This window comes from Caproicibacterium amylolyticum, assembly GCF_014467055.1.
In the GTDB taxonomy this organism is placed as follows: Bacteria; Bacillota; Clostridia; order Oscillospirales; family Acutalibacteraceae; genus Caproicibacterium; species Caproicibacterium amylolyticum.
Window position 1 is genome coordinate 1,317,834 of sequence record NZ_CP060696.1, and the last position, 115,343, is coordinate 1,433,176.

Sequence of the window (115,343 nt, forward strand, 5' to 3'; positions counted from 1 at the left end):
TTCATAAATGAGATTATTGAGTTTGGTGCAGTAAAAGTAGACGATAATCTGCAACTTGCCGATACATTTTCTCTGTTGGTGCGCCCACAGGTCGGGAAAAAAATCAGCGGTAAAATTGCTACACTGACAAATATTACAGACGAGGAACTGGAAAGCGGCAGGCAGTTTATGCAGGTCGTCAGCCGCTTTCGGAAGTGGGCAGGGGACTGTATCCTGATGACATGGGGTACGTCGGATATCCTGACACTGATTGAGAACTGCCGGTATTTCAGCGGGTCGGATCGTATCCCGTTTTTAACCGACTATGTGGATTTGCAGGCGTACTGTGAAAAATGCATGGTGTATGACAAAGGCAAGCAGGTCGGCCTTTCCACTGCGGCCCAGCTGCTGGGGATTGACGAAGAATCATTTGACCACCACCGTGCACTGGATGACAGTTTGCTTTCCCTGAAATGTCTGCAAAAGCTGTATTCGTCAGAAGAACTGCAGAACTTTGTGCAGGATGCGACCGTGCAGGAATTTTATGACCGCATGGAATTTCGCACGGTGATTCTGTGTGATTTGGAAAATCCGCTGCTGCAGGATGCAGATATGTCATTTGTCTGTCCTGTCTGTGGTGCATCGGCGCAAAAGACGAGTGAGTGGTTTTTACACAACAAGAGTTTTCGTGCGGCGTTTCGCTGCTCGGCCTGTGGGAAAAAGTTCTATGGTCGTGTGCAATTTAAACTGAAGTACGAGGGCTTATCTGTTCGAAAAACTGCGCATTTAGCGGAAGAAAAACCGGAAGCAGAAAATTTAGAACAGGAGTCTTCCCGTTCCGTATAGAAAATCCTTATGCGGGAAAAGCTGCCGTCCGGCAGCTTTTTTTATGCCTTGCGCTCCTTTTTGCTTTCTGTTACACTAATTAAAGAGTAAAACGATTTTTAACCGTGAAATTTCCGTCAGCAGGTTACTTTCCACCACTTCCTCCGAAAAGCAACTGGATTGTGGCGCGAAACCTGCCACAATCTTACTCTGGTATTTTAAAAACGCAGGAGGGATTCTATGCAGCAAACTGCCAATATGCTTTATTACGAAAAAAATGAGGTTCCATTTTTGCGGTTGCGTTCTTTTGAAGAACAAAAATGGCTGAACCATGCTTTCGCTACACGCTTGGGCGGGGTCAGTACCGGAATCTACGCTTCCATGAATCTTGGATTCGGACGAGGCGACAAAGATAAATATGTGCTGGAAAACTATCGTCGCTTTTGCAGTGCAGCAGGTTTTTCTATTAAAGATCTGGTTGCCACCGCACAGACTCATAAAACGAATATTTTGCGGGTAGGTGTAGAAAACCGCGGAGCCGGTATTCTCACGCTGAAGCCGTGGCACGATATAGATGGACTGATAACCAATGAAGCAGATGTTTCTCTGTGTGTGTATGGTGCGGATTGTGTGCCGCTGCTTTTTGCAGACCCAATACATCATGCTATTGGTGTGGCACACGCGGGTTGGCGTGGTACTGTTGCCGGAATTGCGGCAGTGACTGTGACTGCCATGGAACGTGAATTTGGAACCTGTGCGGCGGATTTGCTGGTGGGAATCGGTCCATCGATTGGTCCGTGCTGCTTTGAAGTGGATGAACCGGTTGTAAAAGAATTTCTTGCAGTACCGGCATTTGCGGATGGTACTTGCATGAAGAATAAAGGAAATGGTAAGTGGAACATTGACCTTTGGGACGCAAATACAAAAATTCTGCAGCAGGCCGGTGTTAAAAAGATTGAAAAAGGGATGCTTTGTACCCGCTGCCGCCCTGATTTATTGTGGTCGCATCGGGCAACAGGCGGAAAGCGCGGAGGCATGTGCGGTATCCTTTCTATTACGGAGGCACTGAAATGAAAATCAAGTCCTGTAAATTGTGTCCGCGAAATTGTGGTGTTACCCGTACACCGCAGCAGGGCAGTGGCTTCTGCAAAATGGGTGCACTGCCGGTTGTTGCGCGGGCAGCACTTCATTTTTGGGAAGAACCCTGCATCAGCGGGAAAAAGGGGAGCGGCGCAGTTTTCTTTACAGGCTGTTCACTGCAGTGCATTTTTTGTCAAAACTATCAAATCAGTACTCAGCGAAGCGTTGGCAAAACACTAACACCGCAGCAGCTGTCCGATGTCTTTTTTCGGCTGATCGAACAAGGTGCAAACAATATTAATCTGGTAAGTGCAGCACATTTTGTTCCGGTTATCGTGGAGGCACTTTCACTGCGTCCGCTGCCGGTTCCGGTCGTTTACAATTCCGGCGGTTATGAATCGCTGGAAACACTGCATATGCTGGATGGCCTTGTACAGATTTACCTGCCGGATTATAAATATCAGGACAGTGAGCTTGCAAAGCGCTTTTCCGGCGCGGCGGATTATGTTGAAACGGCGCAGAAAGCCATACTGGAAATGGCTCGGCAGACAGGTGCCTGCCAATTTGATGAAAATGGGATTCTACAGAAGGGGACTATCGTGCGACATTTGCTGCTGCCCGGACATACAAAGAATTCTATTGCGGCGCTGGATTGGCTGGCTGAAAATCTTCCGCAGGGGGTGATGGTAAGTTTGATGGGACAGTATATACCATGTGGCGCCGTTTCAGCTTACCCGGAACTCAACCGCAAAGTAACGGCCCGCGAATACCATAAGGTACAGCAGCATTTGTTTGACTTGAATTTAGATGGTTTTGTACAGGAACTTGCTTCTGCAAAAAAAGATTACATACCCGCATTCGATTTGACTGGTGTAGAAGCAAATCGATAATTCGGCATTTTCTTTCAAATTGTTCATAATAATTTCATTGACACCACACATAATATATATTATAATTTTATCTAGTAATTAAAACTATATGTGGAGCCGGTGATAGAGATGACAGGAGAAATTCATTATAATATGCCGAAAGGTACGCAGCATTGGGCTGTTCGGGAAAGGCATCGTTCCCGCGGGAGGCGGGTATTGCACCTGCCGCGTTACACAGTCGGTGAGGAAATATTCAACGGTGTTACGCATGGGGTCGGCGCAATTTTCGCAGTTGCGGCACTTTTTCTGCTTTCGGCCTCTGCATCTTCACCAATGGCCAGAGCCAGCGCGGTTGTTTTCGGCAGTTCCATGATTCTGCTGTATCTGATTTCTTGTTTGTACCACAGCCTGAAAATTTCTCGCGGGAAAAAAGTTTTTCAAGTGTTGGATCACTGCACGATCTATCTGTTGATTGCCGGGACCTACACACCGATTACGCTGCTTGCCTTTCCACAGCCAACTGGGAAAATTTTATGTGCGGTGGCGTGGTGTGTTGCAGCGTTCGGCATCATTCTGAATGCGATTGATATGTACCGCTTTCGTGTGGTGTCTATGGTTTGCTATATGGTACTTGGCTGGATGATTGTCCTTTTTTGGTGGGATTTATGGGTTGGACTTTCCCTGCAGGATCTGCTTCTTCTTATCGCTGGTGGAGTGCTTTACACAGTCGGTGCAATCCTATTTGGAGTTGGCAGAACCGTTCCATATATGCACAGTGTGTTTCATTTATTTTGTCTTGGCGGCAGTATTTGTCATTTTATTTTAATTTACCACCTGATGTGAACCAAAAAAGATGACGATATAAAAGCTTTAGAAATCAGTTGAGTGAAAAATCCAGTAAATTTGGGAATCTGCCTTTTTTTCAAAACTGCATAAACTGTACTCCTTTTTCGTATGGTATAGGGGAAGGGAAGTGTGCATATGATGCTGGTCAAGAAAAAAATACGCTGTGCAGCAGTCACACTGTGCGCGCTTTTGGCGGTTTTAGTGGCGGCATTTGGTTTTCACGCGAATTCTGTTGGAAAAGCAACAGCGGCCGCCGTAAGACCTCCGGTTGGGACGTCGATGCCGATTTTAATGTATCACAGCATGCTACCACCCACCACTATGCAGGGAACTTATATTGTTTCGCCGGAATTGTTTGAGCAGGACTTGCAGTATTTAAAAAAAGAGGGTTACACCACCATTGTCATGCAGGACTTGATAAATTATGTGAACGGGACAGGTACTTTGCCACAAAAACCAATCATACTGACATTTGATGACGGCTACTTCAATAACTATAAGTATGCATATCCATTGCTAAAAAAATATAATATGAAGATGGTGCTGTCACCAATCGGCATTTGTACGGAACAATTCAGCAAGGCCAACAGCGACCACATTACCTATTCGCATGTAACATGGAAAGAACTAAACGAAATGCTCTCCAGCGGTCTGGTAGAGGTGCAGAATCATACTTATAATTTACACAAAAGCAATGGTGGCCGGCTGGGCGCCAGTAAACGCCGCTCGGAAAGTGTTGCGGATTATCAAAAAATGCTGCTGGCAGATTTGGGCCATGTTCAGGACTTAATGTACCAGAACACAGGTGTGCGGATGAATACATTTGTTTATCCGTTTGGTGCAATCAGCGAGGCATCCTCAGATGTGATCAAACAGCTTGGGTTCCAAGCGACGCTGACCTGCAGTGAAAAGATGAACTATATCACAAAGGACGCGGAGTGTCTGTACGGATTGGGACGCTTTCTGCGGCCTCCTAAAATTCCGCCAGCTCAGTTTTTTGCCAAAAAAATTAATGTGATACCTAAAAAGTAGAGAATATCAAAAAAGTGCACAAAACCTGTCCGACAGGTTCTGTGCGCTTTTTTGATTGACTAATTCATTCTACATGCCGCATCAGGATGCGTTCAATCAGATGCAGGAACATCATGAACATACTGAAAGAGGCAAAGATTAGTGGCAGCAGGATGAGAATCATTGGTGCATTCAGCGGTGTCAGACTAAACATCCCTCCGAAGAAAATATAAGAAAGAATGAAGCCAAGGCACATGGTTGCGAACAGTAAAATGTGTTTCCCATTGAAAGGCATACATACACGGAACAAAATCATGAAGAGTGTAACACCAGTCAGTACAACCGCAGCGGTGGAAAGTTGTGCCTGCGGCAGCTGCACAAAGAAATTAATGGCCTCCAGAAACAGTACGTTTAAAACCATTGTCAGCGCACCCGGAATTGCCTTTTTAATAATGTTCAGCATAAACTTGCCGTGCAGCCGCTCACGGTTAGGTTCCAAGGAAAGTACAAAAGATGGGATTCCAATCGTAAGTGCATTTAGCAGGGTAAACTGAATTGGTTCAAATGGATACTGGCTTTGAATAAAAATGAAGCAAACAGCGAGAATGGTGCTGAAAAATGCTTTTACCAGATACAGCGAGGAAGAACGCTGCAGGTTGTTGATGGAACGTCGTCCTTCGGCAACAATGTGCGGCATAGAGGCAAAGTCGGAGTCAAGCAGAACGATTTGTGAAACTGTGCGTGCAGCATCGCTGCCGGAAGCCATAGCGATACTGCAGTCGCTCTCTTTTAGTGCCAGTACATCATTGACACCGTCGCCGGTCATAGCAACATTATGGCCATCCGCTTTCAGTGCTTTTACAATCTGGAGTTTTTGCTGTGGCGTCACACGGCCGAAAACAGAATATTTTTTAACAGCATTTTTGATGTCTTCCTCGGTTTCGAGTGTGGTGGCATCAACCCAGCTGTCAGCCCTTTCCAGACCGGCCTTTTTGGCAATATTTGCAACTGTAATCGCATTATCACCGGAAATTACTTTCAAATCAACATTTTGGTCAGCAAAATATTGTAAGGTTTCGCGTGCGCTTTTGCGGATGCGGTCACTCAGGAACATCATAGCGACCGGCTGAATATCCTCCGGCAGAGCCATGCCGTCACCCTGAAACGGAGCGTTACTGTGTGCCAGAATCAGAACACGCTGCCCTTTTTCAGCAGCTTTGTCTGCTTGGGGGCGCAGAGTATCAAAACGCTGACCAAGGATGAATTCTCCGGCACCAATTATATACGTTCCACGATCGGCAAAGTGAACACCACTCCACTTTCGTGCAGAAGAAAAGGGAACTTCGGCAACAGGTTCCCAACCCGGATTTTCCGGGCATTTTTCTTTTAATGCTTCTGCCGTAGGGTTGTTGTCCTTTAAAGTATGTGTAACTGCCGCAATCGCTTCATACATGGCTTCTTCTGAAAAGTCCTCACACAGCGTATGCAGTTCGTCTACCTGCATAGTGCCCTCAGTGATTGTTCCGGTTTTATCAAGACAAATCGTGTCCACGCGCGCGAGCATTTCAATGGAATACAGTTCCTGCACCAATGCGTTGCGAAAAGAAAGGCGCACCACACTGCTGGCCAGCACAATGCTTGTCAGCAGAACCAAACCTTCTGGTACCATGCCGACCAGCGCGCCGACTGTGCTGACAATGGCCTGTGAATACGAAGAACTGGAGGTAACGGCGGCTTTGTAAAAAAGTGCTGCGCCGACCGGAACCAGAACAAAGCCGATGACTTTAATGATCAGGTTGACACTGTTCAAAATTTCGCTGTTTGTTTTTTTAACATATTTTGCACTTCCAGTGATTTTGGCAGCGTAATTTTCTTTGCCAACGTGTTCTACCTGTGCGCGGCAGTTGCCGGAAACGATAAAACTGCCGGAAAGCAGATGGTCACCGGGATACTTGATGACCGGGTCAGATTCACCCGTAATCAGGGATTCATTCACTTCACAACTGCCTATGGCAACAATACAGTCGGAACAGACCTGATTGCCGGAGGAAAGCTGCAGAATATCGTCCAGCACGACCTTTGAAACGGGTACTTCCCAGAGCTTTCTGTCGCGCAGAACGTGAGCTTTTGGAGCAGAAATCAGTGATAGCTTGTCTATAGTCTGTTTTGCGCGAATTTCCTGAAAGCAGCCAACAACAGTGTTGCACAGCATTACGCCGAGAAACAACATGTTTTTAAAGGACCCAGATGTGATAATGAGTGCACCAAGGATAATGTTTAAAATGTTAAACGGCGTTATAACGTTTTTTCGGACAATTTGCCCGATACTTTGTGTTTTAACGTCTTCCTCGCCGTTCACAAGCCCTTGCTGTGTCCGTGCACGCACTTCTTCACGCGAAAGGCCTGCTTCCGGGTTGGTCGGTAAATGTTCCATATTTTGCACTCCTTATCCGACAGAAAGTATCTGACAGATATTATACTATATTCTTTGTAGAAAGGGTTATGAAAAGCAGCAATTTTAATATTTGTTCACAAATTGAGAATAATAAACAAAATCGCATAAGCTGGTTTGACGGATTCAGCAGTTTTCTCATTGTGTTTCTTCAAAAAAGTGCTATAATACAAAGGTAACCATAAGATAGTAGAGGCAATGTGTACCACCGGGCTTTGTGCCCGGTATTCTTTTTTGCATTTTCCCTTTCTAAAACAAAGGAATTTTCGCTGATTGAGCGAAAATGAAGGGAGTTGGTTTTCATTACGCACGTGAAGTCGCTGTGTGGCAGATTAAAAGAAATTCTGTTTCAGCTTCAGCGGGATGCAGCATTTGCGGATAAGTGTTTGGCGCTTCTGGTAGCCGGTTCATTGTTTCTGCCGAGCAGTGTCAGCAGCGTAACGATTGTTTTGGCAGCATTTTATGTGATGGCAGATTATCAGCGCAGAGAGTTGGTGTTTCGGGCACCCTGCATGAAGCTGCTGTTTGGCTTTTTGGTTTTGTCCTTTTTTGTTGCGGCAGCGTACAAGAACTACATGGGCATGGGCATGACACTCATGCTGCTGGCGATGCTGGTTTACGGCATGTATCTGCGCTACACAATGAACCGCCGTCTGTTTCATCAGATTTTGGATTTCATTTGTATCATGAGCATTCCAGCGATTTTGGCGGCAATCGTACAGAAATCGATTACTTTTGCCATTGATCCCAGCTACCGGCCGGTTTCTTTCTTTACAAATGCAAACTATTTCGGTACTATGATTGAGTTTACAGTGCTGATAACACTTTACCGTGCTTATACGAACCGGCAGTTTAGTCCGTTGTATGCGGCAGTGTTGGGGATGAACATGATTGGTATGTACCTGTGCAGTTCCATGTCTGCGCTGGCAGCCATGTCTTGCGGAATCATTGTATTCTTGCTGTATAAGCGCCGCTTTAAACTCTGTGCAGCTTATGTAGGCGTTTTGCTGCTCTTTTTCTTTGCCAATAATTTTCTGCCGGAGCTTTTTCCCCGTGTCGAGGCAATCGGCGCAACAACGAATCAGCGAGTGTCAATCTGGCACGGTGCGTTGGCCGGCATTTTACAGACTCCGCTGCTTGGCCGAGGCTTGCGTGCATACAGTATCATCCACGATATGGTTGGTACTTATGCTACCTATCATTGCCATAATCTTTATCTGGACTGTCTGCTGAATTTTGGTATAGTGGGCTGTACAGTGTTTGTACTTTTCGGCGGATATTATCTGCGGGATGTTGTGCGGCAGATTCGTACACGTACCGCAGGCAATGCTGCCCTGTTGTTTTTGGCGGTTTTGTTGGTTACGCTGGTGCATGGCTGCACGGATGTCACCATTTCCTGGACGCAGACGGGAATGCTGTTCCTGATTGTTTTTTCGGCGACAGGTATCTGCACCAAAAAAGAAACGAGCCGTACTGTTCTTTCCGCGTATCACAGCTATTTTCAGCAGCCGGAGCTTTCTGCCAGCTATCTGATTAAAGAATAATTTTCTGAATTTTAAAAATCCTGAACTGTTGGAAACAGCGGTTCAGGATTTTTTTATTTTTCTTTAAAGCAGGAGATGACAGAATCCATGGAAAATGGGTCATACTATATGAAATAGTGAAAATGCAAAGGAGAAAAGCAGATGAAGCTTAAAATTCAGGATGTATACGCCCGTGAAATCATAGATTCCAGAGGAAATCCAACAGTTGAAGCACAGGTTACACTTGAAAACGGAGTTACGGCCAGCGCAGCAGTGCCCAGCGGTGCCTCTACCGGCGTGTATGAGGCGCTGGAACTGCGGGATGAAGATAAAGCCCGCTACGGTGGAAAAGGCGTGCTGAAGGCCGTGGAAAATGTGAATCTGGTGATTTCCAAACGGCTGATTGGAATGGATGCGGCAGATATTGGAGCGGTGGATCATGCTATGCGTGCATTGGATGGCAGCAAGGACAAGTCTGAACTGGGTGCAAATGCAATTCTAGCGGTTTCGCTGGCCTGTGCGCACACTGCCGCCAAGGCACTCAGCATTCCGCTGTACCGTTTTTTGGGTGGTGTGAATGGAAATACGCTGCCGGTTCCAATGATGAATGTTTTAAATGGTGGTGCACATGCAGCGAATACGGTAGATATACAGGAATTTATGATTATGCCAGTGGGTGCGCCGAACTTTCATGAGGGACTGCGCATGTGTGCCGAGGTATTCCATACGCTGGCTGCTATTTTGAAAAACGAGGGACTTGCGACAGCTGTTGGTGACGAAGGCGGCTACGCGCCGAACCTTGCCAGTGACGAAGAAGCGCTGCAGTACTTGATTCGTGCAATCGAAAAAACAGGCTATAAAGTACGCGATGACTTTGTGCTCGCGATTGATGCCGCTGCTAGTGAATGGCAAGACGGCAATGGAACGTATCAGCTTCCCAAATGCAAGAAAACTTTTACAACAGATGAACTCATTTGTTACTGGAAAGATCTTGTCGGAAAGTATCCAATTCGTTCGATTGAAGATGCGCTGGGGGAAGAGGATTGGGACGGCTGGCAGAAGTTAACGCAGGCTTTGGGCAGTAAAGTTCAGTTGGTTGGTGATGACCTTTTTGTGACCAATCCGCAGCGTCTGCAGAAAGGAATCCAACGTAACTGTGGCAACTCTATTCTCATTAAGCTGAACCAGATTGGTACTTTGTCAGAAACGCTGGATGCCATTTGTATGGCATCTAAGGCAGGTTATACCGCGATTGTTTCGCATCGTTCCGGCGAAACAGAGGATACCACGATTGCGGATTTGGCAGTAGCCGTTAATGCCGGCCAAATCAAAACAGGTGCTCCAAGCCGAACTGAGCGGGTGGCAAAATACAACCGCCTGCTGCGCATTGAAGAGGAACTTGGTTTGGGTGCTCGTTACCAAGGGCAGGAGTGCTTTTCACAGCTGTAAAGCAAAATGCTTCATCGAGAATTTTGCTACGTGCATGTTAACTATATGTGTAAAGTAAATCACTTTATATAGTTGGAAAAGCCAGTATTAATGCGAAGATTCAAACTACAGCAATGGCAAGGAAACTGCTGCTATACGGAAGTGAAAGACCTTCACAGAACATGGCGAACAGAACTGGAAAGCTTTACAGGAAATTCGGTATAAAACCTGTAAAATAAATCACTTGCCAAGAAAATTTCAGGTATGCCCGCCTGTTGTGCGATAAATTGACAAACTCCAGCATACACATAAAAATGAAAAATCTGGAGGTGTCAATTATGAAGCTAAAGAAAATCGCAGCGGCAGTTCTCGCGGTAGCTCTGGTCGCAGCGGCAGTCCCAATGCGTACTTACGCATTGGACGAAAAAACAGACATTAAAGCTCCCGCAGCAGTTTTAATGGAAGCGTCCACCGGCGAGGTCCTTTACCAGAAGGCACCGCACGATAAACGTCCGTGTGCCTCCATTACAAAAGTGATGACACTTCTTTTGGTGATGGAAGCGTTGGATGCAGGCAAGATCCATTTAACGGACATGGTATCTACCAGTGCTCACGCTTCCTCTATGGGTGGGTCGGATATCTGGCTGAAAGAGGGCGAGACCATGTCTGTTAATGATATGATTAAAGCCACGGTAGTAGCCAGTGCCAATGATGCCGCAGTTGCTCTTGCTGAGCATATTGCCGGCAGTGATGATGCTTTTGTCGGAATGATGAATGCAAAAGCAAAAGCACTCGGCATGAAGGACACAACCTTTAAAAACTGCAATGGTTTGGATGCTGAGGGCCACGTTACCAGCGCGTATGATGTTGCAGTTATGAGCCGCGCGCTGATTCAGCATAAAAAGATTTTCGAGTATACCTCCATTTGGATGGATACACTGCGCGGCGGCAAAACACAGATTGTCAATACCAATAAACTTTTAAAAAGCTATAAAGGTATTACCGGACTGAAAACCGGAACGACCAGCAGTGCCGGCAGCTGCATATCTGCAACTGCCGAGAGGGACGGTCTTTCTTTAATCGCTGTTGCGTTGGGCGCTGGCAGCACGAATGATCGCTTTTCAACGGCGACTACACTGCTCAATTACGGTTTTGCCGGTTGGGCGATGACATCGTTGAGCAAACCGAGCGGTGAACTTGCTCCCGTCACCGTTGAAAATGGAATGGCGGCACAGGTGCCTGTTACAGCTAACCTTTCCGGCAAGCTGCTTATACCAAAAGGCAAGGGAAAAAATCTGACAGGTAAAATTACGTTAAAGCAGTCCGTCAGTGCTCCAGTGGCAAAGGGGCAGAAACTGGGAGAGGTTGTTTATACACTGGATGGAAAAACACTTTGCACTCGCCCAATTACAGCGACTGCATCTGTCAATGGTATGTCTTTTTCCCGTGTTCTGCGCCTGCTGTTCATGAACCTGTGGTATATATAATTTTGCTGCATATTTTTCGCGCATACCCTGCGATCATTTTCAGTGGGGCTGCGCGAAAAATTTATTTAGGAGAGATTTTGCTGCTTGTATCTTTCCTAAAGCGGCAAAAGCAGCGCCCTTTTCGGCCGAACACCCGGAAACCTGTAAAAGAAATATAAATTCTGGTGGATTCACTTGCAAAATTAAGCCGGATATTGTAAAATATGAACAAACAAAAGGATATAGAATGTTCAAGGAGGGAAAAATATGTCCATTCAGTTGGAAACCCAGCATTTGACCGGGTTTATTGCACCCGAAGAATTTGAATCCGCTGCTCCCCAGGTAAAACTGGCGCATGAACTGCTGCACAACGGCGCCGGAGCGGGCAACGATTTTATCGGCTGGGTCAATCTTCCCACGGACTATGACAAGGAAGAATTTGCTCGTATCAAAGCGGCGGCAGAACGTGTTAAGAAAAACACAGATGTGTTTGTTGTAATCGGCATTGGCGGCTCCTATCTTGGTGCACGTGCTGCAATCGAATTTCTGAAATCCAATAATTACAATACCCTGAAAAAAGACACACCTGATATCTATTTCATCGGCAACAGTATCAGTTCCACCGCTTTGGCGGAAGTGCTGGAAATGTGCGAGGGAAAAGATGTTTCCATTAACATGATCAGCAAGTCTGGCACAACCACAGAACCTGCTATTGCGTTCCGCGTGCTGCGTGAACTGCTGGTTAAAAAGTACGGCAAAGACGGTGCACGCGAACGCATTTTCTGCACAACGGACAAAGGAAAGGGAACTCTGAAACATTTGGCGGATGAGGAAGGCTATGAAACTTTCGTTGTTCCGGATGATGTTGGCGGCCGCTACAGTGTACTGACCGCAGTTGGCCTGCTGCCCATTGCAGTTGCCGGTGCAGATATTGACGCGCTGATGGCTGGTGCTGCCAAGGCACAGAAGACCTACAACAATCCTGACCTCAAAACCAACCCCTGCTATCAGTATGCTGCAGCACGCAACATGCTGTACAGAAAGGGAAAAGCAATCGAGATTTTGGTCAGCTACGAACCTTGCTTTGCACTGATGAATGAATGGTGGAAGCAGCTGTTCGGTGAAAGCGAAGGCAAAAACAATAAGGGCTTGTTCCCAGCTTCTGTCGTGTTTTCCACTGATCTGCATTCCATGGGTCAGTACATTCAGCAGGGCCGCCGCACCATGTTTGAAACTACGGTGCTGTTTGACAAGCCGAAAAAAGAAATCATTATCGGAAATGACCCGCAGAACGTTGACGGCCTGAACTTCCTGGAAGGGAAGAGCATGGCCTACATCAATGAGAAGGCTTTTGAGGGAACGGTCTTGGCACACACGGACGGCGGAGTGCCGAATGTGGTTGTACGCGTTCCTGATTTTTCAGAGGATTCTCTGGGACAGCTCATTTACTTCTTTGAAAAAGCCTGCGCAGTTTCCGGCTATATGATGGGTGTCAATCCGTTTGACCAGCCCGGTGTGGAAAGTTACAAGAAGAACATGTTTGCTCTGCTTGGCAAGCCCGGCTACGAAGAACAGAAGGACGCTCTGGAGGCAAGACTGAAAAAGTAATTTCTGCCTTGCTAAATATACAATATAAGGGGATATTATCATGATTACATTCATCACTGGGAAAAAAGGTTCCGGAAAAACAAAAAAGCTGATCGAGCGCGCAAACGCTGCAGTTGCAGCTTCTAACGGCAATGTTGTAGTTGTTGAGAAGGGCCTCAAACTCACATATGATGTAGACCATGCTGCACGCCTGGTGGACATCGAGGCTTATGGCATTAAGGGTGCAGATGCACTGTTTGGTTTCATCAGCGGCATTTGCGCAGGTAACTATGATGTGACAGATATTCTGGTGGATTCCACTCTGAAAATTATGGGCCCAGATCTGCAGCAGCTGGTTCCCTTTGCAGAGAAGATGAGCGCACTTGCCGCTATGGCAAATACCAACATCACATTCCTGATTTCTGCGGATAACGCTGAGATTCCTGATGAAGTACGTAAGTTTGTCAATGAAATCTGAGTTCCTTTAGAAATCTTCCCCAAAAAGAATGCTGCCGGGGGCGTGACAGCTTTTCGGCAGCATTTTCTGCGCTTTTTCCAAGAATTTTTTCTGTTTTTCTTGACAAGAAACAGGACAGCGTCTATAATAATTAATTGTAGCGCGTGTTGAGGTGTATTATGCTTTTGAATTTGAAAAAGAAAATACAGGAAGAGGGAAGTGTCCTTCCCATCCAGTATTCATTTGACCTTTCAAAACTTGAATTCGATACGGTATATCCATTCGTTTCTCCTGTGGAAGCAGAAGGAACAGTGGAAATGCATGCCGGGTTTGCGCAGATGACAGTTGCAGTTGCATTTGATTTTTCAGTGCCGTGTGACCGTTGCACATCTCAGATTCGTAAGCGCTTTACCTATCGGTTCTCTCATACCTTGGTGGAAGCCCTTTCTAATGAACAGGATGCGGATGATGACCAGTATATTGTACTTGAAGAAGACGGTACCCTTGACTTGGACCGTCTGCTGACGGAAGATATTCTGCTGGCGCTGCCCACTAAGTTTTTGTGCAGGGAAGACTGCAGGGGGCTTTGCCCAACCTGTGGGAAGAACCTGAATGATGGGCCGTGCGGTTGCAGTCAGCATCAGATTGACCCTCGACTTGAGGTGTTAAAACAGCTGATAGATAAACCAGAGTAATGTAAGGAGGTGCTGACATGGCAGTACCAAAGGCAAAACTTTCCAGTGCAAGACAGAACAAACGGCGTTCCAGCGTTTGGAAGATTAGCGCTCCTGCTCTGATGAAATGCCCGAAATGTGGCGAGTACAAGGTTGCACACCAGGTGTGCGGCAACTGCGGTTATTATAACGGCAGGCAGGTTATCAAAAAGGACATCTAATGATGTTCTGCTGATTTTCCGGAAAATCCAGGAGTTGTCTTATTTTGCGAAGCTCCGGCTTCGCAGGGGCAGCTCCTGTTTTTCTTTGTATGTGTTCTGCGGTACGGGGCATATTGAACAATAGAAGTATGCCTTTTCGGCGGGAAAGGAAGATTTCATGGCAGTTAAAATCTCTTCGGTTGAACCGGACAGTCCAGCACATTTTGCCGGCCTTAGGGCTGGCGATACGCTGATATCCATTAATGAACACGAAATTATTGATGTCTTGGACTATCGGTTTTATGAGACTGACCGCCGCCTGCATATTCAGGTAAAAGATACAGATGGGGAAGTACGCACAGTTGATATTCGCAAGGGCCAGTACGAATCCATCGGACTGGATTTTGAAACATACCTGATGGACAAGCAGCGCTCCTGTGCCAACAAATGCATTTTTTGCTTCATTGACCAACTTCCCAAAGGAATGCGCCCTAGTCTGTATTTTAAAGATGATGATTCGCGCCTTTCTTTTCTTTTTGGAAATTATATTACGCTGACGAATTTAAGCAAGCGGGAAGTTGACCGAATTTTACAAATGCATATCAGCCCCGTCAATGTTTCCGTTCATACAACCAATCCGGAACTGCGGGTAAAGATGATGGGAAACCGTTTTGCCGGCAGGTCACTTGATGTTCTCTGGAGATTGGCAGAGGGTGGAATCCACTTAAACTGTCAAGTCGTACTTTGTCCCGGCATCAATGACGGCGCAGAATTGGAGCGCACATTGACGGACCTTGGCCGTTATGTACCAAATGTGCAGAGCATTGCTATGGTTCCGCTCGGTGTAACACGCTTTCGCGAAGGGTTGTACCCGCTGACTCCGTATACTAAGGAGGGCGCACAAGAAGTTATTCGTATTGTGGATCACTTCGGTGATGCGTTTCAAGTAAAGTGCGGCAGCCGCGTTTGCTATGCTTCCGATGAGGTATATCTTCTGGCACAGCAGCCGATTCCCGAACCGGCTTATTACGGTGACTTTGACCAACTGGAAAACGGTGTCGGGTTATTTGCAAGTATGAAACAGGAATTCCACTTTGCAATGGATAACTGTAATTTGCCGCAGAAACCAAGGCACATTTCGCTTGCAACCGGAACTTCGGCTGGTCCTTTTTTGCATTCTCTGCTTGACGAACTGCGCAGAAAATGCAATAATTTTCAATGTACTGTTTATCCTGTCAAAAATCGTTTCTTTGGTGAAACGATTACCGTTGCCGGCCTTGTAACGGGCGGTGATTTGATTTCTCAGCTGCGTGGCAAAGATCTTGGGGATGAGCTTTTAATTCCCAGTGTTATGCTGCGGCATGAGGGAGATTTGTTTTTAGATGATATTGCATTGGAACAGGTTCAGCAGGAACTGGGAGTTCCTGTTCATGTTGTGCCGAATGATGGCTATGAACTGTTCCTTGCAGTGACTGGGAGTGAAGAAGATGTCTAAACCTGTTGTTGCAGTAGTAGGCAGGCCGAATGTTGGAAAATCAACCTTGTTTAACAAACTAGTTGGACAGCGCCTGTCTATTGTGGACGATACACCTGGCGTCACGCGGGACCGCATTTACGGTGAATGTGAATGGTGCGGCCGAAAATTTACGCTGATCGATACCGGCGGCATTGAACCGAACACAAATGATATTTTGCTTTCGCAGATGCGTGTGCAGGCACAGCTTGCTATGGATGCCGCGGATGTGATTATTATGGTTACCGACCTGCATTCAGGTGTTACGGCCACTGACTCTGAAGTCGCAACCATGCTGATGAAAAGCGGTCGGCCGGTCATCCTTTGCGTCAACAAGTGTGATTCCGTAGGGGAACCGCCTGCTGAATTTTATGAGTTTTATAATCTGGGCCTCGGTGACCCGGTTGCAATTTCCTCTGTGCATGGGCATGGTACTGGTGATCTTTTGGATCAAGTACTTGCCTATTTGCCGGAGGAGGAGGCAGAAACCGCAGAAGACGAAGTAGTTCGAGTTGCCATTATTGGAAAGCCCAATGTGGGCAAATCCTCGCTGGTTAACTGCATTGCCGGGGAAAATCGCTGCATTGTTTCCGATATTGCCGGTACTACACGTGACGCAATCGATACGGAAGTGGAAAACAAGTACGGAAAATTTATCTTGATTGATACAGCCGGACTGCGCAGGAAGAACAAAGTGACCGACCAGATTGAACGCTACAGTGTTCTGCGTGCGCAAATGGCGATTGAACGGGCGGATGTGTGCGTCATTATGATTGACGCATTGGAAGGCTTCACAGAACAGGATTCTAAGGTCGCGGGACTTGCCCATGAAGCGGGGAAGGCCTGTGTTGTGGCAGTCAACAAATGGGATGCCGTGGAGAAGGAAACCGGCACTATGGCGGCGATGCGCACAAGGCTGGAAGAGGATTTTTCTTTCATGAGTTATGTGCCGATTCTGTTCCTTTCCGCGAAAACCGGGCAACGTATAGATGGTTTGTTTGAAACCATTCAGCAGGCTGCAGCTTCTAACCGGATGCGAATTGCAACCGGTGTGCTGAATGACGTGCTGGCACAGGCGACTGCACGTGTACAGCCGCCTACGGATAAGGGCCACCGCTTAAAGATCTATTATATGACACAGGCAAGTACCCGTCCGCCAACATTTGTTTGCTTTGTAAATTCTGCGGAACTGTTTCATTTTTCTTATCAGAGATATCTGGAAAATCGTATCCGGGAAACCTTTGGACTTTCCGGTACGCCGGTGCGCTTTATTATCCGCGAGAGGGACAAAGATAAATAAACTGGGTTTTCAGAGGAGGCATCTGCATGCAGTATCCTGTTAATTTAATTGCAGCAATTTTGCTTACAGCAGTGATCAGCTATCTGCTGGGCAGTATCAGCTTTTCAATTATCTTTACAAAAATGTTTGATAAAAAAGATATCCGTACTATGGGCAGCGGCAACGCAGGCATGACAAATGTTCTGCGTACTGCCGGCATGAAACCGGGCGTGCTGACAACCATTTTTGATTTTCTTAAAGGCGTGGTTTCCTGCCTGATTGGTACGGCCATTTTTTCCGCACTGCTTGGAACCAGTACAGAGCTTTACCGCTACGGTGTGTATGTAGCGGGTATTGCGGTTGTGCTGGGGCATATGTATCCCATTTTCTTCGGATTTCGCGGCGGCAAGGGTGTGCTGACAACAGCTTCTTTTTTGCTGATGATTACACCACCAGTACTTGCGTGCGATTTTTCTGTCTTTCTGATTCTGGCACTTCTCACGAAATATGTTTCACTCGGTTCAGTTGTTGCTGCGGCAACGTTCCCCTTTTGGGGCTGGCTATTTAGCTATTTGTTCTTTTTCAGAACAGGGGAGGTATCTTTGCGGTACATGGTGATTACTACACTGCTGCTGTGTTTCCTGTCTGCTTTTGTAGTGGGTCGGCACCATGCGAACATAGGCCGTTTGATTCACGGTACGGAAAAGAAATTTTCTCTGCATCATGACAAGTGAAAAAATCCATAGAAAAGCTGCCCATGTACATAATGAAAATGCATGGGCAGCTTTTTGACGCAAAATGGCGTGAAAAAAGGAGCCTCGAAAGGCTCCTGATTTTCGCAGAACATTGTTTTAGACAGCTCGAGTTACCTTGCCGGAACGCAGGCAACGGGTGCAGGCGTAAATACGCTTGGGGGAACCGTCAACGATTGCTTTTACACGACGAATATTGGGCTTCCAGGTTCGATTGGAACGGCGATGGGAATGGGAAACTCTAATTCCGAAAGCAATATCCTTGCCGCAAATGTCGCACTTTGCCATGAGTCTGCACCTCCTTTTAAAAGGACTTATGCATATTGCGATAACAGATATATTATACAGGAGGATTCCCGAAAAAGCAAGCATTTTTTTACCTTTTTGCACATAGCCCGCAGTGCCTTGTATTTTGCCCGCAACCGTATTATAATGAACTATACCCCATGTGACCGAATTCAGTTGTATAAGGAGAATTATTCAGTATGTTATATAGTATGCTCCAGTCAATCTTTCGCGGACAGGGCGTGGATATGTCCAACCTGATTGCGCAGATTCTGGCCTCATTACTCATTATTTTTCTCATTCTTCCGTTTCACGAGTTTGCACACGGCTGGACTGCGGGAAAGCTGGGTGACCCTACTGCAAAATATTCCGGCAGGCTGACTTTTAACCCGCTGGCCAGTGTTGATCCACTTGGTGCAGTGGGCCTGATTCTGTTTGGGTTTGGCTGGGCGAAGCCGGTGCCGGTGGATACACGCTATTTTAAAAAGCCGAAGCGCGACATGGCTCTTACTGCGCTGGCAGGTCCGCTTGCAAATCTGCTTGCTTCTTTCGTCAGTGCAATTCTTTTGAATCTTGTGATTTTAGTCAGCGGCGGCAGTGTTACAGACGGCACCTATGTGCCGAGCACGATTGTTTCTTTCCTGGTTGTCTTTTTAGGCGCGTGCGTTACCATCAATATTTCCTTGGCGGCATTCAACCTGTTGCCGATTCCACCGCTGGACGGTTCCCGTATCCTGGCAATTTTCCTGAGTGACCGCGCAACGGCGATGTACTATCGTTATCAGAACATTATTATGTATGTGCTGTTTGCATTGCTTTTGGTTGGCGTTTTGGATGTACCGCTGATGGCTTTGCAGAATTTGTTTACAAAAGGTGTGATGTTCCTTGCAAATCTGCCGTTTGTCGCGCTTGGAGTGTAATAATCTAACGAAATATGGAAAAGCTAACCTACAAATTGGATACATTCGAAGGCCCACTGGATTTGCTGCTGTATCTGATTCGAAAAAACAAACTCAATATTTGTGATATTCCCATTGTGGAAGTGCTGGAACAGTATATGGAGCAGATTGATGCCGCGCGTGAGCAGAATATGGATGTTTCCAGCGAATTTCTGGAAATGGCTGCACGTTTGGTTTATATTAAAACAGTGTATCTGCTTCCAAAGCATGAAGAGGCGGATGCACTGCGTGCGGAACTATCCGGTCAGCTGCTGGAATATGAAGAGTGCAAGCGGGTGGCTTCGTTAATTGGTGAAGAACTCTCCATGGATTCTTTTGCACGGGAACCGGCTGCGGTTGAGCCGGACTATACCTATCGCCGCCCGCTCAATGGCTTAAAACTGCTGCAGGCGTATTATGATGCTGCTGGTCGTCATGTGGCTCCGCCGCCGACACAGGCTTCTTTTTCAGCGCTTGTTTCACACCGCATTGTGTCTGTGGCTTCGCAGATTATCTATGTGCTTCGCAGGTTGTGGAAAGACAGGAATATATCTTACCGCGCGCTTTTTGTACACAAAAAGGACCGTTCGGAAATTGTGGCAACGTTTCTTGCTGTGCTGGAACTGGTCAAAGGCAAGCGGGTACGTATTGAGGGAGAAACGGACAACCCCACAGTTGAACTTTTAAAGGCAGGTGAACGCAGGTGCAAAGCGAAACACTGACCGGCGCTCTGCAGGCAATGCTGTTTGCCAGCGGGGAACCGTTGGCACTGGACAGAATTGCCGAAGTACTGGAAATTGACTCTGCGCAGGCATTGACACTTGCGGAGAAAACCCGTGTAGCTTTTAATGCGGCAAATCTGGGTATTCAAATTATTCGGGTGGAGGACAGCTACCAAATGTGCAGCACACCTGCTTTTGCACGGCAGGTGCGGGCATTGTTGGAGATTCGCCACAATGCGCCGCTTTCGCAGGCTGCCTTGGAAGTGCTTGCAATTATCGCTTACAATCAGCCGGTCACCAAGGCATTTGTAGAGCAAATCCGTGGGGTGGATTCCGCTGGCGTAGTAGGAAGTCTGTGCCAAAAGGGCTTAGTGGAGGAGCGCGGACGCTTGGAATTGCCCGGCCGACCGCTGCTTTATGGCACGACCCCGAATTTTCTGCGCTGCATGAGTATTTCCACTTTGGAAGAACTGCCGCCGCTGAAACCGACAGAACAACCTGAAGACGGGGATAAAGTCTCAGTCAGTCAGTCGGCGGAGGCGGTGCCATGACATTTTTAAAAGTTTTCCTGGTTTTGACTTTGCTTGGTTTTCTTCTGACAATGGCTTCCGTCCGCCTGCGAATCTCCTATTATAAGGAACTTGGTCTGAAAATATCTTACTTGTGCTTTACGTTTACGATTTTTCCGCAGAAGAAAAAGCCCCCCAAAAAGAAGGAACAGGCAAAGAAAGCCAAAAAGCAGGAGGAAGAGAAGCCTAAAAAGGAAAATATTTTTCAAACTGTTTATCGCGAGAAAGGTCTGGAAGGCCTGCTGCATCTGCTGCGTTCGTTAGTGGAAATTGCAGGCGGCACTCTCAAAAGATTATTTACTCATCTGCGCGCGAAAAAACTTTCTTTGCATGTTTCGGTAGCAAACGAAGATGCGGCAGAAACTGCTTTGATGTACGGAAAGGTGTGTGCGGTTGTTTACCCGTCCTTTTCTGTACTGACCGGGACAATGAAATGTAAAAAATTTGAAGTTGCGGTTGTTCCGGATTTTCAGTCCGGTAAAACGCAGATTCAAGGGGAAGCGGATGTAAAAATCCGTGTAGCAGTTCTGCTGATTACAGCTGCCCAGGCGCTGATCAGATACATGAAAACAGTAAAATCGGCTAAACTAGACGATGAACAAACAAAAAGAAAAGGCGGTGCAGTAAATGAGCAGCAATCATCCGATTGAAGGCATGATGGACACAACCCTGAATAATATTAAGCAGATGGTGGACATCAACACGATTGTCGGGGATCCGATTACTTCTCCCGAAGGAACAATCATTATTCCAATTTCTAAGATTAGCTATGGTTTCGCATCCGGCGGTTCAGACTTTGCCTGCAAAGCAAGTCCGGATAAAGAATTTTTTGGTGGCGGTGCCGGTGCAGGTGTTACCATTAATCCGGTAGCTTTTTTGACGATTTCCAACGGAAACGTTAAAATGCTGCAGATTGACCCCTACAATTCTTCAGCAGACCGCATTGTTGGCATGGTGCCAGATATTGTAGATAAAGTTAACGAAATGCTAAACAGCAAGAAACAGAAAAAAGAAAATCAGCCTGCTTCTGCAGAAGAAACTTTCCCTGTGGAACCACAGGTATAATTTTTAAGCAGCCGCCTGCATACAAGTTATTCGAGGGCAGGTGGTTGTTTTGTATCAGAAAACAATTTCTAAAAATTTTGTAAAAAAAGCAACGGCAGTAATTGTGACAGTGTTTACGGCAGCTTCCGTGTTTAGCGTGTATCCCGTACACGCTGAAACAAAGCCGGAATTGTCTGTATCTGCGCAGTCGGCAATTTTGGTGAACGCTGTGGACGGCAGTACTCTTTGGGCAAAAAATGCGCAGCAAAAGAGGCCAATGGCTAGCACTACAAAAATCATGACCGCATTGCTTACTTTGGAAGCGGCAGCCTGTAATAACCGCGTAGTAGAAGTCACTGCCGATATGCTGCGGGTGGAGGGTTCTTCTATGGGGCTGCAGTCGGGTGACCGCATTAGTCTCAGCGGCCTGGCGGCAGGAATGCTCAGTACCTCCGGCAATGACGCTGCGATAGTGGCTTCTTATGCTTTGGCGGGCGGCCCGGTCGCTTTTGCAAAAAAAATGAATCAGCGTGCACAGGAACTCGGCATGGCAAGCTCGCATTTTGTTACGCCGTCCGGATTGGACAATGATGAGCATTATTCCACTGCGGAAGATATGGCAAAGCTTGCCTGTGCGGCTATGAAAAATGAAACATTTGCGGCGATTACCTCGCGAAAGTCAGTAAAAGTGGCTTTTGCACAGCCTGCCTGCACACGAATGTACACGAATCACAACAAACTGTTGGCGCAGTATCAGGGCTGTATTGGTGTAAAAACCGGTTTTACCAAAAAATCTGGCAGATGTCTGGTGAGCTGTGCGCAGAGAAACGGCGTACGGCTCATTGCGGTTACACTGAACGCACCGGACGACTGGAAAGACCATCAGACAATGTTGGACTATGGCTTTACAAAGTTAAAATCCGTTACATTGGACGACAGTACCTATTCAGTTTCACTGCCGTTGATTGGCGGCAGTGCAGCAAGTGTGCAGGTAACGGGGGAAGCGGGCAGCACACTGGTTTTGCCAAAGGATGCAACACTAGAGCGCAGAGTGGAGCTTCCACATTTTTTGTATGCACCACTGGAAAAGGGCGACCTGGTAGGGCAGGTTTCTTACCTGGTGAATGGCCGCGAAGTGGGGCACACAGCGCTGACAGCCGGCCCAGTGGCAGCGCAGGGTACGACACAGCAAAATTTTTGGCAGAAAGTCGTTTGCTTTTTCCAAAGTTTATTCCGGTAATTGACCCGATTGATAAAAATTTAAATTAAGGATAAAAGATATGACAGAAAAAATTCGATTGCAAAAGATTTTGGCGGATGCCGGTGTTGCTTCCCGCCGCAAAGCAGAAGAAATGATTTCTGCTGGATATATAAAAGTAAATGATCGCACTGCGCAGGTAGGTGATAAAGCAGACCCGAAGCATGATAAAATCACAGTACATGGCAAGTTGCTCAATACACATACGGCGTCTGTTTATTTGGTGCTGCACAAGCCACGCGGCTTTATTACGACTATGTCGGATGAACGCGACCGCAAATGTGTGGCCGAATTGGTGCAAGAAGTACCCGTGCGCGTGTATCCGGTGGGACGGCTTGACCGTGAAAGTGAAGGCATGCTGCTGATGACGAATGACGGTGAATTCGCAAACGCAATGATGCACCCCTCCCGCCATGTGCCAAAAACCTACCGCGTAACGGTTCGTCCGGGGATTACCGAGGAGCAGCTGACACAGTTGACAGTCGGTATTATGATTGACGGCAGAAAAACAGCACCGGCGCAGGTGAAGGTGCTGCACCAGGAAAGTGGCCGTGTGGTGATGGAAATTATTTTGCACGAAGGCAGAAACCGCCAGATTCGAAAAATGTGTGAAGCAGTTGGGTTGGAAGTTGCGCGGCTGAAGCGTACCGCTATTGGTAATCTGCGCTTGGGAATGCTGCAGCCGGGCGAGTGGCGATATCTGACAGCACAGGAAGTAAAACAGCTGACCACTGCTGCAAAAGCGGACAGACGTGAACAAACACAGCCTGCTGACCATCACAAGGATTGATGTGTTTAAAATCATTTTTTGTACCCTATTTCAACAAAAAACACAAGAAACACTTGCTAAATACAAGTATTTCATTTATAATTTAATTGTTATAGATTTATCATTTGCCTAAAACAAGGCGGATTTTTTCAAATTTATGCAAACGGAGGAGTCAATCATGAGCAATACCGGTGCGGCTGAGTCGCTGCAGGATGCACGCGATCTCTTAAAAAACACCACTGGAAGCAAACGGCTCAGCGCGCTCTTCGATGAGGGGCGCTTCCTGAAAATCGATCACTTTGCAAAATCAGCAGGAAATTACACTGAGGCAGCCGCAGGTTATGGAACCGTGGAAGGATGCCCGGTATATGCCTTTGCGCAAAGCAGCGATATTTCCGGCGGTGCTGTCAGCAAAGCGCAGGCACAGAAAATCAGCAAAGTTTACGCTCTTGCTGCAAAAAGCGGTGTGCCGGTGGTTGGCATTTATGACTCCATTGGCGGTAAATTACAGGAAGGTGCCGACCTTCTGCATGCCTATGGTGACATTCTGCGGGAAGCAAACGCGCTTTCCGGCGTTGTTCCGCAGATTTCGCTGATTCTCGGTCCCTGCATTGGTACTTCGGCAATGATTGCGTCCTGCGCGGATTTTGTCGTGATGTCTGATAAAGGCGAACTGACCATTGCGTCTAACGGAGAAGGCGGCAGTGCAGAAGCAGCCGCAAAAGAGGGAAATGCTGCAATTACAGCGAAAACAGAGAAAGAGGCAGTTGCAGCTGTGCGCAGCCTGATTGCAAAGCTGCCCTCCAATAATTTGGACGCGGTCGGCTTTGAAGATGAAAATGACGGCATAGCTGTTCCTGCTGCAGGCAATTCTGCCAAGGATGCAGCTAAGGCTGTAGCTAACGCTGGTTCCCTGCAGGAACTTACTGCGGAGTTTGGCAAAACGGCTTTTACAGCATTAGCGGGAATTGGCTGCGGCGCAACTGTGGGTTTGCTTGCATATGACGGTGAACTGGATGCAGATGCCTGCGCAAAGGCGGCTCGTTTCATTCGTTTCTGCGACGCATTTAATATGCCGCTGGTTAGTTTTGTGAATGCTGAGAAATTTACTTCTCTGCGTGCGGCGGCAATGCTTTCGGATGCTTATGCAGAAGCAACTGCTGCAAAAATTTCTGTGCTGGTGGGAAATGCATACGGCCCGGTCTATATTGTAACTTCCGGCCGCGGCGCAAATGCGGATTACACAATGGCGTGGCCGCAGGCTGTTATTTCCGCTCTGGCTCCTGAAACAGGTGCAATTTTCCTGTGGAATGACCGCTTGAATGGTTCTGCCGACCCGGTGAGCGACCGCAAGAAATTGATTGCCCAGTACGCGGAGCAGGAGAGCAATCCGCTGAAAGCCGCTGAACAGGGCTTGATCGAAAATGTAATTCAGCCGGAAGAGACCCGTGCGGAATTGATTTGTGCGTTGGAAATGCTTTCTTCCAAACGCGTTTCCACTATGCCGAAAAAGCACAGCAATATTCAGCTTTAATTTGGAACAATAGCCGTTTGCTTATAGAAGGAGGAACTATCAATGAAAAATCTGAAAATCACCGTTAACGGTGTTCCTTATGATGTACAGGTTGAAGAACAGGATTCCGCAGCTGCAGTTTCTTCACCCGGAGCAGCACCGGCAGCCAAACCGGCTGCGCCCAAAGCTGCTGCTCCGGCTCCGGCAGCCGCTGCTCCGGCGGCAAAGCCAGCTGCTGATGCAGAAGTCATTAACAGCCCAATGCCCGGCACGATTGTTAACGTAAAGGTACAGGCAGGCCAGAATGTAAAATCTGGTGATGTGCTTGTCATTTTGGAAGCCATGAAGATGGAAAATGAAATCATGGCTCCGCATGATGCTGTTGTTGACAGTGTTCTGGTTACCAAGGGACAGAGCGTGGAGTCCGGTACACCGCTCGTTTCTCTCCACTGAGGGGGTAGCAGGACATGACAAAGAAAATTGGAATTACCGAAGTTGCCCTGCGCGATGCACCGCAGTCCCTGATTGCCACTCGTATGCCGATGAGCGACATGCTGCCGATTCTGGACAAGCTGGATAAGGTGGGCTATTACTCACTGGAGTGCTGGGGCGGTGCGACCTTTGACAGCTGCCTGCGCTTTCTGAACGAAGATCCGTGGGAACGCCTGCGTATTCTGCGCAAGCACTGCCCGAACACAAAGCTGCAGATGCTGTTCCGCGGTCAGAATATGCTGGGCTACCGCCACTATGCGGACGATGTGCTGGAATATTTTGTGCAGCGCAGTGTTGCAAACGGCATTGATATTATTCGTATTTTTGATGCGCTGAACGACATCAAAAATTTACAGACGGCGATTAAAGCTGCCAAAAAGGAAGGTGCCACCGCGCAGGTCGCAATTTCCTATACCACCGGGCCGGTGTTTACAACTGATTACTATGTGAAGTATGCAAAGCAGATTGAAGAAGCCGGTGCGGACTCCATCTGTATTAAGGACATGGCAGCGCTGCTGACACCGTATAAGACATACGAACTTGTTTCCGCATTGAAAAAGGCTGTGCAGCTGCCCATCCAACTGCATACACATTATACTTCCGGTTTAGCATCCATGTGCCTACTCAAAGGCATTGAGGCGGGTGCGGATGTAATTGATACAGCCATTTCTCCGCTGGCACTGGGTACTTCCCACGCGCCTACAGAGTCTATGGTTGCAGCATTGCAGGGAACAGAGTATGATACCGGAATTGACCTGAAAGTATTCGGTGAAATTCGGGAATATTTCATGAAGCTGCGCAAGAAATATATCGAAAGCGGTTTGCTTGACCAGAGTATGCTGGCAACCAACACCAAGGCGCTGCTGTATCAGGTGCCGGGCGGAATGTTGAGCAATCTGCTTTCTCAGCTGAAGCAGGCGGGCAAAGCCGAACAGTTGGAAGACGTACTGCAGGAAGTACCGCGTGTACGTAAAGACGCGGGCTATCCGCCGCTGGTTACTCCGACTTCTCAGATTGTTGGCACGCAGGCTGTGTTTAACGTGATTACCGGCGAGCGTTATAAAATGTGCACCAATGAGTTTAAGGACTTGGTTGCCGGCAAGTACGGCACAACTCCAATGCCGATTGATGAAGAATTTGCAAAGAAAATCATCGGTGATCAGCCGAGGATTACCTGCCGTCCGGCAGACTTGCTGAAACCGGAGCTTGATACTTTACGCAAAGAGTGTGCAGAGTGGACGGAACAGGAAGAAGACGTGCTTTCTTACGCAATGTTCCCGAAAGTGGCAACGGACTTCTTCAAAAAGCGCGCTGCTGCCAAATACGGAGTAGATGAAAAGCATGCGGATGCACAGGCACAGATTCATCCGGTTTGAGTTAACAAATTTTAAAGGGCAGCCTTTCCTGTTGGAAAAGCTGCCTTTCCTTACGGTTGACAAGCAGGGGATAAACCTGATACAATAAATAAGTATGCAAATCAATTTCTCTGTGGAAAACGAGATGGTTTTTTGATAAAAAGCATGACCGGCTATGGCCGGCAGGAGGAAATGGTTGGCGGGCGGCATATTCAGGTAGAAATCAAGTCTGTCAATCATCGTTATTTTGAACTGACAACACGCATCAGCCGCGGATATGGATTTTTGGAAGACAAAATTAAAAATTATATTCAGAATTACATTTCACGCGGCAAGGTCGATGTTTTCATTTCGGTAGAGTCAACTGAGGATAAAGATGTACAGATTTCGGTCAATCACAGCGTAGCAGCAGGCTATGTTTCCGCTTTGCGGGAGCTTTGCAATGAATATGGCTTGGAAGACGATATTTCTGCATCCACGCTGTCAAAATTCAGCGATATTTTTGCGATTTATCACAAGCCTGAGGATGAAGATGCAGTTTGGGCAGACGTGAAAGAAGTAACCGACAAAGCAATTACTTCTTTTCTGCATATGCGCATTACCGAGGGCCAGAAGATGAAAGAGGATGTGGCAGCACGTGCCAATCACGTTCTGGAGCTGGTAGAACAGGTGGAGCGCCGTTCCCCGGAAACAGTAGAAGCTTACCGCAAGCATTTGTATTCTCGCTTGCAGGAGGTTTTGCAGGACAAGGCCGTGGATGAGCAGCGCATTTTAACAGAAGCGGCAGTGTTCGCCGACAAGGTAGCCGTAGATGAAGAAACCGTACGTCTGCGCAGCCACATTGCACAGTTTCACACAATGCTGGAGTCTGTGGAACCTGTTGGCCGCAAGCTGGACTTTTTGGTGCAGGAAATGAACCGCGAGGCAAATACAATCGGCTCCAAATGCTCTGATACACAGATTGCTTATGTCGTTGTTGACATAAAGGCGGAAATTGAAAAAATCCGCGAACAAATTCAGAACATAGAGTGAAAGTCTGAAAGTCAGGGGGAAACACAATGAAACTGATTAATATCGGTTTTGGCAACATGGTTTCTGCAAATCGTTTGGTGGCAATAGTCAGCCCGGAGTCTGCACCAATCAAGCGGATTATTCAGGATGCCAAAGAGCGTGGAACGTTAATTGATGCAACCTATGGGCGTCGTACGCGCGCGGTTATCATTATGGACAGCGAACATGTAATTTTGTCCGCTGTGCAGCCAGAAACCGTTGCGAACCGTCTGAACGATAAAGACGATGAACTTGAAGATGAGGAGCTGGATGGAAGTGACGAATAAAGGACTGCTAATCGTCTTTTCAGGCCCTTCCGGAACTGGGAAGGGAACTGTTTTGAAAGCTTACTTTGCAAAACATCCAGAGGCGCGGCTTTCTGTTTCTGCAACTACGCGGCAGCCACGGCCCGGCGAACAGGATGGACGCGAATACTTCTTTGTTTCTAAAGAACAGTTTGCACAGATGAAACAGGAAAATGCTCTGCTTGAAAGTGCAGAGTACTGCGGTAATTGCTACGGTACACCGCGTGCACCGATTGAAAAATGGCTGAACGAGGGGTGCGATGTTTTTCTGGAAATCGAGGTGCAGGGCGGTGCACAGGTGCGTCGGCTGGAGCCGGATAGTGTTGGCGTTTTTATTTTGCCGCCGTCTGTAAAAGAACTGGGAGAACGGCTGCGAGGACGCGGTACAGAAGCAGAAGCAGTGGTACAGAAACGTTTAAATGCAGCAAAAGAGGAAATACTGCAGGCAAAGCACTATGATTATGCAGTAATAAATGATACGATTGAAGAAGCAGCGGAGGAAATTGCTACAATCATTTCTTCTGAAAAACACAAAATCAGCCGGAATCCGGCGCTGATAGAAGGGGTGCTGAACAATGATTAAACCGATTGCAGATCTTTTGACAGAACCGGGTCAGAGCCGCTATGCTCTGTGCGTTGGTGTTTCCAAGCGTGCCCGCGAAATTGCCTCTGAGGCAGAAGAACAGGGTGAGGTGCTCGACGAAAAACCAGTAGAGCTGGCTGTGGAGGAACTGGAAGAGCACCAGTATCGTATTACGGAAACTGACCGCAATGAAGATGAAGAAGCCGATGAAGCAAAAGAGCAGAAAATTGAGCAGCAGTTTTTAGATGCCTCTGCTTTAAATGAAAACGGGGAAGAATAAGTTTTTTTACGGAGGAAGCCGCTAATGCTGATGGTCAGGGTCGCTGTAGAGAATACAGTCTATCATTTTGACAAAGACTTTGACTATGCAGTACCTGCTTCTTTAGCAGAAAAGGCTGTGCCCGGCTGCCGTGTGCAGGTTCCGTTTGGTACGGCAAACCGTGTTTGCCAAGGAATGATTCTGTCTGTACATGAAGCGGAGGGCAATGCAAAAATAAAGTTTTTGCAAGCGGTGCTGGATGAAGCACCGCTTCTTTCAAATGAAATGCTTTTTTTAATTCCATGGCTGAAAGAACGCTATTATTGTACGCTTTTTGATGCAGTGCGGTTATTGTTGCCAGCTGGTCTTACTTATCGTATGCAGAGTATCTATGCGCTGGCGGTGGGGGTAACCAAGGAGACGGTTCAGACTTTACCGCCGGAAAAGCAGGCGGCGGCTCTGCCGCTGCTGCGTCAGTCTTCACTGGAAAAAGGAAAGCTTTTGCGGCAGGCGGGGCTGTCCCCAGATTCACTGGTGCTTGATGATTTGTGCAGAAATGGCATTTTGCAGCGTACGATGGACCCGGTTCGCCGCATGGGGGATGCCTCCATGAAAATGGTGCGCCTGCATGAGCCGCTTCCGGACCCGTTGAAGCTGACGCCTCGGCAGCGTGAGGTCTTTCATGTCCTGCAGGACGCCGGGTGCGCTTCCGTTAAGGAAGTTTGCTACTTTACAGGGGTTACGCCTGCTGTAATCAAGAATATGACGGCACACGGCGTCTGCGACGAATATGAGCAGGAAACCTACCGGACACCTTATTTGACTGGCGAATGTACAGAAACTGGAGAACAGACTCCAATTCATCTTTCACCGGAGCAGGAAACAGCTTATGAGCATTTGTTGGCGGCGTATCGTGCAGGAGAAGCAACATATTCCTTGCTCTATGGCGTGACGGGAAGTGGAAAAACCAGCGTATATCTCTGCCTGATTGACCAGGTACTGCAGGATGGGCGCGATGTAATTCTGATGGTTCCCGAAATCTCACTGACACCGCAGTCTGTTCATATTTTTCAGCAGCGTTACGGAAAAAAAGTGGCTGTTTTTCACAGTGGACTTTCTGTGGGCGAGCGCATGGATGAGTGGAAGCGCGTAAAACGGGGTGAAGCAACTGTTGTTGTAGGTACCCGTTCGGCAATTTTTGCTCCGCTTGCACATATTGGTTTGATTATTGTGGATGAAGAGCAGGAATCTACTTATCAGTCGGAAAGTTCTCCGCGGTATCACGCAAAAGAGGTTGCGTGGTTTCGATGCAGATACCACCGGGCATTGCTGCTGCTTGCATCCGCAACACCCTGTGTGGAAACTTACTATGCCGCACAGACGGGTAAAATTGGGCTGGAAACGCTTTCACAGCGCTATGGTGAAGCACAGTTGCCGGAAGTCTGTATCTGCGACATGAATGAGGAACTGCGAAACGGGAATGCGTCGGTACTTAGCTGGCCATTACTAACGGCACTGCGGGAAAATCTGGAGCAGAAACGGCAATCCATTCTGCTGCTGAATCGGCGCGGTTACAATACTTTTGCTTCCTGTCAGGACTGCGGACATGTTATGACCTGTCCGAACTGCAGCATTTCACTTACTTATCATGCGGCAAACAACCGCCTGATGTGTCATTACTGCGGATATTCTGTACCAATGACTGCGGAATGTCCCGAGTGCCACGGAAAGCATCTGCGCTACACTGGCGCGGGCACGCAAAAAGCGGAAGAACAGCTGCAGGAACTGCTGCCACGGGCACGTATCCTGCGGCTGGACGCGGATGCTACCATGAGCCGGTATGCCTACGAAGACAAGCTGCGGCAGTTTGCAGACGGAGAATATGATTTAATTGTCGGCACACAGATGGTGGCAAAAGGGCTTGACTTTGAAAATGTAACAGTAGTCGGTGTCCTTTCTGCAGATCAGTCACTGTACAATGACGATTTTCGCAGCACAGAGCGTACATTTGATCTGCTGACGCAGGTGGTTGGGCGTGCTGGCAGGGGACGCTTTCGCGGCAGGGCGTTTTTGCAGACTTTCACGCCGGAAAATCCAGTTTTTGCACTGGCGGCCAGCCAGAACTATCCGGCATTTTATCAGCAGGAACTGCCCCTGCGGAAGCTAATGCTTTATCCGCCGTTTGCGGATTTGTGTGTTGTTGGCTTCGTTGGAAGCAATGAACAGGAAGTACGCGGCGGCAGCATGGTTTTCTTGCAGCAACTGCGTCAGTTGGCAAAGACAGAGTACCGGCAGCTGCCTCTGCGGGTACTGAATCCATCACCGGCGCATATCCTGCGTGCGGGTGGCAAGTATCGCTATAAACTGCTTTTAAAGTGCAGAAACAGCCGCCTTTTCCGGCAAATGATTTCCAGACTTCTGGTCCATTTTGCAGGAGAGAAAAAGTTTAAGCACGTTACTGCTTTCGCAGATATGAACCCGGACACAGTCCTTTAGGTTCGGTAAAAATAGTTCTAGCAATTACATTTCAAATCTTTTAGGAGGAATTTATCATGGGAATCCGCAATATACGCAAAGGGAATGATCCGTGTCTGAAAGTGGTTTGCCGTCCAGTTGAAAAATTCGATGCAAAGCTGGGAGAGCTGCTGGATGACATGTATGATACCATGAAGCAGGCGGACGGCGTGGGTTTGGCCGCGCCGCAGGTGGGCATTCGCCGCCGCGCTGTGGTAATTGATGTTGGTGAAGGCCGCGTGGAGCTTGTAAACCCCGAGTTTCTGCTGCAGGAGGGCGAGCAGGAGTGCGTGGAAGGCTGTCTGTCTTTTCCAAACCGCTGGGGTGTTACGCACCGCCCGAAGCATGTAAAAGTTCGTGCACAGCACCGCGACGGTTCTTTCTTTGAAGTGGATGCCGAGGACTTTTTTGCACTGGCCTGCTGCCACGAAATTGATCATTTGAATGGGATTGTGTTCCTCTCTCATGTTGAGCATTTTCTGACAGAGGAAGAACTGCAGAAGATGCACTGAATGAGTTCCATGCATATTTTCCGCTTTTTGTAATAAACTTCGTAACAGGATTGGTGAGCAAACAATGCGTATCGTTTTTATGGGTACTCCTGATTTTGCCGTACCGTGTCTGCAGGCACTGCTGGATGCCGGACACGAGGTGTGCGGTGTTTACACGCAGCCGGATAAACCAAAGGGAAGGGGATATACGCTGACTCCACCGCCGGTCAAGGTACTGGCACAGTCTGCAAGGATTCCGGTGTTTCAGCCTAAAACGCTGCGTACACCCGAGGCAGCGCAGGCATTTTCTGAATTGAAGCCGGAGGCCGCAGTTGTGGTGGCCTACGGAAAGCTTCTGCCGAAAGCAATTTTGGAAGTTCCCGATAAAGGCTGCATTAATGTGCATGCTTCTCTGCTGCCGGCGTACCGGGGCGCAGCTCCCATTCAATGGTCCGTGCTCAACGGAGATGCACAGACAGGTGTGACCACCATGTATATGGCAGAGGGGCTGGACACCGGTGATATGCTGCTGCAGGAGGCAACCCCCATTGGCGCGGATGAAACAGCAGACGAACTGCATGACCGGCTTGCGGTAATGGGTGCTTCTCTGCTGGTTCAAACATTGGCACAGTTGGATACAATTAAACCGCGGCCGCAGGGAGAGACAACAACCCCTTATGCTGCTATGCTGGATAAATCTTTCAGCCCGATTGACTGGAACCGGACGGCACAGGAAATACACAATCAGATTCGTGGCTTAAATTCCTGGCCGGTGGCTTCCACCATGTTTGGCGGCAAACTGCTGAAAATTTACAACAGCAAAGTTGTCAGTTCCGATGCAGTTGGCACGCCCGGCAGCGTAAGCGCTGACTTCACAGTCAGCTGCGGCGGCGGCACCGCACTTCAGATAACACAAGTGCAGCCTGCCGGAAAGAAAATGATGACCGCTGCTGATTTTCTGTGTGGCCATCCTATGCCGGAGGGCAAGATGCTGCCGTTCTGAAAAGGAGAAATTTCTTACATGGGATTTTATTATTTTGATTACCGGGCGTTCATGTGGATGCTGCCTGCAATTTTATTTTCTGCTTTTGTGCAGTTTAAAGTACAGGCCACATTTTCGCAGTACAGCAAAGTGCGGTGCCTGCGCGGATGTACAGGAGCAGCGGCGGCGCAGGCGGTTGCGGCGCATGGCGGTGTGCTGAATATTTCTGTGCGTCCAATTAGCGGAAATTTAACAGACAATTACGACCCGCGTACAAATGTAATCAGCCTTTCACAAGGTGTTTACGGCAGCAGTTCTGTCAGTGCAGTTGGTGTGGCGGCGCATGAAGCCGGACACAGCATCCAGACCGCTCAGGGATATCTGCCTAATAAAATCCGTACTGCGATTGTGCCGGTTACACGGTTCGCTTCGCAGCTTTCCTTTCCGATTATTCTGGTGGGGCTGCTGTTGCCAACGCAGTACAATCTGGTTGTGGATATTGGCATCGCACTGTTTAGCATTGCAGTATTGTTCCAGCTAGTTACACTGCCGGTCGAATTTAATGCAAGCGCCCGTGCGCTTCAGGCACTGGATGCGACGGAACTGCTGACGCAGGAAGAACTGTCCGGCGCCAGAAAGGTGCTGACAGCGGCCGCGATGACTTACCTTGCAGCCTGCTTCAGCGCGCTGCTGCAACTGCTCCGTTTGCTGCTGATTGCGGGAAGCCGCAGGGGGAATAATCAATGAGCGCGCGGAAAACAGCGCTGGAAGCTCTGCTGCGCGTTGATGAAAATGAAGGGTATTCCAATCTGGTGCTGGACAAGGCACTGCGAGCCTGCACCCTGGATGAACGTGACCGTGCACTGGCCGCGGCACTTTTTTATGGCGTTTTGGAGCGGCGCCTAACATTGGATGCAGTTTTGGAGCGGTATCTGGCACGGCCAAATGAGAAAAAGGACCCGGTCGTTTGGGAAATCCTCCGTATGTCGGCTTACCAGATTTACTATATGGATAAAATTCCGGATTCCGCGGCTGTCAATGAAGCAGTTGAGCTTTCCAAAGCTTCCGGAAAAAGCAAAGCATCCGGCTTTGTAAACGGTGTCCTGCGAAATCTGCTCCGCCAGAAAGGAAAAGCAGAATTCCCGCCGCACCGAAACAGCCATTTTCAGCAGCTTTCCATACAGTATTCCTGCCCGGAATGGCTTCTGAAACTGTGGGAAAACGCATATGGTGCAGAGGTGACGCGGCAGTTTTTAGAAGCCAGTTTCTGCCGGCCGCCGCTTTTTGCCCGTGTAAACACGCTGAAAACAACGCTTGAAAAGCTGACTGTTCTCTTAGCAGAGGAGCAGATAGATGCTGAGGCGGTTCCTTTGTTGGAAAATGCACTGCAGCTGAAAAACACGGGTTCTGTTGCACAGAGCAAGTGCTTTCAGGAAGGACTTTTCCACATACAGGACCTTTCCAGCCAGCTGTGCAGCAGCTTCCTGGGAGCGGAGCCGGGGGATACAGTTTATGATGTTTGTGCGGCACCAGGCGGAAAGACCTTTACCATTGCACAGATAATGCAGAACAAAGGACAGATTACAGCGTTTGATCAGTATAAAGGCAAAGTTGGGCTTATCCGAAAAGGTGCACAGCGGCTGGGTATTTCGTGCATTTCTGCCGCTGTGCGGGATGCGGCTAAGGATGACCGGCCGCTGCCGCTGGCCGACAGAGTTCTGTGCGATGTACCGTGTTCCGGATTCGGCATTATTCGCCGCAAACCCGAAATCCGTTACAAATCCTGCGAAACTATTGACAGTCTGCCGGATTTGCAGTACCGTATTCTGTGTAAGTCGTCCGCTCTTTTGCGGCCGGGCGGAACTCTGATTTACTCGACCTGTACGCTGAATCCTGCGGAAAACGGGCAAAATGCTGAACGCTTTTTAAAAGAGCATAGGAATTTTGCGGCAGTACCGTTACAAATGCCAGATAGTCTGCGGCGTACGATTCTTGAGCCGGAAAATCAGCTGACGCTGTTTCCACAGACCAACCAGACGGACGGGTTCTTTATCAGTGTTTTCAGGAAGGAAGAATAGTTTGGAACAACTGCAGGATATTCGTTCAATGACGCAGCGGGAACTGACGGCAGAATTTGCCGCGCTTGGACAGCCTGCTTATCGCGCAAAACAGGTGTTTTCCTGGCTGCAAAAAAGCGGCGTGCAGAGTTTTGATGAAATGACTAATATCAGCAAAGCCCTGCGGCAGGAGCTGGCACAACGGTATTACATAGCAAATGCCGGCATTGCACAGCGCCTCGTTTCTAAAATTGACACAACTCGCAAGTACCTTTTCCGGCTGCATGATGAGGAATTGGTTGAGTCTGTGCTGATGGATTATCACCATGGCCGCAGCAACTGCATTTCTACACAGGTGGGCTGTCGGATGAACTGCTCGTTCTGTGCAACCGGGCGCAGTGGATATGCCCGAAATTTGACAGCAGGTGAAATGATTGCACAGGTGCAGACAGCGCAGCGTGACGGTGGAGCCCGCGTTTCCAATATCGTGCTGATGGGCATGGGAGAGCCGCTTGATAATTATGATAATGTCCTTCGTTTTCTGGAACTGGTTTCTGATCCGGACGGCATGAATATTGGTATGCGGCATATATCTCTTTCTACGTGTGGTTTGGTGGATCGCATTTATGATTTGGCGGAACACAAATTTCAACTGACGCTTTCAGTTTCTCTGCATGCACCAAATGATGAAATTCGCCGCCAAACTATGCCGGTCAGCCGAAAGTTTTCGATTGAGGAACTTTTGCAGGCGTGTAAACACTATGCGGAAGTGACAGGCCGGCGGATTTCATACGAATATGCCATGATACAAGGCATAAATGACAGTGATTCCTGTGCGCAGGAGCTTGCGGGCCGCCTTGAGGGTACACTTTGCCACGTGAATTTAATACCTGTGAACAGCGTTGCGGGGGCGAGGTACCACAAGAGTTCTGTTGAGCGGCAGAAAAGTTTTATCAAGATTCTGGAGCGTCATGGTATTACCGCAACTGTGCGGCGAACCTTGGGTTCTGATATCAATGCTTCCTGCGGACAGCTTCGCCGCAGAAAGCAAGAAGAGGTGTCCCATCATGTTTAAAGTATGTCATAAAACAGATATTGGACTTGTCCGTGAAACAAATCAGGATGCGTGCAAGAGCGGACTGACTTCCAGCGGAATTGCATGGGCAGTGGTCTGTGACGGCATGGGCGGTGCAAATGGCGGCAATGTAGCCAGCAGCATTGCGGTTGAAACAATGGTTCGCCAGTACCACGGCTTCTTTGGCGGAAGTCAGGTTCGCAGCGACAACTCTATACGTGATTTAATGGTTTCTGCTGTTTATAACGCAAATACTGCCGTCTTCGAGCGCTCCCGTGCAGAAGAAGAGCTGCACGGAATGGGCACAACGGTTGTTTCTGCTGTTGTGTGTGCGGGGGTTGCCCACATTGCCCACGCAGGGGACAGCCGTGCCTACTTGATTACGCCGGAGGGCGCAAAGCAGGTGACAACCGACCATTCTATGGTGCAGGAGCTTGTTGACAGCGGTGACTTGACAGAACAGGAAGCAAAGGTACACCCACAAAAGAATATTATTACACGTGCACTCGGTATTGAACCGTCAGTTTTGGTTGACTATAATGAACTTCCGTTTGAGGGGCGCAGTCTGCTTGTGCTTTGCACAGATGGTCTTTCCAATTACATCGAAACAGAAGAACTTTACACTTTTTCCCAGCAGTATGGCGGGCAGGAACTCGCTGAAAGGCTGATTGGCAAAGCAAAAGACGGTGGCGGCAGTGACAATATCACAGTTGCTATCATTGAAAACTGACGGTCAGGAGGTGCTTCCTATTAATGGATAAATATACTGGGAAACGTTTGGACGGAAGATACGAAATCCACGAACTGGTTGGTGTTGGCGGCATGGCACTGGTTTACCGTGCCTATGACACCCTTGACCAGCGCGTTGTTGCCATTAAAATTCTGAAGGATGAGTATCTGCACAATGCAGAATTTATCCGTCGGTTTAAAAATGAAAGCAAGGCGATTGCACTGCTTTCGCATCCCAACATTATTAAAGTCTATGATGTGAGTTTTGGCGACCAGATCCAGTATATCGTAGAGGAATTCATAGACGGAATTACTCTGAAGCAGTATCTTGACCAGCAGCCTGGTGTTGATTGGCACAAAGCACTGTATTTTACTACAGAAATTCTGCAGGCACTTCAGCATGCGCATGAGCGCGGTATTGTGCACCGGGATATTAAACCGCAGAATATTATGGTTCTGCCAAACGGACACACCAAAGTAACAGATTTTGGGATTGCACGCTTTGCCCGCAGCGAGACCCGCACGATGACAGATAAAGCAATCGGTTCTGTGCATTATATTGCACCAGAACAGGCACGCGGAGATTTGACAGATGAAAAAGCAGATATTTACTCTGTCGGTGTCATGCTGTATGAAATGACAACCGGTCAGCTTCCTTTTGAGGCAGAAAATGCGGTTTCAGTTGCTATTATGCAGCTACAGACAGATCCCTGTCCGCCGCGCCAGATTAATCCGGATATTCCGATGGGGCTGCAGGAGATTACGCTGAAAGCCATGCAGAAAGACCCGATGCAGCGTTACCAGTCTGCTGCGGAAATGCTGCGGGATATTGAACTTTTCCGGCAGAATCCAACGATTCGCTTTAATTATCAGTACTATTCCGGTGATAATTCTACCAGGTATGTGGATTCTGATGCAACTGCTGAGGTTGATCCACAAAGCGGCTACAGTGATGATTATGTATATACGGAAGATGGGGAAGCAGGTGCACAGGCCGGAACAAAAACCAAAACACGCAATAAGGCACCATTTATTGCGGCTGGTATCGCGGCTGCCTTTGCAGTTGTTGCACTGATCCTGCTGCTGACTGGGGTATTCAGTTCGCAGCAGAAGATTACGATTGGGAATTTTGTAGGAAAAACACTGGCTGCCGTTGAGGCGAACAACCCGAACAATTTTCAGTTTGAAATTAAGTATGTTACTGACAGTACCAAGGATGCCGGATTGATTACGGCGCAGGACCCTACTGCGGGTACTTCAGTGGCTGCGGGTTCTAAAGTTACACTGACTGTGGTAAAAAGTGTAGATGCAGCGATTGTACCGGATGTAGCAAACCAAAGCAAATCAGCGGCAGAGCAGACACTGCGGGCCAGCGGTCTGATTGCCACTTTTAAAGAACAGTCAAATGATACCATTGCTTCCGGCAATGCGATTTCAACAGATCCAGCGGCTGGAACCTCCATTGAAAAAGGAAAGACAGTTACGGTATATATCAGTACCGGGCCGGGTGAACTTTCTGTCCCGAATGTTGCTGGCCAGACACTGGATCAGGCAACGGCCACGCTGACGAATGCCGGGTTTAAGGTAGCTGCTTCTGCGCAGGACAACACGGGCAAGGAAGCCAATTATGTGACTGGAACATCACCATCGGCTGGTTCTTCTGCTAAAAAGGGAGATACTGTTACGATTCTGTATAGTTCCGGCAGAAATGAAAGAGAAATCAAAGTGGTTGTACAGCTGCCTGCAAACGTAAATCACAGCATTGCGCTTGCATATTATATTGATGGTGAACGCAAGGGCGACGCAACCGTTAATCCGACGTCAAACAACACATGGACGGGTCAATTTAAGGATAGCAGCGGCGTAAAAGAACTGCTGGTCGAACTGGATGGTCAGAGCTACGTGAAATATAAGCTGGACTTTGGCACCGGAAACTGGGTCATTTCCTGGCAGGGAAGCTATAAAGATCCACAGGCTTCTTCTGCGCCGAGCAGTACTCCGGCGCAAAGTCAGCCGCAGCAGTCAACTCCGGCCAGCACACCGGCTGCATCCTCATCTGCACCGTCATCATCGCCGAGCACTTCTGCACCGGCTGAAGGGCAGTAAGCATGAAACAATGTACAGGTACCATCTTAAAAAGTCTGAGTGGCTTTTACTATGTAGAGACTGAGCATCACATTGTGGAATGCCGCGCCTGCGGTCGGTTCCGAAAAAATGGAATTAAACCAGTGGTAGGGGACAGCGCAGTGCTGCGCATGGAAGGAAAATCCGGTTATATTGAGGAACTGAAGCCACGCAGAAATGTTTTGGTGCGGCCGCCGGTAGCAAATATTGACCAACTGCTAATTGTAGTTTCCGTCTGCAGTCCGGTTCCAAGTACACTGGTAATCGACAAACTGATTGCAGCGGCGGAAAATCAGAATATTGAGCCGATTGTTGTCGTTTCCAAGACGGATTTGGAGGATGGCGAATGGCTCTGTGAGATTTACCGAAAGGCTGGTTTTCAAAGCTTTACAGTTTCGTCAGTGACCGGCGGCGGAGTCGAAAAAATTCGTCCGCTGCTGAAAGGAAAAATAACTGTACTGACCGGCAATACCGGTGCCGGAAAGTCATCACTGCTCAATGCGCTGTATCCGGAGCTTTCTTTGGCAACCGGTGAGGTCAGCCAGAAACTGGGGCGTGGGCGGCATACAACCCGGCAGGTAGAACTTTTGCATTTGCCGGAGGGTGGCTTAGCCGCGGATACACCCGGCTTTTCTTCCATCAATACGGATCGCTATGATTTGTTGGAAAAAGAACAGCTGCAGTACTGTTTCCGTGAATTTGCACCGTATCTTGGGCAATGCATGTTTCAAGGATGTTCACATATTTGTGAAAAGGGCTGTGCAGTGCTGGAAGCGGTGGAAGACGGAAAAATTCCAAAATCGCGGCACGAAAGCTATACTGCAATGTACCAGGAAATTAAAGGCATAAAGGAATGGGATAAGAAATGAATCAGTGCATTATCATCGGCTCTGCGCCGGTAGAAGATTTGTCCGTTTTTCGTGAATACAATACCAGTGAGTCCTTTGTTATCTGTGCCGATGGCGGTCTTGATACGGCACTTGCAGCAAAGATTAAACCCAACTTGATTATTGGTGACTTTGACTCCGCAAAGTCTGCACCTCCAGCAAATGTTGAAACAGTTCGTTTGATGAAGGAAAAAGACGATACTGACATGTTTTCTGCGGTTAAAGAAGGCATGCACCGCGGCTATAAAGAATTCATTTTGTTTGGTGCTTTGGGCGGACGTTTTGATCACTCTTATGCCAATGTCTGTGTTTTACAGTATATCAGCAAGCTGGGTGGTCATGGTGTTATTGTTACAGATAATGAAAAACTTTTCTTCATGCCCGGCGGCAGACTGCATCTACGGGATATGAAGGGGGCCACCGCTTCAGTGTATCCCTTTGGTGCACCAAGTGCGACTGTTTCCTATACCGGCATGAAGTATTCGCTGACAGAAGATGTAATGACTTCTGACAATCCGCTTGGTACCAGCAACGTCATTGAAAGTAATGATGCAACGATTACCGTTCTTGGCGGCAATGTGATTATTTATGTTTTGACCGAAGAAAAATAAATAAGAGATGCACAGATTTTTCCTTTTGCGTATATACTGGGTTATCAACCAGTAAAGGCGGTGAGCCAATGCGCGGACGCTTTCAGCAGTGTGTGCAGGGCAAAGGAGTTCCCTGCGCAGTTGCATTCGGGGTGGGGCTGGCACTCTCCTGTTTCTGCCCGATAGGACTGATTCTATTTATAGTAGCAGTGATGCTGGTTTGTCTGGGCGTGTCGCTCATCCGACGCTGAGAATAATGGAGGGATTTTCTGTGAAGATTGTAGTGGTACACAGCCCGAAAGTAATCGGCTTTTTCCTTCGCAAATTTTTTCATATCCGGAAAGAAGCAACCGAATCTCAGCGCTGAATGAACTATTTGGAGCCGGGAAAAACAAAAGAAGCGGGAATCGCATTGCTTTTTATGCGGTTCCCGCTTCTTTTACTTTGTATAGCTGCATATATAAGGAGCAACAAAACTTTTTCGGAATCATATTCCGTGTGTTGTAAGAATATGATGTCTGTGAGAAATGAAAAAAGGAGAGATCATCAATATGCTTAATCGTGAGGTGCTTTCCGCAAGTGAGGTCGTCTATGACGGCTGCCAAGAGCAGCCAATCGACCTTGATATCAGCCTGCCGGATTACTGCCCGGATATACAGCGTATTCTGAAGTGTCAGGTACTGCCCAGCATCAGTTCCCGCAGCGTTTCCGGGGATCGGTTGGAGGTAGAGGGTACCTGCACGGTCAGAGTTTATTATCTGGATGCAGGTGGAACGTCGGTGCACTGCTACGAAACCGAAAGCTCCTACCTTGCTGCTGTTACGCTCAAACAGCCGGTGGAGCAGCCACGGATTTACACAATGACCCGTGTGGAGTATGTGAACTGCAGGCCGACCAGTCCGCGCAGACTTGACATTCACGGTGCTTTTTCAGTGTGTGCACGGGTTTGCGGACGCGCAGACTTAGAAATTGTAGCTTCCGCAGAAGATGAAAATATGGAACAGCAGACGAAAGAATTCAGCTGCAATCTCTGCAGCGGGTTTTCACAGCAGCCCTTTACTGTGGAAGATACGCTGGAACTCTCACCAGGAAAGCTGCCGGCGGAGACGATTCTGCGTACAGATGTCTGTGCCGTTTTGAAAACGGCCGAGCCTATGCAGGGACAGGTGATGGCGGCCGGCGAAGTGCGGCTGCACATCTTATACACAGGTGGAGAAGAAAATACAGAACCCGAATCAATGGAATATGCAATGCCTTTTACACAGCTTTTGGACTGCGAGGGTGTTACAGAGGAAAGCACCTGCCGTGTACAGCTGGCAGTGGCAGGCATTGAAATTCAGATACACGCAGATTACACTGGGGAATCCTCTGCCTTTGAAACACATGTGCACCTGCTTTCGTCTGTCACTAACTTCCAGCCAAAGTCCATGTCTGCCTTGTCAGATGTATATTCCCGTACATATGAATTAAATATTGCGCGAAAACAAAAAACATTGGAAAGTCTGACGGGCATTATCAGTGACACTTGTTCTCACCGTTTTTCAGTACAGTGTGACAGCGGGCTGACGAAAATATTAGATTTGTGGAATGATCCATGTACGGTAACTGCAACAGTGGATAATGGTCAGCTGCAGTTCAGCGGAAAACTTGGCATATGTGTCATGGCACTGAATCAGGAAAATGCTCCATTCTACTTTGAACGTACTACAGAATTCACCTGCTCTAAGCCGATTGAAACACAGTTTGATACACGTTGTTCAGCAGAAGGAACGGTGCTGAACCTCAGCTACCGGTTGACTGGCGGTGAAATTGAACTCAAGGCAGAGATTTTGCTGACGGCAGAAGTATATGAACTGCAGACATATAAGTTTATTACCGACATTGAGGAAGATACCGCACGACCGAAAGAAAAGGATACTGCAGCGCTGTGCATCTACTTTGCAGATACAGGTGAAAAGCTGTGGGATATTGCCTGCCGGTACTGCACCAGTGTCAATGCTATCCGTGATGAAAACGGCCTTGCGGGGGATACGGTTGAAACCCGTGGAATGCTGCTGATTCCCATGTAAGAAGAATGTCCCGCCATAGATAAAAAACCGCAAACAATGAGCGCAGGAGGGAACGAAATGGAAGAACACACAATCTATCGGGATATTGCGGAGCGGACAAACGGCGATATTTATATCGGCGTTGTTGGTCCGGTGCGCACCGGTAAGTCCACTTTTATCAAAAAGTTTATGGACACAATCGTCATACCAAACATTGCTGAAGAAGCGAAAAAGGACCGCGCTGTAGATGAACTTCCGCAGTCAGCAGCAGGCCGTACGATTATGACAACGGAGCCAAAGTTTATCCCCGAGCAGGCGGTAAAGGTCAATATCGATGACAGCGCTTCGTTTTCTGTGCGGATGATTGATTGTGTTGGTTATATTGTACCAAGTTCTCTGGGATATATTGAGGGAGAAGCCCCGCGCATGGTGATGACGCCATGGTTTGATGACCCGGTTCCATTTAATATGGCTGCGGAAATCGGTACCAAAAAGGTGATTACGGAGCACTCAACTATTGGCTTGGTAGTGACGACGGACGGCAGTATCAGTGACATTCCCAGAGAGGAATATGAAGATGCAGAAGAGCGGGTCATAACGGAACTGAAAGAAATTCACAAACCTTTTATTGTTTTGCTGAATTCCGTGGAACCTGCTGCTCCCACAGCGGTACAGACTGCAAAACAGCTGGAGAAAAAATATGAAGTGCCGGTAATGCCGGTCAATTGTCTGGAACTTGGGGAAGCAGAAATACGGGGCATCCTTTCTAAAGTTTTATTTGAGTTTCCGGTACAGGAAATCAAAGTGGATATGCCACATTGGATTTCCACATTGGAAAAAGATCACTGGCTGCGTGCGGCAATTTATGAATCCATTCAGCAGAATGCGGCAGGTGTGACCTGCATTCGGGAAATCAACAGCATGATGCAGCAGGTTTCGGCCTGCGAGTATGTACAGAAAGCAGCGGTTTCCAGCATTGAACTTGGCTGCGGCAAGGCACGAGTCAGCGTGCAGCTTGAGCAATCCTTGTTTTACAAGGTGCTTGGCGAGAAAACCGGACTTTCCATTGAAACGGAGGGTGACCTGCTGGACAGTATGCTGCACTTTGCAGCAATGCAAAAAGAATATGATAAGATTCAGGAAGCCTATCACAATGTACTGGAAACCGGCTATGGTATTGTAATGCCGAATATTGATGAATTGACACTGGAAGAACCGCGCATTGTTCGTCAGGGCGGGAAATACGGTATCCGCTTGAAAGCCAACGCACCTTCCATCCACATGATGAAAACGCAGATTACAACAGAGATAACACCAATTGTTGGTTCCGAGGCACAGAGTGAAGAACTCGTTTCCTATATGCTCAAAGAAATCGAAGAAAGTCCGTCAAAAATCTGGGAATCCAACATCTTTGGTAAGAGCCTTCATGAGCTTGTCAATGAGGGAATGCACAACAAGCTTTACCGCATGCCACAAGATGCACGAGAAAAAGTGCGCGAAACAATTGAACGAATCATAAATGACGGTTGCAATGGGCTCATTTGCATCATTCTTTAAACTTTAATGCGTTTTATGCATAAATTACCGGGTGATAGGCATATTTTTGCCAATCACCCGATTTTTCTTGCATTTATATAAGAGAATCGATATAATGAAGTTACTGCGTAAAAGCAGAATCCTTTCATCGGGATATAGATATATTTTTTGGTGAGGAAGTGTAATCATGTTTCAAATCGTAGAAAAACGCAAGTTGAACGATTCGATGACACTGATGGCTGTGAATGCTCCGTTTATTGCAAAAAAAGCAAAAGCAGGGCAGTTCATTATTCTGCGTGTTGACGAATTCGGCGAGCGTATCCCGCTCACAGTTGCGGATTATGACAGAGAAGCCGGCACCGTTACGATTATTTACCAGATTGTAGGCAAAACGACAATGAAGCTGGACCAGCTGAACGTTGGCGATGCACTTTTGGACTTCATCGGGCCGCTTGGCCAAGCAAGTGAACTGGAAGGCTACAAACGTGCTGCGGTTATTGGCGGCGGCGCAGGCTGTGCGATTGCATGGCCGCAGGCAAAGGCACTGCATCAGATGGGTGCCAAGGTAGATATGATTGCTGGCTTCCGCAATAAAGATATTATTATTTTGGAAGATGAAATGCGTGCTGACAGCGATAACCTCTATCTTATGACAGACGATGGCAGCAACGGCCACAAAGGCTTTGTTACCAGCGCATTGGAAGAGAATATTGAAAACGGCGCGGACTATGATTTAGTGGTTGCTATTGGGCCGCTGGTCATGATGCGTGCGGTTGTTGGTGTTACAAAGCCCAGAAATATTAAGACAATTATCAGTATGAATCCAATCATGATCGACGGTACGGGCATGTGCGGCGGCTGCCGTTTGACAGTTGGTGGAAAGACCAAATTTGCCTGTGTGGACGGCCCTGATTTTGACGGCTTTGAAGTCGATTTTGATGAGGCAATCAAGCGCGGCCGCACCTATTTTGACAAAGAACGTGCAGCTGCCAGAGAGGAAAGCTGCAGATTGATGGAGGGTGCGAAAAATGCCTAATATGCAAATGGAAAAGACCCCGATTCCGGAGCAGAAACCGGAAGTACGGTGCCATAATTTTGAAGAAGTAACACAGGGCTATACTGAAGAAATGGCACAGAACGAAGCACAGCGGTGCCTGAACTGCAAAAATAAGCCCTGCGTTTCCGGCTGTCCTGTTGGCGTACACATTCCGGACTTTATTGCACATGTGGTAAAGGGTGAGTACGAGGAAGCTTTTCAAACCATTAAGCTGACCAATTCTCTGCCTGCCGTCTGCGGCCGTGTATGTCCGCAGGAAAGCCAGTGTGAAAGCAAATGCGTACGCGGCATTAAAGGTGAGCCGGTTGGCATTGGCAGACTGGAACGTTTCGTTGCGGACTGGCACATGCAGCATGGCAGCGACAAAGCTGACAAAGTTCCGTCCAACGGACATAAAGTTGCAGTGATCGGTGCAGGACCTGCTGGTTTGACCTGTGCGGGTGACCTTGCAGCCAAGGGCTATCAGGTTACAGTGTTTGAAGCACTGCACGTTGCCGGCGGTGTATTGATGTACGGCATTCCGCAGTTCCGTCTGCCGAAGGAAATTGTGCAGAAAGAAATCAGCGCCCTGAAAGAAAAGGGTGTTGAAATCAATACGGATATGGTAATCGGCAAGGTACTCGAAATTGACGAACTGTTCAATATGGGCTATGAAGCTATGTTTGTCGGTACCGGTGCCGGTCTGCCGAACTTCATGAACATCCCTGGCGAGGATTTGGTTGGCACTTATTCTGCAAATGAATTCCTGACCCGCGTGAATTTGATGAAAGCGTACAAGCCGGAATATGATACTCCAATTCTGGATGTAAAGCGTGTTGCGGTTGTAGGCGGCGGCAATGTTGCCATGGATGCTGCACGTACAGCACTTCGCCTGGGTGCGGAGGAAGTGCATATTGTTTACCGCCGTGCGGAGGAACAGATGCCTGCCCGTAAGGAAGAAGTGCATCACGCAAAAGAAGAGGGCGTTATCTTTGATTTCCTGACAAGCCCGGTTCAGATTCTCGGTGACGAGAATGGCTGCGTCAGTGAAATTGAATGTGTAAAGATGGAACTTGGTGAGCCGGACGCTTCCGGCCGCCGCCGTCCGGTGGAAATTCCGGACAGCAAGTTCAAAATGTCAGTTGACTGTGTTGTGATGGCAATTGGCAACAGCCCGAACCCACTTATCCGTTCCACAACCAAGGGATTGGAAGCAAACCGCAAGGGCTGCATCGTCGTAGATGAAGAGACTATGAAGACCACCCGTGAGGGTGTTTATGCTGCCGGTGATGCTGTTTCCGGAGCAGCTACCGTTATTCTGGCTATGGGCGGCGGCAAAGCAGCTGCTAAGTCGATTGATGAGTATATTCAAAACAAATAAGTTTTTCTTGCAAGACCTGCTGTTTGATACAGCGGGTCTTTTTTGCTTGTTCTGAATCAACGTGCTTTTTCATAAAATGAAGTAAAAAGTGCCGTATGGGAGGTTCGGAAAATGCAAGAAGGGAATAAGCTGCTGTGGAAAGTCCGAATTATTATTTGTTTGTTGGTGTTGACAGCAGGACTCATTTTGCGTTTTGCAGTTGGAGGAGGAACCTATCAGTCAGCAAAAGTGTGGTATCAGCAGCAACTGAAAAACTCTGTGCAGCCAAGTCTTTCATTGGAAAACATTCAAAAGCAATGTCATGATTTTTTGGCTTCCGGTGCTTCTATTGTTACACCGCAGTTTGGCTCATCACAAGGTACAGCACCGTCCAGCAGCAGTCAGAGCAAAGCAAACAGTTCAAAGGCAGCTGCGTCTGCAGAAAGCAAGGCACCGCAGTCGGCTGCCGTGAGCAGCAACAAGTCATGATTTTAGCAGTTGGCAACTGCCGGATACAGGCAACCGTACCCTTCTTTGCACTGATTGCTTTTTTGCTGCTGGTTGATCGCACTGGCGCTGCTCTTTGCGGCTTGACAGCGGCGGCTTTGCATGAAGCCGGACATTTGCTGGCAATGTTCCTTTGCAAACGAGCACCTTGCAGAATTCGATTTACTGTGTTTGGCGCCGAAATTGGAGCTGAAAATGCAGCCGGCTCTTATCGGCAGGATGCACTAATTGCGGTGGCAGGTCCCGCAGTGAATTTGCTTTTGTGGGGTGGTACAGCTGTTTATCTTTCTGCGGCGGTGGCATCCGCACCGGCACAGATGTTTTTGCTGTCCAACGCACTGTTAGCGGGATTTAACCTGCTGCCAGTTGAACCATTAGATGGCGGCCAGACACTGCTGAGCCTGCTGAGTTTATGTTTTGAAAGAGAACAGGCTCAGCAGGTAGTTCAGATTGTTTCTTTCATTGCCTTAATACCAATAGCGGCTTTAGGCTTTCTGGTGCTGTTTCAGTCGCACTGGAACGTTACTCTTCTGCTGGCAGCTGTCTATTTGCTGTTCCTTCTTTTGATGAAAAACGGCAGATATGCATGAGGGTTGAAGAAACAGGACTTCTGAGGTATAATAAACTGATATTGCGGCTGCCCGCAAAGCCGCTTGTCAGGAGGAGCCATGGTTACCAAGGAAGTAGAAGCGCTGCTTGACCGGGTGCAGAAACCCGGCCGCTATGTTGGCGGAGAATTAAACAGCATCGTGAAAGATAAGAAAAATATCGAAGTACGTTTCGCATTTTGTTTCCCAGATACTTATGAAGTCGGTATGTCCCACTTGGGAATGAAAATCCTTTACAGCCAGCTGAATACACGGGAATATTTATGGTGCGAACGCGTTTTTGCCCCTTGGCTGGATATGGAGGCAGAACTGCGAAAAGCGAAACTGCCGCTTTATGCATTGGAAAGCGGCGATTCTGTAGGCGACTTTGATATTATCGGTTTTACACTACAGTACGAAATGTGTTATACCAATGTGTTGAATATGCTGGAGCTGGCAGGTGTGCCGCTGCTTTCCCGTGACCGCATGGAACTTAAAAATCTGGTGGTCGCCGGGGGTCCGTGCGTCTGCAATGCGGAGCCGATTGCGGATTATATTGACCTTTTCTTTCTGGGTGAAGGGGAAGAAGTGGATCTTGAGGTCTGTGACCTTTATCGGGAGTGCAAGCAAAATGGTACCTCAAAAGAGGAATTCTTAATGCGTGCGGCACAAATTCAGGGCGTTTATGTACCGGCTTTTTATGAGATCACTTATCAGAATGATGGAACTGTAAAAGCAATTACACCAACGCATGGTGCACCCGCAAAGGTAAAAAAGCGCCTGATGCTGGATATGGACGAGAGCTTTTATCCGGATAAATTTGTGGTGCCGTATGTTGATATTGTGCATGACCGTGCGGTGGAAGAAGTGTTCCGCGGCTGCATTCGCGGCTGCAGATTCTGTCAGGCAGGCTTTTTGTATCGGCCGGTTCGGGAAAAGAGCGCTGAGGTTGTGGACAGACAGTCTCATGCGCTGTGTGAAAGCACCGGTTATGATGAAGTTTCACTTTCTTCATTGAGTACCAGCGATTACACGCAGATAAACCCGCTGCTGGATAAAATGCTGAAATGGTCAGCCAATGAGAAAACAAGCATTTCTCTGCCAAGTCTGCGTGTGGATGGTTTTCAGACAGAAGTTATGGATAAGATTAAAACGGTTCGCCGCAGTGGTTTGACCTTTGCACCGGAAGCCGGTACACAGCGGATGCGGAATGTAATCAATAAAAATGTAACGGAAGAAGAACTTCTGAAAACGGTAAACACAGCTTTTTCCGGCGGCTGGAGTACCGTTAAACTATATTTTATGCTTGGATTGCCGACGGAAACGTTGGAAGACGTTGAGGGGATAGCTGATCTTGCACAGAAAGTGGTGGATGCCTACTATGCGCGTCCGGAAAAGCAAAAGGGGAAGGGCGTAAAGGTAACCGTCAGTGCCTCTGCCTTTATACCAAAACCTTTCACACCGTTTCAGTGGGAACCGCAGGATACATTGGAGCAGATGGAAGAAAAACAGCTGCATATGCTCCATGCGGTGAAGTCCCACAAAATCAACCCCACCTGGCACGATGCTTCCACCAGCTTAATTGAAGCAGTCTTTGCCCGCGGTGACCGCAGGCTTGGGCCTGCACTGTTGGAAGCACACCGCCGGGGCTGCAAAATGGATGGCTGGGAAGATGGCTTTTCCATAGAAAGATGGCTGAGTGTTTTTCATGACTGCGGAATTGACCCGGCCTTTTATGCCAACCGCCGCCGCAGCTTTGACGAAGTGCTGCCGTGGGATCATATGGATTACGGTGTCAGCAAAGAGTTCCTGATTCAGGAGTGTAAACGTGCTTATGCAGCGGAAACAACGCCAAACTGCAGGCAGTCCTGCTCTCATTGCGGCGCGGCACAGTTCGGAGGGGGTATCTGTTTTGAAAAACATTAGAGTCTGGTTTTCCAAAACCGGCCCATCACGCTATATTTCTCACTTGGACTTGATGCGCTGCATGACGCGTGCCGTGCGGCGGGCGCAGCTTCCGCTGTGGTATACGCAGGGTTTTAACTCTCGTGTGTACATGACTTTTGCATTGCCGTTGAGTCTTGGCGTAAGCGGCCTGCGGGAAAGTATGGATTTACGGTTGAAAGGCGAAATGGATGGGGAAGAGATCAAGAATTGTGTGAATCGGGTGCTTCCTCCGGATATTCAGGTACTGGAGGTAACTGAACCCAAAATGAAGCCGGGTGCTATTGCATTTGCTTCCTACCGAATGCGGATTGCTGAGGAAGACCCGGAAGAATTAGCAGGCCAGATTCAGAAACTGTTTGCGCGAGAGCCACTTTTGGTCGAAAAAAAGTCCAAACACGGCGTTTTGCAGATGAATTTGCATCCGGAGCTTGACCATACAGAAGTAGCCGCGGAAGCCAAAACAGTTCAAATTGACGCAGTCCTGCCTGCCGGAAGCAATTTTAATTTAAATCCTGCTCTATTGTTGGATTGTATAAAAAAGAATTTGAATATTGAAATTACAGCTGAAATTATTCGTACAAATTTGTACGATGAAAGCATGAAACCGTTTGAATAAAAAACTTGCGTTTGCTTAAATGGTGTGCTATAATATTAAAGCATTTGAAATCCGCCGCTCCCGGCGGGAGGCAATGCCCACTTTAAGCGACATTGAACAGGGCAGTCCTCTGCCAACGCATGAATGCCCGAAAACAGGAGGAAAAAATATGGACGCATTAAAATTGATTGCACAGGATTCTATCAAAGAAGAGAAACCTCAGCTGGAAGTCGGCGATACCGTTAAGGTAAGCGTAAATATCCGCGAAGGTGACCGCGAAAGAATCCAGATGTTCGAAGGTACTGTTATTGCACGCCGTGGTTCCGGTGTCAGCGAAACTTTCACAGTCCGCCGTGTTTCCTATGGCGTAGGTGTGGAGCGTGTTTTCCCGTTCCATTCTCCGAATGTGAAGAAGGTTGAGGTTGTCCGCAAAGGGCATACTCGCCGTGCAAAGCTTTACTATCTGCGCAACCGCGTTGGTAAGGCAGCGAAGCTTCGCGAAATTGTTAAATAAGTTACGAATTCATACAGCTAGCAAAAGGGACATTCATGTGTCCCTTTTTTGCTATTTATATCTATGAAAGCGGCAGGGAGATTAATCCTATGCAGATGCGCAGAAATAAGCGGTACCAAATAGGTGTGAGTGATTGGGTAAGGTCCTGCTATGAATGGATGGACGCATTGATTATTGCTGTCATTGTACTGGTATTGAGTCTGTCCTTTTTTCTGCGTGTCGTAAATGTAAGCGGAATCTCAATGCAGCCTAATTTGAACACCAATGATAAAGTCCTGCTGACCAGTATAGCCGTTCAGCCGCAGTACGGTGATGTGATTGTAGCAGAACATTCTACCAAAAGCGGGGAACCGATTATTAAACGCGTAATAGCAACACCAGGGCAGACTGTAAGTATCGATTCCGCAAATGGAACAGTTTCAATTAATGGCACGATACTGAACGAAAGCAGTTATCTTTCGGCACAAGTGAAAACGACGCTGGAAGATGCAAACGTGAAATTCCCAGTTACGGTTCCTGCGGGGAAATTATTTGTCCTTGGTGACAATCGACCGGTTTCGCTGGACAGCCGCAGCAGTGAAATTGGGCTGATTGATATGAAAAATGTCTTGGGAAAAGCACGTCTGGTTCTTTTTCCGTTTTCACATTTTGGAAAGATAAAGGGTGAAACATGAGCGAAGCACAGTCAATTCAATGGTTTCCGGGACATATGACCCGCACCAAACGGCAGATTGAAAAATATTTAAAACAGGTGGACGCTGTTGCGGAAATTGTAGATGCACGCATTCCGGTTAGCAGTCGCAATCCGGATCTGAACCGCCTAATTCAAAATAAACCGCGTATTATTCTTTTGAATAAAAGCGATATGGCTGACGCAGTTGCTACTAAAGAGTGGATTGCTTATTATAAGCAGAAGAATGTGAAAGCGATTCCGGTTGACTGCAAGAGCGGAAAGGGTATGAATGCTTTCCAGCCAACAGTTAAAGAAGTTTTGGCACTGCAGATTGAGGCATGGAAACGCAAGGGTATGATTGGCCGCACCATACGCGTGATGGTGGTTGGTGTGCCGAATGTAGGCAAGTCCTCCTTGATCAACAAACTTTCGCATGGAAGCCATGCAGCGGTGGAAGACCGCCCGGGCGTTACGCGCGCGAATCAGTGGTTCCCGATTGGGAAAGGGTTTGATCTGTTGGATACGCCGGGCGTTTTGTGGCCGAAATTTGAAGATAAAATTGTCGGCGAACATCTTGCGTTTACCGGTGCGGTCAAAGATGATGTTGTGGACACAGAAAGTTTGGCAGCACGGCTGTTGGAAATCCTCTGCAGTCTGTATCCGGACGCTGTACGGGCACGGTACAGACTGGAAGGAACTGATTTTACCGATTTGGCAGGCTGGCAGGTTCTAGAACTGATTGGCAAAAAGCGTGGAATGCTGATTCCCGGTGGTGAGATTGATACAGAACGTGCATCTATTATGCTGCTGGATGAGTTTCGTGCCGGTAAAATCGGAAAGATTACGCTGGAGCGGACAGGTGGAAAAGTATGAAACAGCAGGACAAGCAACAAATAGACTGGCTTCGTTATGAACGTGAATCTGCTGAAAAAGGTTTTGCGGTTGTCTGCGGAGTGGATGAGGCAGGGCGTGGCCCGCTGGCCGGTCCGGTCTTTGCTGGAGCGGTCATTCTGCCGAAAGATTGTATCATTACCGGTGTGAATGATTCTAAAAAACTTTCCGAAAAGAAGAGGGAAGAATTGTACGGCACAATTACAGAAAAGGCGCTTTCTTGGGGTGTAGGCTTTGCAACCGAGCAGGAAATTGACGAGATTAATATTTTGCAGGCAACTTTTCTTGCAATGCGGCGTGCGGTAGAAAAGCTTTCTTCAATTCCGCAGTTGGCTCTGGTGGACGGCAACCGGACACCACCACTTCCAATGCTGGTGCGAACAATTATAAAAGGTGACGGCTGCTGCGAAAGTATTGCGGCAGCGTCGATTCTTGCAAAGGTCAGCCGTGACCGGCTGATGCTGCAGCTGGATGAACTGTATCCGCAGTATGGCTTTGCCAAGCATAAAGGGTATGGTACAGCCCAGCACCGGCAGGCACTTTTGCAGTATGGTCCCTGCCCAATTCACCGAAGAACATTTTTAAAGAAGATTCTGGGCACCGCTTATGAGAAATGAATGCGGTGCTTTTGGAGAGGCGTATGCGGCAGCGTATTTGGAGCAGCACCGCTGTAAAATTGAAGCGCGCAATTTTCATTCGCGTTTCGGGGAAATTGATGTGATTGCTTCCAATACAAAATATTTGATTTTTCTGGAAGTAAAAACACGTGCGGCAGACGCAATGGTGCGGCCACTGGAGGCAGTCACACTTTCCAAACAACGTAAAATTATTAAAACAGTGCAGTATTATCTGCTTCGTTTTCCCACACAGCTGCAGCCTCGATTTGACGTGATGGGCATTGTTTGTGGAGCAGACGGGCGTTCCGTTTTGCATTTTACTTATTTGAAAAATGCTTTTTCGGCAGATGGCTTTTGCTGAAAAGTAAAAGTTCTTTTTGACAAGTGCACGAAAGTATACTAAAATGGTAACGCAATAAACCGTCAGCGCAGCTGCGGAAATTGCATTAAGAAAGAGGGGGCTTTCAATTATGCAGTATCAATCTACCCGCGATTTTCACAAAACCGTTTCTTCGGCTCAGGCGATTGCGCAGGGCATCTGCGAAGACGGCGGCTTGTTTGTTCCACAGTCCATACCGAAACTGTCTTGGCAGGACTTGGAACAGATGCGCAAATGCACCTATGTGGAGCGTGCCGAAAAGATTCTTTCTATGTTCCTGACGGATTTCACTGCCGAAGAAATTCATTCCTGCGTACAGGATGCTTATACAGAAGAAAAGTTCCCGGGCGGCCCTGCACAACTGTCTATGCTGCAGGAAGGTCCCTACACTATGTACTTGTTGGAGCTGTGGCACGGTCCGACCTGTGCTTTCAAGGATATGGCACTTCAATTGCTGCCACATCTGCTGACGAAAAGTCTGAAGAAAATTCAGTCGGACAAAACAGCTGTTATTTTGGTGGCAACTTCAGGTGACACCGGAAAGGCCGCACTGGAAGGTTTCAAAAATGTTCTGGGGACCAAAATCCTTGTTTTTTATCCGCAGGATGGCGTTAGCCCTATGCAAAAACGTCAAATGCTGACACAGGAAGGCGAAAATGTAGCGGTTTGTGCAATCGAGGGCAACTTTGACGATGCGCAAACCGGTGTGAAGAAGATTTTTACGGACAGCAAAGTCTGCACTGCACTTGACGCACATGGTATGATGTTCTCCAGCGCGAATTCCATCAACCTTGGCCGTTTGTTGCCGCAGATTGTTTACTATATTTCTGCATACTGCGACTTGATGGAAACCGGTGAAATTGATTATGAAGGTGAAAAAGTCAATATTACCGTTCCAACGGGCAACTTCGGCAATATTCTGGCTGCGTACTATGCAAAGCAGATGGGTCTGCCGGTCAACAAATTGATTTGTGCCAGCAACTCCAATAATGTTTTGACGGATTTTTTGCGCACCGGTGTTTATAACCGCAACCGTGCCTTCTATACAACAATTTCTCCTTCAATGGACATTCTGATTTCAAGCAATCTGGAACGCCTGCTTAGCAGCCTGACAGCATCAGATGTAAAGGTAAAAGACTGGATGCGGCAGCTGTCCGCTTCCGGAGAATATCGAGTAGATGACGATACGATGGCACAGTTAAAGTCCCTTTTCTGGGCAGGTTGCTGTGACGATAATCAGACAAGTGCTGAAATTAAAGAACTGTACCAGACAGAAAATTATTTGTGTGATACACATACAGCAGTTGCCGTCAATGTTTATAAACAGTATGCTGCGGTGACAGGGGACACAGAAACTCCCACAATTATTGCTTCTACTGCAAGTCCGTATAAATTTGCGGATAGTGTGCTGAATGCAGTTGTGGGCAGTGTCAGTTCTGCGGATGATTTTGAAAAAATTGCGGAGCTTTCCACAGCAACCGGTACACCGATTCCGGCTCCGATTGCTGCGCTGCAGAATAAGCCGATTCGTTTTCATGACAGTTGTGCTCCGGCAGAAATGTTTAAAAAAGCGTTGGAATTGACGGGGGCGGATGCTTAAAAAGAATTTGTCAGGCAGGCACAGAGCTGTGAAAGGATAGTTGAAATGGCATTGTACGCGATTGCAGATTTGCATCTTTCATTCGGTACCGATAAACCCATGGATGTTTTTCAGGGCTGGAGTGGCTATACCGACAAGTTGGAAAAAAACTGGAATGCATTGGTGAAGCCGGATGATACGGTAGTGATTGCGGGGGATATCAGCTGGGCCATGAAGCTGCAGGAAGCGGAAGCAGATTTTCGTTATATTAATTGCCTGCCGGGGCATAAACTGATTTTAAAAGGCAACCACGATCTTTGGTGGTCTACCCGCACCAAACTGGAGCATTTTTTTGAACAAAATGATCTTTCAACTATTTCCATAATCCATAATTCCGCAGTGCGTGTGGGAGAACAGACGGTCTGCGGCAGCCGGGGGTGGCTGTATAATGCACAAACGGCAGAAGATAAAAAAATTGTAAATCGAGAAGTAGGACGTTTGGAAGCATCTTTGCAGGCAGGAGAAAAGCTTGGCGGAAAGCCAATTGCGTTTTTGCATTATCCTCCGGTTTATGACATAGACTGCTGCAGCGAAATTCTAGATGTACTGGAACGACATCACATTGAAGACTGCTATTTCGGGCATATTCACGGAAATCAGGCGGCGAAACGTGCAGTGCTGGGTGAATATCATGGAATACGAATGCACTTGATTGCCTGTGATTATCTGTCATTCTGCCCGCTGCTGGTTCGAAAGTAGGAAATAATGTTAACCAATTTTAAATTATTATAAGTTCTTATGGAAAATCAACTATAAGTATGTTATACTGATTACGATAATTTGCTATTTTGCAGGAGGAAATCAAAATGAGTTTAAAATCATCCAATAAGGTCGACACCAACCGCTGGCAGTTGGAAGTTGCGGTTGATGCTGCAACATTTAATAGTGCAGTAGACCATGCCTATAAAAAGCAGAAGAACCGCATCAATATTCCCGGCTTCCGCAAGGGCAAAGCTCCGCGTGCTTTCATCGAAAAGTTCTATGGCTCTGATGTCTTTTATGATGATGCCATTAATGAAGTGTACCCCGACGCGCTGGAAGGTGCAGTTAAGGACGCAAAGCTTGATATGATTCAGGATAAAGTTGACTTTGACCTTGTTTCCGCAGATGCTAACGGCTTGGTATTTAAGGCTACAATTACAGTAAAGCCGGAAGTTTCTATTGAAAATTACAAAGGCATTAAGGCTTCCAAAAAATCTGCAGAAGTTGCAGATGAGGAACTGGATGCAGAACTGAAAAAGATACAGGACCGCAATTCACGCATGGTAACTGTTGAAGATCGTCCTGCCGCAAATGATGACATTGTTGACATTGACTTTGAAGGCTTTATGGACGGTAAAGCATTTGAGGGTGGCAAAGCTGAAAACTACACTTTGACCTTGGGTGCTGGTCAGTTCATTCCCGGCTTTGAAGAGCAGATCGTTGGCAAAAACAGCGGCAATGAATTTGACGTAAATGTTACATTCCCGGAAGACTACCAGGCAGAAGACCTGAAAGGTAAGCCAGCTGTTTTCAAAGTGAAGCTTCATGAAATCAAGATGAAGGAACTGCCGGAACTGGATGATGACTTTGCAAAAGATGTCAGCGACTTTGATACACTTGATGAGTACAAAGCAGACATGAAGAAGCATCTGGGCGAACAAAAGGCAGAGGCTGTGCAGGATGATGTTGACAACCAGTTGATTGATGCACTGGTTGAGGCACTGCAGGGCGAGATTCCGCAGGCTATGTATGAAAACAAGGTCAATGATGATATTCGTGACTTTAGCTATCGCCTGCAAAATCAGGGCCTGGACATTCAGTCCTACATGAAGTACACCGGCATGGACGCTGCAAAACTGCGTGATGCATTTATGCCGCAGGCAGAGCGCCAGGTAAAGATTCGCCTTGCACTTGAAAAAATTGCAGAGCTGGAAAAACTGGCGGTTTCTGATGAGGACATTGAGAACGAATACAAGAAGATGGCTGAAAATTATCAGATGGAAGCTGATAAGGTTAAGGCTGTCGTTAACAAAGAAGATTTGGCAAAGGACATTGCTGTTGAAAAGGCTATTGAATTTGTGCGCAGCAACGCAGAAGTAACTGATGCTGCACCGGAAACAACCGCTGAAGACAGCAAGGAAGCAGAGACAACAGAAAAAAAAGAGGCCAAGAAACCCGCAGCTAAAAAGGTCGCGGCAAAGAAAACTACAGCTAAAAAAGCAGCCACAAAGTCTGCTGAGAAAGCTGTAAAAGAAGATTCTGCTGAATAATATCTGTTTCCCTAACCCATAATGCCTTTTGCATGCAGTTGAACTGGAGGTTCATAATGAGCAATTTGGTACCATATGTTATTGAACAGACAAATAGAGGCGAGCGTCAGTACGACATTTTTTCCCGTTTGCTGAATGACCGGATTATTATGTTGAATGAAGAAGTAACAGACGTTACAGCAAATCTGGTTGTTGCGCAGCTTCTCTTTTTGGAGGGACAGGATCCTGCAAAGGATATTAACCTTTACATTAACAGTCCGGGCGGCTCTGTAACAGCAGGCATGGCAATTTATGATACCATGAAATATATCAAATGCGATGTTTCAACCATCTGCATGGGGTTGGCAGCAAGCATGGGCTCTTTCCTGCTGGCTGCAGGTACAAAAGGCAAACGTTATTCTCTGCCGCATACGGATATTTTGATTCATCAGCCGAGCGGCGGTGTACCACAGTCGCAGGTGACTGACATCATGATTCATGCAAATTATCTGTCCGGTAAGAAAAAATTACTGAATCAGCTTCTGGCAGAAAGCACTGGACAGTCGATTGAAGTTATTGAGCGAGATACAGACCGTGACAATTTTATGACTCCTGAGGAAGCTTGCGCTTACGGTTTGATTGACAAAGTTATTACTCATAGATAAGCAGGTGATTGCATGTCCAACAATGGTGACATTACAGAGCGGGAGATTTGCTGCTCTTTTTGCGGCAAACCGCAAAGTGAAGTACGCAGGCTGATTGCTGGCCCTGGCGTATATATCTGCGACTCTTGTGTTGAGCTTTGCAAATCAATTTTGAATGATGAAATGAATCTTTCTTCACATCATTCAGATTATTCTCAGGAAGCCGCGGCAGAACTGCCAAAGCCGCATGAAATCAAAAAGCGGCTGGATGAATATGTAATTGGTCAGGATGAAGCGAAGGTCGCTTTGTCGGTTGCTGTATATAATCATTACAAACGTATTTTTTACGGAGAAGATGATCATGTTACAGTTTCTAAAAGTAACGTTCTTTTGCTGGGACCAACCGGCGTTGGCAAAACACTTTTAGCGCAAACGCTTGCGCGTATTTTGGATGTCCCTTTTGCAATCGCCGATGCAACTACACTGACAGAAGCAGGATACGTTGGTGAAGACGTGGAGAACATCCTTCTACGGCTGATTCAGGCTGCTGATTATGATATTGAGCGCGCACAACGCGGTATTATCTATATTGATGAAATTGATAAGATTGCCCGTAAATCGGAAAATCCGTCAATTACCCGCGATGTAAGCGGCGAAGGCGTGCAGCAGGCCCTTTTAAAGATTCTGGAAGGTACAGTTTCTAATGTTCCTCCACAGGGTGGGCGCAAACATCCGCAGCAGGAGTTTTTGCAGATTGACACTAGAAATATCTTGTTCATTTGCGGCGGTGCATTTGACGGCCTTGAAAAAGTTGTGCAGGATAGGAATCTTTCTACTTCGCTTGGCTTTGGCGGCGAAGTGCACAGCAAAGCGGAGCTGGATACGATGAACTGGATGTCAGAGGTTGGTCCACATGACTTGGTCAAATTTGGCATGATTCCAGAACTGGTTGGCCGTTTACCGGTGATTACTTCTTTGAGTGGGCTGGACGAAAATGCACTGGTTCGTATTCTTACAGAACCTAAAAACAGTCTGGTCAGCCAGTATAAGCGTCTGTTCCAGCTGGATAAGGTAAATCTTGAATTTGCGGATGATGCTTTGCGTGCCATTGCCCATAAGACCATTGAGCGACATACAGGCGCACGTGGCCTTCGTTCAGTCATGGAAGATTTGCTAACGAAACTCATGTATGATGTTCCTTCTGACTATACAGTTGAGAAAGTGATGATTACAGCAGATACGGTTGTAAACAGTGTACCGCCGGAATTGGTTTATAATCCCGATCGTCAGCCTGTAAAAATCAAAATGGCACTTCCGGAACCTCAAAAACGTAAGGGCCGCCGGGACACTGCATAATGATTTTATAACTTTGGGGCTGTTGCGCGTGGTAACGTAGTCGTTATTACCTGCAGCAGCCTTTTTCGATAAGGAGACAAATGATGGAAATTGAGAAAGTCTACCCGATACACCCGGAGGATGAACCGCTGCAGGTGCTGCCAACTCTGATTCTGCGCGGTCTGGTGATTTTCCCAGGCATGATGCTGCAGTTTGATGTTGGCCGCAAAAAATCAGTTTTGGCGCTTGGAAAGTCCATGGAAGAAAACCAGCTGATTTTTCTGGTTGCACAAAGGGATTTGACAGAAGAAGACCCGAGTGCAGAGGATCTTTACACGATGGGTGTGGTTGCGCGTATTCGTCAGGTTGTGCGCCGCACGGATGATGGCATTCGTTTGTTTGCAGAGGGATTGTATCGAGCTAAAATTTGCACGATTAAAGAAGAAAAACCTTTTGTTCTAGCAGAAGTAGAAAAAATAGAGCCAAAGAAACGACAGCCTACTCCAAATACGGAAGCTTTGATTCGCTATACACAGTCGTTATTTGACAACTATATTCAGAATTACACCCATGTACCGCCGGATATTGTACTCGGAGTGGTCCAACAGAAGGACTGCGGTGAACTGGCAGATTACATTGCCATGAACATTTCACTTGATTTCGATAAAAAGCAGGAGATTCTGGAAGAATTGCATCCTTACAGACGTCTGCAGCGACTGAGTGTGATGCTGAAAGCAGAACTGGAAATTTTGTCGATTGAGGCGAGAATTTCAGAAAAAGCGAAAGATCAGATTGACGAAAATCAACGGGACTATTATTTGCGCGAGCAAATGAAAGCGATTGCGGATGAACTGGGCGAAGATGATAATCCACTGGAGGAAGCAGACCAGCTGCGTGAGAGGATTGAAAAATCCGGGATGCCGCAGGAGCAGCAGGAAAAGCTGCTCAAAGAATGTGACCGATTGGCCAAAATGCCGGATGGTTCACATGAGTCCAGCGTGATAACGACTTATGTTGAAACCTGTCTGTCATTGCCGTGGGGCAAATCTTCTAAAGACCGAATCGATTTGCAGAAAGCACGCCGCATTCTTGACCGCGACCACTATGGTTTGAATAAAGTAAAAGATAGAATTGTAGAATCATTGGCTGTTAAAAAGTTAAATCCAGATATCAAAGGTCAGATACTTTGCCTAGTAGGACCGCCTGGTGTTGGCAAGACCAGTATTGCACATTCTGTTGCAGAAGCACTTGGCAGAAAATATGTGCGTGTAAGTTTGGGTGGTGTGCGGGACGAATCCGACATTCGAGGTCACCGCAGAACGTATATTGGTGCAATGCCCGGCCGGATTATTAATGCAATTAAGCAGGCGGGAACAAACAATCCGGTGATTTTGCTGGACGAAATTGATAAGTTGGGCAACGATTACCGCGGCGACCCATCCTCCGCACTTCTGGAGGTACTGGACAGCGCACAGAACAACACCTTTGTTGATCATTACATTGATATGCCATTTGATTTGAGCAAGGTGTTCTTTATTACAACGGCAAATGACGCCAATAATATTCCTGATCCGTTGTATGACCGTATGGATGTAATTACGCTTGGCAGTTATACGCACGAAGAAAAGTTCAATATTGCAACGAAATATCTAATTCCAAAACAGTTGAAAAACAGCGGAATTTCTACTAAAAACCTGCGCATTTCAGCGACCTGTACGCGGGAGATTATCGATGGCTATACTAGAGAAGCGGGCGTGCGCAGTCTGGAACGGCAGATTTCCACAATATGCCGTAAAAGTGCTGTGCAGATTGTAAAGGAACCGGAAACTGTTATTCGTGTTACTCCAAAAAATTTGGAAGAGTATCTTGGACCACGTAAATTCCGAAATGAATCACAAAACAAGAAAGATATGATTGGTCTTGTAAACGGTCTTGCATGGACCAGTGTTGGCGGTGAGATGCTTCCGATTGAGGTTGCAGTTATGGATGGCACTGGGAAGATCGAGCTTACTGGTTCGCTGGGAGATGTCATGAAAGAATCCGCACGCACAGCAATCAGCTGTATTCGTACCCGTGCGGACAAACTTGGGATTTCGAAGGACTTTTACAGCAAGTATGATATCCACATTCATGCGCCGGAAGGTGCAGTGCCGAAAGACGGCCCAAGTGCCGGTGCGGCGATGGCTACAGCAATTACGAGTGCTTTGACCAATATTCCGATTCGCCACGATGTTGCAATGACTGGTGAAATTACCTTGCTGGGAAGGATTCTGCCTATCGGCGGTCTGCGGGAAAAAACAATGGCGGCTTACCGTGCAGGCATTAAAACTGTGCTGATTCCTTCAGAAAATGTTTGCGACCTTGCCGAAGTGGACAGTGTTGTGAAGGACTCTGTTGAATTCCTGCCAATGGAAAAAATTGATCAGGTGTTGGATGCGGCTTTAACCAAAAAACCAGAAAAAGTGGTACAATCGTGAGGAATGGGAATGAAAATAGAGTCTGCCAAATTTGAAATGTCTGCCGGTAAAAGTGAGCAGCTGCCGGTTCCCGATTTACCGGAAATCGTTTTTTCCGGTAAATCAAATGTAGGAAAGTCTTCTTTAATCAATAAACTGCTCAATCGAAAAGCATTGGCACGGGTTAGTTCCCAACCGGGCAAAACCGCCACAATCAATTTTTATCGGCTTGATTCCTGCCGTTTAGTGGATTTGCCGGGCTATGGATATGCGAAGGTTTCCCGCGCTGAAAAGCTGCGCTGGGCAGAATTGGTGGATGGTTATTTCAATGCTGAAAGGCCGGTAGCACTGATTGTGCAGATTATTGACATTCGCCATGACCCAACGGAAGATGACGAGCAGATGATTAATTTCCTGCTGGACAGCGGCTTTCCGTTCCTTGTGGCCGCAACTAAAAGTGACAAGCTGAATGTAACGCAGAGAAAGGATCGTATGGCGGCGCTGACTGAAATGTTTTCCGGAACAAATGCAGAACTGGTTCCTTTTTCGGCTTTGAAGGGTGAAGGTGTGGAATTGCTCCGTAGCCGAATTGATGCATCATGCGAAGATACTGTAAATGATTGATTGAAAGGAAAATGAATAATGCTTAATGACAACCTGCAAATCAATGCGGCCGGGCATTTGGCCATTGGCGGTGCAGATACCATTGCACTGGCGGAAGAATTCGGGACCCCCCTGTATGTGATGGATGAAGACAAAATCCGTCAGGTATGCCGTATGTATAAAAGCTCAATTGAAACATGCTACGGTGGCAACGGTTTGCCACTGTTTGCGAGCAAAGCATTTTGCTGTAAAGAAATCTGCCGCATCATGAACGAAGAAGGTATGGGATTAGACGTTGTTTCCGGGGGTGAACTATACACAGCAATGCAAGCTGGATTTCCAGCCAAGCGGATTCAATTTCACGGTAACAACAAAACGCAGGATGAAATTTCTTATGCACTTTCCTGCGGAATCGGTCATTTTGTTGTGGACAACCTTTCTGAGCTTGAACTGCTGGACGAGACAGCCGGGGAAAAGCACTGCCATGTGGATATCCTTTTGCGGATTAAACCAGGCATTGATGCACATACACATCAGTTTATCCGTACGGGCCAAATTGATTCTAAATTTGGCTTTGCATTGGAAACAGGAGAAGCAATGGATGCGGCGAAAGCGGCTATTCATGCAAAAAATTTAACTCTGACAGGTGTACACTGCCATATTGGTTCCCAGATTTTTGAAATTCAGCCTTTTGAGTTGGCCGCAAAGGTTATGCTGGGCTTTATTCGTGATGTGCGTGCTGAAACTGGAGTGGAACTGCAGGAACTGAATCTAGGAGGCGGTTTCGGTATTAAATATGTCGAAAATGACCAGCCGGTTCCGTATGACCGCTATATGGAGTTGGTTTCTAATGCAGTTCATATGTGCTGCAACGAATATGACTTGACTGCACCTAAAATTTACATTGAACCGGGCCGTTCGATTGTTGGAGAGGCTGGGCTGACACTTTACAAGATTGGTTCTGTAAAGCAGATACCCAATATTCGCACATATGTGTCCATTGACGGTGGTATGACTGACAATCCGCGCTACATTCTTTATCAATCCCAATATGAAGCTGTCGTGGCGAACAAAGCCAATGAATCGGCAGATTTTGAGGTGACGATTGCCGGACGTTGCTGCGAATCCGGTGACTTGATTCAGGAGGGCGCAAAAATTCAGCGCTGCATTCCGGGAGATATTCTTGCGGTCCTTTCCACAGGTGCCTATAATTATTCTATGGCTTCAAATTACAATCGCGTACCGCGCCCAGCAGTCGTGTTTGTTAAGGATGGTGCGCCACGCCTGGCAGTTCGCAGGGAATCATATGAGGACCTTATCCGTAATGATATTTGACCATTTTGTTAAATTTAGCGTAGAAAAGAAAAGGGCAGTCACATGCCCTTTACTTTTTTGCTTTTTTAGAGTAAAATCTTAAAAGATAATGTTTTAAGCATTTCTTAGGAGTGATTGATGTTGAATTCAAAAATCAAAGATGAAAGCGTGGACTTCCTATTTAAAGCGGTCCTCTCTTTGAAAACACCAGAAGACTGTTATGCTTTCTTCGAGGATTTGTGTACTGTACCGGAGATTAAGGCGATGTCACAACGGCTGTTGGTTGCACATATGCTGAGCACAAAGCAGAATTATCAGCATATTGTCCATGTAACCCATGCGTCAACTGCAACGATTAGCCGCGTGAACCGTTCCTTGAACTATGGTTGTGATGGCTACAAACTTGTATTTGACAGGATGGATCCGGATTCTCCGGTTGCTACAGAGGAGAAAAAAAATTCATGAGCTATTCCACTTTCGCACAGTACTATGATGCGCTGACGCGAAACGTTGGTTATAAAGAGCGCGCAGATTACCTGTGCGCTCTTTTAAAGCATTATGGGCATGAACCCGGCATTACACTTGATTTAGCCTGTGGCACCGGTAGCCTGACACTGGAGCTGAAACAACGTGGCTTTGATATCTACGGAATAGACAGCAGTGCAGATATGCTGATGCAGGCACAGGAAAAAACAAGAGCTGCGGGGGAGAATATTTTATTTCTCTGTCAGCAGATGCAGTCTATTGACTTATATGGTACAGTAGATACAGTACTTTGTACGCTGGACAGCCTCAATCATTTACCAACAGAAAAAGATGTGCTGCAAACTTTTCAGCGGATATCGCTTTTCCTTGCCCCGGGAGGGCTGTTTATTTTTGATATGAATACGCCGTATAAACATCGGCGGGTACTTGGAAACCATATTTATATTTATGATACAGAAAATGTGTACTGCGTTTGGCAGAACCGCTACGAAAACGTTGGCTGTCGGGTTGGTATCACGTTGGATTTTTTTGAGCGCAAAGGTGAGGCTTACACACGAAAAAGTGAACAGTTTTTTGAACGTGCCTATGAAGAAGCCCACATAGTGGAACTCCTTGAAAAAGCAGGCCTGGAAAGGCTGAATGCATTTACAGAAATGACGTTTGAATCGCCGGAAGAACAAACCGAAAGAATTGTGTACGTTGCACGTAAACCCAAGCAGTAACTCATTATGCTGCAATCTAATTTGAAAAGGAATTTTAAATACTATGGACAGAATGATTCGTTGCATTACCAAAAGTGGTCACCTGATGGCCTGTGCGGTCGATTCAACCTACATGGTTGCTACGGCGCAGCAGATTCATGCAACCAGTCCGACCGCAACAGCGGCACTGGGAAGACTCCTTACAGGTACTTCCATGATGGGAGCTATGCTAAAGGACAAGGGCGCAACTCTGCAGATTAAGATCAATGGTGGCGGCCCACTGGGAAATGTTGTAGCGATTGCTGACGACAACGGAAACTGCCGGGGCTATGTTGACCATCCGGAGGCGGATTTGCCGATTCGTGCGGACGGTAAATTGGACGTTGGCGGTCTGGTCGGACATGACGGTATGGTAACCGTTATGCGTGAGGATAAGGAACACGCTCCTTACACAGGGCAGGTTAAACTGCTGTCCGGAGAAATTGCAGAGGATTTGGCAACTTATTATGCGGTCAGTGAACAGATTCCTACCGTTTGTGCGCTGGGTGTTTTAGAAAACAAAGAGAATACAGAGCAGCTTTTAGCGGGTGGCTTGTTTGTGCAGGCTCTGCCAGGAGTAACCCAGGAAGAATTGAATCTGCTCGAAAAAAATGCGTCACAAATTCCGGCTGTTACGGAAATGCTTTCTCAGGGACTTTCCATTGAAGATATGTGCAGCAAAATTCTAATAGGAATGCCATTCGAGAAGTTGGACGAATATCCGGTATCCTATGCATGCGACTGCTCTAAGGAGCGTGTGGAGCGTGCTTTCTCGTCTCTAAAGCCTGCAGAGATTCGCACGCTGGCGGATGATAAGAGCGGCTTTGCTGAGGCGCGGTGCAACTATTGTGGCCGGAAATATCGCTTTACATCGGCAGAATTGAATACACTTGCAGATGAAGTAGAAAAAAGTCAAAAAAACTTATAATTTTTTTAAAAAACCTATTGACATTCTTTTGCTGATGCTGTATTATAATATACGTCGCTGATAAACAACAGCACAGCAAAGTTTGGGAGCATAGCTCAGCTGGTTAGAGCACCTGCCTTACAAGCAGGGGGTCATAGGTTCGAGTCCTATTGTTCCCACCATCAGTGGCTCGGTAGTTCAGCTGGTTAGAACGCTAGCCTGTCACGCTAGAGGTCGACGGTTCGATCCCGTTCCGAGTCGCCACTTTGCCTCTGTAGCTCAGTCGGTAGAGCAGGGGACTGAAAATCCCCGTGTCGGTGGTTCGATTCCGCCCGGAGGCACCATTTTGCGAACGTAGCTCATCTGGTAGAGCGCCACCTTGCCAAGGTGGAGGTAGCGAGTTCGAGCCTCGTCGTTCGCTCCAATTTTGGCGTCATAGCCAAGCGGTAAGGCATGGGTCTGCAAAACCCTGATGCCCCAGTTCAAATCTGGGTGACGCCTCCATGTCACAACAAAGCAGAGGACTTTGTCCTCTGCTTTTTTATTTATATACAGGAGGAACGAAATTTGCCTTCGGAAAAAATTGTTCATCCATTGCAGCCGGTTTTTTCTGCTGATTCCCGTATTTTGATTTTAGGGACCATGCCTTCTCCCAAATCACGTGAGACTGGTTTCTATTATGGCCATCCACAGAATCGTTTCTGGCGCGTTTTAGCCGCCGTTTTGCAGCAGTCGGTTCCAAATTCAAAAGAAGAAAAAATTCACCTGCTGCTCCAAAACGACATCGCTTTATGGGATGTTCTGCATTCCTGCAGCATTAACGGTGCAGAGGACGCCAGTATTCAGGAACCAGAGGTAAATGACATTTTAGGGCTATTGAAGCGGACAAGCATTACGAAAATTTTCACAACCGGGCAAAAAGCATTTTCATTATATGAAAAAATGGTATTTCCGGTTGTAGGGATTCATGCGGTCTGCCTGCCATCTACCAGCCCCGCAAACTGCCGCTGCTCATTCACGCAACTTCTGCAGGCGTACAGCTGTATTGCAGAGGAACTTCAAATAATGGGCGATGATTTGGGCAAAGACAAAACCGTATAGACGTACAAATGGTACCGGCTAGCCCGCTTAATTGGGTGATGGCTGGTACTTTTCTTTTTTCCTTGGGCATATATATTTGCTGAGGTGAGCGGCATGAAAGTGGCTCGTACAAATATCTGGACTATTTTGACACTGATAGCTGCCTGCTTGGGTTTATTAGTGCTAATTTATATGTCCTGTTTTCACGCAGCACAGTCGGCAACTGTAACATCCGCAGTTAAGCCGCTGATTGTTTTGGACGCGGGGCATGGAGGTGAAGACGGCGGTGCGGTCGGATGTTCACCTGTTCCGGAAAAAGTAATCAACTTGGCGATTACGCAGAAAGTGGAAAAGAAACTTATGCAGGCTGGATGCAAAATTGTTATGACCAGAAATAATGATGTAATGCTGGGAGATAGCTCGCTTTCTACTCTGCGGGAACGAAAAGCTTCTGATATCCACAAACGCTTTGCAATTATACAGAGTAATCCAGGCTGTACTTTTATCAGTATCCATCAAAACCATTTTACAGACGGCGTTTACAGTGGCGCTCAGGTGTTTTATTCGAAGAACAATTCCAAGAGTGCAGCTTTGGCTGAGCAGATTCGACAGACAATCGTTTCGGATGTACAGCCGGAAAATACAAGAAAAAATAAAGCGGCTACCAACTCCATTTATCTGCTTGCACATGCGCAGGATCCCGCAGTTTTGGTTGAATGCGGATTCCTTTCGAATAATTCAGAAGCGAAGCTGTTGAACGACGAACAGTATCAGCAAAAAATGGCTGATGCGATTGCAAAGGGTATTTTGCAGTATTTGCAGGGAAAGGGCATTAAAACAGTGGCTTCCGGGAGCAGTCAGGACTTGTATTCTTCTGCATCCTCGGCTATAATAAGCAGTAAGAGCAGCACAAAGAAAGGCTGAATCTTGCTGAAAAAAGATTTAAGGACTGCCTTTTGGCAGCCCATTTTTTGATTGGAATGAGAAAATAATGGCGGGAAAAGTGAAGAGTGTATATGTGTGTTCCTCCTGCGGCTATGAGTCCGCGAAATGGTGTGGCAAGTGTCCTGACTGCGGCGCATGGAATACCATGACAGAGGAACTGCATGAGCCTGTCAGCGCGGCAAAACGAAACACAAGCAGCCTTTCAGCTGGTATGGCCAGAGTGCTGCCGATTCGTGAAATCAGCATGGCAGAGGAACCTCGATACAAAACAGGTGTTTCCGAGCTGGACCGTGTCTTAGGCGGCGGGATTGTAAAAGGTTCACTTATATTAATCAGCGGTGAGCCGGGCATTGGGAAGTCTACGATTTTACTGCAGATTTGTGCCTATTTGGGAAACACACTAAAAATTTTATATGTATCCGGAGAAGAGTCCAGTCGGCAGATCAAACTGCGCGCAAACCGTTTGCAGGTAGATTCAGAGAACCTGTATATTTTGACGGAAACAGACGTACAGCGTGTGATTGAACATGTGCGTGAAGAGAAACCAGATTTGTTGATGGTCGATTCCATTCAGACAATGAACTATACTGAATTGAATTCTTCTCCGGGAAGTGTAGCACAAGTACGCGAGTGTACAAATGCAATTATGCACGCGGCTAAGGAGTTGGAAATTCCAGCAATTTTGGTTGGCCACGTCAATAAAGATGGCGCCATTGCCGGCCCTAAGGTACTGGAGCATATTGTGGATGCGGTGCTTTACTTTGAAGGTGACCGGCAAATGAGCTACCGTATTTTGCGTGCAGTAAAGAACCGCTATGGCTCTACCAATGAAATTGGCGTTTTTGATATGGGAGAAAACGGTCTACACCAGGTTGAAAATCCGTCTGCATCCATGCTGACTGGTCGGCCTGAACACGTTTCTGGTACCTGTGTCACTTGCGTGATGGAGGGCAGTCGCCCGATTCTTGCCGAAATACAAGCATTAGCAACAACGTCCGGTTTCGGCAACCCGCGCCGCATGGCAACGGGTTTCGATTATAATCGTATGAATCTGCTTTTGGCAGTACTGGAAAAAAGAGCAGGCTATTATTTCTCTAATTTGGACGCGTATTTAAATGTAGTTGGCGGTCTGCATTTAGATGAACCAGCCTGCGATCTTGCAGTGGCAGTATCCCTGGTTTCCAGCTTGAAAGATACAGCGTTGGCAGATGATGCTGTTGTATTTGGCGAAGTTGGATTAACTGGAGAAATTCGTTCCGTACTGCATGTAGACCAGCGCATAACAGAGGCAGAACGTCTTGGATTTAAAAAATGTGTGTTGCCCTGGCACAGCTTAAAGCAGGTCAGTGCAGCACATGAAGGAATTGAGCTAATTGGTGTTAAAAATGTACGGCAGGCATTTGAGGCTCTGCAGGCATAGAAACTTTGCCGGATTCATAGTCGCTTCGTGAGATTTCCCGAATGCAGCGCACACAGCCGTTTGGTTCGTAGTGTACTGCTGAAGATGGCGGTTCCATGGTGCAGTAGCCGTCTTTTTGATAAGTGCAGTCCTGACTGCAGTGGACAAGCATTGTAATCACCTCATGGTTAGTATGAATGGAACAGCAAGCTTTTATGCGATTGCAATTCAATTTTAAACATGATTTACGGGAGTGGGGAGGAACACAGCTTGCAGCAGTGGGTAGATAGTCCGAACTTGCCGACTTCAAGTGTTACGATGGTGGCTGTATCTGAAGATGCTGTGGAGGCAATAGCAGCACTGAAGCAGTTTGGTATTCGCGTACTGAAAATCACCAAATCGCCAAAGTTTGCTGAACCTGTGGCATCTCACGCAGATATGCAGTGTCATCTTGTAACGGGTACTACTGGATTTTGCACGGATGATTCACTACAAAAAGCCTTTAGAAACGTAGGAATACACCTATGCAGAACAAAAGTTCAAAACTTTTCAGCGTACCCGGAGGACTGTAGTTTAAATGCTGCCAGAGTTGGTTCGTTGGTGTTTGCAAATCCAAAGTGCATTTGTCAGGAATTGTTTGAGGCAATTCAACGGTTGTATTTAACTTTGATTCCAGTACACCAAGGCTACGCCAAATGCAGCACAGTCGTTGTCAGTGAACGTGCAATTATAACAACGGATTCTGGAATCGCCCATGCAGCAGGTTCAGCGGGATTAGATATTTTAAAATTGCAGCCTGGTTATATTCGTTTAGACGGTTATGCATATGGATTTATTGGCGGTACCTGCGGCAAACTTTCTGCAAGTACGATAGCATTTGCAGGTTCAGTGAACAGCCATCCACAGGCAGCAGAAATTTTAAAATTTTTGGAGGAACATCAGGTGCAGGCGATATCCTTGCATGAAGGACCCTTACAGGACATAGGCGGTATTTTGCCGCTGGCAGAAACTGCAGAAACTAAATGTGATGGAGTAAGGAAAAACAGCGATATTTAATTATACAAAATGAATATTTTGTATAATTAAGGGAGGGCATATGCAGGAAAAGTATATGAAGGAAGCACCAACGATTATAAGACAGTTTGTTGGCTATATGCAGACGATTAAAGGCAAATCTCCAAAAACAGTTGAAGAATATTATTTGGATTTGAGGACGTTTTTTCGATACTTAAAGCAGCAAAAGGATTCGCAACTTGCGGACAAGCCTTTGTCGGAAATTTCAATTGAAGATGTTGATTTGGATTTTGTAAAATCCGTTACACTGACACAGGTTTATGAGTACATGAATTATCTGACTGTTGAACGTAAAAATGGTCCTGCTGCTCGTTCCAGAAAATGCTGCAGTCTGCGTGTATTCTATAATTACTTAACAAATAAAATGCATCTGCTGGAGGAAAATCCAATTCAGGAATTGGAATCCCCTAAGCTGAAAAAAAGCTTACCCAGGTATCTGACGTTAGACCAAAGCATTGATTTGCTCAAACAGGTTGACGGCCCATATAAAGAACGTGATTACTGCATTTTGATTTTGTTTTTAAATTGTGGGATGCGTTTGTCGGAATTAGTGTCAATCAACATTAATGATATTCGCCGCGGCACCAATACACTGCGAATTGTTGGAAAAGGCAATAAAGAGCGGATTATTTATTTAAATGAAGCCTGCCTGCATGCGATTGATAATTATTTGAAAGTGCGTCCAGCAAATCACTTAAAGGACAGATATGCGCTTTTTATTAGTAAGCAAAATAAACGGATCAGTCCTAAAACAGTGCAGTATATAGTCAAAAAATATTTGTCTGGCATTGACCTTGGTGGACCTGGTTACAGTGTTCATAAGCTGCGCCATACTGCTGCAACATTGATGTATCAGCAAGGCAATGTTGATATCCGTGTATTAAAAGAAATCCTTGGACATGAGAATCTTGGTACAACTGAAATCTACACTCATTTGTCAAATTCTCAGATGGAAAAGGCTGCTGAAGCAAATCCGCTTTCACACATGGAACAGAAATTAAAAAAATAAGATAAAACACAAAAATGCCGTGCATTATTAAAAATGCACGGCATTTTTCTAATTTAGCTCAATCTTCATCTTCGTCTTCATTGTCTTCACTGTCATCTTCATGCATGGAATCCCAGTCGGTGAAAGCCGGGTCTTCTTCGGGAAGCGGTTCTCCCCGCTCCTCCGATTCTTTTTTCAAGGTGGGCTGAATCATTAAGCGGTTTACAGTTGGATAAATCAGAGAATTGATGGTATAAGACCAGAAACTCCACAGTAAAAATATTGCCAACAAAACAATAATAAATAAAAACAACGGAACATACGCGCCCAAATAAACGCAAAACCACAGCAAAAATACTAAAAATGCGGAAATTAAAAAGCCAATCAGATTCCAACCTAACGCGGATATTGCGAAGATACCGGCGTTTTTGTACATTTGACTTAGCTTCATGTCAAACGTAACGATTTCCAACGGAATGTAAAACTGCATCGCAGTAAAAATGAAAAGGACTGCCATACTGAGTGCTAATGCAATAATAGAAATAACCGGTCCAAGCTTTTCTTGATTCTGAGAATAAAAAGGAATTGCAATCAGCAGGATTTCATACACAATGTAAGTGATAATCCCGTTTGCAAGAAATTGCTTCCAGTTTTCTTTGAGCTTACTTCCGAAATCGTGTAGTACAAAGACATGTTCCTCACGAATGAAATTCCGTGTTTCATAAGTTAGCCCTGCCATAAACGGAGAAAGTGCAATTAAAGGCAAACCGGCCAGCAGCACATTTCCAGTTGCTAAAGAAATAATGAATGCAGCAACCAACAACAGAACTGCCGGAATTGCAAACAGCAGATTTAATTTCATTAAATCCCAAAAGTGTCGACCATAAATTTTCCAGTAATGAACGAATCGATTGTCCTTTGGTGTATCTTTCGATACACCAGGACCGGGACGGCTGTAATTTGAACTGAACAGACCCATTAGTTTTGTCTTCCCTTTCTTTTTTGAAATAACTGCATCTGTTTATCATACACCAAACAGCTTTTTTTCGCAATCATTTTATCCAAGTTTTGCACGGGGATGGCAGTGATTATATACTTCTTTAACATGGTCATTCAGCAGATGAATATAAACTTGTGTGGAGGAAATATCAGCGTGACCAAGCATATGTTGGATATCCCGCAAATCTGCTCCATTTTCCAACAAGTGCAGTGCAAAGGAATGCCTTAAAGTGTGCGGCGTAATTTCTTTTGCGATGCCGGCTTGTTCTGTGTAACCTTTAATAATTTTCCAAAATCCCTGCCGAGTTAGGCGGTGCCCATTCAAATTTGTGAACAGTGCCTGTCCATCACCGGGATCAGCAATCGTACGGCGAATACGGAAAATGTAATCAGATACAGCCGTAACAGCTTGCTGATAAATTGGAATGATACGATCTCCCTTTTCGCTGTGACAGTACAGAACACCGGTGTGAAGATTAACATCACCGACATTTAAATTGACCAGTTCTGTTACACGAATTCCGGTTGCATACAGCAACTCCAGCATTGCCTTGTCTCGGCAGCCTTTTGGCTGTTTGGTATCAGGCTGTGCGAGCAAAAGTTCAATTTCGCTGCCGCTTAGAATTTCAGGAAGTTTTTGAGGCGCTTTTTCAAGCTTGATGCCTTTAGCAGGATTTGTAGAAGCTTCCCCATTTAAAATTAGAAATTGGTAGAAGCAGCGAATAGAAGCCGTATGCCTAGTAATAGTTGACGTGGACTTTTGCTGTTCATGCAGTCGAGCCACATATTTTTCAACAGTTTCCTGTGTGGCCATTACCGGCGATGGAATTTTGATATTTTGCAGAAAATGCAGATAGTCAGTTGTGTCTCGAAGATACGAGTCCAATGTATTGGGAGATACCCCTTTTACATCTGAAAGATATGTGCCAAATTCTGAACAATAATCTTTCATGATTTTCTCCTTTCCTTTTTAAAGCAAAGATATAATAAACCCCGCAAAAGCCCATGAAAATAATACATCCACCCCAGCACCCAGAAAGGTGAGTGCTAACACACGGACAAATTGCGAAAGGTAATTAACGAATTTAGGGGCTTCTCCCCTTTCAGACAGCCCTGCACTGGAAAGTCTGCGGGAAAAAAGCAATGCCTCTTTTGCAGCCAAAATAATTGCCAAACAGCTGCAGTAGGCACCGGGCAAAAGGACAACAGCATAAAACAATCCACCATGGAAACCATAGGCGGAATATAAATATCCAGCAGTCATCCCAAGACCAATTCCACGGATAAGTGGAACCAGCGGTGCGAAAAAAGCTCCCCAAATAGAAAGCCCGCACAAAAAACAAACAAGCACAAAAACAAAAGATGATGCTGCGGAAGCAATAAATACGGAGAAAGCGGGTGTCCCGCTCCGCACAGTGAAATTACTGTTAAAAAGGAAGTCGAGCCTTTTTAATGTATCCAGCCCCGCACTGCGTGAAAGGAGTGCTCCGCAGGCAACACCAATCAGCAGGATAACTGCAAAGACAATCTGGATGCGGTTTTGCGACATAGCATTTTTCAATTCAGTCTTGTCCGGCAAAGACTCTGACAAACGCTGCATGATAATTTTCATAAACAAACTGCCCTTCTTTTCATAAACTCCGTTCAAGGTAATCTTATGAAAACAAGCTCTCAGATATGTGCTTTGAAATTTTTTTTCAGGCAGCCAAGCGAATTGTCATGTAAAAACCAGGTGAATGCCTTTGCCTTTATTTACTATATACTATTTTTGCGCGTGTTTCAACTGCTTTGCACACTTTTTTGAAAGTTTATGCATACTGCACGAAATTATGTATAACATATTATGTAACCTAATATAGAATTATGTAAACCAATGCATATTCATATTTATTCATTTCACATTCAAAAATGCATAAAAATAACGCCTGCATACATTTTCAGTATGCAGGCGTTAAAAAACGGGATAAAACCTGAGGATTTTGCTTATTCGGCTAATGCCGCCTGAATCATAATGGCGCATTCCAAACGTTTCTGTTCAAGCTGACAGGCAATTTTATGGGGCTTCAAAATATCCCCTTCATATTTATTGTTGTTGGCATTGCAGCCACCGCTGCAGTAGAATTTTGCCCAGCAATTTTTACATTCGGGTTTGGTGTAGACACTTGCTGCAGCAAAGTGGTTCTTCATTTCGCGGTCATAGGTACCGTTCAGCACATTACCCATGATCCATTCGTCATTGCCGACAAACTGGTGGCACGGGAAGATTTCACCCAGTGGCGTAATGGCGACGTATTCGTTGCCGCAGCTGCAGCCGCGCAGGCGCTTGATGGCACACGGCCCCTGGTTCAGGTCAATCATGAAGTGGAAGAAGTTAAAGCACTTTCCCGCTTTCTTTTTTTCAATCATGATGTTTGCGAGATGCTCGTACTCTTTAAATACTGCCGGTAGGTCTTCTTCTTTAATGGAATAGTCCAGCTCCGGATCGGAAACGACCGGCTCAATAGAAAGCTGCTCGAAACCAAGTCGTTCCATTTCCAGCACATCATTTGTGAAGTCAAGGTTATGCTTCGTAAAAGTGCCGCGGACATAATATTCCTTGTCCCCTCTGCCCGCAACCAGTTTTTGATATTTTGGAACAATCATATCATATGAGCCGGTCTTTCCGTCCGGGCAGACACGCAGCCGATCATTTACTTCTTTGCGCCCGTCCAGAGAAAGAACACAGTTGGACATTTCACGATTAATGAAATCTATTTTGTCATCGTCAAGCAGCAAACCGTTCGTGGTGATGGTAAAACGGAAGTTTTTGTTGTGCTCTTTTTCCAAACTGCGTGCATAGGCAACCGTCTGCTTCACAACCTCGAAATTCATCAGCGGTTCGCCGCCAAAGAAGTCAACTTCCAGATTGTGACGGTTGGCAGATTCTTTGATCAAAAAATCGATTGCAGCTTTTGCAACCTTAAAAGGCATCAGCATACGTCCTTTGCCGAAGTCACCTTGTGCGGCAAAGCAATAGGCGCAGCGAAGATTGCAGTCATGTGAAATGTTCAGGCACATCGATTTGACAGGCGCGTCTTTCATCATGCCGGCAAACTGTTCGTAGTCATCAGAGGAAAAAAGCTGTCCCATTTCCTGCAGCTGAAGAAGTTCCTGATAAGCGTCTTCCAAAGTAGCCGCATCGTATTTTTTAAGCAGTGCTTCTTTTGCAGCTGAAGGCATTTGTACTGGTATAGAATCATCTAAATAGTCCAAAAGGTCATATGGTGCCGCGTCAAATAAATGGACAGCGCCGGAATTTGTGTCCAATACGATTCGGTATCCGTTTAGTATGTACTTATGTATCATGTTCTTATAAGCTCCATCTTTACAAAAATTAAGGGACAGACAAAAGCCTGCCCCATTCGTGCTTGTGCGGTTTTAACAAGACACAGCAAGTTTGTGTATCTTTGCTTCTTAGCGGTTTTTATTTTCGCACTTCTGGTTTGCAACAGTGCAGGAAACCTTGCAGGCAGACTGGCAGGAAGCCTGGCATTCGCCGCAGCCGCCCTTAACGCAGCTTTCCTTCAAGTTTGCTTGGTTCAAAGTTTTAATCTGTTTCATGGGATTTACCGACCTTTCATTTGAATTTACCTTATTATAGCACAGATATACAATAAAATAAAGATACCCTATCTGATTTTTTGACTTTGATAGACTGCAAGGTATCCGCCCAGTGCACCGGCAAAGACCATTACCAGCAAACGTGTAAGAGAAGAAACACTGGCAACATCATGCGAATTGACCACTCCGCCAATCAAACAAAGCAAAAACAGCAGCAGCCCGCACCCGGCACCAAGCAGCAGCCCACGTTTCCGACTGACTTTTGCTGAAAGAAATCCTGAGAAAAACGCACTGATGCCGCAAATAACAAGGACCAGCGGCTGCAGCAGATCCTGCGGCAGCTTTCCACTGGATTGAATGACTGCAGCGGCAAGCAGCAGCAGTACTGTGCAAATTGCTGCTCCGCCAACAGTACCAATTAAGATGGAACGCAGCAGCACCATACCTGGTTTCATAGTAATCATCCTGACACTTTTCATGAAAATGCCTCCCTCACACTATCTTGTACAGCAAATAGTATGAGGAAGGCATTGTAAATATTCTTTAACAGAGAAGAAAGGGACTGAAATAATTAAAGCACGTCCTCCTCTTTGCCCTTTTTGGACTTTCCGTTGGTATCAGCATCGTCTTTCTTTTTGCCGAAAAATCTCTTTTTCTTTGGGCCTTCTTCAATCGGATTGTCATGAATTGTGTCCACACTGCCAACAGCCCAGCGTTTAATGCGCATTTTTGCGCGGTCAGTACCGGTTTCGATTACCAGTGTATCATTGTCTTCTTTAATGCCAACGATACGGCCACAGATACCGCCAATGGTGGTGATGTCATCACCAATCTGGGCGTTTTTGCGCATATTGTCTTCTTCTTTGCGCTTTTTATTCTGGGGACGAATCATAATGAGCCACATAAGAACAAAAAGCAGGATAATCGGCACAAACGTAATCAGCATACCGGCCATACTGGTAGTGCCGGATGCGGCAGCTGTGCCGGATGCAGTGGCCGACAGGGTTACAGGATTAATCATAATATGAAATGCACCTCCAAAGTGATGAATACATTATAACAATATATTGCTTTGCTTGCAAGAAAAAATCTAAAACTTTGCAAAATTCTCCTGACAGAAATTTTGATGTCAAAATTGAGATAGCTGCGCTCAGCGGATTACTGCGTTCGGGGCGTAGTAATCGCTGGTTAAATACGGGTGCTGACCGCTTCAATATTTTCGCGGTAAAACTGTTCAAAGCAGCCGTTGTCCAGAGCAGTACGAATTTTTTCAAGCAGCGTGTTATAAAAGTACAGATTGTGCAGCACCATTAGCCGCATACCGAGCATTTCCCCGGCTTTCAGCAGATGGTGAATGTAAGCGCGTGTAAAGTGCTGGCACGCTGGGCACTGGCAGCCATCCTCCAGTGGATGTTCATCCAGCTCATATTTGGCATTCATCAGGTTACGGATGCCTTCCGTGGTAAATGCGTGCCCGTGGCGTGCATTGCGGGTCGGCATTACACAGTCAAAAATATCTACGCCGCGGCGCACACCCTCCAAAATATTGGCAGGCGTGCCGACTCCCATGAGATACCTAGGCTTGTCTTTTGGCAGATAAGGATTCAGTACTTCCAGAATGTGATACATGACATCGGCACTTTCCCCCACAGCCAGCCCGCCGATGGCATAACCCGGCAGGTCTAGTTCAGCGATCTGCTTCATATGCTCAATGCGCAGGTCGTCATAAACGCTGCCCTGATTGATTCCCCAGAGCAGCTGCTGCGGATTGATGGTGTTTGGCAGTGCATTTAAACGGTTCATTTCCGTTTTGCAGCGGTACAGCCAGCGTGTGGTGCGTGCAACGGAATGTTTTGCATAGTCATATTCGGCTGGGTTCTGCATACATTCATCAAACGCCATGGCAATCGTGCTGCCTAAGTGGGATTGGATTTGCATGCTTTCTTCCGGCCCCATAAAAATTTTGTGCCCGTCGATGTGAGAGGCAAAGGTCACACCTTCCTCTTTAATATTGCGCAATTTTGCAAGAGAAAAAACCTGAAAACCGCCGCTGTCAGTCAGAATTGGTCCCTGCCACTGTGTGAACTGGTGAAGCCCACCCAGCTTTCGCACCTGCTGGTCGCCCGGACGCAGGTGCAGATGGTAGGTGTTGCAGAGCTGCACCTGACAATGGACTTCTTTTAAATCCAGAGCGGAAACAGCACCTTTGATGGCACCGGCGGTGGCAACGTTCATAAATGCCGGCATTTGGATGGTGCCGTGCGGTGTGGAATAGGTTCCCCGCCGTGCGGCCCCCTCCTTCTTTAATAATGTATACATAGTGTTTTATTATCCTTTGTTGTTAAAATTGCGCAGAGATTTTCAGTAAATAAACATTGCATCTCCAAAAGAGAAAAACCGGTATTTTTCCTGCACCGCCACCCGGTAAGCGTTCATAATATGATCATAGCCGGCAAGCGCACTTACCAGCATAATCAACGTACTTTCCGGCAGGTGGAAATTTGTAATCAGCCCATCCAAAACTTTAAATTGAAAGCCGGGATAAATGAAAATGTCAGTCCAGCCTTCGCTTTCCTTTATACAGTCCTCTTTTGCGGCAACGCTTTCCAGTGTGCGGCAGCTGGTAGTACCGACTGCAATCACCCGACCACCGCTTTCCCTGGTTTCATTAATGACATCAGCGGTTTCCTGCGGCAGCAGATAATGTTCCGAGTGCATTTTGTGGTCAACTACGCGGTCAGCTGATACCGGCCTGAAAGTACCCAGTCCAACATGAAGTGTAACAAACTCAACCTTTACGCCCATATCTTTTACCTTCTGCAGCAGTTCTTTGGTAAAGTGCAGGCCTGCGGTCGGCGCTGCGGCAGAACCGACCTCTTTAGAATATACTGTTTGATAGCGTTCCTGATTTTCAAGCTTTTTCTTAATATAAGGCGGCAGCGGCATTTGACCAATTTGGTCGAGTATTGCAAAAAAGTTGCCGTCATAAGCAAATCTTACGATTCGATTGCCGTCATCCTGCACAGCGGTGACCTCTGCAGTAAGCAGCCCGTCACCAAAGGTAAAGTGTGTTCCGACTTTTGCTTTTTTGCCGGGTTTGCAGAGAACCTCCCATGTGTCGCTCCCCTGGTTTGTCAGCAGCAGAAACTCCACACGCGCGCCAGTGTCCTCTTTGATACCGTAAATACGTGCGGGCAGAACTCTGGAATCGTTGAGGACCAGACAGTCCCCTGGATGCAGCCAATCCGTAATATCATGGAAATGGCTGTGTGCAATTTCACCGGTTTCTTTATTTAGGGTTAACAGACGGGAAGAATCGCGCGGTTCTATGGGAGTCTGCGCAATTAGTTCCTGTGGCAGGTCATAATAGAAATCTTTGGTTTTTAAGTTTTTTAAGTCTAGTTCCATGTTTTGTTGTCTCCTGATTCCAGCGTTTTCTTTGTAGAATTTAAATATGAAAATACGCTGTCTTTATTATAAATAAATTGACATCCAATAGCAAGTCTGGTATGATAAACAACAGATAGAGGCGCGGATTTAAGAAGTAACGGACATGAGGCTGCCAAAGCTGATGAGGGTTTGTGAAAGGGAAATTCGCCGAAGGAACAGCATGGCAGGCTGCTTTCTGGTTGTGTCTGTGAAAATCAGTTCAACTGTCGTCATAGAAATATGATGGAGCGCTATCGGCAGTATTTTCATATATTTTGCCGAACCACTCTATTATAGGAAAATGACGACCGGTTTGCAACCGGTCTTTTTCATTTGTTGATTGATTTTTATCTTTTTATAATTTCGAGGAGGTCTTTGCAAAATGAAGCAGTTCAATGTTGGCATTATCGGAGCAACAGGTATGGTCGGTCAGCGGTTTACTACTTTGCTGGAAAACCACCCCTGGTTTCATGTAACAGCACTTGCGGCAAGTGCGCGGTCGGCCGGCAAAACATATGAAGAAGCTGTGGGCAATCACTGGCTGATGAAAACGCCTATGCCGGAAGCAATGAAAAAAATGGTTGTTTTCAATGCAGAAGAAGATGTGGAAAAAATCACTTCTCTGGTGGATTTCGTTTTTTGTGCGGTAAACATGAACAAAGATGAAATCAAAGCACTGGAAGAAACCTATGCAAAGCATGAGTGCCCGGTTATGTCCAATAACAGCGCAAACCGTGGTACACCGGATGTTCCTATGATTATTCCCGAAATCAATGCAGACCATGCGGCGGTGATTCCAGCACAGCGCAAGCGTCTGGGAACCAAGCGCGGATTCATTGCTGTAAAGTCCAACTGTTCTCTGCAAAGCTATGTTCCGGCTATCAATCCGCTGCTGGATCTGCATGTCACCAAGGCGTTGGCCTGCACTTATCAGGCAATCTCCGGTGCCGGCAAGACTTTTGAGACTTTCCCGCAGATTCTGGACAATGTGATTCCTTTCATCGGCGGTGAAGAAGGTAAAAGCGAAAATGAGCCTATGAAAATTTGGGGCCACGTGGAAGACGGAAAAATTATCAACGCAGTGGAACCGGCAATCACTTCCCAGTGCCTGCGTGTCCCGGTTTCCGATGGTCACACCGCAGCTGTTTTTGTGTCCTTTGAAAAACCTGCAACAATGGAAGAAATTATTGAGCGCTGGGAAACCTACAAGGGTGAGCCGCAGGTACTGAATCTGCCAAGCGCGCCGAAACAGTTCCTTCACTATTTCCGTGAAGAGGACCGCCCTCAGACAAAACTTGACCGCAACCTTGAAAATGGCATGGCAGTTTCCATTGGACGTTTGCGCCCGGATACACAGTATACGATTAAATTTGTGTGCTTGTCTCATAACACGCTGCGCGGTGCGGCCGGCGGCGCGGTGTTGATGGCAGAGCTGCTTGCAGCAAAGGGCTATTTAGATTAAAACTTTTTTGGAGGCATCTCTTCTGATGAAGAATCCCATTTTTACCGGTTCTGCGGTTGCGCTGGTTACTCCCTTTTCCGCAGATGGGTCTGTAAACTATGAAATGCTTGGGCAACTGTTGGATATGCACCTTGCTAAGGGTACAGATGCGGTGGTTCTGTGTGCAACCAGTGGCGAATCTCCGGTGTTGTCCACAGACGAGTATGAAAAAATTCTCCAATTCGGTGTCAAACGGATTGCCGGGCGTATTCCTGTTATTGCCGGTGCTGGCAGTAATTCAACTGCGCATGCGTTGGAATTGTGTAAAACGGCTGAAGCGGTGGGCGCTGATGCTTTGTTGGTGGTAACGCCTTATTATAACAAAACATCTCAAAATGGATTGGTGGCGCATTATACTTATCTTGCTGACCGTGTTCAGAAGCCAATCATAATTTACAATGTCCCCTCCCGAACAGGCGTTAATGTGAAACCGGAAACTTACAAACGTCTGGCCGAGCATCCAAACATCAACGGTGTGAAAGAAGCAAATGGTGATATTTCATCTGTAGCTCGTACGATTGCTCTGTGTGCCGATGAATTTAACATTTATTCCGGCAATGATGATCAGACCCTGCCAATGCTCTCTTTGGGCGGAAAGGGCGTAATTTCTGTTTTTGCAAACTGCATGCCTCGGGAAATGCATGATTTGTGTGTGTCTTTTTTGCATGGTGATACGAAAAAAGCGGCAGAGCTGGAAGCAAAATTTTTGCCGCTAATGGATGCGCTCTTTATGGATGTAAATCCCATTCCAGTTAAAGAAGCATTACGTTTGATGGGAATTGACTGCGGTATTTGCCGTCTGCCACTAGTTGAAATGGACAGTGCTGCTAAGCAAAAACTTGCTGCGGTACTCAAAACCTATGGATTGATTCAGTAATTTTCAGAAGAAATGGGATGTTTAAAAGCAATGGTGAATGTCATTATCAGCGGATGCAGTGGGAAAATGGGTCATGTGGTTGCACAGGAAATTGCAGCACGCAATGATGCCAAAACAGCAGCAGGCATTGATTTGCGGCCCTGCGCTTGCGATTTTCCAGTCTTCTCCTCTCCATCCGAAGTGACTGTGCCCGCCAATGTCGTCATCGATTTTTCAAACCCGTCTGTTTTGCAACCACTCCTTTCTTTTGTAAAACAGAAAAAATTGCCGATAGTCCTCTGCACGACCGGATACGATGACAAACAGATAGCAGCATTAAAAGAGGCCAGTCGGGAGATTCCGGTATTTTATTCCCGCAACATGTCATTGGGTATCAATCTATTGATTGAACTTTGCAAAAAAGCTTCACAGGTACTCGGTTCTGCATTTGATGTAGAAGTAATTGAGCAGCATCACAATCAGAAGATTGATGCACCCAGTGGAACAGCATTGATGATTGCAGACGCTATTTCAGAAACGCGCTCCAGTGAAACACATTATGTATATGACCGGCATTCTCAGCGAAAAAAACGTGAATCTTCTGAAATTGGCATTCATTCTATCCGTGGGGGTACTATTGTAGGAGAACATGAAGTACTGTTTGCAGGGCACCATGAAACAATTACAATTTCTCATTCAGCGCAGTCAAAAGAAGTTTTTGCTGCTGGTGCGGTAAATGCAGCGGTTTTTCTGGCCGGCGAGCCAGCCGGACTTTACGATATGTCTGATTTACTGAAATAAGGAGCGAAAAGAAATGGTGGTTAATACCAACAGTGAAATTACTCTGGTAACTTTGCAGAATTGCCCTGCTGATGCAACTTTTCTTGCTAAGATATTTGTAAAAATTGCAGATTTAGGAATCAATGTAGATATGATTTCACTTTCCCCGAATCATGGGTCCTGTACAGCAGTTTCTTTCACCATCAGTGATGAGGATTTGGGAAAAATTTTAAGGTTTACATCTGCTTTGCAGGAAACATCTTCTATTAAAACAATTATCAGCAGCGGTAACTGCAAAATCAATGTTTATGATGAAAACATGGTCAACACTCCTGGTGTTGCCGCGAAGGTTTTTTCAGCGGTCTCTACTGTAAATACCGATATACGTATTGTTACTACATCGGATGTTGATATTTCAATGCTGGTAACAGAAGCGGATTTCGGTGCTACCCTTGAAGCAGTACAGAATGCATTAAAGTAATTTTAAAGTAAATAGAAAAATGCCTTTCAGGTTCTGCAGACCTGAAAGGCATTTTTTAGTTTTTCTTTTTTGTTTTGCTGAGTCTGTCTTTTAAGTAGGCGATTCTGCGCTCATGAGCGCGAATAGAGTTTAAAGCTCTGTCCAAAGTATCTGGTTCTTCACTTTCCTCGGCTTTTGCTTTTGTGTAGAAGGCGTTGATTTTTTCAAGCCTCTTTGAAAATTCTTCAAGTTCAATTTCCAATGGAATTGTTTGCTCCAGTGTATCACCGTAAATTGCAATCAAGGTCCGCTTGGCTTCCTCAAAAGAAACCGTGTCATTATCCATTAATGCAAGTGCATGAATCGCTTTCAGCAGCAAACGCTCTGCGGGCTCCCCTACCTGCAGACCCTGCATAACTTCGTCTTTCAGCTGATTCGCTTCATCCAGTTCCGCTTTGCGTTCCGGCGAGTTTTCTTCGGCCATACCAAATTCCCCTTTCACTGGTTGTGCATTTATAGGCTTAAAAGTGCCTTCGCAAATTTTTCGTGGTTCTTCTTATCATGAAAAGAGTTAAACCATAACTGCCGTGCATTTAAGTTCAAACTGGCGCGTGTGGTTGCGGAAGCGTTTTGATGCTTCCGTATGACATCAGCAATTTCCTGCGGCGTTGGATTCTCAGGCAGTAAATATCCGGTCCCTAGATTGACCATTTCCGGAATGCCCCCAACTGCTGTCGCAGCAACGGGAACACCATAAGAATATGCTTCCATAATGGATACCGGCAAACCTTCTGTTTCGGAGGAAGTTAAGAACAGGTCAACATGCTGCTGCTGATAGTATTTTACAACTTCTGTATTTGGAATAGCACCTGGCATTTCCCATTTGACATTTGGTTTGCTATCCAAGAGTTCATGGCAGAGTGCCGTTACTTTTTCAAAAGATTCTCCGTTACCGGCATGGTACCAATGTACTGGAAAATTCAAAAGACTGATTGCCTGCACCAAAAGTTCCACTCGTTTTAACGGGATTACATTGGAACAGGAAAATAGTTCCATTGGGGCGCCGTCGGTGGCGCCAGGATTCAGCCCATTGTCTGGAACTCCAAGGTAACAGACACGGTAAGCATCCTGATTTTCTTTTACCGCAAAATGCTGCAGGTAATAATCCCGGCCCGTGCGGGAGATAAAACCGATAAAATCGATGTAAGGATCCATGAAAGACTTAAACAGCTGTCCGCAAGGTTGGCGCTCATTGTAGAGGTCATAACCATGTGCGCGTGTGGCAATTTTCATTTCTGGATGCTTTTGCTTTTCCAACACCAATGCCATAGTGCCGGTGCTGTACCAAAAGGTATAGTAAACTGTATTGGTTATATCTTGAAAGCATCCTTCTCTTTTAAGCCATCGGCGGAGCATCTCTGCGTTAAACAGAAAATTTCGCACTTCCGCTTCAACTTGGTTTGCAGGATGGTCGGGATGTTTTTCTTCAATTTCCTGCCGGTACATCTTTTTTGTTTTGTAGTATAAATACTGTGTGGCCTTAAAGGCTTTTCCCCCAGTCAGGTTAAAATGTTTTGCGGGAATATCATACGGAGGCGTGTATTCTTGCTGCTCCTGCATGTCCTTTGAAAAAATCTGCACATCAAAATATTGATGTGTAACGGCTAACTCTGGCAGGACAAAAGGCAGTTCACCTTTGGTATATGGATAGTGGTCAGTAATCAGACAAAGTTTTTTCATAAGCAAAAAATTCTTTCTGCACATCAAATTTATAGCACTGTTTTATTTCGAATGAATCTCACAGGACTTTACGAATTCTTCGTCAGGTGTAACATAAAGTGTTTTTTGGTTTACATAGATAACCATGCCGGGTTTTGCACCCTGTGGTTTGCTGACATAGCGCACAAGCGTGTAATCAACTGGCACTTGTGCGGAATCCTTTCCGCGACTATGGTAAGCAGCCAGTCCTGCGGCCTCTGCCAATGCTGTTTCAGTTGGTTCTTTGCCATCTGTTGCCAGAATGACATGGGATCCAGGTATTTTCTGGGTGTGAAACCATACATCATTTTTATGAGCTTGTTTCAGTGTCAGTTGGTCATTCTGGCGATTGTTGCGGCCAACCAGTACAGAAAACCCATCACTGGTCTGAAAATGAAGCGGTTGTGTTATCTGCTCTTTCTGTCGCTTCCCTTTTTGACGGCGAATGTATCCTTGCTCTGCAAGTTCAGAACGAATTTCATTTAAATCACGTTCCATTTCCGCACGGGAGAGTTCCTCAAACACAGAATCCAGATATGCCAGCTCTTGTTCGGCACCGGCGATTTGTACGGTCAGCACTTCCTGCGCCGTGCGGGCTTTGCGGTAGATTTTATAATACTTTTGCGCATTCTGGCTAGGTGACAGCGCGGGATCAAGCTTGATTGTCAACAGTGGTAAATTTGGTTCATAGAAGTTTTCCAACTGAATACTGCTGCTGCCCTTTTGCACCCGATAAAGGTTTGCATTCAAGAGGTCACCGCAAATACGCATTTCATCACGTTTTTCACAATGCTGCAGTTCGGCATGCTGATTGTTGATTTTTCGACTCAAGCGATCAGAAGCTGTTGTCAGAATTCGCAGCAAATCCTGACTTTTTACACGCATTCGGTCAATTCGATCGCGGTCACCGTAAAATGCGTCCAGAAGTTCGGAAAATGAGGCCTTTGTCACATCCTTTGCCGCAGAACCATACTGCAGAATCGATAAAAATGAAAAATCAAGCGGCTTTACCGAGCCAACTGCCATAACCGGCTGCCCGGAAATTTTCAGTACTGTGTTTTGCAGTGCCTGCAAAGCACAGGTGCAGCGTGCCTTTTGTTCATCAGGCATGGTATGAATCGTTACATCTTGTCCCCTGCCTGTCTGAAACTGAATTTCACGGCAAACAACTGGTGAAACCCCCTGTAGTGTGCGCAGCAGTGCCTTTTGCAGTTCCATTTCCGCCGGCAAAGACTGGATACGGTCTAGAATCTGCTCTGGTTCAGCATCCAGCAGACACAGCTTTTCCTGCGGTGGAGGCAGATGGTAAGTGAGTCCCGGCAGTACCAGACGTTCGGAGCTCATTTCGGCATCTACTCGCTTGAGCGCATCAATGATTTTTCCATTTCCATCAATAAAGATGACATTGCTGTAGCGACCCATAATTTCCATAGCAAGGGTCAGCCGCACGGTATCCCCCAACTCATTTGTACCGTCAAAGTCCAGAAGCAGAACACGCTCCAGTCCGGGCTGTCGGATTTGAACCAGTCGCGCACCAGCCAGCCGCTTGCGCAGAAGCATGCACAGCATAGGTGGATACTTTGGGTTTTCTGGTGTGGTGCTGACGAGGTGAATGCGAGCGCTATTGGCCCTTGCGGAAAGCAGCAATTTCTGCGTGCCCTCTTTGCTGCGCATGAATAAAAATAATTCATCGTGATTGGGCTGATAAATTTTGTCCACTTTTGTTCCAAGCAGTGCAGTTTCAAGTTCTTTTTTTATGTGTCTTAGGAAAGCGCCATCCAGTGCCATTGCTTTCCCTCCTTTATTTTCGGAAGTTATTAAATGTAATGTGCGGGGCTGTGCATTACTTTGCTTTTAATACAGTACAGCTTCGGAAATGCTTCTTTGACTTTTTGCATCAGCGGTTCCATTACAATATCTTCGGTTTCAAAATGCCCCGCATCTATCAGGGTAAGCTGCAGCTGCTCAGCGTCCAGCAGCAGATTGTGCTTGCTTTCCCCTGTTACAAATCCTTCACACCCAGCAGCGGCGGCAGCATAAAGCAAATCTGTTCCGCCGCCGCTGCACAGACCAACAGTTTTTACGAGGCGCTTGCCATCAGTGTACCGCAGCCCATCACAGTGTAGCTGCTGTTTTACCTGCTGTGCAAATGGCAGCGGCGTCAGTGGTTCTTGAAGTTCTCCCATCAAAGCTTCTGGCAAATTGGGAGCATATTCAGAAAGTGTACGGACATTTTTAAGCTGCAGCCGTTGCGCCAGTACAGTGTTGACACCGCCAGGTGCCATATCCAGATTGGTGTGTGCACAGATAGCGTCAATACCGTACTTCGCTAAAAGATAAGGTGCAGTATTCGTTTTTAACTGCTTTAATGCATTGAATATTACAGGATGGTGGCTTATAATCAGCTGAGCACCGATATTTTTTCCTTCAGTAATTACTTCCGGGGTTATATCAAGTGAAAAAAGAACCGTTTGTACAGATGTGCTTCGTTCGCCTACCAAAAGTCCTGGATTATCAAAATCCATCGCGCTGCCGAATGGAGCGAAAGCGTCTATAAAATCATATAATTCACCGGTTGTCATTCTGTTCACCTGATTTCGGACTGTTTATAAGCCCTTGTATTATTTGAAGAGCATTATGCAATGCTTCTGCTTCTTTTGCCTTTCCAGTATGCAGAAAACCATTCAGTCGGTTTTGCAAATATACGCTTTGTCGTGAAAGATATTCCTTTTCAGCATCCGTTTTACCGCTGAGTGCCCCAGTGTAAGCTTTTTCAGGTTGTAAAGCAGCGTGCTGCGGGTCGTATTGATACAGCATTGCTGTGTAAACCCGATGTTCGTCGTAAACGGCCTCTTCACGCAAAAGTGCAAATCCGTTGTCTGCCATGGCACGACGCAGATGAGATGGCTTAGTCATTGGTTGCAGAATCAGCCGTTTTTGCGGATTCCGCAGCCAATTTGCTTCTGCAACAATACGTGCAATTAAGTCTCCGCCCATGCCGGCCACGGTAATATCATCCGCTTCGTTTGCATGAACAGCAGTCAGTCCATCTGACATGCGTGTAGCGATGTACTGCTCCAAATGATATTGCGCAATATTTGCTTTTGCACAGTCCAGTGGACCTTTTCGTATATCGCAGGCCAGTGCAGAAGTGATTTTATGCTGCTGCATTAACCAGATAGGCAGATACGCATGGTCAGTACCAACGTCGCACAGCTGAATTTGAGGACGCACGAAAGAAGCACAAAGGCGCAGTCTGCTGCCCAAATTTAGAGAATGTTCTAACATGAAAATATGCTCCTAAATGAAAAGTCGCCCGGCAAACGAAGCGTTACCGGGCGACTGTTGGTCGGTTTATTGCTGTTTTGCCAGATGCTGATTCAAAACTTCAATCATTTCTTCAACGTCAACGCCGTGAACCGCACAGGCATCTGCTAAAGACTCCCCGCGGGAAGCAGGGCAGCCCAGACAATGCATACCCATCTGCATAAAGAAAGGAGCAGTGGAGTTGTCTGCATCCAGAATTTCACCGATTACAGTATCTTTTGTTACTACCATTTTCTTGTACCTCCTTCAAAAAATGCCCCGGGAAAGTTCCCGGGGCAAATGAACGCAAACTGGAACTAAATTATTCTTCCCGCATTTTTGCAAAGCATTCGCTGCAGTAAACAGGGCGATCATCGCGCGGCTTAAAGGGAACCTTTGCTTCTTTACCGCAGCCAGCACACACAGCGGTGAACATTTCACGTTCCTGATGGCCGCCGTTTTTACGTTTGTCACGGCAGGCTTTGCAGCGCTGCGGCTCATTTACAAAGCCTTTAGCTGCGTAGAATTCCTGCTCCCCAGCGGTGAAAACAAATTCAGCGCCGCATTCTTTGCAAACAAGAGTCTTATCCTGGTACATTTAATTTACCTCGCTTAGAATAAATAAAGAATATTTCTTTGCCCTTTTGCGGAATTGAACCGCTGTTTTCCTGCAAAATGATACTCTGCATTAAGCCTACAGGGCATATAAAAACAGTTTATGACTGTTTCCGTAGTTTTTGTCGGACACGCTGCAAAGCATTGTCAGCTGCTTTTTGAGTAATCCTCATTTTTTGAGCAATTTCAGCATAACTGCATCCGTTTAAATACAGCACCAGTACTTGTTGCTCCATTTTTGTTAAAATATGCTCCACAGAGAACTGAATATTTTCCATCCGTTCTTTTGACAAAAGTATAGTCTCTGGATCTTCTGTGTCGGGGGCAGAAAAAGTCTCTCCATCACTGAGTGGGACGAAACCGTTTGGTGGCTGCCGCCGCTCAGTTATCGCTTTACGATATGCCGTAATAACATGGTTTTGGATGCAGACCCCCGCATATGTCGAGAAACTGGAGCCTTTCCCCTGCTGATACGTACACGCTGCGTGATAAAGCCCCCACAGCCCTTCCTGACAAAAATCATCACGGTCAAGAAATGTGCAGTGAAAAGGTGCTGACTTCGCACGAATCAAGTCTAAATAACGTGCCGTCAATTCAACAAAGGCATCGGCATCTCCTTTTTGAATATATACGGCAAGTTGACTGTCTGTGCAGGCAGTAAGTGAAATATTGTACTGTTTGTCCACACAAAACACCTCAGACGACCCAGTCTTTAACTTATAGCTTATTTTACAGCATCCGCTTTTGGAAGTCAATAGCATGGTTTAGAATTGTTTTTTGTGAAATTTATTTAAATTGCAAATAGTATACCATCCGGTAGAAGAAAGTTGTATAATGATTTTTGTGAATTGGAATATTGCGGTAGATATAGCTGAAAAAGTCCGTGCAGGAGGAACTTCATGGTAACACAAATTTATAGTATGGGGCTCTATGGAATGGAAGCCTTTCCGGTCTTGGTAGAATCAGATATTTCCAGAGCACTTCCGTCATTTGATATGGTAGGGCTGCCGGATGCGGCGGTTAAAGAGTCAAAAGACCGTGTTCGATCTGCTATGAAAAACTGCGGCTATGCTTTTCCGGAAGGAAAGGTAACGATTAATCTGGCTCCTGCTGATAAGCGTAAAGAGGGCCCGATTTATGATTTACCGCTTTTTATTACAATTTTAAAAGCCACCGGTCAGCTTACAGCTGATCCGGGACGCAGTATTTTTGTAGGTGAATTGTCGCTGAATGGCGACCTTCGTCCTATACGGGGCGTGCTTCCAATGACCATTGGAGCGCAGGAAAATGGTTTCACGCGCATTTTTGTTCCTGCAGAAAATGCTGCAGAAGCTGCTGCAGTAGAAAATGTGCAGGTTTACCCTATCAAAAATGTTTGTGAATTGATTGCTTTTTTAAACAATGAAAAGCACATTGATGCCGCAAAACCGGTTCCTCCCACACAAAATCAGTTTGACCACACACTGGATTTTGCGGATGTAAGAGGTCAAGTTCAGTCAAAACGCGGCTTGGAGATAGCAGCGGCTGGCGGTCACAATGTACTGTTGATTGGCCCACCCGGTTCCGGAAAAAGTATGCTGGCAAAGCGCCTGCCGTCAATCTTGCCGGAAATGACACTTAACGAGCGAATGGAAACGACGAAAATTCATTCTATTGCAGGTGCACTTCCCAACGACACTTCCCTGATTAGTGTTCGCCCATTTCGTGCACCACATCACACAATTTCTCCCTCTGGCCTTTCCGGCGGCGGTTCTATTCCCCGACCCGGTGAATTGTCTCTTGCTCATAACGGTGTGCTGTTTTTAGACGAACTTCCTGAGTTCGCCAGAAGCACGATGGAAGTTTTGCGGCAGCCGATTGAGGACGGTGTGGTGACAATTTCACGTGTCAGCGGCACGGTTACATACCCCTGCTCCGTTATGCTGGTGGCTGCAATGAACCCCTGCCCATGCGGCTATTTCGGGCATCCTACACGCAAGTGTACCTGCAAGCCAGACCAAGTGAATCGCTACCTCAACCGCGTGAGCGGTCCCCTGCTCGACCGGCTTGACCTCCACATAGAAGTGCCGCCTGTTGACTTTGAATCGCTGTCAGGCGAACAGAAGGCCGAACCAAGCGCAGAGATACGGAAGCGCGTAAACGCGGCGCGGGCGGTGCAGAACGAGCGTTTTCAAGGCACGAACATTACTTGCAACGCACGCATTACACCGGATATTTTGAATGATGCCTGCCGCCTTTCCCCCACCGGTAAAGAGCTGCTCAAAGCCGCGTTTGAAAAGCTCGGTCTGTCGGCCAGAGCCTATGACCGCGTGCTGAAGGTGGCACGCACGATAGCTGACCTTGCAGGTTCTAAAGATATTGAAGCAGAACACGCCGCCGAATCGGTACAGTACCGTAGCCTTGACCGCAAGTACTGGGAGCGGCGATAATAGAATAATGAAAAAACGGCCTCCTGTAAAATGGAGGCCGTTGTCATATCTGAGCTATGTTTTTGTGCTTGCCGTTACCACAAAATATATTAAAAATTTGTCCAAAATCAGAAGGCCACAGCAAAAATCCAACTACTGGGGTGATACACTTTAGCACAACACTCTGGATATTTAATTCTGCTCATTTTTCGCAGATTTTTCAGTGTTCAATTTTACTGTTCTTGGACAATGCTCAATAATATATGGATCATGCGAAACAATAATGATTGTCTTTCCGTCTGTATGAAACTGTTCCAGTAAATGAAAAATTACATCACGGTTATCCGTATCCAAAGAACCGGTTGGCTCATCTGCTAAGAGCAGATCAAAAGGCCGCAAAAAGCCTCTGGCAAGCGAAACTCGCTGCTGCTCACCGCCTGATAGTTGATATATTTTCTGAGAAAGTGGAACAGAAAGCCCTACTTTCTCCAGAGCCTGTTCTTTTAAAATTTCTTTTTCTTTCTTTGTCTTTTTTGCCATCATTAAAGGAATATCTAAATTGTAAGAAACATCTCTGTCATCCACCAGTGCGTAGTTTTGAAACAAGTAAAACACTTTAGACTGAAGCAGTGCGCGACCTTTTTTGCTGTTCAATTTTGGCTGGGATTGCCCAAACAGAGAAATTTCCCCGCTGTCTGCACCTTCAAACATCCCAATGATGTTCAAAATCGTGCTTTTTCCACTACCGCTGACTCCGGCGATGCACAGCATCTCACCAGCTTTTACACACAGTGAAAAGTCATCCAGCACCACCTTTTCTCCGAAGCGTTTTGTAATATGTTCCATCTGGCAAATGTTGTCCATTATGAGTCCCCTTTCAAAGTGTCAACCGTCTTTCGATTTTCCGTTCGCAAAATGGTGAGAAAAGACACAATACCTTCAACTACTAATAAAATTATGCCAACGCTCAAAAGATATCCCCATTGCATTGTTTTTGAAACCAGTGAAAACACACCGTAACCACACAGCATAAACGCGGATATTCCCAAACCCGGAAGTATGTATTTGCGAAACCGCCCGACTGCAGTCCAGCCAAACAGCTTTTTCACAACTAGATCTTTCTTGTTTTGGTCAAAAAGAATCACCATATTTTGTGTCACAGTAAGCCACAGCACCAGCAGCAAAAGGAGTGCGATGACCGCATCGAAATTCATCTGCCTTTGTACAATAGCCGCTTGCTCCGTCATATATTGGTCTGTTGCAATCAGGTGCTGAAGATTTTCATAAACACCTTTCTTTTTTAGCAGCGGTGTCAGTGCTTCGTAAGTTTTCTGTGCGGTACCAGTCAGTTTCACCTTTAAAGGGTCGGCATCTCCGTTGCCGCGTACACCATCCCGATCACCAATGCAGCTGTTTTGCTCTGTCATTACCTGTACTAATACATTTGAAAGGACTGCGGCTGTTTCCGGGGCAACCTTTGGGTTATAGGAATATACTTTCTGTCCGTCAGCAATCCAGATTATTTTCAGTTTCATTCCTTTCACTGTACTGGAAGGCATCCCAAATGTTTCATGATCCAATGTATTCATTCCCTGCCGACTTTCAAGCAAGTCTTTCCGCAGTGCTGCTTCTTGATTTTTATAGTGAATCGGTGCCAGTACAACCCAATTCGTTTCATCTTCCGAAACTGTTACAGGCTGTCCACCGCTGTCCAACAAGGGATATTTTTTAAGGTAATTGGGGTTTACCTGAACCGATGGAAACATATACGGAGTTGGACTGCTTAAGTATTCCGGCTGAAAATTTGCCGCATCAATGTACAAAGCACCTTGTCCGTTCAGAACCGGATAAATTTCTTTGGCAATTTTTTTGTTAACCATAAGATTTTCTTTAGAAGTTACAGAGCTGCCCAGTGTGAACGGATAGAATACACCGTATGATCCAGCATCGCTCCATACTTTATACAAATTTATATTTTTTTGATATGCACTTACATCATTATACAGTGTCTGCCCTGTTGCCAAAATCAGCAAAACACTTAACGCCTTTACTGCAAAATTCAAATATAGAATACTCTTGGAACTTGATTTACCGTTCAAATTCTGGTAAATATGGCATAGATGGATTGTAAGTATGCCAATGCCAATCACTAGAAGTGCAGAGACAAGGTATGCAGCCAACGTTCCACGCATAACACGCCAAGCGTAAATAAAATCTCCGGTATAGAAGCCAACAGCAAACATCACAACAAGAACTGTCACCGCAAATACAAGAAGAACCCTTCGCAAAAGCAGCCATAGAATACGGCCTGTGGTTACACCATGCAGCTTTAAAACTGCTATGTGCTTGGATTCCCGCAATAAACTGTACAGAAGAGAAATGATCACCATCAACATGAGCATTCCATAGACACACTCAAACGGAACTTCGTCAGCGGTCATCATGGCTATTTCTTTTGAATCGCCCTGCAGTTTTTCAGCAGGAATTTTCACTTGAAATTTTTGCTGTATGTTCTTCTGCAAACTCGCTAAAAATGCTTCTTTTGTAACTCCATCCGGCAACTCAACGTAATACCGTCCGCTTCCTTTTAGCTCTGATGTCATCTGATAGAACGGTTCCAGTCGTAAACTGGTTTCCCACATGTAATTGCGCAGCAAACCAATCTGCTCTGCATTTCCGGTACTTTGCGTGGATATGAACTGCTTTACGGTTTGATTTTGAGTTTCAACCGGTGTAAACTGCCTGCCGCGTTTTATTGTAAAAGTCTTGCTGTATGGACTGTCCACGGTAATCAGGCAGTACTTAATTACCTCAAATTCAAGCTTTCCTTTTTCATCACGATTGCCCATCGTGTAATTTCTAAAAAGGTTGGTATGTGTTTCTTTTGCGGTTTTCAGTAATACAGAAAACAATTCATCCGGGTCTGAAATCTGGGCATCATCCGGTATCGAAAATTGCTGACAATATTTCTGTACATTGGTTTGAATTGTTTCCATTTCTCGGTTAGATTCCAGCAAAAAGCCAATGTACGCCTGAAATACAACCGCGATGACTATCATAACCGAAACGATTTTTTTCATATCTCATCCCGCTTTCATAAAATTTTACATCAAAAATCATTTATCTAAAAGGAAAGGCAGCAACTCTACAAAATGCAGAATTACTGCCTTTCAATTGAATCTTTATATTTTATTTTACGTCATAATAGCTTTGCCCCGTAGATCCCCAATCACCTTGAACACTGGAAAAAGAGGTCTGCTTTGGTACAGTCTAGCCGCTTTCAGCTTTAAGGGTTCCTAAGTAACAACTTGACTTGTGTACCCTAGTATCGTGATAATAATTGGACCATACCTTTTTCTGACCCCAACCTGCGATAGAGGTTCCATAGTCCCAGGAACCACCATCAACATTGACTGCCGCAAACGCTGGTGCAGCAGTTGCTGTGATCATGAGGGCTGCTGCTGCAAGAGCAACGACCCGCCTGCGAAATTCTTTAACCATAATTTTTGTACATCTCTTTTTTTTTCAGTTCAGTTAATCTTTATTTATGTAAGATCGTCAGCACTTTCCTGCAGTAAAAGTGCTGCCAGTTCACATACTGCTTAAATAACTTGTTCCTGTTTATGGAATATTACGTATTTTTTGTTTCGTACTGTACTTTCGTTATATACTGTTCCATTAAAAATTGCAATAGGAAATCGATAAGTGATAGTAAATCGGCGATAAGTGATAGTGGTTTAACCGTTTTTTTACTTATTTGTTATATAAATTGTAATTTCCACGAATTTTTTTTTCTACCAAAACAGTATTCTTTCATGCACTTAATTTTTCTCAAAACCACAGTATCCAAACAGTGCGTTTTCAGTACCATTGTTTCCGGCATACCATCTACTTGGTACTATCAAATGGATTTGCAAGTATTTACAAAGGCTGCAATCAAAGAATTGTAAATAAAAAAGACGGCCTTGCTTTGCAGTGCACAAAGTAAAGCCGTTTAAGCCTAGATTATTTTATGGCAGAAATTTTTCACCTTTATTGCTTTCGTGAAGAAGGGACCAAAATATTCAGCGTGGATTTTTGTTGGCCGTTAGTTAACCGTTGACGACCAAAGCACCGGTGACAGGTGTAATTCCGGCGTAGTTTGCGTCAGCCATTGTAAAGTTAAGAGAAGTAGTCTTTCTTTCGTTGAGTACAGCTTCAGTCTGTGACTTTTGTGCCATGGAAACAGTCTGCGGTGTTGTGATAGCATTATGGTTGGCGTCTGAACCGTTCTGTGCAACGTAAAAACCAATACCAGCAGCAGTATATGGTACATTTCCAAAAGTTGCAACGCCATTAGTAATCGCTTTTTCGACACCATAGAGGGAACCGCCAGACTGGTTACTTAGCTGCATAGCACCAGATGTGATAGAGTTACCCAGATCATCTTTCACTGTAACTTCTAGTGTACCACTGGCTGAGATGCTAAGAGCAATGGAAGTAGAAGTCGGCTCAACCGTAAATTGAGCAATGCCACCATCAGCGTAACCAGAAATTGTGGTCGAAACAAAAGAATAGGTGCCAACCGGGAGCGTAACTGGCTGGGTTGAACTGCCGTTCTGGAAGTTTATGGTATAATCGGATGCCGCCATACATTAATCTCTCCATTCATATTTATTAGCCCTGGATAGTTGGAATCAAACACTTTAAAACGGATTGGCACCGTTATTGGTGTGTACAGCATTTGAGAAAAGAGAAAGCACATATTGCAGCATTTTCCAGGACCAATATGCAGCCATTTGGTTATTCCACCGGGGTTAAGTCCAGCACGTTGAAATACTCGAACCGTATAATCGCCTGCAGGAAGTTTAAAACATGCTGTTTCAAAAGACTTCGTGTAATGCTTAATAAGCATTACATCATTTTTATCAAAAATCTGTATCCAAAAGCAGCACGGGCAGCCATACATAACCTCACATCGTATGCGTAATTCCGCTTTTAAACACCAACCTTTCCAGGCTTGAGTGTATGTGATTTACATACGCCCATATCAGGCTATGTATTGGAAACCTAAAGTGACACTGCAATATTGCATAATTAGACATATATATTCAAAAATTTCAACTATATGGTGGAGGCTTTCAAAAACAATTTGTATTTCACCTTCTTATCGATATTTTCGATAACAATTTAGCAAAAATAATCATTACCAGATAAGTACGTAAATGTGTTATACTCAGTTCAATACAAAAAAGCAAGGATGGAAAGGATTTTAGAATTATGTTGTCATCTGTTGTAGGCTACCCGCGTATCGGTGAAAAGCGAGAGTTGAAATTTGCTGTACAAGACTATTGGAAAAGTGATATTACAACAAAAGAATTGGGTGATATTGCGTTTAATCTTCGCTTAACTCATTGGGAAAAGCAAAAGTCTGCGGGAATTGATTTGATACCTTCGAATGACTTTTCTTTTTATGATACGCTGCTGGATATGGCTGTTCTGCTGGGTGCCATTCCCGTTCGGTACAAGTCCCTTGGATTGTCTACATTGGACACTATGTTTGCTATGGCACGCGGTTATCAGGGCAAAGCAGGTGACGTACATGCGCTCCCAATGAAAAAGTGGTTTGACACAAATTATCATTATATGGTTCCGGAACTTGAAAAAGATACGAAATTGACACTTGCAGGTACGAAACCTTTCGATGAATTCTTGGAAGCCAAAAAGGCTGGGATTTTGACAAAACCGGTACTGATTGGTCCGTATACTTTTTTGAAGTTGGCGTGGTATGAAAAAAATCTAAAAGCTGAAGATTTTGTAAATGATGCAGCGGCAGCTTACGCAAAAGCATTAACTCGTTTTGCAGAATTAGGTGCAGAATGGGTGCAGTTTGATGAACCTGCGTTGGTAAAAGATATGAAAACTGAAGATACAGAACTATTTACAAAGCTGTATCAGATAATGTTTTCAGTTCCAAAAGGCGGAGTAAAAGTTTTACTTCAAACTTATTTTGGAGATATACGTGACTGCTATCAGGATGTAGTATCTCTTCCTTTTGATGGTGTAGGGTTGGATTTTGCAAATGGCATACAAAGTGTTGATTTGATTCAAAAATACGGTTTCCCGGAAGATAAAATTTTGTTTGCAGGAATCATAAATGGGCGGAACATTTGGAGAAATCATTATCATAAAACCCTTTCTCTGTTAAAAACACTGCGCCAAAATGCAGCCCAGATGGCTGTTTCCACTTCCTGTTCCCTTTTGCACGTTCCTTATACGCTAAAAGGAGAAACCGTCCTTTCAAAAGAAAAGAAAGCCTACTTTTCCTTTGCGGAAGAAAAACTGACGGAACTGAAAGAACTGTCGATGTTTGCGGAGAAAAATGCTGTACAGCAGGCTGAGTACTGTAAACTGAATGAGAAGTTGTTTCAGGCAGAGCGGCCTGACATGAACAAAGCGGTTCGCGAAAAAATAGCTTCCCTGTCAGAAAAAGATTTTACGCGCATACCGAACTTTGCAGAGCGCGAAGAAATCCAGAAAAAAGTATTTGGTTTGCCTCTGTTTCCAACCACGACCATAGGCTCTTTCCCACAGACCAAAGAAATTAAATCCATGCGTGCACGTTATAGAAACAGAGAGGTTACACGTACGGAGTATACTGCTTTTTTAAAGAAACAGATTGCAGAGTGTGTTGCACTTCAGGAAGAAATTGGTCTGGACGTATTGGTTCATGGTGAATTTGAACGCAATGATATGGTAGAATATTTTGGTGACAACCTGAATGGTTTTCTGTTTACACAGAACGGCTGGGTACAGTCTTATGGCAGTCGCTGTGTAAAACCGCCGATTATTTGGGGAGATGTTTCTCGTTCTAAGCCGATTACTGTTGACTGGTCTGTGTATGCGCAGAGTTTAACGCAGAAACCGATGAAGGGTATGTTGACGGGCCCTGTTACGATTCTGAACTGGTCTTTCCCGCGTGAAGATATATCCCCCAAAGACTCTGCACTGCAGATTGCATTGGCAATTCGTGAAGAAGTGCTTGACCTTGAAGCACACGGCATCCATATTATACAAATTGACGAAGCCGCTCTGCGTGAAAAGCTTCCTTTGCGCAAAAGTGACTGGCACGAAGAATATCTGGATTGGGCAATTCCGGCATTTCGCCTTGTACACAGTGGAGTAAAAGCATCTACACAGATTCATACCCATATGTGCTACAGCGAATTTACAGATATTATTTCGGACATAGATGCAATGGATGCAGATGTCATTTCCTTTGAAGCCTCTCGCTCTGATTTAACAATTTTGGATTCTCTCGCGGGAGCAAAGTTTCAGACAGAGGTCGGCCCCGGGGTTTACGATATACATTCTCCCAGAATACCTACAGTAGAAGAAATTACAGCGGCACTGCATAAAATGCTTTCAAAACTTGATGCACACAAACTTTGGGTGAATCCAGACTGTGGTTTAAAAACACGCGGTGCTGTGGAAACCAAACCCAGTCTGTGCAATTTGGTTGCGGCTGCTAAAGCTGTCCGAAAGGAGCTGCAAAAATGATTACAAAATCCCTGTTTTACGATCATACAGTTTTCTCTTTTGAAATTTTTCCGCCAAAGCGTACTGCACCTATCAACACAGTTTACCACACACTGGAGAGCCTGCGGGAACTGTGTCCGGATTTCATTAGTGTAACTTATGGGGCTGGTGGCAGTGCAATAAATTCTGCTACTCTTCAAATTGCCACCGACATTAACCAAAAATATGGGGTCGAAAGTGTTGCCCACCTCCCCTGTCTTTACCTTTCCCGCAAGCAGGCGGTTCAGCGAGTAAAAGAGCTGACGGAAAGTGGTATTGAAAACATTTTAGCACTTCGCGGTGACGCAGTTCCCAACAAACGGCCTTTGCGCGATTTTGCACATGCAAGTGACCTGATTGCTTTTTTGAAGGGATTTGACAAATTTCATATAATGGCGGCGTGTTACCCGGAAGTACATCCAGAAGCACCAGATATGGATACGGACATTCAACATTTAAAAGAAAAAACAGATGCCGGTGCATCTCACTTGATTTCTCAGTTGTTTCTGGACAATTCCTGCTTCTACACTTTTCTGCAAAAGGTGCGGGCAGATGGAATCACGGTACCTGTGGAAGCTGGTATTATGCCAGTTATCAACAAAAAGCAGATTCAGCACATGGTTAGCTTGTGCGGTGCTTCTCTCCCTGAAAAGTTTCGGACAATGATGGACCGATATGAAGATAATCCGGAAGCAATGCGTGATGCCGGCATTGCATATGCAGTTGACCAGATTGTAGATTTGATTGCGCATGGTGTGGACGGAATTCACCTTTATACCATGAATAATCCTTTGGTAGCACACAAAATCCACGAAGCAACGAAAACCCTTTTTCAACACTAAAATAAGCAAGGCCTCCGATAAAGACTTTCATGCAAATCGGTTGCCTTGCTTTATGATAATACTTGAAAACCATCCTGTTGCAGAATTCCTTTGAGTTTCTGCAAATAATGAGCGGCCGGTCTGCTTAATTTCGCTTTCGGATTATAAATCCAACCTATCTGCATCTGTTCATTGCTTTTCAGGGGAACAGAAATAATTGAATTTCCATTGAGGGTGCTGTTAAGTACGCCTGAACAAAGCGTATATCCATTTAAGCCAATCAGCAGATTAAAAAGAGTTGCGCGGTCACTGACATAGATACTTTTAGCCGCTTCTTCTGTACTGAGAATTTCTTCCGAGTAGTAAAAAGAATTGTGCTCTCCCTGCTCAAACGAAAGACGCGGAAAAGGTGCCAAATCCTGCAGGGTAAGCATTTTTTGCTCTGCGAGCGGATGGTGGCAGTTTAGAAAAACGTGCGGTCGGGCATTAAACAGCGGACAAAAAACCAAATGTTTCTCTTTCAGTAGTTTTAAAAGCACATTGCGGTTAAAGTCATTTAAGTATAAAATCCCCAATTCACTGCGAAATGTACTGACATCCTCAATAATATCATGTGTACGTGTTTCACGCAGTGTAAATTTATATTCTTCTGAGTCTGCTTCTTGAATTAGTGCAACAAAGGCTTCTACTGCAAAAGCATAATGCTGTGTGGAAATCGCGCACAGCTGTTTTTGGGGTGGACGGTTCAAGTAGCGCTGTTCCAGCAGCTCGGTTTGCTCTAAAATTTGTCTGGCGTAAGAAAGAAACTCAGCACCTTCTGCAGTTAATGAAATTCCATGCGGTGTACGATTAAAGATTTCGATATGAAATTCATTTTCCAGTTCCTTAACGGCACTGGAAAGTGTGGATTGTGCAGTATAAAGTTGATGTGCAGCTTCATTAAAGGAGCCACAGTTAATAATTTTTGAAATATAGCGAAGCTGCTGAAGTGTCATTTTGGTTACTCCAATGCGGTTTTATACTCGGACTTTGGTATCATGTCCCTTCATAACTTCTGCATTTAATCAAGCAGCAGCGAATGGGCGTTTTATTGAATAGTTTATTTAAAATTCATTATAACACAGGGCCAATAGGATTCCTACAATTTTAATGGTGGAATAATGTTGGTTAATTGTAAAATCAAATTGAACATATAGAAAAATCCATAGTGATTGGATTACTGTTAGAATAGAGTTCTCACACAACACTCTGACAGAAGGAGCCAATTACCATGGACAAGCCTTATTCTATCACAGAATTGGAAGAACGTAAACGAGGGCAGCATTTAGGTTCAGAAGAACGTGGCGCGATTGAGAGATTAAAGCGAATTGGACTTTCAAACCGAGCCATTGCTCGAGAGATAAACTGCTATATCTGTGCGGCCGGAAGAAAGCTCACTTTCCACCGGGAAAACACAGAGCGCAGCTGGCAGGGACATTCTGACGGGCGTATTACCGCTGCAGCAGCTGTGCAGGCTGTCCGTGTCGTTCAGCCTGCTGCAAAGCAAAGGGCGACAGACCAAAAGAACTGCAAATTAAAACAGATTTACTCCGGCTAAGTGACTAAATCCAGAAAGGGCATCGAAACCGAACGGGGAATCAAGCTTTGGGTCAACCATTCTGTTCAAGTAAAAGGGGCCTTTGGTGTACTGAAAAGCGACCGCAGATTCAAACGGGTTCTCACCTGGGGACGAACCAATATTTCAACGGAACTTTACCTTCTGTGCATGGGCTGCAGCTTAAACAAGCTGTGGGCAAAATGCAACACCGGAAGGCTGAAAACGCATTTGTTCTGCCTTCAAAAAGAATAAATTCCGAAAAAACAAAAAATGATGGAAGCGTCGGCTGCTCTGAAAAGTGCAGGCACTGCACTGCCGTGCCATTTAATACTTTCTTTCACTCTCTTTTTCGCGAAAATACCGACAGGATGCCCTTATTAACGCAAAAATAGGGCTGTTGCAAAATGAAAATTTTGCAACAGCCCCTTTCTTTTAGTTATTCTTTTTCTGTACAATCGAGCATCCAGCGAATAGCTTCCTCAAGGTGCCTATTCCAGTAATACCAGTCATGGCTGCCTTCCTCCTCCTGATACAGGAAAGGATAATTTTCTTTGTTTAAAAAGTCACGCAGCTCATGAATCTTCTCAATCAAGAAATCGCTTTTTCCAACTGTAAGGTAAAACGGGACAAGAGCTTTTTGAGCAGCCTTTAGCTGCATAATTAGGTATTCTGGATCTGAAACACTGTTTTTTAGCTTTTTGAGGTCACCAAAAACGGTTTGGTAATACTCGTAATTTGCAATCCTGGTTTCATCCTCCTGCTGGAACTGTGCTAGGGAATTGATAATAACAGCCGGCGAAAACAACAACGCTTTGCTGTACTTTTCTGGATAAGTCAAAGCAGTATGTTCTGCACCGAAGCCGCCCATGGACGCACCGCCTATAAAAACATCTTCCTTTTTGCGTGAAAGATGAAACGTGTTTTCGATAAAGTCCGGCAGCTCTTCTCCAATAAAGCGACAGTAAGCAAAGCCGGTTCCCTGACGGTCAAGGTAAAAGTTGTTTCCGCCGTTCGGCAATACAACTGCCAAATTGTACTTTTCAGCCAGCTGCAGAATGTCTGTTTTAAAAAGCCAATCTTTACTGCAGTCTGAATAGCCGTGAAGAAGATACAGCGTTTTTGTTAAACGGCTGTAGTGTACATTCCCGTCTTTTAACCAAGAATCAACGTCACTTGGAATGATTACATCTACGTTTGTTCTTTTTGATAATGCGTTTGAATGGAAAGTACCCTGAAATACTGCCATTTTGATTCTCCTTATTCTAGTTCAAATGCACCGGTGTAAAGTTGATAATACCTGCCCTTTTTCTCAATTAACTGTTCATGGTTTCCGCGTTCAATAATGCGGCCGTGGTCAAGTACCATGATGACATCTGCATTTTGGACGGTGGAAAGGCGGTGTGCAATTACAAAGACTGTACGGCCTTTCATCAAAGCGTCCATACCCTTTTGTACAATCGCTTCTGTGCGGGTATCAATGGAAGAAGTAGCTTCGTCCAGAATCATAACTGGTGGGTCGGCAACCGCTGCCCTTGCGATGGAAATCAACTGGCGCTGCCCCTGGGAAAGGCCGCCGCCGTCCCCTTCTAATACAGTTTGATACCCGTCCGGCAGCATGCGGATAAAGCCGTCTGCATTGGCAAGCTTTGCTGCTTTGATACATTCTTCGTCGGAAGCATCCAGCTTACCATAGCGAATGTTATCCATTACCGTACCGGTAAAAAGATTGACTTCCTGCAGCACAACGCCGAGAGAATGGCGCAAATCTGGTTTTTTGATTTTGTTGATATTGATGTCATCGTAACGGATTTTACCGTCTGCAATGTCGTAGAAACGGTTAATCAGATTCGTAATCGTTGTTTTACCGGCACCGGTTGCACCGACCAAGGCAACCTTTTGACCGGGCTCTGCATAAAGTGTGACATTATGCAGAACAATTTTATTTTCTTCATAACCAAAGTCAACGTCATCAAAGATAATTTTACCCTGCATTTTGGTATAGGTAAGGGTACCGTTACTATGTGGATGCTTCCATGCCCAGATATCTGTCCTTTCCGGACATTCTACCAGCTTACCGTTTTCTTCTTTGGCATTGACCAAAGTGACATAGCCGTCATCCGTTTCACTTGTTTCATCCAGAAATTTAAAAATTCTGGATGCACCTGCGAGTGCCATAACAACCATGTTTAGCTGCATGGAAACCTGCCCCATTGGATTGATAAAGCTTCTGGAAAGCGTAAGGAATGCAACAATGGTGCCAATGGTCAGTATATTCACACCGGTTAGGGACAAATTGTTGATTCCGGCAATTCCGGCGAAACCACCAATGACTGCCAGCAATACATACAGCAGAAATCCCATATTGTTGACAACTGGCATGGTAATATTGGCAAAGGTGTTTGCTTTTGCTGCGCTGTCGCAAAGTGCTTCGTTTTTCTTATCGAAAGCTTTTTTGGTTTCTTCTTCATGGCAGAATACCTTTACAACTTTTTGACCATTGATCATTTCTTCAATGTAGCCATCAACATCACCGAGGTCATTTTGTTGTTTGACAAAGTATTTGCTGCTTTTTCCTACAATTATTTTAATTGTTTTCAGCAGCAAAACTGTAAAGACAGCGACAAATACGGTAAGTCCTACACTCAGATAAAGCATGGAAACAAAGACTGCAACAATCGTAACAATAGAAGAAATAATTTGCGGCAGGCTCTGTGAAATCATTTGCCGCAACGTGTCAGTATCATTGGTGTAATAACTCATAATATCGCCGTGTGTATGTGTGTCAAAATACTTTAAAGGCAATGTCTGCATATGAGAAAACATGGTGTCACGGATGCGCTTTAATGTACCCTGTGCAACAACGACCATTGCCTTGTTGTAGAAAAGTGTTGCCAGTACACCAATCAGATAAATAATACCCATTGTCAGAAGTGCAGAAATCAAGCCCGTAAAGTTTGGGTTTTCTTTGCCAATCATCGGCATGATATACTGGTCAATCAGAGTTTGTAAAAACAGTGAAGAAGCTGCACTGACTGCCGCACTGATGAAAATACAGATAACAACGAGTACTAATTGTACTTTATATTTACTCATATAGGAAAGGAGCCGTTTGATTGTGCCGGGGCGAATCGCATCCAGCGGAAGTTTCTTTTTCGTTTTTGCGTTTTCTTTCTTATTCATGTGTGGTTCCTCCTTTCCCCTGTGATTCATATACTTCTCTGTAAATGTCAGAAGTTTTCAGAAGTTCCTCATGGCTGCCGAAAGCTGTGACCTGCCCGTCGTCCAGAACGATGATTTTATCAGCATCCTGTACAGAGGAAATTCGTTGTGCAATAATAAATTTTGTTGTATCTGGAATTTCCTCCTTGAATGCACTGCGGATTAGAGCATCTGTTTTCGTATCAACAGCACTGGTGGAATCATCCAGAATCAAAATCTTCGGCTTTTTCAGAAGTGCACGCGCAATGCAGAGGCGCTGCTTTTGACCACCGGAAACATTGGTGCCGCCTTGGTCAATATAGGTATCATATTTGTCAGGAAATTCATTAATAAATCCGTCAGCCTGGGCCAGCTTACAGGCCTTTACAATCTGCTCGTCAGTGGCTTCTTTATTACCCCAACGAAGGTTGTCTTTGATAGTACCGGAAAACAGTGTGTTTTTCTGTAGCACCATAGCAACCTGATTGCGTAAAGTTTTAATGTCATAGTTTCGTACATCAACACCGCCAACGGTAACATGGCCGGATGTAACGTCATAAAGACGCGGAATCAACTGAACTAAACTGGATTTAGAGGAACCGGTTCCACCAATAATGCCGATTGTTTCACCAGATTTGATATTGAGATTGACTTTGCAAAGAACGGGTTTTTCTGCTTTTCTCGAATAGGAGAAGTTAACATCTTCAAAAGTAACAGAGCCATCCTTGACTTCCATCACTGGATTTTCACAGTTATGCAGACTACTTTGCTCGCTGAGCACTTCCACAATACGTTCTGCAGAAGCACGAGAAATAATAATCATCACAAACACCATTGACAGCATCATTAAGCTCATCAGAATCTGCATGGTGTAAGTAATCAAGCTAGTCAGGTCACCAGTGGTCAGGCCAACTGCAGGATTGTTACCACTGGAAACAATTGCCTGTGCGCTGAGCCATGAAATTAGGATCATTGCTGCATAAACGCATACCTGCATTAGCGGCATATTGAAAGCCAAAATGCCTTCTGCTTTTGAAAAGTCTGCAAAAATTTTCTTGGAAATTTGCTGAAACTTCGTTTCTTCATGTTCTTCTCGTATAAAAGATTTAACTACGCGAATACCGTGCAGATTTTCCTGCACAACACCGTTTAACTTATCGTAAGTCTTAAATACACGTTCAAAAATCGGATGCACATAGGCTGCGATGAAGAACAGTCCAAAGCCCAAAACGGGAATAATCACTAGAAAGATAACTGAAATATTGTGGCTAACCCGAAATGCCATAATCAACGCACAAATCATGATAATAGGAGCCCGAATTGCCATGCGAATCACCATCATGAATGCATTTTGTACATTGGTAATATCCGTAGTCAGACGGGTAACAATACTGGCTGTGGAAAATTTATCAATGTTGAAAAAAGAAAATTTTTGCACATTATAGTACATATCATGCCGCAGGTTTTTGGCAAAGCCTGCGGAAGCTGTTGCAGCTTTTTTTCCTGCCAATACGCCAAAAAGAAGAGATATACCCGCACATAAAACAAGAGCAAGTCCCACTTCAAGGATAAAGGACATATTGTTTTTATTAATACCGTAATCAATCAGATACGCCATTAAAGTTGGAATTACAATCTCGAGAACAGCTTCGACCGTCACAAAGGCAGGTGCAAGGAGTGCATCTTTTTTGTATTCACGTATACTGCCTAACAATTTTTTAATCAATGAAACACCACCCAAATCTTTTGAAATATTAGAACATAGCTATTTTTCCGCAATGTTCTGTTTCATACGTTGAATAAAGGAATTCAGCGTATTTAACTCTTCGTCTGAAAAGCCTTTTGTTAAGCGCTGATTCATCTTTACTGCATCACTGCGCATAACTTCTTTCAGATCTTCTGCTTTTTGCGTTAAAATAATTTTTTTCAGCCGGGCATCCTTTTTAACAGATACTCTTTGAATCAGCCCTTTCTGCTCCATTAAGGCGATTACACTGGAAACTGTTGACCTTGTAATTCCAAAATGCTGTTCAATGTCACGTTGGTAAACATCCTTGCTGTCATCCTGACATTCGCCAATAAATCCGATAATGCAGCCGTTATTTCCGGTAGCAGACTCAATTTTACTTCTATTGGATGAATAATCAAAATAGCGTTTAATCAAATTATTTAGAACACGCAGTTCATACCCAATTGCTGGTTTGCTCATATAATCCCTCCATTTCAAAAATATGTTTTATACCGTACAGTACTATGTAGGACTATTATAAGAACATTCAGCTTTTCTGTCAATAGCATTTTATAAATTAACATGAACAAGCTTAAAAACAATGTAAAACAGTAAAATGTACTGTCGTCAGTTGTGTGCAGACTAACGGCAGTACATCACTTTTTGCTGGTATCGCTTATTAATTGGAATCTTTACTTGGCGAGTCATTGCTTATAATACGCAGTACATTAACAATCCACGCACTTTCCCCCCGTTCAGGCGCACAGAACTTTACGGTAACAGCGTTTTGCTGCAGCAATTTTTCCGGTAACGGAAAAATACAACTTGTTGCCTGATGCGGCAGGGCGGTTTTTACATCTACTTGTGCAAGGAGAATCTCGTTGGCAAAAACACGGAATCCATTTTTACAGTTTCCTGGAATGTACTGAAACTGTAAAAGTGCTGGTCTGCCGGAAGCAATCTGCATTTCATAACTGAACCAACCGTCTAATTTGGCCACTCGATAATGATATCCCTCTCTGTCCCCTGACTCCGTTTCGAAACCATGAATCTTATGGGAAAGTTCGTACTGATCATTACCGATTTGTATACTGTCAATTTCCGCATCAGCAAGTGCCTGTGTGTGGCGGCGCTCCGCCTGATGTTTTGTAAGTTCCGGAGAATTTTCTTCCAGCAAAATCCAGTAAATGCCGTAACGCTGCTGATACTGCCGATAATAAGGGGAAAATACAAGTTTATTGTCCTGTTCTGTATTGTGCAGAACAAATTCCAACTTTCCGGGAATGCAGGTGAAATTTTGGCAAATATTATGTTTCCACTGCTCGGTGGTTTGCCCTTTACAGACCAGATAATCCTCTATTGGAATGTGGCGGCTGGCAACTCGTACCAGTATGCCGGTGTTGGATTCTTCTATTTGCTCTTTTCCAAGTGTAGCACTCAGTACAAGAGGCCCATAAGTAAATGCGACAGCATTCTTATTATCTGGAAGTGAGTTGCATTTTGGCACAATTTGAAAATAGATCTCCGCGGTATCGCCATTTTCCCATATACGGTGTATAATGAAATAACCGTTTTGCTCTGTTGCCGCAAAAAAATGGTGGTTTACTGATAGTTCGGCACCATCCGCCCAGTCTGGAATACGCAGACAAAGAAAGAAATCAGCGCTTTGCTGTGTGTGTACCGTAAATGCAGCGTCGCTCTTATTTGGTATATCCGCAGACTGTTCCAGGGTAATGCCTTTTTTCTGCCAGTGAACGGAGGAAGCAAGATACAGGTTAACGAAAAGCCGGTCATTATCATGAAAATACAGGCTGTCATTTAATTTTGAAAAATTCTCCATTCCAGTTCCAGTACAGCACCAGAAATCTGTAAACGGCTTGCTGTAAACCTTGAAATATCCGGTTGCCATTGGCTGAAAATACATTGTCATGCCAGTCTCTGGATTTTGCGATGGAAGAATTGCATTCAAAAGAGTACGCTCATAAAAATCTGCATACTTTTTTTCGCCTGTTATCTGAAACAGCAATCGCGACAGTTTCAACATATTGTAGGTGTTACAGGTCTCACAGTTTTGTGCGGTGCGTTCCTTATCCAAAATATCCGGTTCACCGAAGTGTTCTGCTTCGCTGTTGCCGCCAGTAACGTAGCTATGATGCAAAACAACAATTTCCCAAAATTGTTCGCAAGTTTCAAGGTAAAATGGTTCTTTTTCTCCGTAGGCAACGTAGCGGTTAAGCGCTCCCAAAAACTTCGGAATGGTTGTATTTGCATGCCGGTTGTTTAGAACATCTTGACCATTATGAAGTTGTGTAAAAAGCTCCATTTCGTCAAATTTATGTGCCGCAGTAGCAAAGTGCTCGTTTTTAGTTAGTCGGTAAAGCTCATACAGACAGTCATTCATGCCGCCATATTCAACAGAAAGCACGTTAGCCTGAATTTCCGGTGTCCAGCGTGTTGTGCGGCTGTAAATCCACTCCCCTAGTTTCACCGCTGTTTGTAGAGCAAGCGAAAGGCTGCAGAGTTCATAGACAGAGAGCAGACCAGCCAGAATTTTGTGCATGGTGTACCACGGAACCCAAACTGGTTTCCGATTTTCAACTCTGTCAAAAAACTCCTCTGGAAAAGCAGAGAGATATCCGTTTGGATATTGGCACTCAGCAAGTTCTTTCATTAAATACTGCAGGCGAGTGAAGGCAGCAGAGTTTTCCGATGCAGCGTAAATTTGTGCAAGTGCTGTTAAGTAATGTCCCATGGTATGACCACGAATTTCAGTGTTTTCCCAGCCAGCATAATTTTCTGCTTTCGGCTCTAACCCACGGGTCTTTCTGAAAAAGCACAACAGTCTGTCACAGTCAACGGACAGCAGATAATCTGTTTCTTTTTGAAAAGCGTTTGCTAGATAGGGACTTTGAAGCCGTACTTCAGACATTAAAAACGGTTGAAGCATTTATTGTTTACCTCCCTGAAAATCCTCATGTTCAGTACTTACAGTTTAACAAACTGGTTTCAAAAAGAAAATAGCAAAAGTTTTGAAAAGGTGTAAAAAAGTCATATGAAATATGTATTTTTTTCGTTGGAGAAGCCACTGAAATACCATCAAACCGGCAAATTCCAGGCTCCCTCACAGGAGTGGAAACATTTGCAGCGAATTCTAACAGACTATGAACTGATTGTGGTAACAGAGGGTACAGCGTATATTCAGCTAGAGGGAACACAATATTCGATTTCGCCGGGGGAGTTCCTGTTGTGTGCTCCTGCATTAAGACAATTTGGCTTTCGTACCAGCTGTTGTGTCTTTTACTGGCTGCATTTTAACAGTGAAAAGCCTACGATTTCTGGAGAGTCAAATTGTTTTCCGTCGGATGTACCAGAAAAGCAGCTGTGTATTCCATTGATTGGCAAGGTACCAAATTTAGAAAAGCTTATTGTTCTGTTAAAGCATTTGCAGGATGATGCACGCAGCTATGGAAATGAAATACAGGAAGACTACCTTTGCACGAGTGTCCTTTGTGAGTTATACTGTCAGTTTCAGAGCAACAGAAACGGAGAGCTGGCACTTCGCCAAAAACAGATTTTTTATGACATCAAGGACTATGTAAAGTGGAACAACAGTACAGATTTACGTGTAGCAGAGGTAGCAGTACACTTTGGTTACAACAAACGTTACCTTTCTTCCCTGTTTCGCACGGCTGCCGGAATTTCTTTAAAGGAATATATTACACAACAGAAGTTAGAAGAAGCGAAATACCTTTTATGTGATACAAACGATACGGTGACTTCTATTGCAGGCAAGCTGGGCTACAGTGACAGCCACCATTTTATGAAAGTATTTAAAGTCAATACGGGGCTGACACCTTCGCAGTATCGTAATGCATACGCGGGAAGACTGCTGTTTTATAAATAAAGTGTTCGGCTATTTGCTGGTTACAACCAAACTGCGCTGCCCCATTTGCCGGTAACGCAGTTCTGCAGTAGCCTTGTCCCAATGGACAGTTCCGTTTCCATTCCATGGGTCGTTGAACCAGTAACCCGTTTTATCGTACCCTGTCAGTACAAGGCAGTGCTCTTCAGCAGGCCAAGTGAATGTTTTGCCGGTAGAAGATACTGTCCAGCTGTATCCGCTATAAGGTGCCTGCATATTAATGGTTGCCCAAACCATCACTGGTTTTCCGGCGGGCAGCCATGCATGTGCAAGTGTATACAAAGATGTGCCGGTTACCACTTTTGCCTGCAGGCTGTTTGGCAGCAGTTTTTGAAATGCACAGCAAATTACAGGCGGAAAACAACCAAATCCATCTGATGAATGCGGACTTCCGACGAACGCTTCATCAGGACTTGGCCCATAAGTGTTTCCAGAATTGGTTTCATGTAGCATCCCCTGTTTTGTGGCGTTTAAAAAGGTATTTACATCGACAGAAAGTCCCCAGTAACGGGTCAACATCATACCACTGATAATTTCGCATCCAGTGGGCAGCAGACCTTTTTGACTGACGTAAGGGACTGAAAGACGAACAGACTCCGCGGAAGCAGCAGGCAGTGAAAATTTAGCAGTAATATGCATTGCTGCGCTGGCGGTACCTGCATGAACAAGAATGTCCGTTTCCCCGTTTTTTACTGCTGTTACAGTTATGAGATACTGGTCCGTCTTTTCTTTTCGTATGGAAGTCCATGTAATCGACGAATCAGCAACGGTTGCTGAAACTGGTGCTTTCATATCACCGGTTATGCTGGCCAGAAGCGTGTATTTCTGACCAATGCGAGAAAAAGTGTAGTTTGTTGTGTCCAAATGAACTTCAGTCGGCAGCAGAGGGGCGATACTGATTGCACAGTGCTTTACAGCTTGCTGCTCCGGCAGCGTGGTATAAATACCTGTGCTTTCTGTAGGATCACCAGTTGCGCGTACCTGAAAGTAGTAAACATCATGATCGTTTTCGACTGCCTTATGGCAGTTCTCTGTACGCAGAACTGCGCCGTTTCCAACGGCAATATTGGGCTGCAGACCACGTGAACCAACAATTTCAAATCGAAATGCATATGTACACCCTTGCGCTACAGAAAAGTCAATGGTTGTGTCGCTTTTTACATATGGCTTTTTTGTGTCATTTTCATCATCATCTGCAAAAGAAAGATCGTGCAGACAAAGTTGCGCAGAGCCTGCTGGTTTTACTGCAGATACGGGAAATACAGATGCCGTAAGGACTACGATTGCAAGCAGGCACTGTAAAATCTTACCGAATGAAGCGGACAGAGTTTGGTATTTGTGGTTGTTTGTCCTGGTTTGTTTCATGAAAGTTTCTCCGTTTGTAATTATATTGTAACCATTTCTATGGTACTATTTTAGCGTAAAAAAAGCAAGTAATAGATGAAAATCTATTCATTTTAATGCAGCAGCTTTTTATTAGTAAAAAGCCTTAAGATTCCGGGCAATAAAAAAGGACGGTAGGCCGTTTCGTACAGGCTGCCGTCCTTTTTAATTATAAAGTTTTAGATAGATGGAAGTGTATAACCATACGGATTCTTTTTGGCATAAGACAAATCCATATTATAGTCATTGTAGTTGTACATATTCGCTTCCTGAATGCGGCGATACATCAAACCGGCAATCGGGCTGCCACCTGCCATACACCAGCGGGTCATCTGTGAACCGAAAACATCTGCATTTGTATAATTTAAATCTCGCTTCAAATTATAGCTGTCATCAATATGTACATAAGCTGAACTCATCCAGCCGGTTTTACCGTTTGCCTGCACCTGATACCAAACATTTTTGTGCTGCTGATTGTATTTGGAACTGTCTGATACGCCGATTACTTGTACAACAGAGCCGTTGCTAACTGAGCCTAAGCTGGTACCGCCGCTGGCTGCAGAGTACAGTGTGGAATCGTTGATCAGTTTTGCTTTGTATGCTTTCGAAGCAGATGCATCTGTCGGCGGCACCACCGCATTAAGCAGTACATCGCGGAATGTGCAGGAGGTACTCATATTTGTAAAGTAGCTGCTGCCAACATTGTAGCCAAAGCTGATGAGTGCGTCTGCCTGACTCTGGGACATCCATAAATTATTTTTGCTTCTCAGTGAATTGATTGCTGAAGTATAGCTGGATTTATTGATGTCATTTACCATGCTGGCCCATGCTTCTGTTTCACTCATATCGTTGTAAAATACATCGCCGTTGTAAAGAACCATACCATAACCGGTGGTTGGTATCTGCTCTGTGGTCAAGGTATCGCGATACGGAGAGGAATAATAACCTTCTTTTTCAGCTAAAAAATTCAACATGGCTTCACTTGCACGGCGTTCTTCCTGTGTGGTAGTCGCAAAATCCTTTGCCGTAGAAACAAAGATATCTGCCGCTGCACCGGAAGCAGAGTAACTGCCGGTTGTTTTGCTGCTGGCTGTGTAGTTATGTGTACCCTGTGTCAACCCGGATACGGTTGCTTTCCAGACCTTTGTGGAAATGCCATTGATGGAATCTGTGCGCACATAATCTGCAGTATAAATTTTAGAGTCCATTTGGAACTGCACACCGGTGCGGGCGGTATCCGTTGTTGCATACAAAGCGGTGGTTTGTCCTGCAGTAACAACATTCGGGGAAGCATATGTAAAGCGCACTGCAGCTGCAGCTGTAACGGTCACAGTACAGGATGCACTTACGCTGCCAGATGTTCCGGTAATTGTTGCAGTGCCAGGCGCTACACCAAAAATATAACAGTAGTTGCCGTCTGTTTTTACTTTTGCGACAGATTCATTATTGGAACTCCACAAAACATAGCTGCCTGCTGGCTGTACATTTGCAGAAATAAACATTGACTTTCCGGCTGCAAATGTTCCGCTGGCTTTTGAAATGGAAATTTGTGAAGCGGCACTGCCGCCGCCCGGCGTAGAGGTAAACTGCAGGAACTGTGTGGAAATGTAACCTGTCCGTCCGGTGCCGGTGGTTACTTTTGTCCACGCGCTATTGCTGTTGTCCAGCACCTGAAATACAGAACCCTTTGCCAGTGTGTCCAGCACACTGTAGGAAATGCCGGGACCGCTGCGCAGGTAAACGCCATCCCCTGTCAGTACAGCATATTTTTTGTCAGAAGCTTTTTCCTGCACCGTGACGTCAAAAACGTGAGAAGCTTTTCCGCCGTTTTCTGTGACATAAATACCGGTCTTACCCGCTTTCAGTGCGGTAACACGGAAAGTATAAATTTTCTTTCCATTAGAAGTAGTGGGGCTGCCCGCAGAAGTTGCAAGAACACTGCCGTTGCCGACGTTAAAAGTTAGGCTGTCACTTGTGTTTCCGGCGGTTACCTGAAAGCTGTATGTATCCCCTACCGCCTTTGTAACATCTGTAGATGGAGAACAGGTAAAGGATGTTGAAGTGCTCTTTGCATTAACAATAATGTCAAAGGAATAATAAGAAACACCATTTACTGTAATATAAACGCCTGTGCGTCCTGCGGAGGCCGCGGTCAACTTGAAGTAGTAAGCACTTTTTCCGTTTTCTGTGCGAACCGGCTGTGCGGCGGTTGCGGCAACGGCGCCGTTGCCTACATGAAAGCTGATTTTGTCAGTTGTGTTTTCTGCGGTAACCTTAAAGGTGTAGCTTTGCCCTACTGTTTTGGTAACTGGCATGGTAGTGTCGCACACAAATGGCGTACGCCCAACTTTTATTGCAAAGATTTTTTGACCATCCAGAAACAAACCGCTTGCGGTACCTAGCGCACCAACGGCTGTTACATTATATCTGGATTCACCGGTGGAAGAATTATAAGTGGAAAGTGTCCCAGTGTGGGCAACGGAGCCAGTACCGGCAGTGTAGCTTAATGCTTTACTGCTTTTGACAGTAAAAGTCAGAATACTCAGCCTTGGAATTTCCAGTACAGTACCTGGTGTATTGGTAACGTCGATTTCCTTGGAATTGTATGTAACCTTTACACTGGTTATAGATGCGGCTGTGGCTTGTCTGAGGTCGGATGTTTCGCTTGCTGTGTAGGAAGAAGCAGTGTCTGCTCCATCTGCTGCAAAGGCAGGTGCAGATACTGAAAAGCAGATAGAAGCAGCCATGAGAACCGCAAGAATGCGGACTGTGGATTTGGAAAAGTGTTTCATGAAACCCCTCCGAAGTAAAAACAGGCTGCAGACGAACGCAGCAGCGCTGTTTTGTTTTGTAAAAACGGACTTATTAAAATAATAACAGAAATGTAATCAGCTTGCAAGAAGAATAATCTGTAAAGTTTTGTTTCTTTTTTTCTGTACTTCCGCTCTCTGGTTGACAAAAGCGCACAAACAAGTGTAAAGTGAAAAGAAAATTAAAATTATTTTTTGCAAATTCTTGGCTGCAGAAGGGACATTAAATGAAGCTTTTTGATATATTGGGTCCAGTTATGATTGGCCCCTCCAGTTCTCATACGGCAGGCGCTGTAAAAATTGGTTTGGTGACACGGCGACTTTTGGGTGTACCACCCATAAAGGCGGAAATTAAACTGCACGGCTCCTTTGCCAGTACTGGCGCTGGGCATGGTACCGACCGGGCCATTATTGCTGGATTGTTGGGAATGCAGCCTGACGATGAACGGATTCCAAACAGCTTTGAGTTGGCTAAGAAAGAAAAACTTGATTTTTCATTTTCTACGATAAATATCAGAGGTGCGCATCCAAATACAGCCGTGCTTTCCGTTGCTGCCGCAGACGGCCGAACTTTGGAAATTGTGTCTGCTTCTCTTGGCGGTGGACGGATACAAGTGTGTCAAATAGATGGCATCGATACAAATTTTTCAGGTGACTGCAATACACTGGTTGTACACAATCTGGATCAGCCGGGGCATGTAGCGCAGGTCGCTACTGTTCTTGCGCAGCGAAACGTTAATATTGCAACTATGCAGCTGTACCGGAATGTGCAGGGCGGCTATGCGGTTATGGTTGTGGAGTGTGACCAGCCGATTCCAGCGGATTTGGTGGAATGGCTGATGACTTTGGACGGCATTATTAAAGTTTCTTATTTGAATCTGGAGAATTGAGGCGTACAAAATGTCATATTACTCTGTAAAACAAATGCTGGAAGATGCAAAAGAAAATAAAATGCCGCTTTGGGAAACCATTATGATGGATGATGTGCTGGCACAGCATAGCAGCCGGGAGGCTTCGCTGCATCAAATGCAGCATTTGTGGGAGGTTATGAAAACCACCAGTACAGAATACCGGGCTTCTGACCATTCCCATAGTGGGCTGGTTGGCGGCGACAGCGCCAAAGTGACAGAAGCGGCTAAGCAAGGCTGCCTGATTGGTGACAATTTTCTGAATGAAATCATCGCAGAAGCGCTGAAAATCGGCGAGTGCAACGCCTGCATGAAACGGATTGTCGCAACACCGACCGCCGGTTCCTGCGGCGTTCTGCCTGCGGTGCTGATTCCTCTGGCAAAAAAAGAGCAGCTGCCGGATGAAGCCATTGTTTACGCTTTGTACGTTGCCGCAGGTTTTGGACAGGTTGTTGCACAAAGAGCCTCTATTGCCGGGGCTTCGGGCGGTTGTCAGGCAGAGATTGGAACAGCTTCTGCAATGGCAGCGGCAGCACTGACTGCATTAAAGGGCGGCAGCAGTGAAATGTGTGCGCACGCTTGTGCAATGGCGCTCAGCAACCTGCTAGGACTGGTCTGTGACCCGGTTGCCGGTTTGGTAGAA

113 protein-coding genes, 5 tRNA genes and 1 riboswitch (2 of these 119 cut by a window edge) are annotated in these 115,343 nt (G+C 45.8%); of the genes, 86 read left to right on the plus strand and 32 right to left on the minus strand.

Annotated features, from left to right (window positions below; genetic code table 11):
• The 5 genes from H6X83_RS06310 to H6X83_RS06330 all read left to right on the plus strand — a co-directional run.
• On the plus strand, window positions 1-825 hold the 3' portion of the coding sequence (locus H6X83_RS06310; RefSeq protein ID WP_246419548.1) for a 3'-5' exonuclease. Its footprint begins 63 nt before the window's first position; 825 of the gene's 888 nt are visible here — the last part of the coding sequence; its start codon lies beyond the left edge, outside the window; its stop codon occupies window positions 823-825.
• Between the two features lie 219 nt (window positions 826-1,044).
• Window positions 1,045-1,878: a peptidoglycan editing factor PgeF gene (gene pgeF / locus H6X83_RS06315; protein WP_212508276.1), complete on the plus strand. Its 834-nt coding sequence runs from the start codon at window positions 1,045-1,047 to the stop codon at window positions 1,876-1,878.
• The gene (locus H6X83_RS06320; RefSeq protein WP_212508277.1) at window positions 1,875-2,774 is read left to right on the plus strand and encodes a radical SAM protein; all 900 of its coding nucleotides are present in this window, start codon (window positions 1,875-1,877) and stop codon (window positions 2,772-2,774) included. The genes pgeF and H6X83_RS06320 overlap by 4 nt, the downstream gene beginning before the upstream one ends.
• Window positions 2,775-2,969: 195 nt before the next feature.
• Entirely contained in the window at window positions 2,970-3,596 is a 627-nt protein-coding gene (gene trhA, locus H6X83_RS06325; protein ID WP_212508278.1) for a PAQR family membrane homeostasis protein TrhA, read from the plus strand.
• Window positions 3,597-3,734: 138 nt separating this feature from the next.
• Window positions 3,735-4,631, plus strand: a complete 897-nt coding sequence (locus H6X83_RS06330; RefSeq protein WP_212508279.1) for a polysaccharide deacetylase family protein — start codon at window positions 3,735-3,737, stop codon at window positions 4,629-4,631.
• A gap of 64 nt (window positions 4,632-4,695) precedes the next feature.
• Here the strand turns inward: H6X83_RS06330 and H6X83_RS06335 are convergent, their stop codons facing one another.
• Window positions 4,696-7,044: a cation-translocating P-type ATPase gene (locus H6X83_RS06335; RefSeq protein WP_212508280.1), complete on the minus strand. Its 2,349-nt coding sequence runs from the start codon at window positions 7,042-7,044 to the stop codon at window positions 4,696-4,698.
• Between the two features lie 311 nt (window positions 7,045-7,355).
• Here H6X83_RS06335 and H6X83_RS06340 point away from each other — a divergent pair, with 311 nt between their 5' ends.
• From H6X83_RS06340 to plsY, 10 genes are all read left to right on the plus strand, one after another.
• Window positions 7,356-8,606, plus strand: coding sequence for an O-antigen ligase family protein (locus tag H6X83_RS06340; protein WP_212508281.1), 1,251 nt, complete (start codon window positions 7,356-7,358; stop codon window positions 8,604-8,606).
• Window positions 8,607-8,747: 141 nt separating this feature from the next.
• Window positions 8,748-10,034: a phosphopyruvate hydratase gene (gene eno / locus H6X83_RS06345; RefSeq protein WP_212508282.1), complete on the plus strand. Its 1,287-nt coding sequence runs from the start codon at window positions 8,748-8,750 to the stop codon at window positions 10,032-10,034.
• Window positions 10,035-10,351: 317 nt separating this feature from the next.
• On the plus strand, window positions 10,352-11,500 hold the full coding sequence (locus H6X83_RS06350; RefSeq protein WP_212508283.1) for a D-alanyl-D-alanine carboxypeptidase family protein: 1,149 nt from the start codon (window positions 10,352-10,354) through the stop codon (window positions 11,498-11,500).
• Window positions 11,501-11,746: 246 nt separating this feature from the next.
• On the plus strand, window positions 11,747-13,087 hold the full coding sequence (locus H6X83_RS06355; protein ID WP_212508284.1) for a glucose-6-phosphate isomerase: 1,341 nt from the start codon (window positions 11,747-11,749) through the stop codon (window positions 13,085-13,087).
• Between the two features lie 40 nt (window positions 13,088-13,127).
• A complete protein-coding gene (locus H6X83_RS06360) occupies window positions 13,128-13,544 on the plus strand; it encodes a hypothetical protein (protein ID WP_212508285.1) in 417 nt (138 codons plus the stop codon).
• Window positions 13,545-13,702: 158 nt separating this feature from the next.
• The gene (locus H6X83_RS06365; protein WP_212508286.1) at window positions 13,703-14,218 is read left to right on the plus strand and encodes a YceD family protein; all 516 of its coding nucleotides are present in this window, start codon (window positions 13,703-13,705) and stop codon (window positions 14,216-14,218) included.
• Window positions 14,219-14,235: 17 nt separating this feature from the next.
• Window positions 14,236-14,418 (plus strand): 50S ribosomal protein L32, encoded by a 183-nt coding sequence (rpmF, locus tag H6X83_RS06370; protein WP_212508287.1) that lies wholly within the window; start codon window positions 14,236-14,238, stop codon window positions 14,416-14,418.
• A gap of 157 nt (window positions 14,419-14,575) precedes the next feature.
• Window positions 14,576-15,892, plus strand: a complete 1,317-nt coding sequence (locus tag H6X83_RS06375) for a DUF512 domain-containing protein (protein WP_212508288.1) — start codon at window positions 14,576-14,578, stop codon at window positions 15,890-15,892.
• Window positions 15,885-17,210, plus strand: coding sequence for a ribosome biogenesis GTPase Der (gene der, locus H6X83_RS06380; protein WP_212508289.1), 1,326 nt, complete (start codon window positions 15,885-15,887; stop codon window positions 17,208-17,210). The genes H6X83_RS06375 and der overlap by 8 nt, the downstream gene beginning before the upstream one ends.
• Window positions 17,211-17,236: 26 nt before the next feature.
• On the plus strand, window positions 17,237-17,923 hold the full coding sequence (gene plsY, locus H6X83_RS06385; protein ID WP_212508290.1) for a glycerol-3-phosphate 1-O-acyltransferase PlsY: 687 nt from the start codon (window positions 17,237-17,239) through the stop codon (window positions 17,921-17,923).
• Between the two features lie 117 nt (window positions 17,924-18,040).
• Here plsY and rpmB read toward each other — a convergent pair whose 3' ends face one another.
• A complete protein-coding gene (gene rpmB / locus H6X83_RS06390; RefSeq protein ID WP_212508291.1) occupies window positions 18,041-18,229 on the minus strand; it encodes a 50S ribosomal protein L28 in 189 nt (62 codons plus the stop codon).
• A 197-nt stretch (window positions 18,230-18,426) separates the two neighbouring features.
• Between rpmB and H6X83_RS06395 the strand changes: the two genes are divergently transcribed.
• The 57 genes from H6X83_RS06395 to radA all read left to right on the plus strand — a co-directional run bounded on the left by H6X83_RS06395 (window position 18,427) and on the right by radA (window position 69,022).
• Window positions 18,427-19,146 (plus strand): site-2 protease family protein, encoded by a 720-nt coding sequence (locus H6X83_RS06395; RefSeq protein WP_212508292.1) that lies wholly within the window; start codon window positions 18,427-18,429, stop codon window positions 19,144-19,146.
• Window positions 19,147-19,181: 35 nt separating this feature from the next.
• Window positions 19,182-19,886 (plus strand): segregation and condensation protein A, encoded by a 705-nt coding sequence (locus H6X83_RS06400; protein ID WP_246419550.1) that lies wholly within the window; start codon window positions 19,182-19,184, stop codon window positions 19,884-19,886.
• The gene (gene scpB, locus H6X83_RS06405) at window positions 19,868-20,437 is read left to right on the plus strand and encodes an SMC-Scp complex subunit ScpB (protein WP_212508294.1); all 570 of its coding nucleotides are present in this window, start codon (window positions 19,868-19,870) and stop codon (window positions 20,435-20,437) included. The genes H6X83_RS06400 and scpB overlap by 19 nt, the downstream gene beginning before the upstream one ends.
• The gene (locus H6X83_RS06410) at window positions 20,434-21,105 is read left to right on the plus strand and encodes a DUF2953 domain-containing protein (RefSeq protein ID WP_212508295.1); all 672 of its coding nucleotides are present in this window, start codon (window positions 20,434-20,436) and stop codon (window positions 21,103-21,105) included. Before scpB ends, H6X83_RS06410 begins: the two co-directional genes overlap by 4 nt.
• Window positions 21,083-21,520, plus strand: coding sequence for a GerW family sporulation protein (gene ytfJ, locus H6X83_RS06415; RefSeq protein ID WP_212508296.1), 438 nt, complete (start codon window positions 21,083-21,085; stop codon window positions 21,518-21,520). The genes H6X83_RS06410 and ytfJ overlap by 23 nt, the downstream gene beginning before the upstream one ends.
• A 40-nt stretch (window positions 21,521-21,560) precedes the next feature.
• On the plus strand, window positions 21,561-22,739 hold the full coding sequence (locus H6X83_RS06420) for a D-alanyl-D-alanine carboxypeptidase family protein (RefSeq protein WP_425489205.1): 1,179 nt from the start codon (window positions 21,561-21,563) through the stop codon (window positions 22,737-22,739).
• 40 nt (window positions 22,740-22,779) lie between these two features.
• Window positions 22,780-23,547, plus strand: a complete 768-nt coding sequence (locus H6X83_RS06425) for a pseudouridine synthase (protein ID WP_212508298.1) — start codon at window positions 22,780-22,782, stop codon at window positions 23,545-23,547.
• A gap of 157 nt (window positions 23,548-23,704) precedes the next feature.
• Window positions 23,705-25,060, plus strand: a complete 1,356-nt coding sequence (locus H6X83_RS06430; RefSeq protein ID WP_212508299.1) for a carboxyl transferase domain-containing protein — start codon at window positions 23,705-23,707, stop codon at window positions 25,058-25,060.
• A 42-nt stretch (window positions 25,061-25,102) separates the two neighbouring features.
• Window positions 25,103-25,492 (plus strand): biotin/lipoyl-containing protein, encoded by a 390-nt coding sequence (locus H6X83_RS06435; protein WP_212508300.1) that lies wholly within the window; start codon window positions 25,103-25,105, stop codon window positions 25,490-25,492.
• Between the two features lie 14 nt (window positions 25,493-25,506).
• Window positions 25,507-26,907 (plus strand): oxaloacetate decarboxylase subunit alpha, encoded by a 1,401-nt coding sequence (locus tag H6X83_RS06440; RefSeq protein ID WP_212508301.1) that lies wholly within the window; start codon window positions 25,507-25,509, stop codon window positions 26,905-26,907.
• Window positions 26,908-27,039: 132 nt separating this feature from the next.
• Window positions 27,040-27,918: a YicC/YloC family endoribonuclease gene (locus H6X83_RS06445; RefSeq protein ID WP_212508302.1), complete on the plus strand. Its 879-nt coding sequence runs from the start codon at window positions 27,040-27,042 to the stop codon at window positions 27,916-27,918.
• 26 nt (window positions 27,919-27,944) lie between these two features.
• Window positions 27,945-28,223, plus strand: coding sequence for an extracellular matrix/biofilm regulator RemA (remA, locus tag H6X83_RS06450; protein ID WP_212508303.1), 279 nt, complete (start codon window positions 27,945-27,947; stop codon window positions 28,221-28,223).
• Window positions 28,207-28,824 carry a guanylate kinase gene (gene gmk / locus H6X83_RS06455; protein ID WP_212508304.1) on the plus strand — a complete coding sequence of 206 codons (618 nt, stop codon included), beginning with the start codon at window positions 28,207-28,209 and terminating at the stop codon, window positions 28,822-28,824. Before remA ends, gmk begins: the two co-directional genes overlap by 17 nt.
• Window positions 28,817-29,104, plus strand: coding sequence for a DNA-directed RNA polymerase subunit omega (locus tag H6X83_RS06460; protein ID WP_212508305.1), 288 nt, complete (start codon window positions 28,817-28,819; stop codon window positions 29,102-29,104). Before gmk ends, H6X83_RS06460 begins: the two co-directional genes overlap by 8 nt.
• A gap of 24 nt (window positions 29,105-29,128) precedes the next feature.
• Window positions 29,129-31,579: a replication restart helicase PriA gene (gene priA / locus H6X83_RS06465; RefSeq protein WP_212508306.1), complete on the plus strand. Its 2,451-nt coding sequence runs from the start codon at window positions 29,129-29,131 to the stop codon at window positions 31,577-31,579.
• A gap of 56 nt (window positions 31,580-31,635) precedes the next feature.
• On the plus strand, window positions 31,636-32,109 hold the full coding sequence (gene def / locus H6X83_RS06470; protein WP_212508307.1) for a peptide deformylase: 474 nt from the start codon (window positions 31,636-31,638) through the stop codon (window positions 32,107-32,109).
• Between the two features lie 64 nt (window positions 32,110-32,173).
• Window positions 32,174-33,091 (plus strand): methionyl-tRNA formyltransferase, encoded by a 918-nt coding sequence (fmt, locus tag H6X83_RS06475; protein WP_212508308.1) that lies wholly within the window; start codon window positions 32,174-32,176, stop codon window positions 33,089-33,091.
• 18 nt (window positions 33,092-33,109) lie between these two features.
• Complete coding sequence (locus H6X83_RS06480) at window positions 33,110-33,817, plus strand: zinc metallopeptidase (protein ID WP_212508309.1); 708 nt, start codon at window positions 33,110-33,112, stop codon at window positions 33,815-33,817.
• On the plus strand, window positions 33,814-35,148 hold the full coding sequence (gene rsmB, locus H6X83_RS06485) for a 16S rRNA (cytosine(967)-C(5))-methyltransferase RsmB (RefSeq protein ID WP_212508310.1): 1,335 nt from the start codon (window positions 33,814-33,816) through the stop codon (window positions 35,146-35,148). Before H6X83_RS06480 ends, rsmB begins: the two co-directional genes overlap by 4 nt.
• Before the next feature lie 10 nt (window positions 35,149-35,158).
• On the plus strand, window positions 35,159-36,202 hold the full coding sequence (gene rlmN / locus H6X83_RS06490; RefSeq protein ID WP_484484218.1) for a dual-specificity RNA methyltransferase RlmN: 1,044 nt from the start codon (window positions 35,159-35,161) through the stop codon (window positions 36,200-36,202).
• On the plus strand, window positions 36,195-36,932 hold the full coding sequence (locus tag H6X83_RS06495) for a Stp1/IreP family PP2C-type Ser/Thr phosphatase (protein ID WP_212508312.1): 738 nt from the start codon (window positions 36,195-36,197) through the stop codon (window positions 36,930-36,932). Before rlmN ends, H6X83_RS06495 begins: the two co-directional genes overlap by 8 nt.
• 23 nt (window positions 36,933-36,955) lie before the next feature.
• The gene (pknB, locus tag H6X83_RS06500) at window positions 36,956-39,037 is read left to right on the plus strand and encodes a Stk1 family PASTA domain-containing Ser/Thr kinase (RefSeq protein ID WP_212508313.1); all 2,082 of its coding nucleotides are present in this window, start codon (window positions 36,956-36,958) and stop codon (window positions 39,035-39,037) included.
• Window positions 39,038-39,039: 2 nt separating this feature from the next.
• Window positions 39,040-39,924 carry a ribosome small subunit-dependent GTPase A gene (gene rsgA / locus H6X83_RS06505; protein WP_212508314.1) on the plus strand — a complete coding sequence of 295 codons (885 nt, stop codon included), beginning with the start codon at window positions 39,040-39,042 and terminating at the stop codon, window positions 39,922-39,924.
• Window positions 39,921-40,553 carry a thiamine diphosphokinase gene (locus tag H6X83_RS06510; protein WP_212508315.1) on the plus strand — a complete coding sequence of 211 codons (633 nt, stop codon included), beginning with the start codon at window positions 39,921-39,923 and terminating at the stop codon, window positions 40,551-40,553. The genes rsgA and H6X83_RS06510 overlap by 4 nt, the downstream gene beginning before the upstream one ends.
• A 68-nt stretch (window positions 40,554-40,621) precedes the next feature.
• On the plus strand, window positions 40,622-40,783 hold the full coding sequence (locus H6X83_RS06515) for a hypothetical protein (protein WP_212508316.1): 162 nt from the start codon (window positions 40,622-40,624) through the stop codon (window positions 40,781-40,783).
• 300 nt (window positions 40,784-41,083) lie between these two features.
• Window positions 41,084-42,601, plus strand: a complete 1,518-nt coding sequence (locus tag H6X83_RS06520; RefSeq protein WP_212508317.1) for a DUF3794 and LysM peptidoglycan-binding domain-containing protein — start codon at window positions 41,084-41,086, stop codon at window positions 42,599-42,601.
• Between the two features lie 57 nt (window positions 42,602-42,658).
• On the plus strand, window positions 42,659-44,137 hold the full coding sequence (gene spoIVA, locus H6X83_RS06525; protein ID WP_212508318.1) for a stage IV sporulation protein A: 1,479 nt from the start codon (window positions 42,659-42,661) through the stop codon (window positions 44,135-44,137).
• Between the two features lie 166 nt (window positions 44,138-44,303).
• Window positions 44,304-45,152 carry a sulfide/dihydroorotate dehydrogenase-like FAD/NAD-binding protein gene (locus H6X83_RS06530; RefSeq protein WP_212508319.1) on the plus strand — a complete coding sequence of 283 codons (849 nt, stop codon included), beginning with the start codon at window positions 44,304-44,306 and terminating at the stop codon, window positions 45,150-45,152.
• Window positions 45,145-46,533: an NADPH-dependent glutamate synthase gene (gltA, locus tag H6X83_RS06535; RefSeq protein WP_212508320.1), complete on the plus strand. Its 1,389-nt coding sequence runs from the start codon at window positions 45,145-45,147 to the stop codon at window positions 46,531-46,533. The genes H6X83_RS06530 and gltA overlap by 8 nt, the downstream gene beginning before the upstream one ends.
• 111 nt (window positions 46,534-46,644) lie before the next feature.
• The gene (locus H6X83_RS06540; RefSeq protein WP_212508321.1) at window positions 46,645-47,001 is read left to right on the plus strand and encodes a hypothetical protein; all 357 of its coding nucleotides are present in this window, start codon (window positions 46,645-46,647) and stop codon (window positions 46,999-47,001) included.
• Window positions 46,998-47,609 carry a site-2 protease family protein gene (locus H6X83_RS06545; protein ID WP_212508322.1) on the plus strand — a complete coding sequence of 204 codons (612 nt, stop codon included), beginning with the start codon at window positions 46,998-47,000 and terminating at the stop codon, window positions 47,607-47,609. The genes H6X83_RS06540 and H6X83_RS06545 overlap by 4 nt, the downstream gene beginning before the upstream one ends.
• A 78-nt stretch (window positions 47,610-47,687) precedes the next feature.
• Window positions 47,688-49,532, plus strand: a complete 1,845-nt coding sequence (locus H6X83_RS06550) for a TIGR03960 family B12-binding radical SAM protein (protein ID WP_212508323.1) — start codon at window positions 47,688-47,690, stop codon at window positions 49,530-49,532.
• Entirely contained in the window at window positions 49,519-50,169 is a 651-nt protein-coding gene (locus H6X83_RS06555; RefSeq protein WP_212508324.1) for a TIGR03936 family radical SAM-associated protein, read from the plus strand. The genes H6X83_RS06550 and H6X83_RS06555 overlap by 14 nt, the downstream gene beginning before the upstream one ends.
• Window positions 50,170-50,317: 148 nt before the next feature.
• Window positions 50,318-50,662 carry a 50S ribosomal protein L19 gene (gene rplS / locus H6X83_RS06560; RefSeq protein WP_212508325.1) on the plus strand — a complete coding sequence of 115 codons (345 nt, stop codon included), beginning with the start codon at window positions 50,318-50,320 and terminating at the stop codon, window positions 50,660-50,662.
• A gap of 89 nt (window positions 50,663-50,751) precedes the next feature.
• On the plus strand, window positions 50,752-51,336 hold the full coding sequence (gene lepB / locus H6X83_RS06565) for a signal peptidase I (RefSeq protein ID WP_212508326.1): 585 nt from the start codon (window positions 50,752-50,754) through the stop codon (window positions 51,334-51,336).
• On the plus strand, window positions 51,333-52,208 hold the full coding sequence (gene ylqF, locus H6X83_RS06570; RefSeq protein WP_212508327.1) for a ribosome biogenesis GTPase YlqF: 876 nt from the start codon (window positions 51,333-51,335) through the stop codon (window positions 52,206-52,208). Before lepB ends, ylqF begins: the two co-directional genes overlap by 4 nt.
• Entirely contained in the window at window positions 52,205-52,843 is a 639-nt protein-coding gene (locus tag H6X83_RS06575) for a ribonuclease HII (protein WP_212508328.1), read from the plus strand. The genes ylqF and H6X83_RS06575 overlap by 4 nt, the downstream gene beginning before the upstream one ends.
• A complete protein-coding gene (locus H6X83_RS06580; RefSeq protein ID WP_212508329.1) occupies window positions 52,833-53,204 on the plus strand; it encodes a YraN family protein in 372 nt (123 codons plus the stop codon). The genes H6X83_RS06575 and H6X83_RS06580 overlap by 11 nt, the downstream gene beginning before the upstream one ends.
• A 109-nt stretch (window positions 53,205-53,313) precedes the next feature.
• Window positions 53,314-54,822 (plus strand): threonine synthase, encoded by a 1,509-nt coding sequence (thrC, locus tag H6X83_RS06585; RefSeq protein ID WP_212508330.1) that lies wholly within the window; start codon window positions 53,314-53,316, stop codon window positions 54,820-54,822.
• A gap of 45 nt (window positions 54,823-54,867) precedes the next feature.
• Window positions 54,868-55,560: a metallophosphoesterase gene (locus H6X83_RS06590; RefSeq protein ID WP_212508331.1), complete on the plus strand. Its 693-nt coding sequence runs from the start codon at window positions 54,868-54,870 to the stop codon at window positions 55,558-55,560.
• A gap of 107 nt (window positions 55,561-55,667) precedes the next feature.
• Window positions 55,668-57,113, plus strand: a complete 1,446-nt coding sequence (tig, locus tag H6X83_RS06595; protein ID WP_212508332.1) for a trigger factor — start codon at window positions 55,668-55,670, stop codon at window positions 57,111-57,113.
• Between the two features lie 56 nt (window positions 57,114-57,169).
• Window positions 57,170-57,757: an ATP-dependent Clp protease proteolytic subunit gene (locus H6X83_RS06600; protein WP_246419555.1), complete on the plus strand. Its 588-nt coding sequence runs from the start codon at window positions 57,170-57,172 to the stop codon at window positions 57,755-57,757.
• Window positions 57,758-57,769: 12 nt separating this feature from the next.
• Entirely contained in the window at window positions 57,770-59,092 is a 1,323-nt protein-coding gene (gene clpX, locus H6X83_RS06605) for an ATP-dependent Clp protease ATP-binding subunit ClpX (protein ID WP_212508333.1), read from the plus strand.
• Between the two features lie 83 nt (window positions 59,093-59,175).
• Entirely contained in the window at window positions 59,176-61,548 is a 2,373-nt protein-coding gene (gene lon, locus H6X83_RS06610) for an endopeptidase La (RefSeq protein WP_212508334.1), read from the plus strand.
• 9 nt (window positions 61,549-61,557) lie between these two features.
• Window positions 61,558-62,151, plus strand: coding sequence for a ribosome biogenesis GTP-binding protein YihA/YsxC (gene yihA, locus H6X83_RS06615; RefSeq protein WP_212508335.1), 594 nt, complete (start codon window positions 61,558-61,560; stop codon window positions 62,149-62,151).
• Between the two features lie 15 nt (window positions 62,152-62,166).
• Entirely contained in the window at window positions 62,167-63,465 is a 1,299-nt protein-coding gene (gene lysA / locus H6X83_RS06620; protein ID WP_212508512.1) for a diaminopimelate decarboxylase, read from the plus strand.
• Between the two features lie 120 nt (window positions 63,466-63,585).
• Window positions 63,586-63,909 carry a YerC/YecD family TrpR-related protein gene (locus tag H6X83_RS06625; RefSeq protein WP_212508513.1) on the plus strand — a complete coding sequence of 108 codons (324 nt, stop codon included), beginning with the start codon at window positions 63,586-63,588 and terminating at the stop codon, window positions 63,907-63,909.
• Window positions 63,906-64,652 carry a class I SAM-dependent DNA methyltransferase gene (locus H6X83_RS06630; protein ID WP_212508336.1) on the plus strand — a complete coding sequence of 249 codons (747 nt, stop codon included), beginning with the start codon at window positions 63,906-63,908 and terminating at the stop codon, window positions 64,650-64,652. The genes H6X83_RS06625 and H6X83_RS06630 overlap by 4 nt, the downstream gene beginning before the upstream one ends.
• Before the next feature lie 43 nt (window positions 64,653-64,695).
• Window positions 64,696-65,598, plus strand: a complete 903-nt coding sequence (hslO, locus tag H6X83_RS06635; protein WP_212508337.1) for an Hsp33 family molecular chaperone HslO — start codon at window positions 64,696-64,698, stop codon at window positions 65,596-65,598.
• Between the two features lie 84 nt (window positions 65,599-65,682).
• Window positions 65,683-65,759, plus strand: a tRNA-Val gene (locus H6X83_RS06640).
• 5 nt (window positions 65,760-65,764) lie between these two features.
• Window positions 65,765-65,841: transfer RNA gene (locus H6X83_RS06645), tRNA-Asp, on the plus strand.
• 4 nt (window positions 65,842-65,845) lie between these two features.
• A tRNA-Phe gene (locus H6X83_RS06650) sits at window positions 65,846-65,921 on the plus strand.
• 4 nt (window positions 65,922-65,925) lie between these two features.
• Window positions 65,926-66,001 (plus strand) — tRNA-Gly (locus tag H6X83_RS06655).
• 5 nt (window positions 66,002-66,006) lie between these two features.
• Window positions 66,007-66,081 (plus strand) — tRNA-Cys (locus tag H6X83_RS06660).
• Window positions 66,082-66,144: 63 nt separating this feature from the next.
• A complete protein-coding gene (locus H6X83_RS06665) occupies window positions 66,145-66,678 on the plus strand; it encodes a DNA-deoxyinosine glycosylase (protein ID WP_212508338.1) in 534 nt (177 codons plus the stop codon).
• Window positions 66,679-66,849: 171 nt separating this feature from the next.
• The gene (locus H6X83_RS06670; RefSeq protein ID WP_246419557.1) at window positions 66,850-67,581 is read left to right on the plus strand and encodes an N-acetylmuramoyl-L-alanine amidase; all 732 of its coding nucleotides are present in this window, start codon (window positions 66,850-66,852) and stop codon (window positions 67,579-67,581) included.
• 67 nt (window positions 67,582-67,648) lie between these two features.
• On the plus strand, window positions 67,649-69,022 hold the full coding sequence (gene radA / locus H6X83_RS06675) for a DNA repair protein RadA (protein ID WP_212508340.1): 1,374 nt from the start codon (window positions 67,649-67,651) through the stop codon (window positions 69,020-69,022).
• Here radA and H6X83_RS06680 read toward each other — a convergent pair.
• Window positions 68,982-69,173 carry a hypothetical protein gene (locus H6X83_RS06680; RefSeq protein ID WP_212508341.1) on the minus strand — a complete coding sequence of 64 codons (192 nt, stop codon included), beginning with the start codon at window positions 69,171-69,173 and terminating at the stop codon, window positions 68,982-68,984. The two genes, radA and H6X83_RS06680, sit on opposite strands and share 41 nt — an antisense overlap.
• 98 nt (window positions 69,174-69,271) lie before the next feature.
• Between H6X83_RS06680 and H6X83_RS06685 the strand changes: the two genes are divergently transcribed.
• Window positions 69,272-70,057: a DUF6873 family GME fold protein gene (locus H6X83_RS06685; protein ID WP_212508342.1), complete on the plus strand. Its 786-nt coding sequence runs from the start codon at window positions 69,272-69,274 to the stop codon at window positions 70,055-70,057.
• A gap of 40 nt (window positions 70,058-70,097) precedes the next feature.
• Window positions 70,098-71,084, plus strand: a complete 987-nt coding sequence (locus H6X83_RS06690) for a tyrosine recombinase XerC (RefSeq protein ID WP_212508343.1) — start codon at window positions 70,098-70,100, stop codon at window positions 71,082-71,084.
• Between the two features lie 58 nt (window positions 71,085-71,142).
• On the opposite strand, the gene H6X83_RS06695 is transcribed toward H6X83_RS06690, so the two are convergent.
• The 9 genes from H6X83_RS06695 to queA all read right to left on the minus strand — a co-directional run bounded on the left by H6X83_RS06695 (window position 71,143) and on the right by queA (window position 79,070).
• Window positions 71,143-72,042 carry a DUF624 domain-containing protein gene (locus H6X83_RS06695; RefSeq protein WP_212508344.1) on the minus strand — a complete coding sequence of 300 codons (900 nt, stop codon included), beginning with the start codon at window positions 72,040-72,042 and terminating at the stop codon, window positions 71,143-71,145.
• A 78-nt stretch (window positions 72,043-72,120) separates the two neighbouring features.
• Entirely contained in the window at window positions 72,121-73,014 is an 894-nt protein-coding gene (locus tag H6X83_RS06700; RefSeq protein WP_212508345.1) for a site-specific tyrosine recombinase, read from the minus strand.
• A gap of 18 nt (window positions 73,015-73,032) precedes the next feature.
• Complete coding sequence (locus H6X83_RS06705; protein WP_212508346.1) at window positions 73,033-73,674, minus strand: stage II sporulation protein M; 642 nt, start codon at window positions 73,672-73,674, stop codon at window positions 73,033-73,035.
• Window positions 73,675-74,045: 371 nt separating this feature from the next.
• The gene (gene scfB, locus H6X83_RS06710; RefSeq protein ID WP_212508347.1) at window positions 74,046-75,407 is read right to left on the minus strand and encodes a thioether cross-link-forming SCIFF peptide maturase; all 1,362 of its coding nucleotides are present in this window, start codon (window positions 75,405-75,407) and stop codon (window positions 74,046-74,048) included.
• A gap of 108 nt (window positions 75,408-75,515) precedes the next feature.
• Window positions 75,516-75,662, minus strand: coding sequence for a six-cysteine ranthipeptide SCIFF (gene scfA / locus H6X83_RS06715; RefSeq protein ID WP_086035715.1), 147 nt, complete (start codon window positions 75,660-75,662; stop codon window positions 75,516-75,518).
• Between the two features lie 68 nt (window positions 75,663-75,730).
• Entirely contained in the window at window positions 75,731-76,141 is a 411-nt protein-coding gene (locus H6X83_RS06720; RefSeq protein WP_212508348.1) for a TIGR04086 family membrane protein, read from the minus strand.
• A 92-nt stretch (window positions 76,142-76,233) separates the two neighbouring features.
• Window positions 76,234-76,683 carry a preprotein translocase subunit YajC gene (gene yajC, locus H6X83_RS06725; RefSeq protein ID WP_212508349.1) on the minus strand — a complete coding sequence of 150 codons (450 nt, stop codon included), beginning with the start codon at window positions 76,681-76,683 and terminating at the stop codon, window positions 76,234-76,236.
• A 167-nt stretch (window positions 76,684-76,850) separates the two neighbouring features.
• Entirely contained in the window at window positions 76,851-77,981 is a 1,131-nt protein-coding gene (tgt, locus tag H6X83_RS06730; RefSeq protein WP_212508350.1) for a tRNA guanosine(34) transglycosylase Tgt, read from the minus strand.
• A gap of 42 nt (window positions 77,982-78,023) precedes the next feature.
• Window positions 78,024-79,070, minus strand: a complete 1,047-nt coding sequence (gene queA, locus H6X83_RS06735) for a tRNA preQ1(34) S-adenosylmethionine ribosyltransferase-isomerase QueA (RefSeq protein WP_212508351.1) — start codon at window positions 79,068-79,070, stop codon at window positions 78,024-78,026.
• 108 nt (window positions 79,071-79,178) lie between these two features.
• A riboswitch (Lysine riboswitch) is annotated at window positions 79,179-79,353 on the plus strand.
• A gap of 120 nt (window positions 79,354-79,473) precedes the next feature.
• On the opposite strand from queA, the gene asd reads away from it, so the two are divergent.
• The 4 genes from asd to H6X83_RS06755 are packed head-to-tail and all read left to right on the plus strand — an operon-like array spanning window position 79,474 to window position 82,709.
• A complete protein-coding gene (asd, locus tag H6X83_RS06740) occupies window positions 79,474-80,553 on the plus strand; it encodes an aspartate-semialdehyde dehydrogenase (protein WP_212508352.1) in 1,080 nt (359 codons plus the stop codon).
• Between the two features lie 25 nt (window positions 80,554-80,578).
• Window positions 80,579-81,469 carry a 4-hydroxy-tetrahydrodipicolinate synthase gene (gene dapA / locus H6X83_RS06745; RefSeq protein WP_212508353.1) on the plus strand — a complete coding sequence of 297 codons (891 nt, stop codon included), beginning with the start codon at window positions 80,579-80,581 and terminating at the stop codon, window positions 81,467-81,469.
• A 30-nt stretch (window positions 81,470-81,499) separates the two neighbouring features.
• The gene (gene dapB, locus H6X83_RS06750; protein ID WP_212508354.1) at window positions 81,500-82,249 is read left to right on the plus strand and encodes a 4-hydroxy-tetrahydrodipicolinate reductase; all 750 of its coding nucleotides are present in this window, start codon (window positions 81,500-81,502) and stop codon (window positions 82,247-82,249) included.
• Window positions 82,250-82,262: 13 nt separating this feature from the next.
• Window positions 82,263-82,709 carry an ACT domain-containing protein gene (locus H6X83_RS06755; RefSeq protein ID WP_212508355.1) on the plus strand — a complete coding sequence of 149 codons (447 nt, stop codon included), beginning with the start codon at window positions 82,263-82,265 and terminating at the stop codon, window positions 82,707-82,709.
• Window positions 82,710-82,764: 55 nt separating this feature from the next.
• Here the strand turns inward: H6X83_RS06755 and H6X83_RS06760 are convergent, their stop codons facing one another.
• The 8 genes from H6X83_RS06760 to H6X83_RS06795 form a co-directional block, all read right to left on the minus strand.
• Window positions 82,765-83,172, minus strand: coding sequence for a hypothetical protein (locus H6X83_RS06760; RefSeq protein ID WP_212508356.1), 408 nt, complete (start codon window positions 83,170-83,172; stop codon window positions 82,765-82,767).
• A gap of 29 nt (window positions 83,173-83,201) precedes the next feature.
• Window positions 83,202-84,428: a glycosyltransferase gene (locus tag H6X83_RS06765; RefSeq protein WP_212508357.1), complete on the minus strand. Its 1,227-nt coding sequence runs from the start codon at window positions 84,426-84,428 to the stop codon at window positions 83,202-83,204.
• Between the two features lie 42 nt (window positions 84,429-84,470).
• Window positions 84,471-86,234: an Rqc2 family fibronectin-binding protein gene (locus H6X83_RS06770; RefSeq protein ID WP_212508358.1), complete on the minus strand. Its 1,764-nt coding sequence runs from the start codon at window positions 86,232-86,234 to the stop codon at window positions 84,471-84,473.
• 29 nt (window positions 86,235-86,263) lie between these two features.
• Window positions 86,264-87,028 (minus strand): Nif3-like dinuclear metal center hexameric protein, encoded by a 765-nt coding sequence (locus H6X83_RS06775; RefSeq protein ID WP_246419559.1) that lies wholly within the window; start codon window positions 87,026-87,028, stop codon window positions 86,264-86,266.
• Entirely contained in the window at window positions 87,015-87,734 is a 720-nt protein-coding gene (locus tag H6X83_RS06780) for a class I SAM-dependent methyltransferase (protein ID WP_212508360.1), read from the minus strand. The genes H6X83_RS06775 and H6X83_RS06780 overlap by 14 nt, the downstream gene beginning before the upstream one ends.
• Window positions 87,735-87,800: 66 nt before the next feature.
• Window positions 87,801-88,004, minus strand: coding sequence for a DUF1858 domain-containing protein (locus H6X83_RS06785; RefSeq protein ID WP_212508361.1), 204 nt, complete (start codon window positions 88,002-88,004; stop codon window positions 87,801-87,803).
• Window positions 88,005-88,074: 70 nt separating this feature from the next.
• Entirely contained in the window at window positions 88,075-88,350 is a 276-nt protein-coding gene (locus H6X83_RS06790) for a zinc-ribbon domain containing protein (protein WP_212508362.1), read from the minus strand.
• Window positions 88,351-88,468: 118 nt separating this feature from the next.
• Window positions 88,469-89,053 (minus strand): sigma-70 family RNA polymerase sigma factor, encoded by a 585-nt coding sequence (locus H6X83_RS06795; protein WP_212508363.1) that lies wholly within the window; start codon window positions 89,051-89,053, stop codon window positions 88,469-88,471.
• A gap of 213 nt (window positions 89,054-89,266) precedes the next feature.
• Here H6X83_RS06795 and H6X83_RS06800 point away from each other — a divergent pair, with 213 nt between their 5' ends.
• Window positions 89,267-90,796 carry a YifB family Mg chelatase-like AAA ATPase gene (locus tag H6X83_RS06800; RefSeq protein WP_212508364.1) on the plus strand — a complete coding sequence of 510 codons (1,530 nt, stop codon included), beginning with the start codon at window positions 89,267-89,269 and terminating at the stop codon, window positions 90,794-90,796.
• A 171-nt stretch (window positions 90,797-90,967) separates the two neighbouring features.
• Here the strand turns inward: H6X83_RS06800 and H6X83_RS06805 are convergent, their stop codons facing one another.
• The 4 genes from H6X83_RS06805 to H6X83_RS06820 form a co-directional block, all read right to left on the minus strand.
• Window positions 90,968-91,639, minus strand: a complete 672-nt coding sequence (locus tag H6X83_RS06805; protein ID WP_212508365.1) for a putative bacteriocin export ABC transporter — start codon at window positions 91,637-91,639, stop codon at window positions 90,968-90,970.
• Window positions 91,639-93,855 carry a DUF1430 domain-containing protein gene (locus H6X83_RS06810; RefSeq protein ID WP_212508366.1) on the minus strand — a complete coding sequence of 739 codons (2,217 nt, stop codon included), beginning with the start codon at window positions 93,853-93,855 and terminating at the stop codon, window positions 91,639-91,641. The genes H6X83_RS06805 and H6X83_RS06810 overlap by 1 nt, the downstream gene beginning before the upstream one ends.
• 190 nt (window positions 93,856-94,045) lie before the next feature.
• Entirely contained in the window at window positions 94,046-94,276 is a 231-nt protein-coding gene (locus tag H6X83_RS14780) for a lactococcin 972 family bacteriocin (protein WP_212508367.1), read from the minus strand.
• A 590-nt stretch (window positions 94,277-94,866) separates the two neighbouring features.
• Window positions 94,867-95,406 carry a hypothetical protein gene (locus H6X83_RS06820; protein WP_212508368.1) on the minus strand — a complete coding sequence of 180 codons (540 nt, stop codon included), beginning with the start codon at window positions 95,404-95,406 and terminating at the stop codon, window positions 94,867-94,869.
• A 628-nt stretch (window positions 95,407-96,034) separates the two neighbouring features.
• On the opposite strand from H6X83_RS06820, the gene metE reads away from it, so the two are divergent.
• Both metE and metF read left to right on the plus strand, forming a co-directional pair.
• A complete protein-coding gene (gene metE, locus H6X83_RS06825) occupies window positions 96,035-98,314 on the plus strand; it encodes a 5-methyltetrahydropteroyltriglutamate--homocysteine S-methyltransferase (RefSeq protein WP_212508369.1) in 2,280 nt (759 codons plus the stop codon).
• The gene (gene metF / locus H6X83_RS06830; RefSeq protein WP_212508370.1) at window positions 98,311-99,174 is read left to right on the plus strand and encodes a methylenetetrahydrofolate reductase [NAD(P)H]; all 864 of its coding nucleotides are present in this window, start codon (window positions 98,311-98,313) and stop codon (window positions 99,172-99,174) included. The genes metE and metF overlap by 4 nt, the downstream gene beginning before the upstream one ends.
• A 50-nt stretch (window positions 99,175-99,224) precedes the next feature.
• Here the strand turns inward: metF and H6X83_RS06835 are convergent, their stop codons facing one another.
• Window positions 99,225-100,148, minus strand: coding sequence for a LysR family transcriptional regulator (locus H6X83_RS06835; RefSeq protein ID WP_212508371.1), 924 nt, complete (start codon window positions 100,146-100,148; stop codon window positions 99,225-99,227).
• Between the two features lie 275 nt (window positions 100,149-100,423).
• Here H6X83_RS06835 and H6X83_RS06840 point away from each other — a divergent pair, with 275 nt between their 5' ends.
• Entirely contained in the window at window positions 100,424-100,750 is a 327-nt protein-coding gene (locus H6X83_RS06840; RefSeq protein WP_212508372.1) for a helix-turn-helix domain-containing protein, read from the plus strand.
• Window positions 100,751-101,002: a transposase gene (locus H6X83_RS14785; RefSeq protein WP_425489206.1), complete on the plus strand. Its 252-nt coding sequence runs from the start codon at window positions 100,751-100,753 to the stop codon at window positions 101,000-101,002.
• Window positions 101,003-101,186: 184 nt separating this feature from the next.
• On the opposite strand, the gene H6X83_RS06845 is transcribed toward H6X83_RS14785, so the two are convergent.
• The 5 genes from H6X83_RS06845 to H6X83_RS06865 form a co-directional block, all read right to left on the minus strand.
• A complete protein-coding gene (locus H6X83_RS06845) occupies window positions 101,187-101,996 on the minus strand; it encodes an alpha/beta hydrolase (protein ID WP_212508373.1) in 810 nt (269 codons plus the stop codon).
• 11 nt (window positions 101,997-102,007) lie between these two features.
• Window positions 102,008-103,930: an ABC transporter ATP-binding protein gene (locus tag H6X83_RS06850; protein WP_212508374.1), complete on the minus strand. Its 1,923-nt coding sequence runs from the start codon at window positions 103,928-103,930 to the stop codon at window positions 102,008-102,010.
• On the minus strand, window positions 103,923-105,674 hold the full coding sequence (locus tag H6X83_RS06855) for an ABC transporter ATP-binding protein (protein ID WP_212508375.1): 1,752 nt from the start codon (window positions 105,672-105,674) through the stop codon (window positions 103,923-103,925). The genes H6X83_RS06850 and H6X83_RS06855 overlap by 8 nt, the downstream gene beginning before the upstream one ends.
• 39 nt (window positions 105,675-105,713) lie before the next feature.
• Window positions 105,714-106,157, minus strand: coding sequence for a MarR family winged helix-turn-helix transcriptional regulator (locus H6X83_RS06860; RefSeq protein ID WP_212508376.1), 444 nt, complete (start codon window positions 106,155-106,157; stop codon window positions 105,714-105,716).
• Between the two features lie 199 nt (window positions 106,158-106,356).
• Entirely contained in the window at window positions 106,357-108,624 is a 2,268-nt protein-coding gene (locus H6X83_RS06865) for a beta-L-arabinofuranosidase domain-containing protein (protein WP_246419562.1), read from the minus strand.
• Window positions 108,625-108,816: 192 nt separating this feature from the next.
• Between H6X83_RS06865 and H6X83_RS06870 the strand changes: the two genes are divergently transcribed.
• Window positions 108,817-109,581, plus strand: a complete 765-nt coding sequence (locus tag H6X83_RS06870) for an AraC family transcriptional regulator (protein WP_246419565.1) — start codon at window positions 108,817-108,819, stop codon at window positions 109,579-109,581.
• Between the two features lie 9 nt (window positions 109,582-109,590).
• Here the strand turns inward: H6X83_RS06870 and H6X83_RS06875 are convergent, their stop codons facing one another.
• Both H6X83_RS06875 and H6X83_RS06880 read right to left on the minus strand, forming a co-directional pair.
• Window positions 109,591-110,964: a C39 family peptidase gene (locus H6X83_RS06875; RefSeq protein WP_212508378.1), complete on the minus strand. Its 1,374-nt coding sequence runs from the start codon at window positions 110,962-110,964 to the stop codon at window positions 109,591-109,593.
• 197 nt (window positions 110,965-111,161) lie between these two features.
• Window positions 111,162-113,774 carry an SH3 domain-containing protein gene (locus H6X83_RS06880; RefSeq protein WP_212508379.1) on the minus strand — a complete coding sequence of 871 codons (2,613 nt, stop codon included), beginning with the start codon at window positions 113,772-113,774 and terminating at the stop codon, window positions 111,162-111,164.
• Window positions 113,775-114,019: 245 nt separating this feature from the next.
• On the opposite strand from H6X83_RS06880, the gene sdaAB reads away from it, so the two are divergent.
• Window positions 114,020-114,682, plus strand: a complete 663-nt coding sequence (gene sdaAB, locus H6X83_RS06885) for an L-serine ammonia-lyase, iron-sulfur-dependent subunit beta (RefSeq protein WP_212508380.1) — start codon at window positions 114,020-114,022, stop codon at window positions 114,680-114,682.
• Between the two features lie 10 nt (window positions 114,683-114,692).
• Window positions 114,693-115,343, plus strand: the 5' portion of a protein-coding gene (gene sdaAA / locus H6X83_RS06890) for an L-serine ammonia-lyase, iron-sulfur-dependent, subunit alpha (protein ID WP_212508381.1). Its footprint extends 222 nt past the window's final position; only the first 651 of its 873 coding nucleotides appear in the window; its start codon is at window positions 114,693-114,695; the stop codon falls past the right edge of the window.

What these genes read in the sequence shown, in the direction of transcription:
- pgeF (WP_212508276.1), top strand. Translation starts at nt 1,045, where the DNA reads ATGCAGCAAACTGCCAATATGCTTTATTACGAAAAAAATGAGGTTCCA.
- H6X83_RS06320 (WP_212508277.1), top strand. Translation starts at nt 1,875, where the DNA reads ATGAAAATCAAGTCCTGTAAATTGTGTCCGCGAAATTGTGGTGTTACC.
- H6X83_RS06330 (WP_212508279.1), top strand. Translation starts at nt 3,735, where the DNA reads ATGATGCTGGTCAAGAAAAAAATACGCTGTGCAGCAGTCACACTGTGC.
- H6X83_RS06335 (WP_212508280.1), bottom strand. Translation starts at nt 7,044, where the DNA reads ATGGAACATTTACCGACCAACCCGGAAGCAGGCCTTTCGCGTGAAGAA.
- eno (WP_212508282.1), top strand. Translation starts at nt 8,748, where the DNA reads ATGAAGCTTAAAATTCAGGATGTATACGCCCGTGAAATCATAGATTCC.
- H6X83_RS06350 (WP_212508283.1), top strand. Translation starts at nt 10,352, where the DNA reads ATGAAGCTAAAGAAAATCGCAGCGGCAGTTCTCGCGGTAGCTCTGGTC.
- H6X83_RS06355 (WP_212508284.1), top strand. Translation starts at nt 11,747, where the DNA reads ATGTCCATTCAGTTGGAAACCCAGCATTTGACCGGGTTTATTGCACCC.
- H6X83_RS06360 (WP_212508285.1), top strand. Translation starts at nt 13,128, where the DNA reads ATGATTACATTCATCACTGGGAAAAAAGGTTCCGGAAAAACAAAAAAG.
- H6X83_RS06365 (WP_212508286.1), top strand. Translation starts at nt 13,703, where the DNA reads ATGCTTTTGAATTTGAAAAAGAAAATACAGGAAGAGGGAAGTGTCCTT.
- rpmF (WP_212508287.1), top strand. Translation starts at nt 14,236, where the DNA reads ATGGCAGTACCAAAGGCAAAACTTTCCAGTGCAAGACAGAACAAACGG.
- H6X83_RS06375 (WP_212508288.1), top strand. Translation starts at nt 14,576, where the DNA reads ATGGCAGTTAAAATCTCTTCGGTTGAACCGGACAGTCCAGCACATTTT.
- der (WP_212508289.1), top strand. Translation starts at nt 15,885, where the DNA reads ATGTCTAAACCTGTTGTTGCAGTAGTAGGCAGGCCGAATGTTGGAAAA.
- plsY (WP_212508290.1), top strand. Translation starts at nt 17,237, where the DNA reads ATGCAGTATCCTGTTAATTTAATTGCAGCAATTTTGCTTACAGCAGTG.
- rpmB (WP_212508291.1), bottom strand. Translation starts at nt 18,229, where the DNA reads ATGGCAAAGTGCGACATTTGCGGCAAGGATATTGCTTTCGGAATTAGA.
- H6X83_RS06395 (WP_212508292.1), top strand. Translation starts at nt 18,427, where the DNA reads ATGTTATATAGTATGCTCCAGTCAATCTTTCGCGGACAGGGCGTGGAT.
- H6X83_RS06410 (WP_212508295.1), top strand. Translation starts at nt 20,434, where the DNA reads ATGACATTTTTAAAAGTTTTCCTGGTTTTGACTTTGCTTGGTTTTCTT.
- ytfJ (WP_212508296.1), top strand. Translation starts at nt 21,083, where the DNA reads ATGAGCAGCAATCATCCGATTGAAGGCATGATGGACACAACCCTGAAT.
- H6X83_RS06425 (WP_212508298.1), top strand. Translation starts at nt 22,780, where the DNA reads ATGACAGAAAAAATTCGATTGCAAAAGATTTTGGCGGATGCCGGTGTT.
- H6X83_RS06430 (WP_212508299.1), top strand. Translation starts at nt 23,705, where the DNA reads ATGAGCAATACCGGTGCGGCTGAGTCGCTGCAGGATGCACGCGATCTC.
- H6X83_RS06435 (WP_212508300.1), top strand. Translation starts at nt 25,103, where the DNA reads ATGAAAAATCTGAAAATCACCGTTAACGGTGTTCCTTATGATGTACAG.
- H6X83_RS06440 (WP_212508301.1), top strand. Translation starts at nt 25,507, where the DNA reads ATGACAAAGAAAATTGGAATTACCGAAGTTGCCCTGCGCGATGCACCG.
- remA (WP_212508303.1), top strand. Translation starts at nt 27,945, where the DNA reads ATGAAACTGATTAATATCGGTTTTGGCAACATGGTTTCTGCAAATCGT.
- gmk (WP_212508304.1), top strand. Translation starts at nt 28,207, where the DNA reads ATGGAAGTGACGAATAAAGGACTGCTAATCGTCTTTTCAGGCCCTTCC.
- H6X83_RS06460 (WP_212508305.1), top strand. Translation starts at nt 28,817, where the DNA reads ATGATTAAACCGATTGCAGATCTTTTGACAGAACCGGGTCAGAGCCGC.
- priA (WP_212508306.1), top strand. Translation starts at nt 29,129, where the DNA reads ATGCTGATGGTCAGGGTCGCTGTAGAGAATACAGTCTATCATTTTGAC.
- def (WP_212508307.1), top strand. Translation starts at nt 31,636, where the DNA reads ATGGGAATCCGCAATATACGCAAAGGGAATGATCCGTGTCTGAAAGTG.
- fmt (WP_212508308.1), top strand. Translation starts at nt 32,174, where the DNA reads ATGCGTATCGTTTTTATGGGTACTCCTGATTTTGCCGTACCGTGTCTG.
- H6X83_RS06480 (WP_212508309.1), top strand. Translation starts at nt 33,110, where the DNA reads ATGGGATTTTATTATTTTGATTACCGGGCGTTCATGTGGATGCTGCCT.
- rsmB (WP_212508310.1), top strand. Translation starts at nt 33,814, where the DNA reads ATGAGCGCGCGGAAAACAGCGCTGGAAGCTCTGCTGCGCGTTGATGAA.
- H6X83_RS06495 (WP_212508312.1), top strand. Translation starts at nt 36,195, where the DNA reads ATGTTTAAAGTATGTCATAAAACAGATATTGGACTTGTCCGTGAAACA.
- pknB (WP_212508313.1), top strand. Translation starts at nt 36,956, where the DNA reads ATGGATAAATATACTGGGAAACGTTTGGACGGAAGATACGAAATCCAC.
- rsgA (WP_212508314.1), top strand. Translation starts at nt 39,040, where the DNA reads ATGAAACAATGTACAGGTACCATCTTAAAAAGTCTGAGTGGCTTTTAC.
- H6X83_RS06510 (WP_212508315.1), top strand. Translation starts at nt 39,921, where the DNA reads ATGAATCAGTGCATTATCATCGGCTCTGCGCCGGTAGAAGATTTGTCC.
- H6X83_RS06515 (WP_212508316.1), top strand. Translation starts at nt 40,622, where the DNA reads ATGCGCGGACGCTTTCAGCAGTGTGTGCAGGGCAAAGGAGTTCCCTGC.
- H6X83_RS06520 (WP_212508317.1), top strand. Translation starts at nt 41,084, where the DNA reads ATGCTTAATCGTGAGGTGCTTTCCGCAAGTGAGGTCGTCTATGACGGC.
- spoIVA (WP_212508318.1), top strand. Translation starts at nt 42,659, where the DNA reads ATGGAAGAACACACAATCTATCGGGATATTGCGGAGCGGACAAACGGC.
- H6X83_RS06530 (WP_212508319.1), top strand. Translation starts at nt 44,304, where the DNA reads ATGTTTCAAATCGTAGAAAAACGCAAGTTGAACGATTCGATGACACTG.
- gltA (WP_212508320.1), top strand. Translation starts at nt 45,145, where the DNA reads ATGCCTAATATGCAAATGGAAAAGACCCCGATTCCGGAGCAGAAACCG.
- H6X83_RS06540 (WP_212508321.1), top strand. Translation starts at nt 46,645, where the DNA reads ATGCAAGAAGGGAATAAGCTGCTGTGGAAAGTCCGAATTATTATTTGT.
- H6X83_RS06545 (WP_212508322.1), top strand. Translation starts at nt 46,998, where the DNA reads ATGATTTTAGCAGTTGGCAACTGCCGGATACAGGCAACCGTACCCTTC.
- H6X83_RS06550 (WP_212508323.1), top strand. Translation starts at nt 47,688, where the DNA reads ATGGTTACCAAGGAAGTAGAAGCGCTGCTTGACCGGGTGCAGAAACCC.
- rplS (WP_212508325.1), top strand. Translation starts at nt 50,318, where the DNA reads ATGGACGCATTAAAATTGATTGCACAGGATTCTATCAAAGAAGAGAAA.
- lepB (WP_212508326.1), top strand. Translation starts at nt 50,752, where the DNA reads ATGCAGATGCGCAGAAATAAGCGGTACCAAATAGGTGTGAGTGATTGG.
- ylqF (WP_212508327.1), top strand. Translation starts at nt 51,333, where the DNA reads ATGAGCGAAGCACAGTCAATTCAATGGTTTCCGGGACATATGACCCGC.
- H6X83_RS06575 (WP_212508328.1), top strand. Translation starts at nt 52,205, where the DNA reads ATGAAACAGCAGGACAAGCAACAAATAGACTGGCTTCGTTATGAACGT.
- H6X83_RS06580 (WP_212508329.1), top strand. Translation starts at nt 52,833, where the DNA reads ATGAGAAATGAATGCGGTGCTTTTGGAGAGGCGTATGCGGCAGCGTAT.
- thrC (WP_212508330.1), top strand. Translation starts at nt 53,314, where the DNA reads ATGCAGTATCAATCTACCCGCGATTTTCACAAAACCGTTTCTTCGGCT.
- H6X83_RS06590 (WP_212508331.1), top strand. Translation starts at nt 54,868, where the DNA reads ATGGCATTGTACGCGATTGCAGATTTGCATCTTTCATTCGGTACCGAT.
- tig (WP_212508332.1), top strand. Translation starts at nt 55,668, where the DNA reads ATGAGTTTAAAATCATCCAATAAGGTCGACACCAACCGCTGGCAGTTG.
- H6X83_RS06600 (WP_246419555.1), top strand. Translation starts at nt 57,170, where the DNA reads ATGAGCAATTTGGTACCATATGTTATTGAACAGACAAATAGAGGCGAG.
- clpX (WP_212508333.1), top strand. Translation starts at nt 57,770, where the DNA reads ATGTCCAACAATGGTGACATTACAGAGCGGGAGATTTGCTGCTCTTTT.
- lon (WP_212508334.1), top strand. Translation starts at nt 59,176, where the DNA reads ATGGAAATTGAGAAAGTCTACCCGATACACCCGGAGGATGAACCGCTG.
- yihA (WP_212508335.1), top strand. Translation starts at nt 61,558, where the DNA reads ATGAAAATAGAGTCTGCCAAATTTGAAATGTCTGCCGGTAAAAGTGAG.
- H6X83_RS06630 (WP_212508336.1), top strand. Translation starts at nt 63,906, where the DNA reads ATGAGCTATTCCACTTTCGCACAGTACTATGATGCGCTGACGCGAAAC.
- hslO (WP_212508337.1), top strand. Translation starts at nt 64,696, where the DNA reads ATGGACAGAATGATTCGTTGCATTACCAAAAGTGGTCACCTGATGGCC.
- H6X83_RS06670 (WP_246419557.1), top strand. Translation starts at nt 66,850, where the DNA reads ATGTCCTGTTTTCACGCAGCACAGTCGGCAACTGTAACATCCGCAGTT.
- radA (WP_212508340.1), top strand. Translation starts at nt 67,649, where the DNA reads ATGGCGGGAAAAGTGAAGAGTGTATATGTGTGTTCCTCCTGCGGCTAT.
- H6X83_RS06680 (WP_212508341.1), bottom strand. Translation starts at nt 69,173, where the DNA reads ATGCTTGTCCACTGCAGTCAGGACTGCACTTATCAAAAAGACGGCTAC.
- H6X83_RS06690 (WP_212508343.1), top strand. Translation starts at nt 70,098, where the DNA reads ATGCAGGAAAAGTATATGAAGGAAGCACCAACGATTATAAGACAGTTT.
- H6X83_RS06695 (WP_212508344.1), bottom strand. Translation starts at nt 72,042, where the DNA reads ATGGGTCTGTTCAGTTCAAATTACAGCCGTCCCGGTCCTGGTGTATCG.
- H6X83_RS06700 (WP_212508345.1), bottom strand. Translation starts at nt 73,014, where the DNA reads ATGAAAGATTATTGTTCAGAATTTGGCACATATCTTTCAGATGTAAAA.
- H6X83_RS06705 (WP_212508346.1), bottom strand. Translation starts at nt 73,674, where the DNA reads ATGAAAATTATCATGCAGCGTTTGTCAGAGTCTTTGCCGGACAAGACT.
- scfB (WP_212508347.1), bottom strand. Translation starts at nt 75,407, where the DNA reads ATGATACATAAGTACATACTAAACGGATACCGAATCGTATTGGACACA.
- scfA (WP_086035715.1), bottom strand. Translation starts at nt 75,662, where the DNA reads ATGAAACAGATTAAAACTTTGAACCAAGCAAACTTGAAGGAAAGCTGC.
- H6X83_RS06720 (WP_212508348.1), bottom strand. Translation starts at nt 76,141, where the DNA reads ATGAAAAGTGTCAGGATGATTACTATGAAACCAGGTATGGTGCTGCTG.
- yajC (WP_212508349.1), bottom strand. Translation starts at nt 76,683, where the DNA reads ATGATTAATCCTGTAACCCTGTCGGCCACTGCATCCGGCACAGCTGCC.
- tgt (WP_212508350.1), bottom strand. Translation starts at nt 77,981, where the DNA reads ATGTATACATTATTAAAGAAGGAGGGGGCCGCACGGCGGGGAACCTAT.
- queA (WP_212508351.1), bottom strand. Translation starts at nt 79,070, where the DNA reads ATGGAACTAGACTTAAAAAACTTAAAAACCAAAGATTTCTATTATGAC.
- asd (WP_212508352.1), top strand. Translation starts at nt 79,474, where the DNA reads ATGAAGCAGTTCAATGTTGGCATTATCGGAGCAACAGGTATGGTCGGT.
- dapA (WP_212508353.1), top strand. Translation starts at nt 80,579, where the DNA reads ATGAAGAATCCCATTTTTACCGGTTCTGCGGTTGCGCTGGTTACTCCC.
- dapB (WP_212508354.1), top strand. Translation starts at nt 81,500, where the DNA reads ATGGTGAATGTCATTATCAGCGGATGCAGTGGGAAAATGGGTCATGTG.
- H6X83_RS06755 (WP_212508355.1), top strand. Translation starts at nt 82,263, where the DNA reads ATGGTGGTTAATACCAACAGTGAAATTACTCTGGTAACTTTGCAGAAT.
- H6X83_RS06760 (WP_212508356.1), bottom strand. Translation starts at nt 83,172, where the DNA reads ATGGCCGAAGAAAACTCGCCGGAACGCAAAGCGGAACTGGATGAAGCG.
- H6X83_RS06765 (WP_212508357.1), bottom strand. Translation starts at nt 84,428, where the DNA reads ATGAAAAAACTTTGTCTGATTACTGACCACTATCCATATACCAAAGGT.
- H6X83_RS06770 (WP_212508358.1), bottom strand. Translation starts at nt 86,234, where the DNA reads ATGGCACTGGATGGCGCTTTCCTAAGACACATAAAAAAAGAACTTGAA.
- H6X83_RS06775 (WP_246419559.1), bottom strand. Translation starts at nt 87,028, where the DNA reads ATGACAACCGGTGAATTATATGATTTTATAGACGCTTTCGCTCCATTC.
- H6X83_RS06780 (WP_212508360.1), bottom strand. Translation starts at nt 87,734, where the DNA reads ATGTTAGAACATTCTCTAAATTTGGGCAGCAGACTGCGCCTTTGTGCT.
- H6X83_RS06785 (WP_212508361.1), bottom strand. Translation starts at nt 88,004, where the DNA reads ATGGTAGTAACAAAAGATACTGTAATCGGTGAAATTCTGGATGCAGAC.
- H6X83_RS06790 (WP_212508362.1), bottom strand. Translation starts at nt 88,350, where the DNA reads ATGTACCAGGATAAGACTCTTGTTTGCAAAGAATGCGGCGCTGAATTT.
- H6X83_RS06800 (WP_212508364.1), top strand. Translation starts at nt 89,267, where the DNA reads ATGGTAACACAAATTTATAGTATGGGGCTCTATGGAATGGAAGCCTTT.
- H6X83_RS06805 (WP_212508365.1), bottom strand. Translation starts at nt 91,639, where the DNA reads ATGGACAACATTTGCCAGATGGAACATATTACAAAACGCTTCGGAGAA.
- H6X83_RS06810 (WP_212508366.1), bottom strand. Translation starts at nt 93,855, where the DNA reads ATGAAAAAAATCGTTTCGGTTATGATAGTCATCGCGGTTGTATTTCAG.
- H6X83_RS14780 (WP_212508367.1), bottom strand. Translation starts at nt 94,276, where the DNA reads ATGGTTAAAGAATTTCGCAGGCGGGTCGTTGCTCTTGCAGCAGCAGCC.
- H6X83_RS06820 (WP_212508368.1), bottom strand. Translation starts at nt 95,406, where the DNA reads ATGGCGGCATCCGATTATACCATAAACTTCCAGAACGGCAGTTCAACC.
- metE (WP_212508369.1), top strand. Translation starts at nt 96,035, where the DNA reads ATGTTGTCATCTGTTGTAGGCTACCCGCGTATCGGTGAAAAGCGAGAG.
- metF (WP_212508370.1), top strand. Translation starts at nt 98,311, where the DNA reads ATGATTACAAAATCCCTGTTTTACGATCATACAGTTTTCTCTTTTGAA.
- H6X83_RS06835 (WP_212508371.1), bottom strand. Translation starts at nt 100,148, where the DNA reads ATGACACTTCAGCAGCTTCGCTATATTTCAAAAATTATTAACTGTGGC.
- H6X83_RS06840 (WP_212508372.1), top strand. Translation starts at nt 100,424, where the DNA reads ATGGACAAGCCTTATTCTATCACAGAATTGGAAGAACGTAAACGAGGG.
- H6X83_RS06845 (WP_212508373.1), bottom strand. Translation starts at nt 101,996, where the DNA reads ATGGCAGTATTTCAGGGTACTTTCCATTCAAACGCATTATCAAAAAGA.
- H6X83_RS06850 (WP_212508374.1), bottom strand. Translation starts at nt 103,930, where the DNA reads ATGAATAAGAAAGAAAACGCAAAAACGAAAAAGAAACTTCCGCTGGAT.
- H6X83_RS06860 (WP_212508376.1), bottom strand. Translation starts at nt 106,157, where the DNA reads ATGAGCAAACCAGCAATTGGGTATGAACTGCGTGTTCTAAATAATTTG.
- H6X83_RS06865 (WP_246419562.1), bottom strand. Translation starts at nt 108,624, where the DNA reads ATGCTTCAACCGTTTTTAATGTCTGAAGTACGGCTTCAAAGTCCCTAT.
- H6X83_RS06875 (WP_212508378.1), bottom strand. Translation starts at nt 110,964, where the DNA reads ATGAAACAAACCAGGACAAACAACCACAAATACCAAACTCTGTCCGCT.
- H6X83_RS06880 (WP_212508379.1), bottom strand. Translation starts at nt 113,774, where the DNA reads ATGAAACACTTTTCCAAATCCACAGTCCGCATTCTTGCGGTTCTCATG.
- sdaAB (WP_212508380.1), top strand. Translation starts at nt 114,020, where the DNA reads ATGAAGCTTTTTGATATATTGGGTCCAGTTATGATTGGCCCCTCCAGT.